The following is a 115,343-nucleotide window of genomic DNA, read 5'->3' as shown; positions in this document are numbered from 1 at the left end:
GGTGCTGGTGTATGGACACGCGATAGCAACGTTCAATACCGTATGGGTCGCGGCATTCAAGCCGGTCGTGTATGGATGAACTGTTACCACCTCTACCCTGCTCACGCAGCATTTGGTGGATACAAGAAATCAGGTGTTGGCCGTGAAACGCACAAGATGATGCTGGATCACTACCAACAGACCAAGAACATGCTTATCAGTTACGACATTAACCCACTGGGTTTCTTCTAACGCTTCCAAAGTGCTTGCCCCCGCCAGGGGGCTTTTTTATTCCCAGGATGGGATGTATCCAGCGGTTTCAGGGATGAAATAGAGCTGGGCATATCCAGGATGGGATGTATCCAGCGGTTTCACGGATGAAATGGAGCTGGGAATACCAGCTTTGCTGGCAAAAAAAAGCCGGCTTATTAAGCCGGCTTTCTAGTATCAAGCAACGAATTACGCGTCGTAGGGATCACGTAAAACGATGGTTTCAACACGGTCTGGACCCGTCGAAACGATGTCGATAGGCGCTTCCATTAGCTCTTCGAGCTTAGCGATGTATGCACGCGCATTCTCTGGCAACTGTTCTAGAGTTTGAGCACCGATTGTCGACTCACTCCAACCAGGCACTGACAGGTACTGTGGAGTCACTTTTTCGTAATCTTCACTGCCGTTCAAAGAGTATACGTCGTTACCTTCAGCATCTTTATAGCCGGTACAGATCTTGATCTCTTCCAGGCCATCCAATACGTCCAGTTTAGTCAGACAGATACCAGACACAGAGTTCACTTGAATCGCATGTTTCAGTGCAACTGCGTCGAACCAACCACAACGACGAGCACGACCTGTAGTCGAGCCAAATTCATGGCCACGTTCAGCAAGGCGCTGGCCGATTTCACAATCCAATTCAGTTGGGAAAGGACCACCACCAACACGTGTCGTGTAAGCTTTAGTAATACCTAGGATGTAATCTAGGTAGAGTGGACCAAAACCAGAACCCGTAGAAGTACCACCCGCCGTTGTATTCGAAGAGGTTACGTATGGGTAAGTACCGTGGTCGATATCAAGAAGAGAGCCCTGCGCCCCTTCAAACATGATATTTTGACCCGCTTTACGCATTTCGTGCAGTTTAGCGGTCACATCCACGACAAGCGGAAGCAACTCTTCTGCCATTTCGAAACACTCTTTAAGGACCGCTTCGTAGCTTACCGGTTCTACTTTGTAGTAATTCTCTAGCATGAAGTTATGGTACGCCATCACCTCTTCTAGTTTCTTAGCGAACATCTCGCGATCCTGAAGATCACCAAGACGTAGACCACGGCGAGATACTTTGTCTTCGTATGCTGGTCCAATACCACGACCTGTAGTACCGATCTTGGCATTACCGCGAGCGATCTCACGCGCCTGATCCAGCGCAATGTGGTAAGGCAGAATCAGGGGGCAAGCTGGGCTAAGACGTAGACGTTCACGAACAGGAACACCGGTCTCTTCAAGCTGCTTCATCTCTTTTAACAGAGCGTGCGGAGACAACACCACACCGTTACCAATCAAACACTGAACGTTTTCACGAAGAATGCCTGAAGGAATCAGGTGAAGGACGGTCTTTTCACCATCGATTACCAGAGTGTGGCCCGCATTGTGTCCGCCTTGAAAGCGAACAACCGCTGATGCTTTATCCGTTAGAAGGTCAACGATTTTACCCTTGCCCTCGTCACCCCATTGGGTACCGAGAACTACGACATTTTTGCCCATTAGTATCTCAACTATTCGTTTACTTAGAGAGTGGTAACAGTCCACTCAGAATTTTCTTTTACCAGACGACGATCGCAGTGCGTTGGCACTGCTGCATTGTCTAGCTCATAAACCACTCGTTCGCCCTGCGCACGCAGTGCTGCGACAGCTAGGACCAACGATGAATCTTCCATTTTCGGCGCCAAAATCGCCAAACTTGGCTCTGGCACTTCATCCAACGCCAATGTAACCAGTGTTTTCAGATCGGCACTGAAGCCAGTAGCGGGACGCGCACGACCAAAGTCCGCACCGATCTGGTCATAGCGACCACCTTTTGCCAGCGCTTGGCCAAACTTAGGCGAGTAGGCTGCGAAAACAACACCTGTATGGTAGCTGTAACCGCGCAGCTCACCCAGGTCAATGTAGATACCGATTGATGGGTGCGCTGTTTTAACACGATCAGCAATCGCAGCAACGTGATCGACAGCAGCAAGAATGGCCGCGTTATCCGCAAAGAGTTCGCGTGCACGCTCCAGCGCCTGCTCTGAGCCATTTAAGGTACCCAAGGCGGCAAGCTTGTTTTTGATCGAGTCTGATTGATCAAGCTGATCAACAAATTGCGACAGTTCAGGCAACGCCTTACGCTCTAGAATATCGATGTAGCTGGCAATCTCCGCTTCAGAAAGACCCGCTTCGGCAACCAATTCAGTGAATACACCTACATGGCCTAGATCCAGATTGATTGCTCCTTTGACACCGACCTGAACCAAAGTGTCGAGCATCAGAGCGATGACTTCTGCATCACTGTCAACGCCTTCGTGCCCGAACAACTCAGCGCCAATCTGCATGGGGTTGCGCGATGCCAACATATTCACCGCACGAGTGTGAAGTACTGAACCACAGTAACAGAGACGGCTCACGCCATCTGAACGCAGACGATGGGCATCAATACGCGCGACCTGTGGCGTAATATCCGCTCGAATACCGAGCATGTGACCAGAAGTCTCATCGGTCACTTTGAAGGTACGCAGACCTAAGTCACCACCCACACCGGTCAACAGTGACTCAAGGTGCTCAGCAACCGGAGGCATCACTAACTCGTACCCCCAGCCATGAAACAGATCCAACACTCGACGACGAACCAGCTCAACCTCGCGCGCAACGGGAGGGAGCAACTCTTTCATACCGTCAGGAAGTAGCCAGCGATCAGCCAACGCCATTATAAAAAACTCCGATACTCTTTATTTAGAAAGTATGAGTAGTGCAGTGCCTATTAACATAGAGGCCAGGCCAAAAGCACGAAGGGTCTTATCATTCACCATCGCCAGTTGACTCACCATAGAGCGCCAGCGGTGTGGATAGAGAAAAGGAATGATCCCTTCTATCACTAAAACCAAACAAAATGCGAGCCAAAGCTCGTGCCAAAGTTCAGACATCTTAAGTACTGCTAAATCACAAAAAAACCGGGGCACGCCCGGTTGATCAATTTTAACACGAAAACGGGTGCCAATGGCACCCGCTTTTTAACACGACCTTGGTTTAGTTGGTCGCGTTTGGAGATGCGTTCTGCAGGTAACGGAAGAACTCACTATCCGGCTTCAGCAGCAGTACATCAGATCCATTATTGAATGACTCTTTGTAGGCAAGAAGACTGCGGTAGAAAGAGTAGAATTCACTGTCCTTGTTAAATGCTTCTGCATAGATACGTGCCGCTTCTGCATCACCCTCACCTCGAGTCACCTCCGACTCACGATAAGCGTTCGCTAGGATAACGGTGCTCTGACGGTCAGCATCTGCACGGATACCTTCTGCAAGCTCTTGACCACGTGAACGAAGCTCACGTGCCAGACGCTCACGCTCTGTGCGCATACGTTGGTAGACCGAGTTTGACACTTCAGACGGTAGATCGATTCGTTTAACACGAACATCAATCACGCTTAAGCCTAGCTCTTTTTCACTCAGCTCTGTCAGTGATGAAACGACGGTATCCATCACCTCTTCACGCTCACCAGAGACAACCTCAGTTAGTGTACGAGTACCAAACTGGTTACGCAGACTGGTTTCAATACGCGTCGACAAAAGATCTGCCGCACGGAACGAGTCACCAGAGGTTGCGGTGTAGTACTTCTCTACATCCGAGATAATCCACTTAACGTAAGAGTCTACCACTAGACGTTTTTTCTCTAGGGTAAGGAACGACTGTGGGCGAGTATCCAAGGTTTGAACACGAGCATCGAACTTACGAACGGTGTTCACAAATGGAATTTTAAAGTGCAGACCGGGTTTTAGATCGCTTTCGACCACTTCACCAAACTGCAGCTTCACGCCACGCTCGGTCTCTTTAACGATGTAGACCGAGTTACTAACAATCAACAACACCAATACGGCAAGTACCGATGTAAACATCGAAGTCGGTTTCATATTAACGACCCTCCCGTAGTGTACTAGTGCTTGAGCTGCCGATGCGGTTAATCACCTGCTGCGTTAACTCACGCATGCTGGAGTCATCTAAACGCACAGAGCGTGGCGTGTTAGCAATGGTATCTGCTTGGCGCTTCATCAATTGATCCAGCGGTAGGTACATCATGTTATTACCACCATCGACATCCACCATCACCTTAGGCGTTTTGCCCAACACCTCTTGCATCATATCGATGTAGAGACGTTCACGGGTGACACCAGGAGCCATCTGATATGCTTGCAGAAGTGATGTGAAACGATCAGCTTCACCGCTTGCTCGAGCAACGACTTCCTCTTTGTAAGCATTCGCTTCTTCGATCACACGCTGAGCGGTACCACGAGCTTCCGGAACAATACCGTTAGCGTAAGTTTCCGCCTCGTTTTTAACACGCTGCTCATCCTCACGCGCTTTGATCACGTCATCAAACGCATCTTGAACCTGCTGTGGTGCGGTTGCGTTTTTGATATTGACACGTGAAAGAGCAAGACCTGTGCCGTAACTGTCCATGTAGCTTTGTAGACGTGCCTGAACCTGTGTCGCGAGAATCTCACGACCTTCGGTCAAGATGCCGTCCAGGTTAGTCGAACCAACCGTATGGCGAAGTGATGATTCAGATGCATGTGACAGACTGGTTTCAGGGTCACGAACATTAAGAACAAATGCACGTGGATCACTGATCACATACTGAACCGTCATCTCTACATTTACGATGTTCTCATCACGAGTCAGCATCAAAGAGCCGTGGTCGTGGGTACGAACTCGAGTCACATTCACCTTAGTGACTTCATCCAGTAGTGGCGGGTTCCACTGCAGACCTGGCTGTACAGTTTCATGGTACTTACCAAGGCGAAGAACAACACCACGTTCCTGTTGATCGACTGTGTAGAAACCAAAGCCAGCCCAAGCAACCACTACAACCAGAGCAATGATGCCGAAGAAACCTGCACCAGGTCCTTTAACATCACCACCATTAGAACCACCAGAACCCCCAGAGCGTTTACCGCCAAAGATAGAGTTCAAGCGTTCTTGCAGCTTCTGCAACGCTTCATCTAGATCGGGTGGTCCCTGTTCAGGGCCGCCTGATCCACCACGGCGGCCATTATTGCCACCTGAGTTCCATGGATCCTGGTTGTCTTTACGACCACCGGGCTCATTCCAAGCCATAGTATTGCTCCATTACTTTAAAAATCTAAAACAAGCTAAACTTGTTACCACTGCTCTTCTTCAGCCGGCAGATAGCGCTCATGCGGAATATCTAAACGGCTTAAAATCTTTCTCAGCTCCTTCTCTTGGAGCCTTACCTCTAACCTAATACGACCCTCATCGGTAAACTGTTCATCGACCACCGCGTTTTGTGCAAACAACATGGCTCTGAACTGCCCCTGATTATGATCAAGCTCCACAATCTCGTGGAACATATCATTGGCCAGACGCTCGCGCAGCGCTTGAACAAGAAGATCAGTACCTACACCGGTTCTAGCCGATAACCAAACCCGAACAGGCACGCCTTGATCATCTCGATCGATACGAGGCTCTACACCCTCGAGTCCATCAATTTTATTGTAGACCTCCAGTGTAGGAACTTCATCCGCTCCTATCTCGTGTAACACATTATTAACTTGTGCAATGTGCTCACGACGCTCTTCATCTACCGCATCAATGACATGAAGAAGCAGTGTAGCTTCAACCGTCTCTTGAAGGGTCGCACGAAAGGACTCTACTAGTTTATGGGGGAGGTCTCGGATAAATCCAACCGTGTCAGCCAAAATAACTGAACCAATATCACTTAGCTCTAGCTTTCTTAAGGTTGGATCGAGTGTCGCAAACAGCTGGTCGGCCGCATAGACGTCCGCTTCGGTAATTCGATTAAACAGTGTCGATTTACCTGCGTTGGTGTAACCAACCAGAGAGAGCGTCGGAATCTCTGCACGGGCACGTGCTCTACGGCCCTGTTCTCGCTGCTTACGAACCTTCTCTAGGCGACCGGTAATCGCTTTAATTCTGGCGCGCAGTAAGCGTCGGTCGGTTTCAAGCTGGGTTTCACCAGGGCCACGCAGACCGATACCACCCTTTTGACGCTCAAGGTGGGTCCAACCTCTGATTAGGCGAGTCGACATATGTTCAAGCTGAGCCAACTCAACCTGCAGCTTACCCTCATGGGTTCGAGCGCGTTGCGCGAAAATATCAAGAATCAGGCCTGTACGATCAAGCACTCGACACTCAATTTCACGTTCGATATTTCGTTCTTGGCCGGGGGTTAGAGAATGATCAAAGATAACCAGCTTGGCATCATGCAGGCGCACGAGCTCTGCAAGCTCTTCAACCTTACCTTTGCCTAAAAAGAATTTTGAACTGGGTTCGGAGCGAGTCCCGAAGAGATACTCAACGGGATCAGCACCGGCAGAGAGAGCCAGCTCTTCTAGTTCTCTAGGATTGTCATTCGCATTAGGTCCAGGAAAATCAATGTGGACGAGAATCGCTGTCTCGCCCGATTCGGGACGATCGAAAAACAATTAGAAACCTCAGTCAGCTGGCTTTTCGTCAACCTGAGGTAGTTTTACAGGACGAGATGGAACCACTGTCGAAACAGCGTGTTTGTAAACCATCTGGCTAACGGTGTTTTTAAGCAGAATGACAAATTGATCGAAAGACTCAATTTGGCCTTGTAGCTTGATGCCGTTTACTAGGAAGATTGATACTGGAACGCGCTCTTTGCGCAAAACGTTCAAGTAAGGGTCTTGTAGGGTTTGCCCTTTTGACATAGTCATCACCTTTAGAGTAATCGTTATTAAGACTCTACGACCGCCGCCCAATATTTCAGGCTCGAGACAATCCTCGATACAGCCATTACGTAGAGAGAAAATGATATTAGATTCGTGGAATCAATGCCAAAGTTTTCTTAAAAAGATTTTCACCAAAGGGATCAATCACCTCTGCACCCTGCCAGCTGCGCAACCATGTCATCTGACGTTTAGCTAGCTGACGTGTCGCTACCACTCCTTTATGGTGCATCTCTTGCCAATCCAACTCACCCTCCAAATACTGCCACATTTGGCGATAACCAACACAACGCATTGAAGGCAGATTCAGATTCAGATCCCCACGCTGACGAAGCCTAACCACTTCCGCCTCAAAGCCTTGCTCCAACATCAGCTTGAAACGCAGCTCAATACGCTGATGCAGTTGAGCGCGATCTTCTGGCATTAACGCGACGGGAATGAGGTTCCACGGCAACTCTAGGGCTTTCTGTTCCTGCCAGTGGCTATCAATACTTCGGCCTGTCATCAGAAAGACTTCCAATGCACGCTGGATTCGCTGTTGATCGTTGGGCCCCAAACGCTCACCCGAAGCCGGATCTAACTGAGCTAAGCGAGCGTGAACGGCCGGCCAACCCTCCTGCTCAGCCTGAGCCTCAATCTCCGCTCTGATCTCTGCATTGGCTTCGGGGAGTTTTGCCAACCCTTCTGCCAACGCCTTAAAGTAGAGAATGCTCCCCCCCACAAGAACAGGCAACTTGCCCTGCGCGTGTGCTTGATCGATTAATTGACGTGCATCCTCAGCAAAGTCTGAGGCTGAATAGACCTCTGTTGCATCTAAAATATCCACCAACGCATGCGGGTACTTTCCCAATGTCTCGCGATCAGGTTTGGCCGTACCAATATCCATCTCTCGGTATATAAGAGCACTATCAACACTGATAATCTCAACGTCCATATGATCAAACAGATTAAGGGCAAGGTCCGTTTTGCCTGAGGCTGTTGGCCCCATCAAAAAGAGTACTGGCAACTTTTCGGCCACTACTGCCCCCTTAGGAAGAGCTTATCCAGCTCATTCATGGTCATCTGCACATAGGTAGGACGGCCGTGGTTGCACTGACCACTTCGTTCAGTCGCTTCCATATCACGCAATAGAGCATTCATCTCTGGTAGCGTAAGCTGGCGGTTGGCCCGAACCGAGCCATGGCATGCCATGGTCGCCAACAGCTCATTAATGCTCTCTTCAATACGGCTGCTACTGCCATAAACCTTCATATCGGATAGAACATCACTAACCAAGAGCGAAACATCCGATCGAGCCAGTGCAACAGGCACTTCACGAATCACAACAGACTCTTGGCCCATTCGCTCAACAGAGAAGCCTAACTTAGCAAACACCTCGGAGCGCTCTTCAGCAATATCCACTTCGGCTTCACTTAAATTCAGAGTAACCGGAACCAATAGCGGCTGACTGCGCAATCCATCAGATTCCCATGCACTCTTCATTCGCTCGTAAACAATACGTTCATGCGCGGCGTGCATATCGACCAAGATGAGTCCTTCTGCAGTTTGGGACAAAATGTAGATGCCATGCAGTTGCGCCAATGCAAAACCCATTGGGGGAATATCTTGAGTCTCTGACGACGGGTTCAATGAACCATCCTGATTCAGTGTAGAGGTAGGATGAAGAGCCCCATAACCGGCTAGCTGCTGCTTCACCTCACCGGCTGATGGCGTTGCAGGTCGAACGTAATTAGAGAAGTTAATCCCTGAAGTGCTACTACCTAGCCCAGTACCTGAACCGGTTGACTGAAGTGAGATGCGCTGCTGATCAAACTGCTGCTGAATCGGTTGAGCCTGCCCCTGCAAAAGGGATGACACAGAGGTATCGCTGTTCTGTTCACCGGGACGCGTTTCCGCGATCACCCGGTGAATGGTACGGAATATGAAATCGTGAACTAAGCGCCCTTCTCGGAATCGAACTTCATGTTTGGTTGGGTGTACGTTGACATCAACCAGCGCCGGATCGAGCTCTAGATAGAGAACATAACAAGGGTGTCGACCGTTATAGAGAACGTCTGCATAGGCTTGGCGAATAGCATGAGTCACCAGTTTGTCACGAATGATACGTCCATTAACAAAGAAATATTGCTGATCAGCTTGCGAGCGTGAATAGGTTGGCAAACCGATCCAACCCCACAATCTGAGACCTGAAGCTTCTGCACTGATGTCTAAGCTGAGTGCATTATCAATAAAGCCAGATCCTAACAGTGAGGCTATACGGCGCTCTCGCATCTGCTCACTGTTGGCCGGCTTCAGTTGATGCACCACACGGTTGTTATTGCTGAGCTGAAACTGAAGATCGAAACGACTCAATGCTAGACGTTTAACCACCTCTTCAAGGTGTCGATACTCAGTATTCTCTGTCTTCAAAAATTTACGGCGCGCAGGGGTATTAAAGAACAGGTCGCGCATCTCAACGGTTGTCCCTTGCGGATGAGCTGCAGGTGATACCTCAGCGACCATGTCCCGCCCCTCCGCCTTGACCTGCCAGGCGCTATTATCATCGACTGAGCGCGACGTGAGAGTTAAACGAGAGACCGAACTGATACTGGCCAGTGCCTCACCGCGAAAGCCGAGGCTTGCCACCGCTTCAAGATCCTCAAGCGCTGTGATCTTTGAAGTCGCATGACGACTCAACGCCAGTGGCAGATCCTCTTTATCGATCCCCTTACCATCATCACGAATACGGATCAGCTTCACACCGCCCTGTTCAACCTCGACCGAGATCTTTTCTGCACCCGCATCGATGGCATTTTCCAAAACCTCCTTGACGACGGATGCGGGGCGTTCTACCACTTCACCGGCAGCGATCTGGTTGGCTAACTGCGGCGATAAAAGATGTATTCGACTGCTCATATTAACCTGCAGGTATCTTTAGAACCTGACCTACTCTAATACGATCAGACTTCAAATTATTATAACGACGCAGTGCGTCCAAACTGACGCCATTACGCTCGGCAATCATTGAGAGACTGTCACCCGGAACCACTTTATGGCTACGATTAATATCCTTAGGCATTTTCCCCTGAGCCTTCAAAGAGGCGACAAGCGTAGCCGCGGGCGGGCGCTTCCAAAAATGACTAATAATGCCGTCCGCAATCGCTTTCGCCATCCGCTTTTGGTACTTAGGATCACGAAGCTTTTTAGCCTCTTGTGAATTCGAAATGAAGCCCGTTTCAACAAGAATGGAGGGGATGTCAGGAGATTTAAGCACCACAAACCCCGCTTTCTCCACGTAGCTTTTGTGCATTTTGGCAAAGCGCGCGATGTTCTGATGAACCGCTAGCGCCACCTCTGAGCTACTGGTACGCGCATAGGTCATCGACATATCCAGCAGCACACTGGCGAGCGTCTCATCTTTATCTTCAAGACTGACACTACCGACACCGCCGATTAAATCAGCTGCGTTCTCTTTTTTCGCCAGCCAACGACCCATCTCACTGGTGGCACCGCGGTTTGAAAGAACCCAGACAGAGGCTCCACGTGCCCGCTTATTTTGTGCGGCGTCTGCATGAATCGATACAAACAGGTCGGCATTTTTTTGGCGCGCTTTCTTGGTTCGATCACGAAGGCGGATAAAGTAATCACCGGTTCGTGTTAGCTCAGCACGAAAGCCCGGCTGCTGATCAATCAGCTTTTTAACCTCTTTGGTGATGGCGAGAACAACCTGCTTCTCTTTAAGGCGTCCGGGGCCAAGCGCACCCGGATCTTCGCCACCATGCCCCGCATCTAATACAACAACAATTTCGCGCTGTCCTATAGGCAGTGTCACAGGCTTAGGCGGCGCAGTGGGTTTTAATTGCGCTCCACCTTGATGTGCCAGGTCGATTACCAATCGATCCCCATACTTCTCATTGGGCGCTAACGTAAAACTCGAGGGTTTCACCGGTTGCGATAGATCTAGAACGATACGCAACTTATCACTCTGTTCACCGGTTCGAATGCGACTGATAGGACTTCCCGTCAAATCAACGGTACTAAAATTGGATTTCGCTCGACCCTTGGGTATATCAATAACAATTCGATCCGGATTATCGAGGGTAAACAGGGAGTGTTCGGTGGAGCTATCCAGATCAAAGACCAATCGAGTGCTGTCAGGCGACTGCCACAAGCGCAAACTATCAACCGAAGCAGCCCAAGAGAGCAGAGGAAGCACTAACAGAGCGCAACCAAAGAAGAGTCTCTTAAACTGATTCAACGCTGATTGATTCCTTAATAACATCATTAAGCCTTAACAGACCTCAACTCTTGGAGTCTCTGCACAATGGATTGACCTAACTCGGTGCGAGCGTAGATTGTTATTTTACGTCCCAATGCTTCGGGTTCAAGGAAGAGATCTAGATCAGCTGCCGGCAAGAAACCTTCGCCCTTCTCTGACCACTCCACCAAACAGAGCGAACTGTTCTCAAAATAGTCGCGAATCCCCATATACTCGAGCTCTTCAGGATCACCCAAGCGGTAAAGGTCGAAGTGATAGACCCTACGATCATCAAACTCATAAGGTTCTACCAACGTGTAGGTAGGACTCTTCACTGCGCCTTGATGGCCTAACGACTGAATTACACCACGTGCGAGGGTCGTCTTACCCATGCCAAGGTTGCCATGCAGAAAGAGGACCCCCGAACTCATTGCACGGGAAATCAATGCACCAGCAGCGATTGTTTCAGCCTCATCTGCAAGAGACCATGAGATCGATTGTGTCACGAATTCATTACCCTAATAAACTTCTGATATGAGGAAGAAGGTCTGTCGCAATCAACCCTCTTTCACCCTCGGCACTGGCCATATCACCCGCTTTAGCATGGAGCCAAACACCTATCTGCGCAGAATCTAACAGAGAGTAGCCCTGCGCCAAAAACGTTGCGATGATACCAGAAAGCAGATCCCCCATCCCAGCCGTTGCCATACCTGGATTGCCTAGGTTGCAGATAAAGGCTTTATGACCATTGCAGACAATGCTGCCGGCACCTTTTAACACGATGACACCACCCAACTGGCTCTGAAGCGCAAATGCACTCCCGACAGGGTCAGACTGGACTTCTGCTATAGAACAGCCCAACAATCTAGCAGCCTCACCGGGGTGTGGCGTAAAGACAGCATGAGGATGAAAACCAACTTTATTCTGTGCAATAAGGTTCAGTGCATCCGCATCCACCACAGTCGGTTTATCTAAAGAGTTGACCCTTTCTAAACAGCTGAGAGCCCAATCGCTCTGCCCCAAACCGGGCCCTATCGCGATGGCATCCATGGATTGAATCATCGACTCAAAGGCCGCAATGTCACTGGCTAAACGCACCATCACCTCTGGCGTACGAGAGAGCATCGCTGTGACCGCCGATTCACTATTGGTCAGTAGCGTGACCCGCCCCGCCCCTGTTCTGAGCGCAGCTTCACTCGATAGCATCGGTGCTCCGCCAAACCCAAAATCACCGCCAATTACTACGAGGGACCCTTGACTGCCTTTGTGCGCAGCGCGATTCAGTGGAGCCATTTGGCTCAATGGTTCAGAGATCAATTGACTCTGTGACTCTGGGAAGAGCTCTGCTGGCACGCCCAAGCTATCCACCATCACACGACCAACATAGTCACGCGCTTGATTGATAAACATCCCCTGCTTGGGAGCGATAAAGGTCAAGGTCGCATCGGCCTTAACGGCAGAACCCAAGACAGATCCAGTATCAGCCGACAGGCCTGATGGGATATCCAAAGAAAACACAGGCCTTTGCTGCCGGTTAATCCAATGAATAACAGCAGCTGAGTCTGAGCGAACCTCGCCATTTAGACCGATCCCTAGCAGAGCATCAACGATGAGATCTGACTCATCAGTAAGAGCACTATCAAAAGGGTGTTTTGGAAGGTCATCAGGCAGGTCATTCCACGCCTCCAGAGCTTCACCGGTTAGCTGAACTTCAAAATCAGTGCTCGCCAGAGTAACTGTCACAGCATGACCTGTCTCATACAGCAGCTTGGCTAACGCCAATCCATCCCCGCCATTATTGCCTGCACCACATACAACAGTAAACGAGCTGGCCTTTGGGTAGAGTCTTGTGATCCAGTGTTGCGCTGATCGTGCAGCACGACACATCAATTGATAACCTGGTATCGGCATAGACTCAATGGCCAAGCGATCAATCACTTTGCATTGAGCGGCAGTAAAGAGCGAAGAGCCAATTGGGGACTCATTCATTCGAAGCACTCCTGATGCTGACTTAATTAACGTATAGTAACACCTCATCATGAAAACAAACTGATAATGACTCGCGTGCACAAGATCGAACTGTCCAATATTGCTGAAGGTTTAAAAGAGAGAGCGAAGCAGCTTGGTTTTCAGCAGTGTGCAATCACCCTGCCAGATCTACAACATGAAGCGAGCCACCTACGTTGCTGGCTGGATAAGCACTACCAGGGTGAAATGGGGTTTCTTGCCGAGCATTTCGAAAAACGAATCGACCCAACCCTGCTGGTTGAAGGCACTCAGCGCGTTGTTCTACTGCGTATGGACTACCTTCCTGCCGATGTCAGCCTGTTCAAAACGTTGACCAATGCCGACAAGGGTTACATAGCACGTTACGCATTAGGTCGTGATTATCACAAGTTGATTCGAAAACGCATTAAACAGCTAGGACAGTGGTTAGAGGAACAGTGCCAAACCTCTATTAACTTCCGCCCTTTTGTAGACAGTGCCCCAATCTTAGAGCGCCCTCTTGCGCGTGACGCGGGGTTGGGCTGGATCGGCAAAAACACACTGCTACTCAATCAAACTGCAGGGTCTTGGTTTTTTTTAGGCTCACTGTTTACCGATGTCGAGCTGCCCATCGACCCACCCGAAACGGCTTCACACTGCGGTTCATGCACCGCTTGTTTGGATGTTTGTCCCACCAATGCATTCCCCAAACCCTATGAGCTGGATGCTCGACGATGCATCTCCTATTTGACCATAGAGTACTCTGGCAGTATTCCAGAAGAGTTACGCCCGCTGATGGGCAATCGCATCTTTGGCTGCGACGATTGCCAACTGGTCTGCCCGTGGAACCGTTTTGCTCAGCACACCCAGGAGTGTGATTTCTCGCCACGCCATCAACTCGACGATATCGATCTGATTGAGCTGTTTCAGTGGAGCGAAGAGACCTTTCTACAAAGAACTGAAGGATCAGCCATTCGCAGAACGGGCTACCAGGGATTTAAACGAAACATTGCGGTAGCCCTAGGCAACAGTAAGGGTGGTGACAGAGTCATTGAGCTGCTTGAAGCTTGTTTAGCCTCTAACGAGAGCGCGCTAATAAAAGAGCACGCTCAATGGGCGGTTGAGCATTTAAGAAATCGAACGGCCGATGCGAACGCACTGAAAATTATCGATTTCCCACTTGCTCAACGTTTAGACCTGTAAAAAGTGCTCACGATAGACTTTTAACTCTTCAATGGAGTCACGAATATCATCCAGGGCTAAATGAGCCCCCTTTTTAACCACCTTTTCAGTCACATCAGGGCGCCAGCGGCGTGCCAGCTCTTTCAGCGTGCTGACATCCAAATTACGGTAGTGGAAGAAGGCTTCTAGTTCGGGCATGTAACGATGCAAAAACTTACGATCTTGATGGATAGAGTTTCCACAAATCGGCGAAGCACCCTGGTCGACATGCTCTCTCAAAAACGCCAACATCTGCTGTTCTGCTTCGGACTCACTGGTACGGCTCTGTTTAACTCGTTCAATCAAACCTGAGCCACCATGCTGCTTTGTATTCCACTCATCCATGGCATCAATCAGTGCATCGGATTGGTGAACGGTAATCACAGGACCTTCGGCTAGAGTGTTCAATTCAGAGTCGGTCACAATCGCAGCCATCTCAATGATGCGCTCACGCTCGACATCCAGACCCGTCATCTCTAGATCGATCCAGATAAGATTATCTTGTCGTGACATGCCAAAACTCCCTTTAAAGTGTCTAATCTTTTATGAACAAAGTATGATGCACAGTATACCGACTAACACAGCGATTTAGCAGAGATTGAATGGCGCAACGTAAAGTTAATCGCCGCCAAGCATGGCGTATTAAGAAGATTCAAGAAGAGCGTGCCGCTCGAGCCAATAAACGTGACACTCAAATCGACTCACAACTCGAAGGGGGCGATTTAGGTGCCGAACAGCGTGGCCTGATCATCTCGCACTACGGAAAACAGGTCGATATTGAAGCCTTAGATGGCGATCGTAGCGGTGAAATCATTCGCTGCCATATGCGTACCCACCTAGGGCAATTGGTGACCGGGGATAGAGTGATCTGGCGTCCCTCCCCCGATGCGGGTGTGGTCGTCGCTGTTGAGGATCGCCACTCTGAACTTAAGCGCCCAAACAATCATGGTGAGTTGAAGCCAGTCGCAGCCAACATCGATGCAATATTAATAGTCATCGCCGTCGAACCCCATGCGCACGCCAACCTGATTGATCGTTACTTAGTTGCCTCTGAACTCTCTGGCATAGAGCCTATTATTGTCTTAAATAAGACCGATCTACTCGATGACAAGCATCGTGAACGATTGATACCTCTTCTGGATAGCTATGCCGAAATTGGCTACCGCACCATCTATGCATCCACAGAGAACTCCAACGGCTTAGATGAGCTGCACGAGTTCTTAAAAGATCGCACGACCGTCTTTGTTGGACAGTCTGGTGTGGGTAAATCGTCGCTGGTCAATGCGCTACTGCCTGGCGTTGATCTGAAAGTGGGCGCCCTATCTGAGTCGAATCGAACCGGGAAACATACAACGACCACTGCTCGTCTATTCCACATACCCGAAGGGGGCGATCTCATCGACTCTCCTGGCATCCGTGAATTTGGTCTATGGCACATTGATCCTAACGATCTGATTGACGGATTTAAGGAGTTTCGCCAGGTCACTGGCCACTGCAAGTTCAGAGACTGTAAGCACGAACAGGAACCTGGCTGTGCCTTCTATGATGCGATCGATATGGGCGTCATCAGCGAGCAGCGTTTTTTCAGTTATAAACAGATTTTGGACTCCATGTTGGAGTCTGACTTCACGGTTCGATAGTGAAAAAGCCCTAGCTCAGGTATCATCTCTACTCAATTTAAAGAATCACTCAGGCGGAGTTTTTAGTGAAAGATAAACTGTTCATTCTGTTTCAATACATCGTGCCACAGCACTTGTTATCACGTGCCGTTGGTCGCCTAGCTGAGTGCACAAATAGTCGTATTAAGAACTGGATTATTCAACGATTTATTAAACAGTTTAACGTCGATATGAGTGAAGCGGAGCGCCAGCAACCGGAACAGTTCATCAACTTCAATGACTTCTTCACTCGCGCCCTTAAAGAGGGAGCTAGACCGATTGCTGAGGGCGAGGATGTCGTAGTTTCACCGGCTGACGGGGCAATCTCAGAGATGGGTACCCTTCAATATGGGCGTATTTTGCAAGCAAAGGGACATAGTTACAGCGCTGTTTCTCTGCTGGGTGGTTGTACCGAGCGAGCAAAACCCTTCATCAATGGCGAGTTCGCGACCATCTACCTATCACCAAAAGATTACCACCGCGTACACATGCCAGTAGCCGGTGCACTTAAAGAGGCCTACTACGTTCCTGGTGATCTTTTCTCGGTCAACCAAACCACAGCCAACAATGTTGACAGCCTGTTTGCTCGTAATGAACGCCTAGTCTGTCTATTTGAGACAGAGCGTGGCCCAATGGCGATGGTACTCGTCGGCGCAATGATTGTTGCCGGTATAGAGACCGTCTGGAGTGGCCAGGTAGCCCCTCTCAAAAAAGAGGCTATGAAACTGTTTAGCACAGAAGCTGACGCCCCTCTTCTACTGGAGAAAGGTGCAGAAATGGGCCGATTCAAACTCGGTTCAACGGTGATCCTTCTATACCCGGAGGGCGTAATCAATTGGCGCGACCATCTAGCGGCCGGCGCACCGGTTAAGATGGGCGAAGTCATTGCCCATCAAACAGAGTCTTAAGAGAAACCATAACCCTTTTTAGTGAGCTGAGCTATGAACATTGCGATAACGGATTCCAAACTGTTTTCCGTCGAAGGCGTTGATGCGGCCTCTTTTTTACAAGGCCAGCTGACCGCTGATGTTGCTGCACTTAACACTGGGGAGCACCTCATCGCCGCACACTGCTCAATTAAAGGAAGCATGATTGGGCTCTTCAGAGTCATGCGCATCAGTGACGAATGTTTTTGGCTGCGGGTCCATCAAGAGATCGCAGAAAGCGCCTTTAACAACCTAAAAAAATACAGCATTTTTTCCAAAGTGGAGCTTAACTTCATAGATAACGCCAATGGGTTTTGCCTATCGAGCGACTATTTAGAGTCTGTTAGAAGTTCAGAGAGTGACCGATCCTTTGCTGCTCAAATCGATGCCGAGCACGTTGAGTTCTGGACCATCGATCTTGAAGTACAAAATAGATTGGCCAAAGATGCATCCGACTCTTTAGAGGCTTGGTATGAAATCAATGTCCGCGCCGGTATCTTCGATTTAAGAGAGGCTACCCAAGAGACATTCATTCCTCAGATGTGTAATTTACAAGCCATTGATGGCGTCAGCTTCAGCAAAGGGTGTTACACCGGTCAGGAGATAGTAACCCGTTTACAGCATCGCGGTATTTTGAAAAAAGCGATGTACGGATTCACGCTACCGCAGGGCCATTCCATCAGCATTGGGGAGCCGCTGTTTAATGCTGACCAAGTTGAAGTCGGCACCGTTGTTCTGACAAGCTCAACTGATCAAACCTCTCTACTTGCTGTCATTCAACAGTCAGAAAAAGAGGGGGTGATTTTCACAGAGAGTGGAGCAGCACTAACCGCGTTTACACTTCCTTACACCCTAGATCCAAAGTTATTTGAATCCAAGCGTTAGTCATCAACCGAACAGATCTGCCTGTCCTATTACCGGCAACTCCCAGTTGATCTCAGAAAAGCCCTTCTCAGCGAGCCAAGTGTTGGCTTTAGAAAACGGCTGACTACCAAAAAAACCTCGGTGTGCTGATAGTGGCGAAGGGTGAGGTGATTGAATCACCAAATGCTTTGCCTGATCGATCATGCTCGTCTTTTTCTGAGCGTAGCTTCCCCAGAGGATAAACACCGTGCCAGTGGAGTGCTCATTTACCTGCTGAATAATACGATCGGTGACACTCTCCCAACCCTTGCCTTGGTGTGCATTGGCGCTGCTATCCTCTACCGTAAGGACCGCATTGAGTAACAGGACTCCCTGCTCTGCCCAGGCTTCAAGAAAACCATGTTCTGGTGCAGCTATTCCTAAATCACTACTCAACTCTTTGTAGATATTCCTCAGCGATGGTGGCACTTGAATACCGGGTAAGACAGAGAAACTTAAACCATGCGCCTGGCCTGCTTGGTGATAGGGATCTTGGCCAAGAATGACGACGCGTGTCGACTCTAGCGGGGTCAGCTCTAAAGCACGAAACCACTGATCTTGAGGTGGGTATATTGAGACACCCTCAGCTGTTCGCTGATCCAGAAATGCCATAAGAGATTGATAGTTTGGCGTCTCGGATATCTCTTTCAGCAGCTGCTGCCAACCCTTAGAAAGCATCGGCACCTACCTTGAATGCGACTGATTAAAGCTGAGTTCAGCTGAGCTTTTTACGACTCGGCCGAAAAAGGGTGAGTAGTATCGAACCTTGCCAGGCGCATGTGAGAAGTAGCCTGAGATAATCACGATCAGACAGAACAGTACTGTTGTCAGCTGGGGGGCGTTCATCGCTAACAACAGTAGAAAAATTTTAGTAATGACCGCCAAACCCCGCAGTTGAATCAACCAAATTGCATCAACGTAGAGTTCGACAAGTAGCATCAATGAGCCAGTCGTCAGTGCCAGTATGGCATAGGGGCGCCAAAGCGATTCGGGTAAGTCGTATAAGAAAAAGCCCGCAAAACCTGCAATACCAAAAAGGTGCAGAGTTCGCAGGCTTATACTGAGATAGCGCTTCGCTGTGAAGTCACGTTTCTGTTTTGGAAACAGCCTAGACAACACAGCAAAATCCTTCTGTACGCTTAATTGCGCTTAAGCGCGTGGACGCATTGCAGGGAATAGAATGACGTCACGAATCGATGGTGAGTCAGTCAGTAGCATCACCAAACGGTCAATACCGATCCCCTCGCCAGCTGTGGGTGGCAGTCCATACTCAAGTGCCGCAACGAAATCAGCGTCAAAGTGCATCGCCTCATCATCGCCTGCATCTTTCTCTGCGACCTGTTTGCGGAAACGTTCCGCTTGATCTTCAGCGTCATTCAACTCCGAGAAGCCGTTTGCTAGCTCACGACCCGCGACGAAGAACTCGAATCGATCGGTCACAAACGGGTTGTCGTCACTACGACGAGCGAGAGGAGAGACCTCGGTAGGGTATTCTGTAATGAAGGTTGGTTGCTGCAGAAGGTGTTCAACGGTCTCTTCAAAGATCTCAATCTGGATTTTACCCAGACCCCAGCTATCTTTTACGTCGATGTCCAGACGCTCGGCAATCTGACGAGCGGCATGTTCATTCGCCAATGCTTCCGCTGTAATGTCAGGGTTGTACTGCAGAATGGCATCAAATACTGACAATCGAGTAAAAGGCTTAGCCAGGTCATATTCAAACGTCTCTAGCACTTCACCCTCTTCATTACGAACCGTATTGATGATGGTTGTTGTGCCTAGCACCTGCTGTGCAACAGTACGGAGCATCTCTTCCGTTAGGTCCATTAGATCTTTGTAATCAGCATACGCCTGATAGAACTCGATCATAGTGAACTCTGGGTTGTGACGTGTTGACAGGCCCTCATTACGGAAATTACGGTTGATCTCAAAAACGCGCTCGAAACCACCGACAACCAGGCGTTTCAGGTAGAGCTCTGGCGCGATGCGAAGATACATATCGATATCAAGTGCGTTGTGGTGTGTCACAAAAGGACGAGCCGATGCACCACCAGGAATCGCCTGAAGCATTGGCGTTTCCGCTTCAAGGAAACGGCGCTCACTTAAGAACTGACGAATCGCGGCAATCACCTTAAAACGCGTCTCAAACACATCACGTGATTCAGGGTTAGTAATCAGATCAACATAACGCTGACGGTAGCGCATTTCAGTATCTTGAAGCCCTTTGTGTTTATCTGGCAGTGGGCGCAAGCTCTTTGTCAGCAACTGGTACTCTGCCATATCAACGTAGAGATCACCTTTACCTGACTTGTGCAATTCACCGCTAATGCCGACGATATCACCAAGGTCTAGCTGCTTAGCAAAGCTACGAGCCTCTTTGTTAACGTACGCCTGGATGCGGCCAGACATATCTTGGATCACCATGAACGCGCCACGGTTGAGCATCACTCGACCGGCAATAGAGACCTTAATGCCTGCAGCTTCTAGCTCCTCTTTGCTCTTCTCACCGTGTTCAGACTGCAGATCCTCTGCGTAGCTGTCGCGACGAAAAGTGTTCGGGAAGGCTTGGCCCTGCTCACGCAGTGCAGAGAGTTTTTCACGGCGCTCTGCAATCAAGCGGTTTTCATCAAGCTGTGTGTTATCAGACATGGTGTCTATTTCCTGTGTTAACTTTTAGAGACCAGCTTTTAAGCTAGCTTCAATAAACATATCCAGATCGCCGTCGAGCACGCGATCACAATTCGACGATTGAACGCCAGTGCGAAGATCTTTGATACGCTGATCATCCAGTACGTAACTGCGAATCTGACTGCCCCAACCTATATCGGCTTTAGTATCTTCAACCTCTTGGGCAGCCTCACGACGTTTCAGCATCTCCATTTCGTAAAGCTTGGAGCGTAACTGCTTCATACAGTTATCTTTATTCTGGTGCTGCGAACGCTGCGACTGACTCTGTACAACGATTCCAGATGGACCGTGGGTAATACGGACCGCCGACTCAGTTCGGTTGACGTGCTGACCACCCGCACCGGATGCACGATAAACATCGACACGAAGATCAGCCGGGTTAATGTCGATCTCAACATTGTCGTCGATCTCAGGAGAGACGAAGACAGATGAGAAAGAGGTATGGCGGCGACCACCAGAATCGAATGGGCTCTTACGAACGAGACGGTGAACACCCGTTTCTGTTCTTAACCAACCGAAGGCGTACTCACCCTCAAAACGAATCGTTGCAGATTTAATACCGGCCACGTCACCGTCAGACACTTCCATCAACTCGGTTTTAAAGCCTTTGCTCTCACCCCAACGAAGGAACATTCGAAGCATCATATTGGCCCAATCCTGAGCCTCGGTACCACCCGAACCCGCCTGGATATCCAAGAAGGCGTTACTTGAATCCGCTTCACCCGAGAACATACGGCGAAACTCAAGTTGCGATAACATGCCGCCTAGACGCTCAACTTCACTGCGAACCTCTTCAACGGTATCTTCGTCATCCTCTTCAACTGCCATCTCCAGCAGCTCCAGGCAATCAGCAGTCCCCTCAGTCAGCTCATCGATGGTCTTAATCACAGACTCAAGGCTTGATCGTTCGCGACCTAGCTTTTGTGCATGCTCTTGATCATTCCAAATATTGGGATCTTCAAGCTCACGCTCAACCTCTTCAAAGCGCTCAAGCTTCTCGTCATATTCGAGATAGCCACGCAACTCTTTAGTGCGTTCGGCATACTCTTTAAGGCTGTTAACAATCGGATTAATTTCCATAGTCGAGCAAATGTCCAAAAGGTCTTAAAAAAGGGGGCACATTTTACAGGATTTATCCTCACCTTTAAATCACCGTCTCGGCCTTTATTTCAACGTTTTTCATGCACCTCTATTGAGATAACGGACAAGCTAGTCCATCGTATGGGAATGACAAATTTTATCGATTTAACAGGCACCCTATATGGCTACCTAGCGGTACTCACCTTCCTTGTCGGGTACTATTTTGTGATCAGCGAAGACCGCACTCACCTAGCCAAATCCAAGCCGATGATGGTGGCCGCTGGTTTAATCTGGTTATTAGTCGGCCTTAGCTATTCCATCAATGGCCAACCAGAGCAAGCTGGCGCACTACTGGAACAGACCCTGCTTGAGTACGCAGAGCTTTTTCTGTTCCTGCTCAGCGCCATGACATTTATCCACGCCCTTGAGGAGCGCCACCTATTTTTGGCATTGCGTAGCTGGCTGATTGCTAGAGACTTTTCCCTAAGAACCGTGTTCTGGGTCACGGGTGGGTTGACCTTTGTCCTATCCCCCATTGCTGACAACCTCTCGACAGCGCTACTGATGGGCTCAGTAGTGATGGCTGTTGGCACCAGAACAGCGTCGTTCGTAGTGCTCGGCTTGATCAACGTGGTTATTGCCGCCAATGCAGGGGGCGTTTTCTCCCCCTTCGGCGATATTACTTCACTGATGGTTTGGCAGCAGGAGAAACTAAAATTCCTTGAATTTACCCATCTTATTGTTCCCGCACTGATCAGCTGGTTCGTGCCTGCTTTAGTGCTTAACCATTATCTTCCGACAGGCCCAGCGCAACTCCCGCATGAACAACAATCCATGAAGCCTGGAGCGATCGGCATGCTGATACTCTTTTTAGCCACGATAACGGCGTCAGTGTTAATCCATTCACTTCTGAAATTACCCCCGGTAATTGGAATGATGACGGGGCTAGGCGCGTTAAAGATTTATGGATACCTATTGTCAAAACAGGATCCTCTGTTGCAAGAGAGTGAATTGCGTGGACACCACATGGGTGCGATGACAAAACACCTCAAAGGGGATCACGGTGAAGTCGTCATGCGTTTTGATAATTTCCGAGTGGTTGAACGCGCCAGCTGGGATACATTAATGTTCTTCTATGGCGTTGTACTGAGCGTTGGTGGTTTAGCTGCCCTGGGCTATTTAGCCCTGATCTCAACGTCGCTTTACGGCAACTTTGGAGAGACCACCACCCATCTAATCATCGGCCTAAGCTCCTCATTGATCGATAACATACCCGTGATGTACGCCATTCTGAGCATGGATATGCCGATGTCGACTAACCAATGGCTATTGGCGACCCTCTGTATTGGCATTGGTGGCTCTCTGCTATCGATTGGCTCAGCGGCAGGTGTGGCTCTGATGGGCCAGGCGAATGGCATCTACACTTTCAGAGCCCACCTCAAATGGAGTTGGGCGATACTCCTTGGGTATGCACTATCAACCGGATACCATATAGTTTTTACATTGTGATTTTGTATTCATTAGCGAGCTTATCAACATGCAGAAAAAAATTGTCACCGTCTGGGATCTAAGCACTCGACTCTTTCACTGGCTTCTTGTCGTGCTATTTGGTTTGAGTTGGTTAAGTGCCGAGCTGGGTGGCAACTGGATGATCTGGCACACACGCCTTGGATTTTTAGCAGCAGGCTTAATCACATTCCGCATCATTTGGGGAGTGATTGGCAGCGACTCCTCTCGATTCTCTCAGTTCGTAAAACGCCCAAGCAGCGTCATAGCCTACCTCAAGGGAGAGGGGCAAAGAGACTACAACACACACAACCCTGCTGGCGCACTCAGTGTTATCGCCCTATTAGGGTTAATATCACTGCAAGTGACGACGGGGCTGTTTAGTAACGATGACATTTTTATTGAAGGGCCATTAGCCTACTTAATCTCATACGACGCTCAACTAGCGATGACGGAACTGCATGAGGCGGTTTTTAATCTATTGATGCTGTTTATCGCCCTGCATCTTGCTGCCATTATTTGGTATCAACGTTTCAAAGGTGAAAAACTGGTGCAAGCCATGCTGCATGGTAGAAAGGAGAGTGAAGAGGAAGCACCTAAGATTCGAGGCGGCATTCCTCTTTTTGTAGCAATCCTAGTAGGAGCGACTGTCAGCGCACTCCTATTTTGGATCTGATTAAAGGGTTAACGTTTCTCGCGGTAGTTGTCGTGACACCCTTTGCAGGATTTCGCGACAGCACCAAAGGCTGCTTTGGCATCCGCCAATTCACCGCCAGATAAAGCGACTAGCTTTTCAGCGGCTTCAGTCATAGCAACAAAGCGCTGATTGACATCATCTAAATTCTCCCAGAGCTCATCTTTGGCAGACGTTTCACCAAAATCAGAACCTTCGATAAACCCCTCAGCCGCAAGCGGCGCTACCGCTAAGAACGACTTAGCGTGATGAGCAAATTGCTCTGCATCATAATCAACCTTACCGCGAACCATGGCACCCATAGCACCAAAGTGCCAACCGTAGGCTTTAAAGATCCCTTGGCGATATTCAATAGCATCTTCCGCTCGATCAGCCTGTGCCAAAGGCGAAGCCAGTAAAGCACAAGACAAAGTCGTTAATACAACTTTCTTCAAAGACATAATCTCTCTCCGAGTTAACACTTAAACTTACAATTGTGGATAGATCAGATTGAGCCAACGCTCAACACGGTCTTTTGTTTCAAAGGACTGTGTATCCTCATCCAAGGCCAAACCCACGAAGGCAGTCTCACAAGGGATTAGCGCTTTTGAGGACTCAAAATCGTAACCTTCGACAGGCCATTCACCTATCAGCTTAGCACCCTTTTGTGAAATCTGTGCGGCAACTGTACCCATCGCATCAAGAAACCAATCGCCATATCCCAATTGATCACCCAATCCAAACAGTGCTACGCGTTTGCCACTGAAGTCGATTTCACAAAAACTCGACCAAACTTCTTCGAAATCTTCTTGTAACTCACCAAAGTTCCAAGTGGGCACACCAATAATCAGTGACGAAGCCTGTTCAACATCGGCATTAATCATGCTATCGATTGAAATTAGCTTTAGAGGCACCTCCCCTGGCCAGCACTCAACCATGAGTTGCGCTACGCGTTCAGTATTGCCTGTAGTACTTCCGTAAATGAGAGGGATCAAAAACTATTTGCCACCCATCGATTGAGAGGCAATTTTTTGAATCTCCTCTTGGGCGTTTTGAACCGTTTTCATATTCTGCTCAGCAGCCGCTTTAAGTGCAGCCTCTAAGCGCTGTGTATACTCTTTTTGCGCTTCGATGAACTCTTCAGGTGATTTTAGACCCTGAAGTGAATTAGCCTGATTCATGGTCGCTTGGATACACTGCTGGGTGTACTCAATCTGCTGATTGGTAATGCGCTGTAGCATCTCTTGCTGAACCTTCGCCAACTCTTGAAATGATTCAACACTCTGTTCGAACAGCTTTGTCATATCTTGAAACATTTGATAATCCTCAATGTCCATTTAAATTGACAGGTTTAACCTGCGCTACATCAAACATTACGTTACTCATAATAGAAATTCAGAGCAAGCGCTGTGGATTATGCAGTGAAAAGGTTATGATAGCGCCACTTTGATAACACTAACGGTTATTGACCATTAATTTGTTGGAATAGAATAGGAGGTCAGGTTTGACCAAAGCTCGTCTATTATCACTAGCCTTTGCATTGGCTCTTCCAGTCATGTCTGTTGAAGCCGCATCCATCATCGCAGCTGAGCGCGCCATTCAGTCAGCCGATTACACCAAAGCCCTTGAAGAGCTTAAGCCTCTAGCCAAAGAGGGTGATTTAGATGCTCTCTATCTAATGGGTACGCTGTACCGTGATGGCCAAGGTGTTGAAAAGAGCAAAGAGGATGCCAAGCAGTACTTCAGCAGTGCCGCTCGCCAGGGCCACCTAAAGAGTATCAACGCCCTTCGCGTCATGCGAAATGAGGTATACCTTGCCGAGTTCACACAACTTCTTCCTAAAGCGGAAGCGGGTGATGCCGATGCACAAAACCGAATTGGTGAAATGTACGAATTTGGCCAAGGCGTAGAACGCGACCTAAATCTTGCCCTGCAATGGTTTGATAAAGCCTCTCACAATGGCTCACTGATCGGGCTTCACAACTTGGCTAGAAGCTACAACTTCGGAAGCGGGACCGAGCAAAACTTTGCACAGGCTGAGAAGCTGTACCTGCAAGCTGCGGAATCGGGATACACTGAATCGATGTTCTTCTTAGGCACGCTGTACGCTACGGGTAATGGTAATGACCTTTCAGTAAATCCAGACATTACTGCTTACGCATGGATGAAAGCGGCAGCCAATGCTGGCTCAACAACGGCTCAAACCATTGAGGCACGCCTGCTGATGAAACTGTCTGATACCGAACAGAGCGAAGCCAAAGCACTTGCTGACAAGCTCTCACAGCAGTACATAAAATAACCAATATCAGATGGGCCATGAAGAGCGCTACGGCGCTCTTTTTTATAAGTGGAATATTTTTGATAACTTATTTGTATATAAAATCACCAAACATTCTTGGAAGAGTTATTAAAAGATCATTAGTATTGCCACTCCTAAAAGGAGTCGAGCATGAATACTTTAAACACGACATCTACAGACTTTAAAACCCAGCTTCTTGAGCCAAACAAGCTATTCTGGCTTATGCTCTCTTCTGCTTTGTTGATTGCTTCCGCTGTTTATGTGTTTAATGAGCACGGCACATTTGAACTACTTGCTCTCATTTTAGGTGCAGCCCTAGGTGTCTGTTTGCTTCAAGCTTCATTTGGTTTCACGACCGCATGGAGAGAGCTTATCTCTAAACGTCGTGGTGCGGGCATCCGCGCTCAGATGATCATGCTCTCCCTGAGTGTACTGCTATTTTTCCCGACCCTGGCCTCAGGCGAGCTGTTTGGTCAATCGGTCACAGGATTTGTTAGACCTCTCGGCCTCTCCGTTGTTGCCGGCGCGTTCATGTTCGGTGTAGGTATGCAGATCGCAAGTGGCTGTGCTTCGGGTAATCTTTACCATCTTGGCGGTGGACAACTGAGAGCCATTCCCGTCATGGCAGGCTTTAGTGCCGGTGCGCTATGGGCAACAGCTGACTATGAGTGGTGGACAACCTTGCCACAACTAGCGCCCATTGGATTGATCGAACTGCTGGGTCCAATCACCGCCATCGGTCTAAACCTGCTGTTATTCACTGCTATCTATCAGTTCACTAAACGTCTTGAAATTAAAGCTCACGGCTCGCTTGAAGAGTGTCAAAGTACTGGCACGACCAGCTTTGCAAGCAAACTGATTGCTGGACCCTGGCCACTGATTTGGGGAGCGGTTGGACTCACCATTCTAAACTTCGCAACACTCGCATTAATGGGCCGTCCATGGGCTGTTGCCCTTGCCTACCCTGTATGGGGTGCGAAAGTTGCTCAATGGTTAGAGCTCGATCTAGAGATCGACTTCTGGACCTACTGGATGTCACCTGGCCGTGAAGAGGCGCTCTACAACAGTCTCAGCCAGGATCCCGCGTCATTGATGAATGGTGGTGTCATCCTAGGCGCTTTCTTAGCGGCGGCGATCGCCGGCAAATTCACACTCAAGATGAAAATGCCGATTCAAAACTTCTTAGCCTCTCTGCTGGGTGGCGTGCTATTGGGCTACGGTGCAACCATCGCTTATGGGTGTAACATTGGCGCATTTGTAGGCGGTGTGGTCTCTGGCAGTTTACACGGCTGGCTATGGATCTTGTTTGCGTTTGCCGGTTCAGTGATCGGACTTAAGCTTCGTCCACTGCTTCGTTTAAAGTAAACTTTTCAGTACACTACGGCTCCGACAAAGGAGTTCAGTATGCCCAAACCGTTTCACGATGATGCTAACCAACATCAACTACCCTCTCTAATCATTAGAGTGATGGCAATGGTCTATGACACGCTGATCATTCTTGCCATTTGGTTCTTAATTGGTGCTATTGGAGTCATCCTAAATCAAGGTGAAGCGGTCGACAGCTTTCTCGGCCAAGCGGCCTTAAAGTCGGCACTGCTCTGCTCAACCTTTCTATTCTTTGGGTACTCCTGGACACGCTCCGGTCAGACGATCGGCATGATGGCTTGGCGCCTGCGTGCGCAGAGTGAAAAGGGGTTTTCGTTAACCTGGACTCAGGCACTGATTCGCTTTTTTGGTGCCGCTATCTCTATTGTCACTCTAGGAGCCGGTTACTGGGCGACGCTGTTAAGTGATGAGCGCCTAACCTGGCATGAGCGTTGGTCAAACAGTGTCACCGTTCGACTACCAAAACCTGCCAAAAAGAGTTAGCGAACTCTAGAGAGTAACCATAAAGCGATGGCAAAGCTGATCGCAATGGGTAACAGCGCGGCCAGTAACGGAGAAAATCCTAGCACCTGACTGGCCGGCGCCAAAAGATCCTGACTGAATTTAAATACCAGTCCAATCACGACACCGGTGATAATTCTTTGGCCTACCGTAACACCGCGCAGCGGTCCAAAAATAAACGCAACGCCAATCATCACCAAAGCGATAATTGACAAGGGTTGTAGCAATTTATTCCAAAGGGCTAACTCATAAGAGGTTGAATCCACCCCTTGATCATTCAGATAGCTAGAGTAAGAAGATAGACCTGAGATAGGGAGTTCAACAGGGGGCACCAAAATGACTCGCAGCATCTCTTCCGTCAATTCGGTTGACCAAAAAGTCTCATCTAAATGACCTTTTTCAATACGCTGATCATTGATCAGTGCCGTCAATTCAACGTCAGTTAGCAACCAACCTTGACGCTCTTCAGAGTAATACCCCGACTTGGCAAAACTGGTTTGTTTGAGCCTAAGCTCTGAATCAAATTGGTGACGAGTGACACCTAAAATTTGCCCGTCAGGAGTGATTGCAGAGACATGAATGTATTCACTCGGTTGACGATACCAGCCGCCACCTTCGAATAATTTCAAATTTTGATTCGCTGCCTTTAAAGCTCTAGCGCTTTGTTGAGCTTCAGGAATACCGATTTGATTTAGAAACAGTGAAAAGCAGGAAATTAAGAAGATGGGTTTTATGACGCCTAAAATAAGTTTTGACATAGAGACACCTGCTGCTCTCATGACTGTCAATTCAGAACTTGAGGCCAAAACCCCTAAACCGATAAGCGTTCCCACTAATGCACTGAGTGGAAGTAATTCAATACAAATACCAGGGATACTAAGAAGGGTGTAAATTATGGCATCTTTTGAAGTGTAACTACCCCTGACGTCTCCAAGCTCATCTAGATAAAGACTAATACCCATTAAACTGACTACAACTAACAAAACAACAAAAATTGCAGACAAGGTGTGAGCAGCGATATAACGATCCAAACGACTTAACATCAAAGAGCTCGCCTTTTAAAACTTTTAAGTCTAGGAAATTTCGGTAACCTTTCGAAAAAACGCTCAATAGCACCCTCAAAAACAAACATACTCAAAGCAATAATAAGCACTGCAATATGGACAAACCATATTAGCCAACTACCAGCGTCACCTTGTTCCACTTGCGCCCTTGCTGCAGTTAAAGCACCAACATAGACTTGGTATATTATGATTGCTGGAATAAGCTTCGAGTACCTACCCTGCCTAGGACTAGTCTTTGATAGCTGAACAGCCAATAAAACAACGATTATGGCCAAAAATGGTAGAGAAAGTCTCCAATGCAGTCTTCCAATATAAAAAGCTGAATCATTCTCTAATAAGGCAAGTGTAGGTAGAGCATCAAAGGCATTAATCGAGAACTGTCGCTCAACATCTCTCATTTTAAGCCCGTACTCATGATACTGAATCTCTTCAACTGAATTGTTCTCTGAAAAGTTATAACGATAGCCTTCCTCAAACACCAAGAAGCGCCCTTGATCGTCAAGAAATCTCTGCGAACCCTTCCTAGCAACTAGAATGTACCGTTCATCCTTCGCATCAATACCCGAAATAAAAACATCAACCAACTCCCCTTCATCACTGACCTGTCGAGCGTAAGTGACTTGTCTTTCGTTTTTACTGACCTGAAATTTACCGGGTAACAGCATATCCAGTTCACTTCGCTCTTTTTGCTCTGAAAGTATCTTTCTTGCCTCCGTCATGCCTGTAGGCGTTAGGTAAAGAGTCATTAAAGCAACTAACAAGGCGATGAAAACGGCTGGCCCAATTGCGTAGCTAGCCAATTTAAAGGGCCCTACACCACAGGCTTTCAAAACAATCATTTCACTATCTAAGTAGAATCGACCGTAGGCTAGCAAGATACCTAAAAACAGACCGAGGGGAAGAAGGAGCTCAAGAATTTTAGGGGTTCTGTAAATAACCAACTCAAGAATAACACTGGTTTGTATCTGACCAGCGGCAGCGTCATTTAGGTAGCCAATTATTCTGGCGCTGAGAATAATTAACAACAAAACAATCACAACAGCAAAAGTAGTCTTGAGTATGTCCAGACTTAGGTAACGATTTATAATCACTAATTAATCCGATAGGTGCATGGATATCCAACAGATGCGATACTGTAGGGCACATTATCACCTAAACCTAAGTGCTTGTCTTGTTAGAGGAAACAGAAATGGATTTTGAGATCGTTAACGGATCGATTGAGAGTGTAGAAGCAGATTGTATCGTTATTGCGATTGCGGCAGACGGTGAACTTTCGGACTCGGCTAAAGCGATTGATAAAGCCAGTTCAGGGGCCATAAGCGATGTTGTTGCATCGGGTGATTTTTCCGGCAAACAGGGCTCTCTGCTTCTACTGCGGAGCCTTCCTGGTATCAACACTAAGCGCATCCTGTTAGCTGGTGTAGGGGCACAGAGTGAACGAACCATCATCAAACAGCAGCAACTGATTAAAAGCGCGGTGGATACCATCAAAACTCTGGGTGTTAAAACACTCTGCTTTGCCCTGGATCGGATCAGCGGCAATAGCGACGACATCTACCGTGACACACGAACTCTAGTAGAAGCTTCGTCGGCCGCGCTCTACCAATACGACACCACCAAATCCAAGTCTGCACCTGCATTAACACTTGAGCACATTCATATCCACCTACCTGAGGAAGATACTGAATTTGGAGAGGGTGCCCTTCTGGATGGCGTTGCTATCGCCAATGGGGTATCAACTGCTCGTGAGCTGGGTAATTTGCCAGGCAATATCTGTACACCTCTCTACTTGGCAGAGCATGCTCAAAATCTTGCGGAAGAGTTCGACAGTGTCAGCTGTGACATTCTAGATGAGAAACAGATAGAAGAGCTGGGTATGGGTGCGCTTCTAAGCGTCGGCAAAGGCAGTGTCATTCCGCCTCGCCTAATTGTATTGAAATACCAAGGTGCAGAGGATGCTAATGAGGCTCCGTATGCTCTGGTTGGTAAAGGCATCACCTTCGATACCGGCGGCATCTCATTGAAACCAGGCCCTGAGATGGACGAGATGAAATTCGACATGTGTGGTGCAGCCAGCGTGTTAGGTGCCTTCGAATCAGTGGCAGAGATGAACTTGCCATTGAACCTTATTACGATCGTTGCTGCGGCTGAGAACATGCCTTCAGGTGAAGCCTCTAAACCAGGTGACGTGGTAACGACCATGTCAGGTCAAACAGTAGAGATCCTTAACACCGACGCTGAAGGCCGACTGGTACTTTGTGATGCTTTGACCTATGTGCAACAGTTCAATCCTCAAGCCGTCATCGATGTCGCGACCCTGACAGGCGCCTGTATTATTGCACTTGGACATCAAGCAACGGGAGTTCTTGCGAACGATAATGAGCTTGCAGCTAAGTTGCTTGATGCAGGTGAATTTGCTGGCGATCGTGGCTGGCAGCTACCTTTATGGGACGAGTACCAATCACAACTGGATAGCAATTTTGCCGATATGGCTAACATCGGAGGTCGACCTGCAGGGACCATTACCGCGGCCTGCTTCCTATCACGCTTTACCAAAGAGGTTAGCTGGGCTCACCTAGATATAGCCGGTGTTGCTTGGAATAGCGGCAAAGCCAAAGGGGCAACGGGACGTTGTGTTCCTATGCTGACGCAATATCTTCTCGATATTGCTGAGCAGATTGAGGCCTAAACGTGCCTCGCGCAGACTACTACATACTCCCCAGCAGTGATCACGACAGTCGTGAACTGCTGGCGTGTAAACTCTGTGAAAAAGCCTTATCCCTTGGCCAACGCATCCATATACACACTGAAAATGAAGCTGATCTACATCAGCTAGATCAGACTTTGTGGAATTTTCGATCGGACAGCTTTGTACCGCATGCCATACTGGGTACTGAACTTAAATCGCCTGTCTCTATAGCCTGTGGTGAATTGCCCTCAGAACCTATTGATCTGTTTATCAATCTAGGTTTAACCGCACCAGAGGGTTGTCAATCAGCTTCTCGCTGCATCGAGATTGTCACTCAATCCGAAACGGTACTAGCGGCCACACGACACTCATGGGCCATGCGAAAAGCAGCCGGCTGGGAGTTACAGAGGCAAGATCTTAGAGATCGATCTTAAATTTGTCCTTTGGAGGATATTCAATGAAAAAACTGCTTATTCTCCTCATTCTTGCTGCTGCGGTGATCAGCTACTCGCTCTTTTGGCCAGAGCCTCCAATCAGCGTTGAGTTAGTCCAAGTTGAACAGGGCGCAGTCGAGCAGATCGCCGCTAACAGTCGTTCGGGATCCATCACCCCCTGCCGTCAGTCGAGCTTATCCCTAACCATTGGGGGCATCATAGAGTCAATCAATGTTGCTGAGGGCGAGGTGGTCGAAAAAGATCAGACCCTACTCACATTAAACAGTGATGTTCAAAGGGCTCAAATAAAACTATCCAAAGGGGAGTATCAAGCCGCTAAGATCGAAGAGGAACGAGCCTGCGAACTGGCGGATCTTGCAAAACGCGAGCTCGTCCGAGGTCAGTCCCTTAAAGAGAAAGGGCTCATTTCAAACGAACGATTTGATCAACTAAATAGCGAATCAGCCAGCAGTGCTCATATCTGCGAGTATCAAAGTTCACTATCAAAACTCGCGGCAGACAAAATTAATCTTCTTAGCATTGATCAGAACCAGCGTACTCTAAAATCTCCGTTTGCCGGTACCGTTAGCAAGATCAACGGTGAAGTCGGTGAATACCTGACCCCCTCACCTCCAGGCATCATGACGCCAGCGGCTGTTGAGTTGCTTGATACCAGCTGCCTCTATGTGACCGCCCCAATTGATGAGGTCGAGGCCTCCCGACTTAAGATAGGTCAATACGCCCGTATAACCCTAGATGCTTTTAGAGGTGAAATCTTTGATGGTGTCATCAGCAAATTAGGCTCTCGAATTTCTGACAATGAGAAGCAGGCAAGAACGCTTGAAGTCGAGGCTGCCTTTATCAATCCTGATGAAGATATGACGCTTTTAGTGGGATACAGTGCTGATATCGAAGTGGTGACCTCATCAACAGGCAGTGTGTTAAGGGTTCCTACCGAATCTGTCATTGGCGGATCTGAAATCGTGATATTCAACGAAAAAACCAATGAGCTTGAAATTCGACCTATTAAAGTCGGCGCCTATAACTGGACGTGGAGCGAGGTGACGGAAGGACTCGATTTAAATGACCGTTTCCTGAAGAACACCAATGATGTTGAAAACCTTCTAAATCGACGAGTTATTCCACAATGATCGAGCTTAAGCATCTCTGTAGAAGCTATCCAATGGGCAGTGAAACGGTGAATGCGCTTCAGGATTTCACACTCGATATCGAGGCAGGTGACTACCTCAGTATCATGGGCCCTTCTGGATCAGGTAAATCCACACTACTCAATCAATTAGGACTGCTCGATTCACCAAACTCCGGTGAATACTGTCTGGATGGCACTGCAACGACTGAATTAAACGAAGCAGAAAAGGCTCGATTTCGAAACGACAATATCGGCTTCGTTTTCCAAGCCTATCATCTCATCAATCGACTAACGGCGTTGGAAAACGTTGAGTTGCCGTTAATTCTTAAAGGGATTCCTGCCAGCCAACGCCGAGAAAAAGCCTCCGAGTTACTGAAAACCCTGGGATTAAAAGATTTTCTTAACCGCAAGCCACAGCAACTCTCTGGTGGCCAGAGGCAGCGTGTTGCCATAGCGCGCGCTGTGGTCACTCAACCTAAAATACTTCTCGCCGATGAGCCGACCGGTAATCTTGATCGCGCATCAGGTCAGGAGGTCATTAACCTGCTTGAAACGCTAAACAGCCAAGGAATTACTCTAGTAGTGGTGACTCATGACAGTGATCTTGGCGCCCGAGCAAAACGCCAGATAACTATGGTTGATGGTCAACTCCTAGAGATCAAAAAGAGGGGATAGCCGTGCTCTTGATTGATCATCTTCGGTACAGCCTAGCGACCTACTCTCGGCAGGCATTTAAAGCGTTGATGATACTTCTATCGGTAAGCATCGGAGTCATGTCCGTTGTTCTATTAACCGGTCTTTCGGAGGGAGCAAGACAGTTTGTCTATCAGGAGTTCTCTCTGCTAGGGAAAGAGGTATTAATCGTTCTTCCAGGGCGCAAAGAGACGGAAGGCGGCATCCCTCCAGTGACTGGGGAGGGAACTCGCGACTTAACCCTTGATGATGCAAAGGCTATCCATAAACTGCCACAAGTGAATGAAATCGTTCCGATTATTGCAGGTATTACCGAGGCTCATAGCAACGGTTTAAATCGGGAGATCATCGTACTTGGGACCAACCAAAGCCTACTTACTATCTTTGGAATACCCGTAAAAACCGGAACCAATTTGACGCAAAGGGATGTTGATACGGCAGCGTCAGTCACCCTACTGGGTAGCACGCTTGCTCAGGAGATTTTCCCTAATGGAAACGCTTTAGGTGGGTGGGTCAAATTTTCTGATCGACGCTACCGGGTCATTGGTATTATCGAGCCCAGCGGCATCAACTTTGGTACCAACATGAATGAGACTGCCCTCATTCCTGTCACCTCTTCTCAAACCCTTTTTAACGCTCCCGGACTCTTCAGGATGCTAATCAAACTACAATCAGATCAACAGATTGAAGAGAGTCAGCAGCTTATAGAGCAGCTGATAATGGAGCGACATCAAGGTGAAAGAGACATCACTATCGTGACTCAAAACTCTCTACTTAACACCTTCAGTGACCTATTGAACAAGCTCACCCTGGTCGTCATCGCGATTGCTAGCATCAGTTTATTAGTGGCTGGCATATTGATCATGAACATCACTCTGATCAGTGTCTCACAACGGGTTCCAGAAATTGGGTTACTCAAAGCACTTGGCGCCTCACATAACACCGTCACTTCCATTTTCCTCTTGGACTCCATTTTAGTAGCCACAACCGGAGCCATAATCGGTGTTAGTCTAGGCATAGCTTCGCTGTATGCCATTCATCTGACTTGGCCAAGCTTTCCTTTTGCTATCCCTTATATGGCAACACTGGCCGCTCTTTTAGTATCACTCACGGTCTCTCTGATTTTTACCTGGCTACCCGCCAAAAAGGCTGCAACGGTCGATCCCGTTGCCGCATTGCGAGGTGAGATGAATGCCTATCGCTGATCTCATCAAACTGGCAGCGGGGACACTGACCGTCGATATTAGAAAGAGCTTTTTGACCGCCTTAGGCATTACAGTCGGTATCTTTATGGTGACATTGATCACCAGCTTAGGCAGTGGCCTGCAAAACTATATGCTCAATAGCTTCTCTCAATTTGGCACCCGAATCATCGCTATTACACCGGGACGTACACAGACGGGGGGCGTCGGTGGCCTCATCGCCAATACTCGCCCGCTCACGCTAGACGACGCCCAATCACTTAAAACCTTATCGGGTATCCGACAGGTAGTGCCCGTTATTCAGGGTAGCGGAGCGATTGAGTGTCAATATCGCGTCCGTCATGTGGATATTCTTGGCGTCAGTTACAGCATGCCTGACGCCTGGAATTTCACCATTCAGAAGGGGCATTTCTTACCTGACAGCCGGGGGCGAACCCCTCTACCCTACGCAGTTCTTGGTGCAAAAGTAGCCAGTGAACTGTTCGGTAACCAGCCAATACTTGGGCAATTTATCAGGGTTGGTGGCGAGCGCTATCGGGTGTTAGGTGTACTCGAATCTAAGGGACAAATGTTGGGTTTTGACCTCGATGATATTGTCTATATCGACACCCAGAGAGCACTCACCCTATTCAACAGAGATGGCGTGATGGAGATTGACGTCACGTTTTCAGCCAACAGCAAAACGGATCAACTGATGCAATCAATTAAGGAGCACCTGAGCCTGCGCCACAACGCAGAGGATTTCACACTGACCTCCCAAGATCAGATGCTCTCTACGCTCAATAAGATTTTAGACGTATTAAAAATTGCACTGATAGGGTTAGCGGCCATTTCCCTACTGGTCGGGTCAATCGGCATTCTAACCATTATGTCGACACTGGTTGATAAGAGACGCAGCGAGATCGGACTGCTACGTGCTTTAGGCGCCAGTAAAAAAACAGTTGCATCGCTCTTTCTGACCGAAGCGATTATGTTCTCAATCATCGGCGGAATCGGAGGTATTTTGACTGCTTATGCTGCAATTTACGGCTTTAGGCAGCTCCTCCCAGGCTTACCTCTTGAACCGAATATTCTTTTCTTAGTTATTTCACTGCTGATTGCAGCAGCAACAGGACTACTCAGTGGCTTAATACCCGCCCTGAAAGCCGCCAAAATCGAACCTATAGAAGCGTTGCAGAGCGAATAAAGAACCGCTCAACCACTGTCTATAAGGGCTCTCAAAGGGTATACTCCCACCCTTTAAATTTTTTCCAAAAGTAGAGAGGAGCTATCCTCTGCTACCGAACTTGAAAACAGAGACTACAGCACCTCATGGATAAGACGTATCAACCGCAAGCAATCGAGCAAAAGTGGTACCAAGACTGGGAAGAGAAAGGCTTTTTCGCACCTTCAGGTGAAGGTGATGCCTACTCAATCATGATCCCACCGCCAAATGTCACGGGCAGCTTGCATATGGGTCACGCCTTCCAGCACACCCTAATGGATACTTTAATTCGATACCGTCGAATGCAGGGCCGCAACACGCTCTGGCAGGTTGGTACAGACCATGCAGGCATCGCCACTCAGATGGTAGTTGAGCGCAAACTAGCTGCTGAGACCGGCGAGAGTCGTTACGATCTTGGTCGCGATGCGTTCATTGAAAAAGTCTGGGAGTGGAAAGGCGAATCGGGTGGCACCATTACCCGCCAAATGCGTCGTCTAGGTAACTCTGTCGATTGGCCAACCGAACGTTTCACTATGGACTCTGGTTTTTACCATGCCGTTCAAGAGGTCTTTGTACGCCTTTACGACGACGGCTTAATCTATCGTGGTAAGCGCCTCGTTAACTGGGATCCTAAACTTCACACAGCAATCTCCGACCTTGAGGTGGAGAACCGCGAAGTGACTGGCAAAATGTGGTACATCCGTTACCCACTTGCTGATGGTGTGACAACCAAAGAGGGTAAAGATTACATTGTCGTGGGTACCACGCGTCCAGAGACACTGCTGGGTGACACTGGTGTCGCAGTCAACCCTGAAGATGAACGCTACGATGACCTAATCGGTAAAGAGATCCTACTGCCATTAGTCGGTCGTCGCATCCCGATTGTTGCCGATGAACATGCCAGCATGGAAAAAGGGACTGGCTGTGTAAAAATCACACCGGCGCACGATTTCAATGACTACGAAGTGGGTAAGCGTAACAAGCTGCCAATGATCAACGTTCTGACCCTTAACGCAGATATTCGTGATGAGGCTCAAACCTTTAACTTCGATGGCAGTGTCAACAAAGAGATCGATCCAACGCTACCTGAGAAATATCGTGGCATGGAACGTTTTGCTGCACGCCGTGCCATCGTCGCTGAACTGGAAGAGCTCGACCTTCTCGTGAAGATCGAAGAGAACGCGATGACCATTCCTTACGGTGACCGTGGCGGTGTGGTGATTGAACCGATGCTAACCGATCAGTGGTTCTGTGATGCTAAGACACTGGCTAAGCCAGCGATCAAAGCAGTTGAAGATGGCGACATTAAATTTGTCCCTAAACAGTACGAAAACATGTACTTTGCTTGGATGCGTGACATTCAAGACTGGTGTATCTCACGTCAGCTTTGGTGGGGTCACCGAATTCCTGCATTCTATGATGCTCAGGGTAACGTCTACGTTGCGAACTCAGCTGAAGCTGCGCGTGAAAAATACAACTTGGCGGCCGATTTAGAGCTCCACCAAGATGATGACGTACTAGACACCTGGTTCAGCTCGGCACTGTGGACCTTTGGTACTCTTGGCTGGCCTGAAAACACGGAACGTTTGAAAACCTTCCACCCTACCGACACCCTTGTAACCGGTTTTGACATTATCTTTTTCTGGGTTGCTCGCATGATCATGATGACCATGCACTTCATGAAAGATGAAAATGGCAAACCTCAAGTGCCATTTAAAAACGTCTATGTGACAGGTCTTATCCGCGATGAGAGCGGCGATAAGATGTCGAAATCGAAAGGCAACGTGCTTGACCCTCTCGATATGATCGATGGCATCTCACTTGAAGATCTGTTGGAAAAACGTACCGGTAACATGATGCAACCTCAGCTAGCCGAGAAAATCGGCAAACGTACTGAGAAACAGTTCCCTGAGGGCATTACGGCGCACGGTACTGATGCATTGCGCTTTACATTAGCAGCACTCGCTTCAACGGGTCGTGATATCAACTGGGATATGAAGCGACTAGAGGGTTACCGTAACTTTTGTAACAAACTCTGGAATGCTGCCCGCTATGTCATGATGAATACCGAAGGTGAAGATTGCGGCAACAATCAAGAGCCAGTGGAACTCTCACTGGCTGACCGCTGGATTATCAGCCAGTTACAACGCACCGAAGCGACCGTCACCAAACAGCTAGACGAGTACCGCTTTGACCTTGCTGCACAGACACTCTACGACTTTATTTGGAACCAGTACTGTGACTGGTACCTAGAACTGTCAAAACCTGTTCTATGGGATGAGCAAGCGTCTGAAGCGGCTAAACGTGGCACACGTCGTACACTGGTTCGCGTTCTTGAGACGATTCTCCGTTTAAGCCACCCTATCATGCCATTCATTACTGAAGAGATCTGGCAGACAATCAAAGGGCTGGCCGGTGTTGAGGGTGAGACACTGATGCTTAAGGAGTTCCCTGTTGCATCAGAAGAGAAGATTGACGAGCAAGCAGAAGCTGACATCGAGTGGCTTAAGGGCGTGATCACAGCGGTTCGAAACATTCGTGGTGAGATGAAAATTGCACCATCACAGGATCTTGAACTTCTGCTATCTAACTGCAGCAGTGAAGACACTCGTCGTTTAGCTGAGAACCAAACATTCTTGATGAAACTAGCCAAATTGAGCAGCATCACGACCCTAAACGAAGGTGATGATAAACCTCTTGCCGCGACTCAGCTGGTTGGCGCAATGGAACTGTTGGTTCCTATGGCGGATCTTATCGATAAAGAGGCTGAAATGGCTCGCCTTCAGAAAGAGATTGATCGCCTACAAGGTGAGATTGACCGAGTTGATAAGAAACTGTCTAACGAGAAGTTTGTTGCCAACGCACCTGAAGCCGTTGTGACTAAAGAGCGCGCTAAGGCTGATGATGCTGCACGCTCTAAAGTTCAACTAGAGAAACAGTTAGAGTCGATTAAAAACCTTTAAGCGACGTTGATAGTTAAAAAGGGGCTCAATCTAAGATTGCGCCCCTTTTTTATACCTCTAGCGTTAGCGATACACCTCTATACTCCAGAGCCAAAATCGCCACTTTGAAGGCCTCTAATTGAGCCAATTCAACTAACAGTGTTTTATCTACTATCTCTGTATAGCTAGCCGATAGCTCTTCAGCCGCTACGGCAGCGATGACCTGTTGAATGTCAGCCTCTAGCTCGTAAGGATATCGGATCTGGCACTCAATCTTAGGAGCACATTCAATGGTCGGCAGATGTTCTGAGAGCTCACTAACCGAGGCACCATAGGCTCTAATTAACCCACCGGCTCCCAGTTTAGTGCCACCAAAGTAACGTGTCACGACGACACCGATGTCTCCCAAATTTTTATGCATGAGGATATTAAGCATCGGCTTACCCGCTGTACCACTGGGTTCGCCGTCATCACTGGAGCCAGCGGCCTTAGGTGCCTGAGGTGCGCCTAAAATATAGGCCAAACAGTGGTGGCTGGCTTTAGGGTGCAGACGCTGCATCTCTGATTGCAGCTGATAGAGTGCATCAGTGGAACTAAGAGGGATTGCGGTCGCTATGAAACGACTTTTTTTGACTTCGATCTCATACTCAAATCGATCGACTGGGGAGAAGTAAGCAGCCATAAGCCTCCTTAAAGAAGAGGCTTAGACTACTGACATGAAGAGGAATGTAAAGTGATTACTTTTTCTGATCTTCGTTCATCAGGTTCTTCACTTTGAAGAAACCCCAAGTCATTACACCTGCCATTGCAGCCACACCTAGAAGGCTTGGCCAAACTGTTTCAAAAGTGTATGCATCAATACCGAACATTTCGTTACTCCTAGTTATCAAGTTTTAATAACTGTAACTCGAAGGCGGCAACAATATATTGATATAACTCAAACTTGCAGGGCAGACTCAAGAACATTCGGATTTAACAGGGTCTGTTTTATAGCCAATAGCAATATTACTCGGCTAACTCGGCTAGCTCCTCTTCAGTGGCCATGCGGACATCAATCACCTCAACATCAAAGTTTAAATCCTGCCCTGCAAATGGGTGGTTAAGATCAACCTTCACCTCGCGGATATCGATCTCTGCAACTCGACCCAAGCGCGGCTCGCCATCTTCATCCTCTAGCTGAACCAACATCCCTTTTTGCAAACCTGGCATATCAGCAAAGGCCTCACGAGGAAGTACATCGAACAGCTCCTCATCACGTTCGCCATAGCCGCGACCCGCTTCTACAAGAACCTGAAAATGATCACCAGCCGATCGCCCGTCTAGCGCCTGCTCAAGACCCGGCACCAGCATCTTGTAACCATGGACGTAGGTGAGCGGTTCATCATTTCTCGAACCATCTTTTACCTCACTCTCATCACTTACAATGGCGTAGTGAAAGGTGACGTAAGCATCTTTACAAATATTCATTATCCAAAATCCTTAAGGTTGCAGGCGGGTAACGACCCAACCTGTGTCTGATGGTTCAAAACGAAAACGGTCGTGCAGGCGACTTTCACGCCCTTGCCAAAACTCAAAACGGGTCGGTACAAGTCGATAACCGCCCCAGTTATCGGGACACGGAACCTCAGTCATATCTGACAGCTGATTGACCGCTTGTTCAAGCACAGCTCGAGATTCGACTGGCTGACTTTGATGAGACACAGCAGCACTTCTCTGGCTACCCACTGGGCGAGAGTGGAAGTAGGTTTCACTCTCAATGCGATCGATCTTTTCAACCTGTCCGCGAACGCGAACTTGACGCTCTAACATCGGCCAGTAGAAAAGAAGTTCTGCTTGCGGATTGGCCGCTAACTGCTCCCCTTTCTCACTCGAATAGTTAGTAAACCAGGTAAACCCTTCTGAACTAAACTCTTTTAACAGAACAATACGCGCACTGGGCATCCCCGATTGATCAGAGGTCGCCAGAGTCATAGAGGTAGCATCTTTAGGATCCACAGCCAATGCATCCTGCATCCATGCATCAAACTGCTGAATCGGATCTCTGACTAAATTATCTTCATGAAGACCTGCCACGAGGTATTCACGACGCACATCACTTAATTGGGTTGTCGACATCGAAACTCCTATCATTCAGATTTTCGAGAGTTATACTTAGGGAATCTAAGAATAAGTCCATGGCATCTCAGGTTTACAGTCAAATTCATCATCAAGGCGTGTTTTCGAAGGCCTAGCCAGCTAAGTCAAGAAAGCACAACACCGAGGGTGGATTTGACTGTGAACCCCGAAGGGCGTGGCCTTATACATGCATCTACGGTGTTGCTTCTCTTGCTAATGGCTAGACCATTAGCGGCGAAAAGCGCCTTGTATCTGCAAATATCAGGCCTCGCTGAGATACTATGTACTTGTTCGTAGATTCCCTAAACATATTATTACCGGTATCTGATCAGGATCCCAGCTCAAATGGCTAGAACTGCACAAATAGTGACGCTCATCATGGCACTCGCTCTTAGCGGCTGTGTCGGTGTTCAAAACAAAGAGCTTCGCCTGCAGAATCTCGCCAAGTCTGACGTCGATATGATCGTTGATCAACACATTAAGACGATCAACGCGATGAGTCGTGAACTCACCATCAAACTCTACAAACGCAACCCGCGCGAACTCAAAAAAGCGGCCGCTGGTACAACCGTTGAGACGCGCCTGAAACAGCTTTTAAGTTACCCAAGGCCCATCAGTCATCGAGAACTCAATCACCTCTACGGAGTTGATGCGCTCAAACTGGCTTTTGATGAGGAGTATCAAGGGGACCGAGTCTTCGCTCTAATGGTGGCTATCACAGGTATGGTTCACGCCTCATACAACTACCGTGAAGAGTTCTTTATGCTCAACGAAATCGATTCGCAAAAGCTATATAACTCAGCACGTAATTTAGAGAAGATCGCTTGGCAACTGCACAACTTCAAAACATCGAGTGGCGAACTGTTCATTCTGACTGACAGCATGAATGAGGGAGTCATCAACCTCAGCTACGAGCGACTCTTCGGGAAGATGATTGCCACTCAGGATATGCTCGCTGAGATTGTTGCGCAGACGACGGACCGAACCATCAATCGAATTGTGCTAAGCGTCGCTACAGCTCCCTTTCTGCCCATTTAAGGCAGTATAATCTTCTCAATCTTGTGGTTGGCATTCAGCGCTAACGTAATGTCCGCTCGTGTTGGAATCTCATCGAGCATCCAACGCGTCAATCGCTCATAGTGCGCTATGAAACGTGTAATCTCAGTGCCATCCATAATCCGCAATGGGTCTGCAGGAGCTATTTCGTCATACAGCAATGAGGCTCGATCTTTGAGTTTCTGCTCTTGGACCGTACGCCAATCGTACACCGCCTGCATGTTGGGCACTTTGAGCATGACGAGCATATCTAAGAAGCTGAACAGCTCTTGATAAGAGGTTGCCAGCTGTTGATTAACATAGTGTCGCCAGACACCCTCAGGGTCTTCGAGGGTCTCTAACTCATTAATAGGTGAAGCGAGCGACTCTTCAGGCTCGGCGATACCACCGACACACCAACCATCAAAAATAATGACATCCGCAGAACCATGCCACTCTTGCCACATCTGTTCTGGCACACGCTCATCGGTCGATTTATCAAAAATTGGGATCCGAGTAAGGTCGTCTGGCCCTGCCTGTTTGAGTCGATTTAATAGCTCTATACCCAAATCGACATCATGGGTACCAGGCACTCCACGTGTCTTTAAAAGAGGGTGAACGGACTGCGCCAACGCGTCCCTCTCAGCACGCGTCAGATAGAGGTCATCGATCGAAAACCCCGTCACCTTTAACCCAAAACCCTCGGTGAGAATCACCTCTAGGAGGTTATAAAGTGTCGCTTTCCCTGCCCCTTGTGCACCATTAATTCCGACAATCAAAGGGGAGCCCGGCGTTAGTCGATCCAATATAGAACAAGCAACGGGCACGTAGATCTGCTCAAACAGCTCATTCAAACCAAGATCGACATCTAAAGATTCGACGGTCGGCGCAAATGCTCGAGTGACCGCATCAAGCGCCTTCGCTCTCATCTCTGGGGAACCAGGCAACCTATGTTTAGGCCAGGTCACTATGCTGCCCATCAGGCATCACTCCTTTTAAGAAACTCTGTAATTGCTTGGACCTCAAAAGGCGTCATTAGAGGCGGCGCGTGTCCAAGACCCTGCAACTGCAACAACTCCAAATCAGGCTTGTGTTCAAGCATTGCATCCACAATCTCTTGCGTCAGCAAGTCAGATGCGGTGCCGTGAATCAGCATCTGCGGGCACTCTATCGCTTGCCATAATGGCATAAGATCAATGTCTTCGTTAGAACCCAAGCGAACGTTAATGGCAATGGCTGGGTCATAGTGAAGATGCAGGCCATCATCAGCCTGTCGTGAACCATATTGAGCCACACGTTGCCATTGTACTTCGGATAAATCGCGAAAACTGGGGTAAGTGCGTTTGATGTGATCAATAAGCGCCTGTTGATCAGTAAACAGAGGATCTTTAACGTAGGCTGCAATGCGCTGCAGAGACGCTTTGGGTATGTGACAACCCACGTCGTTCAGAACAAGTTTTTCAATATTGGCTATCTTCAGGCTAGCGGAAGCCATTGCCAGAATCCCGCCAAGGGAGGTTCCCACCCAATGGACAGGTCGGTTATCAACAGCGCTCAACACCGCACTGATAGCCGGCAGATAGTTCTCTGGACTGTACTGCTCAGGTTGTTTCAACCAATCACTCTGACCACGTCCAGGCAGATCAATAGCAATACAAAGAAAATCATCCCTTAGCGCTTCGATCAACTCATCAAAGTCACGACTACGGCCTAACAATCCGTGAACACAAAACAACACTTTTTTTGCTAAAGGAGAACCACTCTGCCAATAAGCGACACGATAGTCGTCACCGTCCAAATAATAGGTAGTCGATTTTAATTCCATGAACTCTCGAACGCTGGGTAAAGTTTTGTAAAATCTTGCCTGATCTCAATGAAACGGTCCAGTTTCGCTGTGCGAACGTAGATCTCAAGCGGTATACTTACTGACACTTTAATTTAACTTCGTAGGGAGAAAAGCCTCCGTGAAACGGTTACTGAAATGGCTTCTACCAATCATCATTCTTGGCATCGCCATTGCTGGATTTATCTCGTTAAAATCAAGCAAACCCAAAATGCCACCCAAACCGATCACGGAACGATCTTGGAGCGTCAATGCAATTGCCGCGTCACCGCAATCGATCGCGCCAGAGATTGAGCTCTATGCTGAAGTTGAAAACCCCCGCCAGGTGGTTCTGCGCGCCTCCATTGCTGCCGATGTTCAATCGGTTGAAGTGCGAGAAGGTGCAACTATTAAACAGGGCGATCTACTGATTCAACTCGACACCAGTGACATCGATCTTCAAATCGCTCAACAGCGTGCCCAAATCGATGCTCTAAAAGCACAACTATCTGCAGAACTGCTTCGTTTTGAAACCGATAAAAAAGCCTTGGCGATTGAAGAAGAGATGCTAGTGATTGCGCAACGCTCTCAACAACGCCAACTTAACTTATCAGGTAAAAAACTCGCAAGCCAAGAGCAGCTCGATACCGCTGAGATGAACACCCAACAGCGTCAATTGAGCCTTGTATCTCGCAAGCAGTCTTTGGCGGACCACCCCAACCGCGTTGCGCAACTCAAAGCATCGATTGCCCAGTCACAGGCTCAGTTAGATAAATCACTGCTTGATCGGGAACGTGCTTTCGTAAAAGCACCTTTCGATGGTCGTGCAACCAAAATTTCAATTGCCGTCGGTGACCGCCTAAGAGCCAATGATGCGCTTGCCTCTGTCTACCCAAATTCAGATCTTGAAGTTCGTGCTCAACTACCTAGCCGTGCACTAGCACTTATCAAGAGCCAATCGTCACTCGCTGACCTTGAGGCGGTCGCAAAGATTGATGGTCAGCAGTTCGAACTTGAACTTGATCGCCTTAGTGCCGAAGTCGCGACTGGATCGACCGGTGTGGATGGCCTGTTCCGTTTTGTCGATTCAGACTACCTTCCCGAGCCTGGTCGCACCATCAGCGTTGCACTGACGCTACCAGAGCTGAATGATGTCATCGCACTGCCACCAGTGGCGCTTTACGGCACGGATCGCATCTATCGTGTCACCGACTCTCGACTCGAAGCGGTTACAGTCAACCATCTAGGTTATCGAACTAACTCAAATGATCAGCGTGAGATTTTGATCAAGAGCGATCAGCTCAACGCCGGTGATAAGATCATTACAACCCAGCTACCCAACGCGGTCAGCGGCATGTTGGTTGAGGTGAAACAGTGAGTCAGGCAACCGGTCTAAAAGGGTTTGTCAGCCTATTTACGACCCACCGGGTTGCGGCAAACCTGTTAATGATATTGATGTTAGCGGCCGGTCTATTGGGCCTTAACCGTCTGAACATCCAGTTCTTTCCAACCTTTGAGCTCGATATTATCAACATAACCGTTCCCTGGAGCGGTGCCAGTGCTGAGGATGTACAAACCTCTATCGTGGTTCCTGTAGAGGAGGAGCTTCGTGCGCTTGAGGGGATCAAAAAGCTCTCGGCCATTTCACGTGATGGCAGTGCCGTTTTTCGTCTAGAGATTGAAGACGGTACCGATGTAGATTACACCCTATCAGAGGCAAAGCAGAAGATGGATGGCGCACGTTCAGCACTACCTTCTGATGCCGAAGATGCTGTTGTACAGCTACTGACACGATACGACAACATTGCTGATCTTATCGTCACCAGTGATCGTGCCTCACTTGAAGAGCTAAGAACTCTGGCGCGTACCTACGAGCAGCAACTTCTACAGCGCGGCATTCGTAAAATCGATTTCACCGGCATGCCAGAGCAAGAGATTGCTATCCAGTTCAGTCCAGACAACCTTAATCAACTAGGCCTCACGCTTAGCGATATTTCGGGATTAATTCGCCAACGCTCAGTTGACCTACCTGCGGGCGTTGCAGCACAGGATGATGGCGCTCGAAGAATTCGCAGTTTAGGCCAACAGCGCGATGTTACCGGCTTTGAAGAGCTACCGTTGATCACTGCAGGCCAAGGCAAACTGGTTCGCCTTGGCGATATCGCGTTGATCGAGCAGCGCGACAAAGAAGATCAAGTACGCCTCTATCATGAAGGCAACCCAGCGATAGTTCTGAGCCTGAAACGAACGGAATCAGAGAACAGCTTAAAGACGGCCAATCTGTTTAACACTTGGCTGGAAGAGACCCGCCCTACTCTGCCAGAAGGCGTTGAACTACTGACCTACAATGAGCAGTGGACACTGATCAAAGACCGTATCGACCTTCTTATCGAAAACGGTGCGAGCGGCCTAGTTCTAGTTGTCTTGATTCTATTCCTCTTCCTAAACGGCCGTGTCGCGTTCTGGGTAACTATTGGTATTCCAACCTCATTCATGGCGACCCTAGCGGTGCTCTACCTAGTAGGCGGCTCAATCAATATGATTTCGCTGTTTGCACTGATCATGGCTCTGGGCATCATTGTCGATGATGCGATTGTCGTTGGTGAAGATACCCTCGCACATGCTCAGATGGGAGAGAGCTCTCGACGTGCCGCTGTTGGTGGCGCGCTTCGCATGCTCGCTCCTGTGACCGCCTCATCGATGACCACCATCGCGGCCTTTCTGCCACTGATGATGATCGGCGGTATCATTGGCAACATTCTGTTTGATATCCCGCTGGTGATAATCTGCGTCATCATCGCGTCGTTGGTTGAGAGCTTCTTGGTGTTACCAGGCCACCTCCACCACTCATTAGCACGAGGGGATGCTGCCCATCCATCGAAAATCCGAATCAAGCTGGATAATGGGTTTAACTACTTCCGAGACCGCATCTTCAGACGCTTCGTTGAAACGGCAATCAACTATCGTTGGGCATCCATTGCAACCGGTGTCGGTGTACTGATCTTTGCTGTTGGCTTGCTTGTCGGTGGTCGAATTCAATTCACCTTTTTCCCAAGTACCGACCAAGACACCTTCTCGATCAACACTCAGTTTGTCTCTGGCACCAGTGGTGATCAGGTCAGTGAGTTTCTCTTCTATATCGAAGATCAACTTCACAAAACAGATGAAGAGTTGGGTGGCGGCATTCTTAAGTTCGCACTTATTCGCCAAAACATCTCTCAACCATCACGCAACGCGTCGCCTAAACGCGGGGATATCTATGGTTCAATTCAGGTTGAGCTTACCCCAGGGGACAACCGAGAGGTCTCGACCAAAGCGTTTACACGAGCACTGCGCAAAAACATTGAGCAACCTGCCGGCCTAGAGCGCTTATCGATCGATGTCGATCGTGGCGGCCCTCCAGGTAAACCGGTTGAAGTTCAACTCACTGGAAGCAATATCAACCTGTTGAAACAAGCCTCACTTGAGCTCCAAGAGAAGCTGAAGGTTTATAACGGGCTGAGTAATATCGATGATGACCTCCCGTTTGGTACTTCACAGCTAATCTACACGCTGACTCCGGCTGGTGAAGCGGCAGGTTTAAGACTTGAGCAGGTTGGACGTCAGTTAAGAGCTGCCTTTGATGGCCAAGAGGTACAGAGTTACTTTGAGGGCCGAGATGAGATCAGTGTGCGCGTTCAGATGCTCGATGAGCAGAAGAATCAGCTGAGCTCGCTCAGTCAGCTACCGATCGTGTTACCGGATGGTCGAGTGACACCGGTATCCAACGTCGTCAACTTCACCGCACGTCAGGGTTTCGATTCACTGCAGCGTATCGATGGTCTTCTGTCGATCAACGTATCGGCTGACCTTGATGAGAGCGCCAACAATGCCAATGAGATCATCGCTGACCTGCAGCAGAAGGTAATGCCTGAGATCCTCGGTAAGTATGGAGTTGACGCGAGCTTTGAGGGTAAAAACCGTGATCAACGCGAAACCCTTGGTGATATGAAAACCGGCCTAGTCATTGCACTGGTGCTGATCTACGTGATTCTGGCTTGGGTCTTTGGTTCATACAGCTGGCCAATCACGATCATGTTGACCATTCCGCTTGGATTAACCGGCGCACTATTGGGGCACTGGGTACTAGGACTGGATCTGACCATCCTGTCACTGTTTGGCTTCTTCGGTCTTTCCGGGATCGTGATCAATGACTCAATCGTCTTGGTGACGTTCTACAAGAAGTTACGTGAACAGGGTATGGCGATTAAAGAGGCGGCTATTGAAGCCTCCTGCCAGCGCCTGCGTGCCGTACTGCTAACATCGCTAACAACCATTGGCGGCCTGACACCCATCCTATTTGAAACCTCCATTCAAGCTCAGTTCTTGATCCCAATGGCGGCTGCCATCGTATTTGGATTAGGTTATGGCACTCTGTTAATACTGGTTGTGGTTCCATCCCTGCTGACGCTGATCGAAGGAGGTCGGGAGAAGCTAGGTATGAAGCCGATCAGCTCTTACTCGGTCGATACACCTTAAAGCAAATTACGATCTGTGTTCTAGGGCGGCGATCCATTTATTGGATCGCCGCCTTACGTTATACTGTCGCACCCATTTTTAATGACTAGAGCGCTTGGTCGCTTGAGACACTGTTTATGAATCGAGATCTTTCGTTACTGCAGCCTTATCCCTTTGAAAAACTGGCAAAGCTATTGGGCGGTCTAAAACCACCTCAAGAGATGGAGCACATCTCATTGGGCATCGGTGAACCGAAACACCCAGCCCCTGAGTGTGTGACTAAGGTGTTAAACGAAACCGTCGATCTTGTTGCAAACTACCCAACGACCAAAGGCAGTGCCGAGCTTCGCGATACGATTGCCGCTTGGGCCACACGACGCTTCAAACTTAAAAGCGATAGCCTGACTGGAGAGCAGAACGTGCTACCGGTAATGGGTACTCGTGAAGCGATCTTTGCTTTCACTCAGTGTGCAGTCGATCGCAAACCTGGGGCTTTGGTACTATCACCGGACCCTTTCTACCAGATCTATGAAGGGGCTGCTTACCTAGCGGGAGCAGAGCCTTACTTCTTACCCACTCTGGCTGAAAATGGGTTTATTCCAGATTACGATTCGATCACTGATGATATTTGGGAACGTTGTGAGCTGCTATTTATCTGCTCACCCAACAACCCAAGCGGTTCAGTCCACTCTGCAGAGACCATCAAAAAGCTGATCGCGCTAGCGGATAAATTCAACTTTATCCTAGCCTCTGATGAGTGCTATTCAGAGATCTATTTTGACGAAGCGAACCCACCCGTAGGTCTTCTAGAGGTCTGTGCACAACTTGGCCGTCACGATTACAAAAATTGTGTCGTATTCCACAGTCTTTCAAAACGCTCCAACCTGCCTGGACTTCGCTCAGGTTTTATCGCCGGTGATGCCGCTCTAATCAAGCCGTTCCTGTTGTTCCGCACCTACCATGGCTGTGCGATGCCACTTCAGGTTCAGAAAGGCTCTATTGCGGCTTGGAATGATGAGACTCACGTCCAAGATAACCGTGAACAGTACCGTCAGAAATTTGCGGCCGTTCTTGAGATTCTTGCACCGGTTATGGATGTCAAAATGCCGGATGCTAGCTTCTACCTTTGGGCGAAGACACCGATCGATGACGACGCCTTTACCGCAGGACTGTTTGAGCAACAAAACCTGACGGTACTACCCGGTCGTTACTTATCGCGTGAGACCGATGCAGGACTCTACCCTGGCGCCGGCTATGTACGAATGGCACTGGTGGCAACGGTTGAAGAGTGTGTCGAAGCCGCTTGGCGAATTCGCCGTTACATCGAGTCGCTGTAAGGATGGCTATGAACGTTTACGGCATTCCAAACTGCGACACGGTTAAAAAAGCGCGCAAATGGCTCACTGAGCAGGGTATGGAGTTTAACTTCATCGACTTTAAAAAGAGCCCACCCACCGTTGAACAGATTAAGCAGTGGGTTGACGCAGTCGGTATTGAGGTTGTCCTAAACAAACGCGGTACAACCTGGCGTAAGTTGGACGATGCCACTAAAGCGATGACAGATGAGTCTGTATTGATCAATTTGATGAGCGAACAGCCCAGCATGATCAAACGCCCAATTTTTGAATTCAATGGTCAGATTGAGGTCGGTTTTACCCCTGATACTCAATCGGCATTAACGATTTAACACGAGGATATAGAGATGACTAATTTTGCATTTGGCCTAGGTGTAGGTACTAAATCAGCGGCTGGCGACTTGCTAGAGGTCTACTACAACCAACCACTGCTTAATGCAGACTCAGCACTGGTTAATGCTGCAGGTAAAGCTGTGGGTTACACCGGTGGCAACGCTGCGATCGAGGTAGATGCCGCTCAGCTAAAAGCTCTAGAGGCTGCATTTTTGAGCGTTGGCGCTGAAGATCAAGCCGAGATTGTCGAGGTTCTTGAAGGAACCGCACAGCCCGTCATCTTGACGATCCTTGAATCTGACGATGCACCAACGACCACGGCTGAAGTCTACCTTAAGCTGTCATTGATCTCGCACCGTCTCGTTAAGCCTCACGGCCAGAACCTAACCGGTATCTTTGGTCTGCTACCGAACATCGCCTGGACGAACGAAGGTCCAATCGCGGTCGATGAGCTCTCTAAGCGCCAGCTAGCCGCTCGTGCACAGGGTCGCATGCTTCACGTTCACTCAGTCGACAAGTTCCCACAGATGGCGAACTACGTTGTGCCAACGGGTGTTCGTATCGGTGCCGCATCTCGAATCCGCCTAGGTGCTCACGTAGGTGAAGGCACCACTGTTATGCACGAAGGCTTCATCAACTTCAACGCAGGCACTATGGGTGTCAGCATGGTTGAAGGTCGTATCTCTGCCGGCGTCGTCGTAGGAAACGGCTCAGACCTAGGCGGTGGTTGTTCGACTATGGGCACTCTCTCTGGCGGCAACAATGTCATCATCTCTGTTGGTGAGAACGCACTGCTAGGTGCCAATGCAGGTCTAGGCATTCCACTAGGGGATCGCTGCACACTGGAAGCGGGCCTCTATGTAACAGGCGGCTCGAAAGTGACCATTCTTGATGACCAAAACAACGAAGTAACCACGGTTAAAGCGTCTGAACTGGCTGGCAAGTCGGATCTACTGTTCCGTCGTAACTCACAAAACGGCCGTATCGAAGTTAAAACAAACAAGTCAGCAATTGAGTTGAATGAAGAGCTACACGCTCACAACTAATCCTGAAAGACAAAGGTAGATAGAAGATGACTCAGCGCTCCGCCACTCTCGAACTTGCTTGCGATCTAATCAGCCGCCCTTCTGTTACCCCAGAGGACGCAGGTTGCCAAGCAATGATGTGTGAGCGCCTTGAAGCGCTGGGCTTCACTATCGATCATATGCCGTTTGAAGAGGTGACCAACTTCTGGGCACGTCGAAACCAAGAGGGTCCTGTACTCTGTTTCGCAGGACACACTGATGTTGTGCCAACCGGCCCTATTGAGCGCTGGAAAACTCCACCCTTTGAACCGACCATCATTGATGGTCAGCTGCACGGGCGCGGCGCGGCTGATATGAAAGGCAGTATCGCTGCCTTTATGACGGCACTGGATCGATTCGTTGCTAAACATCCGGATCATAAAGGCTCTATCGCTCTTCTGATCACCAGTGATGAAGAGGGTCCCTACGTCAATGGCACAACGCGAGTCATTGATACCTTGGAAGCTCGCAACGAGAAGATCACCTGGGCAATTGTGGGCGAGCCATCGAGCACAACCTTGGTTGGCGATGTCATCAAGAACGGTCGTCGCGGATCGCTTGGCGCCACCCTGAAAGTGAAAGGGGTTCAAGGCCATGTCGCCTACCCTCATCTGGTGCGCAACCCCATTCACGAATTCGCGCCAGCATTAGCCGAACTGTCACAAACTGAGTGGGATCAGGGCAACGACTTCTTCCCACCCACCAGTTTTCAAGTCTCTAATATCAACGCAGGCACCGGTGCGACCAACGTTGTACCTGGCGAAGTCGAAGTGAAGTTTAATTTTCGTTTCTCAACCGAGGTGACTGACACTGAACTGCGAACGCGTGTTGAATCGATTCTAGAGAAGCACAATGTTGAGTATGAGATTGAGTGGAACCTATCGGGTCAGCCTTTCCTAACGGCAGCCGGTGATCTAGTCGATGCGGCTCGTGATGCCATTCGATCGGTCACAGGCCGAGAGACCGAACTGTCAACAAGCGGTGGTACATCAGACGGTCGCTTTATCGCTCCGACAGGTGCACAGGTGGTTGAGCTAGGTCCTGTTAATGCCACCATTCATAAGATTGATGAAAACGTTTCTGTCGCCGATCTAGACACCCTCTCCGAGATTTATGAACAGGTCATGATCAACCTGTTGACTGACGCCTAACATGGAGCTGATCTGCCCTGTCTGTCAGGAGCGACTATCACTCAACGAGCAAAAGAAAACGCTCCGATGTGATAACAATCACAGCTTTGATCGAGCCAAACAAGGCTACTGGAACCTGCTTTTAGTGCAAAACAAACGCAGTAAGGATCCTGGTGACAACCCCGAGATGATTGCTGCGCGAAGTGACTTCTTGAATGCCGGCTATTACGCCCCAGTCTCAGACACTTTGAACGAACTAGCTCGGCAATATACTGACACCCACCCAAGCGTTATCGATTTAGGCTGCGGCGAAGGCTACTACACCCTCGCACTGCAAAACACCTTAGATCAGGCCGAGATTCTAGGCTTAGATATTTCCAAACACGCCATCAAAGCGGCCTGCAAACGCTCGAAGTCAATCACCTGGGTGGTTGGATCATCAGCTAACATCCCAACAGAGAATCACAGCTTAGATCTCGCTGTCATCGTATTCAGCCGCATACTCGGCGAGCCTATCGCAAACGCCCTGAAAGAAGATGGACACTTAATCATTGCCTATCCAGGCGAGCGCCACCTCTACTCACTGCGCGAAGCGATCTACGATGAGGTGCGAGAAACCGACTCTTCACCCGAAAGCGCTTTAGGTACACAGTTCGAACGCATTGATGAGCGACGTGTTCATTTTGAGATTGAACTCACCTCACGCGACGCACTGCATAACCTATTTATGATGACCCCCCACGGCCAACGCGCAGCAAAACAGCTGGCTGATTATCAACAATTCACGACCGAAGTGGATATTCATCTCGCAGTTTTCAAGAAAAGCGCCTAAATTACCCCTATACCCTGTCATTCGCGTTAAGGAACAGTGATGAGCGAGCAACGCCACCCCGACATCGAGGTCTACGTCAAAGAGCGCACAGCCCAACAGATCCTAGAGTGGGTCCAAACACTCGGCACCCTGACAACCGATAAGAGCACTAAAGAGTCGATAAAATCTAAGCTCCTCATCGGCGATGTTGAAATCCCCGTTTTGATTCAACAGCGTGTTATCGGTAAAGCGTGGAGCTCTGTTTGGTTTGATAGCAGCGAGACACCCTGGGCAACCGATCTCGAATGTGCGCATCAAATCGCGAAAGAGATGGAGACTCAAACTCGCTGTATCGCCTCCGGCTGGCAAGAGGGAGATGAGCCCGATGAGTGGTATAAAGTCCACCAGGGGGTCGAGGAGAAAATTGTATGGAATACGAACTAAAACAGCCTGCACTACTCCACGCTCTTTTGCTAGATGGTCAGGGCGGTGCTATTGCACTGAATTCTGAACAGATCTCTCAGCGGAGTGAGCTTGACGGTGAAGTTTGGATACATTTGGACTACACCGAAAAAGAGAGCCACACCTGGCTAGAGGAGCACTCAGGTCTATCGCAATCAGCGATCGATACCCTTCTAGCTGATAAGGTTCGTCCAAGAACAACCAGACTCGATGATGAACTGCTCATCGCATTGCGAGGGGTCAACTTAAACGTCAATTCTGACCCTGAAGACATGGTCTCTATACGCCTTCTTCTTAAACAGAATTGTCTCATCACGACACGCAAGCGTCGCCTACAATCTGTGACACAACTGGTTGAACAGCTCCAACAGGGCAAAGGTCCACACACCCTCTCGGATCTGATCACAGAGTTGGCAGACGGCCTGACAGAACGTATTGGTCGTTTAGTAGAAGAGTTAGATGTGCGGCTTGAGTCCCTTGAAGAGCAACTGGAGCAACAGGGCTCAAAGAGCCTGCGTGAACCGCTAGCCGAGATGCGTACGACTAACGCTCGACTCAAACGTTATTTAGGCCCACAAAAAGAGGCTCTGACACAATTGATAGCCTCTAAGAGCACTCTTCTCAATGACGATCATCGCGCCTCGCTGTTTGAGACGAATGACCACCTCACTCGTCATATAGAAGATCTAGACATGTTGCGAGAACGCGCAGGTGCGGCACAAGATAGCATCATGGCCCAGCTGTCAGAGCAACTGAATGAGCGTCTATACCTTCTCGCCATCATCTCCGGACTCTTTCTACCCTTAGGATTTTTAACCGGTCTACTCGGAGTAAATCTTGGTGGTATACCCGGTGCTGACAACAGTTCAGCGTTTTTCATTTTCCTAGCGGCTCTATCGGGTACGACCGGCTTACTGGTCTACCTACTTAAGCGCAAAGGCTGGCTCTAGTGGGCCGTTGGCGACCCCCTGCAGAGAAGAGCTCCCCCTACATTACCAAAGAGGGGTATGAGCGCTTGAATGCAGAGCTTAAACATCTTTGGAAGGTCCGACGTCCTGAGGTCACACAAGCCCTCAAAGAGGCTGCTGCAGAGGGCGATCGCTCAGAGAATGCCGAGTACATCTATCGTAAAAAAGAGCTCAGAGAGATCGATAGGCGCGTTCGATACCTCGCTAAACGTATGGATCACTTTAAAGTGGTCGAGCATCTACCAGAGCAACGCGATACCGTCTTCTTTGGTGCCTGGGTGACCCTAGTTGATGAAGAGGATAACGAGATTGAGTACCGAATTGTCGGAGCCGATGAGATCAACCCTAAACTAGGTTACATCAGCGTTGACGCCCCACTGTCGAAAAAACTGCTAAAGCGTCAACTGGGCGAAGAGATAGAACACAATACACCAGACGGAAGAACACTCTGGTATGAGATATTGGCGATACGATATGAGTAGCAAGAAATGGTGGGTCGTATAGGATTCGAACCTATGACCAATTGATTAAAAGTCAACTGCTCTACCAACTGAGCTAACGACCCTGAACAGGTAATGTGAGATTTGTGAGAATGGTGGGTCGTATAGGATTCGAACCTATGACCAATTGATTAAAAGTCAACTGCTCTACCAACTGAGCTAACGACCCACTTCAAATCTCGGTTTGGCTCCTCGAGCTGGACTCGAACCAGCGACCAATAGATTAACAGTCTACTGCTCTACCAACTGAGCTATCGAGGAATAAACCTTGGACATCCTAATGGCGGAGGGACAGGGATTCGAACCCTGGGAGCCTCTCGACTCGTCGGTTTTCAAGACCGGTGCTTTCGACCACTCAGCCATCCCTCCGTTAGGATGGGCGCAGATGTTACCGTCCTCAGTTTTTCTGTCAACCATTAGCCACAAAAAATTCACAAAAAAGTGAAAAAAAGTTCTTTTTTGATCACCCAATGATCAGTTTGTTCAAGGATTGATCAGACAAGCGACATAAATCGGAAATCTTCCAACAAACGCCTTAGCGAATTGTGATGAATGTCAGTACTTGCAGCGACCGCCCTGTGATAGGATTCGACTAACAATTTCTACATTGAGTAACGCTATGTACAACATTCCTAAGGTCAATCTTCGGGGCAAAGTATCTGATATCGAGTGGCAAACACGCATCGATTTAGCTGCAGCCTACCGACTGGTCGTACTGCATGGTTGGGATGATCTTATCTATACCCACATCTCGGCACGTATCCCCGGTACCGAAGAGCTACTGATCAACCCGTTCGGCCTACGATTCGATGAGGTAACCGCTTCCAATCTGGTCAAGATCGACATTGATGGCAATAAAATCGATCCGGACTTTCCGTATGACATTAACCCTGCGGGTTTTACCATTCACAGCGCGGTGCACCTCGCACGCCACGAAGACCAGTGCGCATTTCACCTGCATCACCCTGATCTGATTGCGGTTGCGACTCGCAAAGAGGGACTACTGCCATTAAGTCAGTACTCAGCCTTTGCATTAGCCAGCATTGCCTACCACGAGTACGAAGGTCTGGCGGTAAACCCAGAAGAGATCAAGCGTCTTCAGGATGATCTTGGCACTGCCAACTTCTTCATGTTGAGAAATCATGGTGCGCTGACCATGGGCAAAACCATTGGCGACGCTTTCATGCACATGTACGACCTGATTATGGCCTGTGAAGTGCAGGTCAAAATGCAGCATAACGCGACTGATATTGTTCCTGTTCCACAAAGTGTGATTGATGGCATCAAAGCCCAGGCCAATGTCGTACACACCGGAACAACGGGTGGCCAAAAAGCTTGGCCAGCGATGCTACGAAAAGTTAAACAAGCTTACCCAGAATTTGATCAATAATTATTAGAGTTTAAGCAATGAAAATCACCGAAGTAGAGATTTTTGATATCCACTGTCCAGAGCGTCCACCCTGGAACCCTGTCTTTGTCCGCATTCATACCGATGAAGGCATTCACGGCCTCGGTGAAGCGGGCCTCGCCTACGACTGGGGACACAGTGCAGCGGCCGCAATGATTAAAGAGATCGCCGAAGCGGTGCTGATCGGCTTTGATCCGTTTAAGACAGAGCTTTTATGGTCACGCATGCTACGCGAGAGCTTCTGGGGACTTGGTGGAGGCCCTGTTCTATATTCGGCGATGAGTGCCATCGACACAGCACTGTGGGATATCAAAGGTAAAGCACTCGGACTCCCTGTCTACCAACTGTTAGGTGGCAAGACCAATGACAACCTGCGCACCTATGCCAGCCAACTGCAGTTCGACTGGGATAAAGATTGCACCAAGATGCTAACGCCTGCTGATTACGCCCGTGCAGCCTCAAAGGCGATGGCAGAAGGCTACGATGCCGTTAAAGTCGATCCGATCGTCTACGATGCTAACGGTGATTCAAGCTTTGACCGCACCAAGCTCTTTACACCTGCGCAGATGAAGCTGTTTGGAGATCGCCTGCGTGCCATTCGTAACGAAGTCGGTGACGAAGTCGACATTATCTTCGAATCACACTCTTTAATGGGTGCCGCATCGGCCATCCAGATGGGTAAAGTGATCGAAGAGGTGGGCTGCATGATGTACGAAGAGCCTGTGAACTACCTCAACTCTAAAGTGCACAAAAAAGTATCCGACGGTGTTAACGTGCCCATCGCAGGGGGTGAGCGCCTATATCACCGCTGGGATGTTCGTCAGTACTTTGAAGATCAATCGATCGATGTACTACAACCCGACGTCGGCCTTTGTGGCGGCTTCACTGAAGCTAAGAAGGTGTGTGACTACGCCGATGTCTACGACATTCGCATTCAAGCCCACGTGTGTGGCGGACCCGTAGCAACCGCCGCGTCACTGCAACTGGAAGCAGCGATACCTAACTTCCTAATACATGAGCACCATACCTATGCCATCAAGTCTTGGAACCGCGAACTCTGTATTCAGGATTATCAGCCAGTGAACGGCAAGTTCAGCGTACCGGATCTTCCAGGCATCGGTATTGAGCTAAATGATGAGATTGTCTACCGCTCACCCAACGTGAAGGTTAAATAATCCCGGAAGAAGCTAGAAACGGTAGATCTCACGCGCGTTGAGATCTACCAACCGCTCTAAATCCAATCCCGATTTACGCACAGATTCAACAACCAACAACCAATAGGCCTCATAGCTCATAGAGAGGGTTATCAGCGGGAAATTAGACGCCACCATCACCCTACTCTGACCAAAAAGAGTCACAAGCTGCTCAAGCGTCTGTTGAAGTGTCTGTGCAGTAAATGCTCTATCCAACATCTCGAACCCTGAACACTTAACGTACAGGTTTGGCAGCTCAGCAAGCTTCGTTAAACCGGTTAGCCAATGGTGCTTTTGCTCGCTAGAGAACGCGGCTGAACCAAAGCCTTGGTGATTCAAAACCACCGTCAGATTAGGTAGCTGTTTGAAAAGCACTACGACCTTATCGACAGCCACTTCATCCGTAGCATCAAATTGCAGCTCAAAGAGCAGTCCGGCCGACTCTAGGATTTTAAGATTAGACAGGGTGTTAGGGTGGCTAATGATCAAATCTAACTGATCATCAAAGATATGACGCACCCCCACCATGGATGAGCGCTCGGTTAGCTCTGAAATAGCGTTTCTGAACTCAGACTGTGAACGACAAAGATCTACACAGCCTATCGTTCGAACAGGGAGGCTGGCCTGTGATTCAATCCAATCGATCTCAAGCCAGGATTGATCATTACTAAAACCCGCTTCAATGTGTGTATAACCCGCCAAGCGCATTGGTTCAGATAGACGTATATCTGACTCAGTAAAATTACGAAGCAAGGCTGATTTATCAGGCCAATTAGGCCCTTGATTAGGCTGAAGCCAACCATACTCACCCTGTGAAAGATTAAACAGATGCAGGTGCGGATCAGTAATATTGATCATTAGCGTGCAGTGTATCCACCATCAATCGGCAGCATGGCACCGGTGACAAAACCCGCCTCATCACTGGCCAAGTAAGCCACCATCGCGGCCACCTCATTAGGTTGTCCAATGCGCCCGATAGGCTGCTCATTGGCCTCTGCCTGATGCACCTCATTGAGATCTGAACCCGAGCGAGCACAATAGGCCTCGACCGCTTTAGTGTAGAGCGGCGTCTCTATCGTACCTGGGCAGACAATATTGGAGCGGATATTAAACTGGGCGTAATCGATTGCAGTGGTTTTGGCGAGTGAAGCCAGAGCGTGCTTAGTCATGTTGTAAGCACAAGAGTTCGACTTAGCCACTGACGATTGATCTGAACCGATAAAAATGATCGAACCGCCCTGCTCCTTCATGTGCGGAACAGAAGCCTGCACCAGGGAGAAGGCGCCCTTCACGTTCAGATCAAACATCGCAACGAAATCCGCTTCGCTCGTCTGTTCAATATTAGCTGATAGATGACGCCCCGCATTGGATACGACCACATCGATGCCGTATTGATCGGCAATCTGATCAACCGCGTTTGTTACCGCTTGATGATCCGTCACATCACAGATCAACGTCTCGCCAACGGAGCCTTCACTGATGTCGAGGTTAAAGACCCTATCGCCCAGCTCAGCAAAGCGCTCAGCAATCGCCAAACCTATCCCCGAAGCACCACCTGTAATCACAACTGTTCGCTGCATAACTCACCTATCTAGACTGAACAAGCATTGTAACCATCAGTCGTCTGACCCGTCTATTAGGCTAGAGTGAGTAATAGTTTTTTTCGACTTTTATTTCTCAGAAAATGTACTAATCTAAAGTTTCATTAAAAGAGCGATCGACTATGTCTGCCAAGTCACCAGAACTAAACTACACAATGCGGGTCGGGCTTATCCCTCGCCTCGGCAACTCAATTCCCAACGACCCCGTTAATTGGGCAATTGATCAACTGAGTTATAACAAACCACTTAAATCGCCGGCTGCTAATCGGAGTACAGATCCAGTCTATGAAGAGTGGCCTGCTCATTTAGATCCAGGATTAAAAGAGCGCTTAATCAATGTATGGCGTTGGGACGAAGCAAGGGAGTCACTTCGAAAACAGCATGCAAATGAGGAGCGACTTTTAAGGCAAAAGTTGGATGAGGCTCAATTCAAGTATGACCTAAGGTGGTTTGATGCCGCTAAATTTAACCACTATGGAGCATACGGTGAAGACCCCGTTAGACAGCGTCTTGGGCACTTCTGGTTCAACCATTTCACCATTGGCTCGTACGACTCTTTTTACACAGCCGGTGATTTTTACGAGCATCGTATTCTAAAAAATTTGAACGGTAGCTTTGCTGATCTACTCTACGAAGCAACCACGCACTACTCGATGCTACGCTATCTCGACAATGTCGATAACGTTTCACCCAATTCTGAGCAGGGACGTCATCGAAGGCAGAAGGGCAAACAGGTCGGACTCAATGACAATTTAGCTCGTGAGATCATGGAGCTTCATAGCTGCTCTCCTGCTCAGGGTTACACCGAAGAGGACATTCACAACGCAGCAAGAATACTGGCCGGATGGGGAGACTATGCTTTTAATCCACGCTGGGCCTATCAAGATTGGAAAAGTGCAGATTACCCGTACATTCGAAAGCGTGCCGATACCGGTACCAAAGTGGTAATGGGTAAAAAATATGGTCGTGGCAGCTCTGCACTTAAAGAGTTTACCAATGACCTTGCCGCACTGGATAAAACGCGAGAATACATATGCCACAAACTTGCACTGCACTTCATCAGTGACAATCCCAGTAAAAAGGTCACACAAGCCCTAGAAAGTAGCTGGAAAAACTCCAATGGCAACTTACTCGCAGTTCATACAAAACTTTTAGAGCTCGCCTGGAGTGAGGGAGAAAACAAAGTCCTGTGGCCAAGCCATTGGCTATTCAACATAGTAAGAGCCGCTGATGCACACTATTTTGATAGTCACCAAGACATTACCTCTTGGCAGATGGGGCGTGAGGTGGTTAAGCCGATGCGGGAGCTCGGCAACAGTTTTTGGGAAGAGCGTCAGCCCAATGGCTTCCCTCTCAAATCTAGAGAGTGGATAAGCCTAGAGCACCTTGATAGGCGTGTGCGATTTGCTCAATCCGTCTGGAACAGAGCTTTTGTTACCGCCAAACCTGAAGAGATTATGGATCACCTACAGGTTCCTCTGAGCTACCAATCAAAGGTGATGGAATTTGGTCAGGGGCATGAGCAATTCATTGCATTAACTGTGAACCGCTGGATGATGGAGGTGTAATTTGAAACGTAGAGACTTTTTGAAATTATCAGGCGGTTCATTAGCACTTGCGTCTGTTCCAACCTGGGCACGCTCCAACAACCCAAATCGACGCTTAGTTGTCTTCTTCTTAGAGGGTGGTCTAGATGGCCTAAGTGCATTGATACCCAAAGCGGAAGGTGCACTGGAGAGCCACAGGGAATCGTTGTTACCTACCTCACTTCTAGATCTCAATAGTCACTGGGCATTGGACCCATCGCTTCGAAACACGCACAAACTGATGCTGAGTCAGGACATACTTGGAGTCCATGCAACCAATTTCCCTTACACCAAACGTTCCCATTTTGAGGGACAAAACTTCATACAGGGCGCTGGCAAAGCTCCTTTTACAGAGAGTACTGGCTGGATAGGTCGAGGCTTAGATTTAGTCAACTACGGTGGACGGGCGATGAGCTTGGACACCCCTCTTCTACTCAGAGGAACGACTAGCATCGACAACTACTATCCGGCTCATGTAAAGGGTGCCTACAACCCCTCTTCCGATCTCTTAAAAAGAATTCACTCAGGTCTATCAGAGCAGTGGCAAACCACCAATGAAAAACTGATTGCTAGGGTGACTAAAAACACTTACCAATCCAATGATCGAAGTCCGAATGCATTAGCGCGAGAAGCCGGCAAAGCACTATCACAAAAGGATGGCCCCATCGCCGCAATGATTCGACTAGGGGGGTATGACACTCATGCAGGACAAGGATCTCGTTTAGGATCTAAGCTAACTGAGCTAGATCTATGCATCAGTTCATTAAAAGATTCACTCGGTGAGGCTTGGGATAACACGACATTTATTACTCTCACCGAGTTTGGCCGAACCGTCAAAGTGAATGGCAGCAGCGGCTCTGACCATGGCTACGGCACCTGTATGTTTATTGGGGGTGGCGCTGTTAATGGTGGTGCGGTATTGGCTGACTGGCCCGGATTGGCAAAGAGTGACCTATTTGAGCGACGCGACCTGATGGCTACTTTGGATTCACGAAGTCTGTGTGCAGCTGCACTAGAGCACACACTTGGCCTTGAGCACGACGAAATCGCGGAACGCGTATTTTTTGAGCCAAACCTAAAACGAGTTACTGACAGGATATATCTATGAAGCTAGCTTATCTGGCGGTCGTTACCGCTATGCTGGCAGGGTGTCAGTCAGCACCACAAAAACCCAATGGAACCGGTTCTGTTGAACGAATTAACATTGAGTCACAAACCTATCAAGAGGGAATGCACCGATACCCAGTCGATGCCGAGTTTTTAAAACCTAAGCTGAGCATTGCACAACAGCAGTTAGCGAAACGAGAGGCTGAAAAAGAGCGAAATCGCAAACGCAATTTAGAAATGGCCGAGGATGTTCAACTAGCCTCTAAATTTTATGCCGAGAAAGATGGCTGGTTCACATGGGTTACAGATCAAAAGCAATTCATAGCTGCTCCCAATCTAAAATCCAAACCGATGCGACTTTTGATGGCGGATGGCAGAGAACAGATCGTTAAAGGACAACTCGGCAACAGACAAATCGAAGCCCGCGCAAAGGTGATTCATTTTGGGGTATTAACAGACCGAAGCGTCATGTTGATTATTGCCCCGATTAATAGCACTCCGGGCTCTGAAACCAGCATATCTATATTCAATGATGCAGTTGCAGCCTGTGGAACCGCACTGCCTTACGCCTTTGGAGATATTCACTTTATCTCCAAAACCACAAACCCTGCTGTAGCTGCTAAACAGGCATGCATCGTAGAAAAAACGCAGCATGATCGATTCTTAAGAGTTTTCTACAACAACGCACTCTCTATCGAGCAACAGGTTGAAGGGGCTGAGTTGGAGTTGGGACTCTCCTCATAAAAAACAGCCACTCAGCTCTGATGAGCTGAGTGGCTAGCAAAGAGTAAGACAGTTAACGATTAGCCAACCAAGCCTCTAGATCGTCAGCTCCACCGACTCGCTGACCATCAATGAATACCTGCGGTGTTGTTCCCTGACCAGTTACAGCGGCTAGTGTCGAGTAACTTAGTCCTTTCGCACCTAGGTTGATCTCTTCGTAGCTGAAACCAGCCTCACTCAATGCTTTCTTAGCACGCGTACAGTGCGGGCATCCTGGTTTGGTAAACACAGTGACGCGTTTAGGCTGCTCCGCATTGGCGTTGATGTAGTTCAACATTGTGTCGGCATCGGACACTTGGAATGGGTCACCTGGCACATCCGGTTCGATGAACATCTTCTCAATGACGCCATCTTTAACCAGCATCGAGTAGCGCCAGCTGCGCTTACCAAAGCCAAGATCCGCTTTATCAACCAACATACCCATGCCGTCGGTAAACTCGCCATTACCATCAGGAAGCATGTAGATATTCTCTGCACCCTGATCACCAGCCCAGGCATCCATCACAAATGGATCATTCACTGATAGGCAGATGATGCTATCCACACCCTCTTTGGCGAAGACAGGAGCCAATTCGTTATAGCGAGGCAAATGGGTGCTTGAACAGGTCGGTGTAAATGCTCCGGGTAATGCAAACACAATGACCGTTTTACCCTTGAAAAGATCATCTGTAGTGACTTTAGCCCACTCGTTACTTTCACGAATTGGAAATGTAACCTGTGGGACTGTTTGTCCTTCTCGATTCATCATGGCTTGACTCCTTTTATGTAAAGCTCGTTCGTTTCGATAGATTTAGAATATGAGAAATAGATATTTTAATAAAATTAATTAAAACTAATCACTTCATATTTAAAACCTATAGCAACAATAAATAGAGAGCCCTGTTGCCTAATCTGATAGAATCGCGCCATTCATTTATGTAGGAACTTTGCGTGTTTAGCGAACTCGATATCAGTGATCGTATCTTAAAAGCGATCGACCAAATGGGCATTACTCAACCCACCCCAGTGCAACAGGAGAGCATCCCTGTCGCGTTAGAAGGTAAAGACCTTCTGGTTGGTGCAGAAACAGGCAGCGGTAAAACACTCGCTTTTGTTGTGCCACTGCTACAAAAGCTGCTCGACACGCCTAAACCTCGCTCGGGCACACGCGGACTGATTCTGACCCCTACACGAGAGCTGGCTGAACAGGTCGAAAACATGTGTGCAGAGCTAGCGGCATTTACACAAATTCAGGTTCAGAGCGTGTGTGGCGGTGAAAACTGGTCAAACCAGGTCGCTCGTCTACGTAAAAACCCAGAAATTTTAGTAGGCACACCAGGTCGTTTGAAAGAGCACCTTGAGCGCAACACCCTCGATTTTGATGATCTTGAGTACCTTGTTCTTGATGAAGCCGATCGCATGCTCGACATGGGCTTTAAAGATGAGATGAGCTTTATTATTGATGCCTGCCCTGCACAGCGTCAGACGCTTCTGCTCTCTGCAACGCTCAACCACAGCAAACTGCAAAGCCTCATCAATGTTGGTCTTAAAGAGCCAGTTCGATTGCAGCTTGCGACTGCACAAGATGCTGTTGAGACGATCACACAGCAGATGATCCTAGCTGATCACCCTGGTCACAAAGAGAAGATACTACTTTGGCTGCTAGATAACGAAGAGCATGAGAAAGGGATTATCTTCTGTAATACCCGTGCCTTTGCAGAGCAGCTTGGTACTAAATTACAACGTGAAGGTCGTCGCATTGGCATTCTTCATGGCGAGATGGAGCAGCCCGAGCGTAAGCGTATTCTGCAGCTATTCAGAGATGGCCGCATCAACCACCTAATCGCAACCGATGTTGCAGCACGTGGATTGGACATTGAAGGTGTCGACCTCGTCATCAACTTTGATATGGCGCGTAAGGGTGATGAGTACGTTCACCGTATCGGCCGCAGTGGTCGACAGGGTCGCAAAGGCTTGGCTATCAACCTGATCATGTCGAACGAGTGGAACCTATCCGCGACCATCCAGCGCTACCTTAAAGTGACGTTTGAGATGCGATCCATTGCGGGACTGAAAGGTCACTACAAGGGGCCTGAAAAAGTTCGTAAGAACGGCCGCGCAGCGGGTACTAAAAAGCGCAAAGAGTCTGATAAACGTAAGAGCAGCGATAAGCCTAAGGTTAAACAGCGCGCTCGCGATAAGAAGGATATCGGCAAGCGTCGTCAACCAGCAGCTGCTGCATTAGGCGATGGCAATGCACCAATGATGCGCCGTAAGACAACGGGACTGGATCCAAACGACTGATGAAACAAGCACTACCCTCTTTCTATTTGAGCCACGGCTCACCGCTTGATGCATTAGTGTTCGGGGAATCTGAACAACAGCGCCTTGATGAGCTAGCAAAATACCCGCAACCCAAAGCGATACTCATCATGTCGCCACACTGGTTTACTGGCGGGATTAAACTGACCTCATCACTCCAGCCTGAAACCATTCATGACTTTTACGGTTTCCCTGATGAGCTGTTTGCCATTCAATACCCTGCCAAAGGGGATTTAGAGTTGGCGATTTATGCCCAGTCACTACTCACCTTTGCCGGTTATGAAGTGGAGTTGGATGCACAACGCGGCTTAGATCACGGAGTCTGGGCCCCGCTTAGACATCTCTATCCAGACGCAGATGTTCCGGTTGTAGCACTCTCGATGCCAAGAACGAGCACGCCTGAATCACTCTACAAGATGGGGTATGCACTGCGTTCCTTAAGACAAGAGGGGGTGCTCGTCATTGGATCCGGCAGCACAACCCACAATCTAAGAGATGTTCGCCAACCTGGGCAGCCTGAGTACGTAAGCATGTTTACCGACTGGCTAAAAACTCGACTGGAAAAACGTGAACTGGCCACTCTACTGAACTACCGTTCAGTGGCCCCTTATGCACAAGCCGCCCACCCCACTGATGAACACCTTATCCCGCTCTACTTTGCACTGGGTGCGGCCGGTGATGAGTGGGTCAATCTGAAACATATGAACGACGAAGTCCGACACAGCGCTATCGCCATGGACTCTTGGATGTTTGGCATCAATGCTGAGTAAGTTGTTTAAATCAAACATCGATAAACTCAAAAAGGCTCTTCTCAAAGAGGATCTCAAAGGCTTTAGGGAGATCCTAAACAGAGTCGACCCTGCTGATCTATCAGCTGCATCCACACAGCTCATTGAAGCGGCGATTCACGAGTCCGCACCTGACTATCTAGAGTCACTTCTGCAGAAGCTGCAGATCTCTGATACTGAAAAATTGCTCAATTACGGGCTATTAGCCTGCACCACTGAACAGCCGATCAAGACCCTAAGAGTGTTACTAAGAGAGGGGTTAAATCGCATCTCCAACCAGCAAATCAATCAGCTGAGTAGGTTTATTGTAAACAATAGGGAGAGTGATCGAATGGCCCTGCTCAGCCTAGTGTCACAACATGGCTGTGACCTCAACGGTGCGACTGAAGCGATTGTGTTCGCAATTAAAAATGAAGATAGAGAGCTGATGAAGTTTTTGATTGAGTCCGGTGTCAGACTGAACGAGCAACAGTTAACAGAAGCCTCTGAAACCTTTCAAAGCTACGCCAGCCGCATTGTAGCTGACAAAACATTGAGAGACAGTTGGCTTTAAATCCCACTAAGATTTAACCACAGACCTCACAAGTTGCTCGCTTAGATAACTTCAACGTTTGAAATTGCATCGTCTTGGCATCAATAAGCAGCAACCGCCCTTCTAAAACCTCGCCGATGCTAGCCAACACTTTGAGTGCTTCCGCTGCTTGAATCGTACCGACCATACCAACAAGAGGCGCAAACACGCCAGAGGTTGAACAGTTTTGATCAACATTGGCATCCGCAGGATAGAGGCACTGATAGCAAGGTGTTTCAGGGTGGCGAGGATCATAAACACTGACCTGCCCTTCAAAACGAATCGCAGCACCTGAGACCAGCGGCTTACCGGCCTCAAAACAGGCTCGATTCAGTGCATGGCGGGTTTGGAAGTTATCGGTACAATCAACGACCAGATCCACACTGCTGACGGTGCGTTGCAACAACTCACCATCTAATCGATCAGTGATCACGCTGGCCTGGGTATTGGGATTGATCTCAGCAATCTGCGCTTGGGCCGACTCTACTTTAAACTCACCCAATCGTTGATGCGTATGGATCACCTGACGCTGAAGGTTGCTTAGCTCGACTCGATCATCATCAGCCAGTACCAACTCACCCACACCTGCCGAAGCCAAATAGAGTGCAACTGGGCTGCCTAATCCACCCAAGCCAACGATCAACACTTTGGCGTTTAACCAAGCCTCTTGACCGGCCGCGTCGACTTCCGGCAACAGAAGGTGTCGGCTGTATTGCAATAACTGTTCATCATTTAACATCAGACTCTCCAACAACCACCGGTAATTCTGGGATTACCCCCATAATCTTGCCGTGTTTCAACCTGTTCAAATCCAACCTGTTTAAGTTTATTGGCCACCTGCTCCGCTTGATCATAGCCATGCTCTAGTAGCAACCAGCCATCACCCTTCAAATAGGCTGGAGCTATCTCAATAATATAGAAGAGATCGGCTAGCCCTTCATCCTCGGCAGTCAATGCCGTTAGGGGTTCAAAGCGGACATCACCCTGCTCTAAATGAGTATCTTTAGGATCAATATAGGGTGGATTTGAAACGATTAAATCGTACTGACCGGCCAAAGGTTCAAACCAAGAACCGGATAGCACCGTTAAATTAGAGGCGCCTAAACGAACTGCGTTTCGTCTTGCCAACTCAGCGGCCTCTGCAACGAACTCCACAGCACTCACTTGCCATGCAGGGTTTTCCAGCGCCAACGCGATGGCGATAGCACCCGTTCCTGTACCTAGGTCGACTGCAGATGCTTTCGAATTGAGAGGCAACTCAAGGGCCCACTCAACCAAGGTTTCGGTATCAGGACGAGGAATTAACGTGTGTTGATTGACCTCTAGATCAAACGACCAGAAGCCACGACGTCCCGTTAAGTGAGCGACAGGAGTGCCCTGTGACCGTTTAACTAGGAGTGAATCAAACTGGCTAAGCTGCTCTGCTGTCAGCTCTTTTTCCGGCCAAGTTCTAAGATAACTGGGGTCTTTTTGAAGGACAAAGCAGAGTAGATGTTCTACATCGACGCGAGCAGAGTCTGATTTCAGCTCTGCCGATTTCGCTAGGGCCTCGTCGATGCGCATCAATTAATCGTCAGACAGCGCCGTTAGCTGCTCTGCCTGATACTCCTGCATTAGCGTATTGAGAACCTCATCCATATCACCCTGCATCACCTCATTTAGCTTGTAGAGGGTCAGGTTGATACGGTGATCGGTCAGACGTCCCTGAGGGTAGTTGTAGGTACGAATACGTTCTGAACGATCGCCCGATCCAACCAAGCTTTTACGGGCGCTGGCCTGTTCCGCTTGCACCTTATCGATCTCTGCCTGCTGCAGACGTGAGGCGAGCAGCGCCATCGCTTTAGCACGGTTTTTGTGCTGCGAACGCTCCTCCTGACACTCAACCACTACACCTGTTGGGATGTGCGTAATACGAATTGCGGAGTCTGTTTTGTTGACGTGCTGACCACCGGCACCGGATGCACGGAAGGTATCAACTCGCAGGTCCGCTTTATTGATATCGATTTCGGCCGACTCATCCATCTCAGGCATTACCGCAACGGTACAGGCCGAAGTATGAATGCGTCCCTGGGATTCGGTTTCAGGCACACGTTGTACACGGTGCGCACCCGATTCGAACTTCAGTCGAGAGTAAACGGCATCGCCGATAACACGAGTTATGATCTCTTTGTAACCGCCGTGCTCACCTTCATTCGCACTGATGACCTCTACCCGCCAACCGATCTTCTCGGCATAGCGTGAGTACATTCGAAACAGATCACCGGCAAAAATAGCCGCCTCATCACCACCGGTTCCCGCTCGAATTTCAAGAAAGACGTTACGACCATCATTAGGGTCTTTCGGCAGCATCAAAATTTGCAGATCAGCATCAAGTTGCTCTTCTAGGGCTTTAGCCTCTTTGAACTCCTCTTGCGCCATCTCTTTTAGATCAGCGTCGTCCTCTTCCATCATCAGAAGCGCGGTCTCTTGATCCTCTTTCGCCTGATTCCACTGGTTAAAGGTGGCGACGATCGGCTCTAGGTCCGAATATTCACGTGAGTAATCACGGAACTGATCTTGATTGCTAATAACACTCGGATCGCTCAGCAGAGCCGACAGCTCTTCAAAACGATCAACCAACGACTCCAGTCGCTGACGTATGGATTCTTTCATCTTTAATTTCCGACGCTAATCTTTCGATTGCGGATTGAGTTGAAACAGCTCTTGAACCGATCGCTGCAGATCGTCACGACCCTCGGCAGACGCTTTGCGCAACTGCACACTAGGCTCGTGTAAAAACTTGTTGGTTAAACCATTCGCTAAACGCTTTAGCACCTCTTCAGGTGACTTACCATTTTGCAGTTGCGATAGCGCCTTCTCTAGCTCTTCATCGGCTATGCTCATCTGCTGCTGTCGAAGAGCAGTCAATGTATCGACGGCATCCAACTCACGCAATTGACGCATGAAAAGTTCTGCACCCTGCTCAATGATCGCCTCAGCCTCTTGCGCGGCCTCCTGTCGTGAGCGCTGATTCTCTTCGATCACCTCCGTCAGGTCATCAACGGTGTAGAGGTAGACATCCTCAAGATCGCCCACCTCGGCTTCGATGTCACGAGGAACGGCAATATCCACCATAAACATAGGACGGTGACGACGAACCTTGAGCGCACGCTCAACACTGCCTTTACCCAAAATAGGCAACTGCGATGCCGTAGAGGTAATCACGATATCCGCGTTAGGAAGCTCATCAGGGATAGAGGCAAACTCAACCGCTTTACCATCTACCTCATCAGCCAATGCCAGAGCACGTGATAGCGTTCGGTTCGCGATGGTAATCGATTTGATTCCAGCATTTTTCAGGTGTCGAGCCACCAGCTCGATGGTTTCACCGGCACCAATCAGTAGCGCTCGGCTATCCGCCAAATCGGCAAAAATGTGCTGCGCCAAGCTGACCGACGCATAGGCAACAGAGACTGGGTTCTGTCCAATACTGGTCTCGGTTCGAACCTGTTTGGCCACAGAAAAAGTCTGTCTAAAGAGTCGACCTAACTCTGCATGCGCTCGTCCCGCCTCTTGCGAAACAGAGTATGAGTCTTTCAACTGCCCAAGGATTTGAGGTTCGCCCAACACTAAGGAGTCCAAACCCGATGCGACACGCATCATGTGACGTGCAGCACCTAAATCCCAGTGCTCATAGATACAGTTGGCGAGTTGTGACTTATCGACCTGGTGATAGCTAGCCAACCAGTTGAGCAACTGATCTGATCCATCACCCTCTAAACGGCAGTACAACTCAGTACGGTTACAGGTAGAGAGTATAGCCACCTCTTCAAGTGCGGCCTCTTCACAGGCTTGCTTTACAGCGTCAACCAAAGACTCGGGCGCAAAGGAGACACGCTCCCTGATCTCAACCGGAGCGGTTTTATGGTTAATCCCTAAAGCGAGTAAAGACATGAATCCCTTTTGTACCTAAATATTACAGGTCGCTAATAATACACGGTAAAGACTAGTCTAATAAGACCTAGACCACTGTTTTTGTTCTGTTTTGCAGCTTATACACATGACAACACCCGATCGGTTTTCTATAGTGATGAGATTGGTAACCTAGGAGTTGAGATTTGAGATCGACATTATTCAGTGCATTGGCCCTTTCGGCTCTTCTAGCGGGTTGTACTCCTACAAAACCAAACAGCCCTTCAGAGCAGGCAGAACTTAAAAGCGCCGACTCGACTACCATCTATACACCGGGCGAACTTAACCAAGAGTCTTTGCTAGATTTGATCAGCGCTGAGCTCTATGGTCAGAATCGGGACTTTGCTCAATCCCAAGCACTTTTTTACAAGCAAGCACAACTCTCGCAAAGCCCTGAACTGGCTGAACGCGCTACTCGCATTTCACAATTCATGCGTGATGCAGAGCTTGTCGAGCAGTCGGCAACACTATGGCAAACGCTCGATCCAAACAAAGCCTTACCCTTTCAAATTTTGCTTAACCTCTACTTTCAAGAGGGCAAAATCGATCAAGCGTTGGAGCTCCTAGCAAGCCGTTCCGAATTTAGTGCTGAGACTTATGGCCTGATCGAAAGCCACCGTGCAACCTTACAACCCACGGAACTCAATGCACTGTTCGATCTCCTTCAGCATCTAGGGCCAGAGCAACAACAAAAGCTACCCAATATTCTGCTTCAAGCGCGCATCCAACGCTCACTTCAGCAACCCAACAAGGCCATTGATCTACTTGATCAGGGGCTGGCCATTGATCCTAATAATGCCGATCTAACTTTGGATAAGGCACGCATCATTGGCATCGACCTTGAAGAGATCCCACGCGCACTGGATCTCATGCAGCCTGCACTAATAGAGCATACAGACCACAGAGAGCTTCAGGCTTTCCAAATTCGACTGCTTCTAATAGAGAGCCCAGATCAAGTCCCTAACCTAGTTGAGTCGGCCATCAACGAGAGTAATGAAGATCCACAACTGATCTACTACTACGCACTGCTACTGCTGGAAAACGAATTGCTCGACCCGGCTGAGCGTTGGATAGACCGCCTGATTGCCATGGATCCAGAGAACAGCGATATCTACCTCTACAAAGGAGCCATCGAGCAACAGCGTGGCAACACCGAAGCGGCTCTGAACGCTTACGGCAAGGTTAAATCAGGTGACAATCTACTAAACGCTTTTGCAAGAACCTTAGAGCTCATTGATCCAGCAACATCTAGCAGTGAGTTAGAGGTGCGCCTAACGACGCTCATCAAACAAGATCCAGAACGTATAGAGCCTTTGACCCGCATCGCCGCCGAATGGTTACTCGATCAACAACGCAACCAAGAGGCGATCGATCTGATCGACGAACAGCTAAAAATTGTTCCACAAGCCAACTCGCTCATTTATGCGAAAGCGATCGCTTTTGAACCGATCGATCCTGAGCAGATGCTGATCAACCTTGAACTAGCACTCTCATTGGATGAAGAGAACCCAAGCCTTAAGAATGCTCTAGGCTACTCAATGCTGCTCTATTCAGACGATTTTGAGAGGGCATTTAACCTGATTAAAGAGGCTTACCAGTCAACCCCGGACGATCCAGCAGTCATCGACTCTATGGGGTGGGCGTTTTATCTATCAAATAACTATCAAGAAGCTCTGATCTACATCGAACAAGCCTTTAAAGCCTTTCCCGACCCAGAGGTCGCTAAACACTACATTCAGGTGCTGGCCAAATTGGAACGGATTGACGAAGCCAAGACATTACTGGACACTCTGCTTCAAGATCACCCTGAAAACCGTCATACCCTTGAGGCCGAGCAGTGGCTAAACAGCTTGTAAAACTTTTTATACTGATCAGCTCAATCGCGTACCTAAGCGGGTGCATAACAAAACCTAAACCTATTCCTGTGCAACCGCTGACTGAACCCGTTCACTTCTCCTTTAGTGTGAGCGGAAAACTCGGTGTACGCGGAGATCAGATCAGCGAAAGCGCCCGCTTTAACTGGACCCAAAACCAACAGACGTTTGACCTAGCGCTGATCGACCCCTTTGGCCGCCAGGTCATGAGACTGACCGGCAATGATCGTTTTGCAAAGCTCGAAACGGACGATCAACAGAGCTACGTAGCAGATTCAGCCGAAGCCTTGATGCAGGAGTTATTGGGCTGGCAACTTCCAGTAAATCATGCCCTCTACTGGATTCAAGGCAGACCCGATCCAAGACAACCCTTCGTTGCAAAAGAGCCTGGGCAATTTCTGCAAAACGACTGGCAGATTAGCACGCTCGCACAGACGACTCTTAGCAGCGGCAAGACAGCACCTCGCAAGCTTAAAATGAGCCACACCCAACTGGATGTCACCTTAATCATCTCTGACTGGCAATTCCCACACTGATTCTGTGTAAAAAACAGTCAACAGGGGTTGATTTATAGCGCCTCTAATTTAAAATATGCGCCTCTTAAATTTAGTGGGAAACCACTGGAGAGCGCTAGGGGTATAGCCAAGTTGGTAAGGCACTGGATTCTGATTCCAGCATTCGTAGGTTCGAGTCCTGCTACCCCTGCCATTTATTACGATGACAGATCCTCAACAAACGACTTCATCATACATTTCTTTTGACAAAGAGCAGGACTACGACGTGTCTAAGATGATGGTATTTACTGGCAATGCAAACCCAGCATTGGCAGAACGTGTAGCAGAGCGCCTAGATTTGGATCTTGGCCAAGCGACAGTATCCCGCTTCAGCGATGGTGAAGTAAGTGTAGAGATTCAAGAGAACGTTCGCGGTAAAGACGTTTTCATCGTGCAGTCGACCTGCGCACCGACAAACGACAACCTAATGGAGCTTATGGTCTTCATTGATGCTATCCGTCGTGCGTCAGCAACACGTATCACAGCGGTAATTCCTTACTTCGGTTACGCCCGCCAAGATCGTCGTCCACGTTCAGCACGTGTACCGATTAGCGCTAAAGTTGTGGCGACCATGCTAACCAACGTAGGCGTTGACCGCGTTTTGACAGTAGACCTGCACGCAGACCAGATCCAGGGTTTCTTCGATATCCCTGTTGATAACGTCTACGGTTCACCTGTTCTTCTAGACGACATTAACGACCAGAACTATGACGATGTTGTGGTTGTATCACCAGACATCGGTGGTGTTGTTCGTGCTCGCGCAGTCGCCAAACAGCTTGATACGGATCTTGCGATCATCGATAAGCGTCGTGAGCGTGCGAATGAATCACAGGTTATGAACCTCATCGGCGACGTTGAAGGTCGTACTTGTATTCTTGTTGATGACATGTGTGATACAGCAGGCACACTGTGTAAAGCAGCAGCTGCATTGAAAGAGAAAGGCGCGAAACGCGTTGTCTCTTACATCACACACCCGGTTTTCTCTGGCCCAGCCATTGATAACATTGCAAATTCTCAGCTTGATGAGATGGTTGTTACTGACAGCATCCCACTAAGCGAAGCCGCGAAAGGCTGTAGCAAAATTCGCCAACTTTCACTGGCACCCATGTTGGCAGAAGCGGTACGCCGTGTCTGCAACGAAGAATCAATCAGCGCGATGTTCCGTTAAGAACAGCTGATTTTAAGAGCTTCGGCTCACTAAACGCCCTTCGGGGCAAACAAAGCTGTAGAGATCTGGTCGCGGGTCCCTGCAGTTTTTAAATTTATATAGGTATATAAAATGTCTAACTTCACTCTAAATGTAACTGCCCGCGAAGATCAGGGGAAAGGTGCGAGCCGCCGCCTGCGTCGCGCTGGCCAAGTACCAGCAATCGTTTACGGTTCAGCTGAGCCACAGAGCATCAGCCTAAGCGCAAACGAACTAAGTAAAGCACTACAAAACGATGCGTTCTACTCATCGCCAATCGCGCTAGACCTAGACGGTACTAAGACAGTTGTAATCATCAAAGATCTACAGCGCCACCCTGCGAAGCCTGTTGTTCTTCACGCTGACTTCCAGCGCATCGATGACAACCAGCGCATTAAGATCCGCGTTCCACTTCAGTTCGTTAACTTCGAAAAATCAGCGGCTGCTAAAGCATCTGCTAAATTCGCTGCAGAAACAGCTGTTGTAGAAGTAACTTGTCTAGCTAAAGACCTTCCTGAGTCAGTCTCTTGTGACCTTTCTCAGATCCAGACTGGTCAGATTGCTCACCTTTCAGACATCGCTCTGCCAGAAGGTGTTGAAATCGTTGCTCTGCGTCGCGGCGAAGACCACGACCAAGGCATCGGTTACTGTTACTCACCACGCGGTGCTAAAGTAGCAGGCTAATAGCCTAATACGTGCCAGCTTATGGAAGGTATCAGCCTCATTGTCGGACTAGGCAACCCAGGTGCTGAGTATCACGAAACACGCCATAACGCTGGTGCAGAACTGGTTGAGCAGCTCGCTGCTCAACACAGTTCACCTCTTCAGCCCAACAAAAACTACTTTGGGCTCTACAGCAAGATCCTAATCAACGGACAACCCGTTCATCTATTGGTCCCAACGACCTTTATGAACCGGTCAGGCAAAGCCGTTGCAGCACTTGCAAACTTTTTTAAGATTCCCATTCAATCCATTTTGGTCGCTCACGATGAGCTAGATCTACCACCGGGTGTATCACGTCTAAAAAAAGGCGGCGGTCACGGTGGACACAATGGTTTGCGTGACATTATTGCCAGCATGGGCAATAACAAAGATTTTTACCGCCTCCGTTTAGGTATTGGACATCCGGGCAGCGCTCAACAGGTTGCAGGATTTGTACTGCGCAAAGCACCGATTGCTGAACGTAACTCTACCCAACAGGCGATTGATGAAACGTTGAGATACATCCCGATGATTGTCTCAGGGGATCATGCCAAAGCAATGAACACACTTCACAGTTTTAACGCATCAGCGAAATAGGACAGTATCATGGGATTTAAATGTGGCATCGTCGGCCTACCAAACGTCGGCAAATCAACGCTCTTTAACGCGCTTACTAAAGCGGGTATCGATGCAGAGAATTTCCCATTCTGTACCATCGAGCCGAACTCAGGCATCGTTCCTATGCCAGATCCACGCCTAAACGCACTGGCGGAGATCGTAAACCCAGAGCGCATCCTGCCAACCACGATGGAGTTTGTGGACATTGCAGGCTTGGTAGCAGGCGCCTCAAAAGGCGAAGGTCTTGGTAACAAATTCCTTGCTAACATCCGTGAAACGGATGCCATTGCACACGTGGTTCGCTGTTTCGAAGATGATAATGTCATTCACGTCGCTAACCGTATCCACCCACTTGAAGACATTGAGACGATCAACCTAGAGTTGGCTCTGTCGGATCTGGAGTCCTGTGAAAAGCAGCTGCAGCGTGTACAACGTTCAGCTAAAGGCGGTGACAAAGAGGCGGTTGCACAGAAAGCACTGCTGGAAAAACTAATCCCTCACCTATCAGAGGGTCAGCCAGTTCGCTCACTAGAGCTCTCTGATGACGAGCAGAAACTAGCGAAGGGATTCCACCTACTAACGACTAAACCGACCATGTACATCGCTAACGTCTCTGAAGAGGGTTTTGAAGATAACCCTCATCTAGATGCGGTTCGTGAGTTTGCCGCTAATGAGAACGCTGAAGTCGTTGCGATCTGTAACAAGCTAGAGTCTGAAATCTCAGAACTGGAAGATGACGAACGCCTTGAGTTCCTACAAGACATGGGTATGGAAGAGCCAGGCTTGGATCGTGTAATTCGTGCAGGTTACCAGCTACTGGGTCTGCAAACTTACTTCACAGCCGGTGTTAAAGAGGTCCGCGCTTGGACCGTCAAGATCGGTGCTACTGCACCCCAGGCTGCAGGCGTCATCCACACCGATTTCGAAAAAGGCTTCATCCGTGCTGAGACGATCAGCTACGATGATTTCATCGAATATAAAGGTGAAAAAGGCGCTAAAGAGGCGGGTAAAGCTCGCCTAGAAGGTAAAGATTACATCGTCAAAGATGGCGACGTTATCCACTTCCGTTTCAACGTTTAAAACGAAAATTTGTGAATTGATCAGCGATTGATCGATTCACAATTTTATCAGGCCGAATTTGGGTTTTTCCCTTAGATTCTATTGACATAGAAGCCTATAGAAGGAATAATTCGCGGCCTTGAAAGATGGCAATGTAGCTCAGTTGGTTAGAGCAACGCATTCATAATGCGTGGGTCACAGGTTCGAATCCCGTCATTGCCACCATCTAGGGGTATAGCCAAGTGGTAAGGCAGGAGGTTTTGATCCTCCCATGCGCAGGTTCGAGTCCTGCTACCCCTGCCATCTAAGTCTTTCAAGCATGGCAATGTAGCTCAGTTGGTTAGAGCAACGCATTCATAATGCGTGGGTCACAGGTTCGAATCCCGTCATTGCCACCATTCTAGGGGTATAGCCAAGTGGTAAGGCAGGAGGTTTTGATCCTCCCATGCGCAGGTTCGAGTCCTGCTACCCCTGCCATTTTTTTGAGTAATACTGCTTCATCACCACATCAATCTCATATTTCCATCGCGACCTTTTCAAGGACGCTCCAACAGTTAAAACTAAACACTAATGACTTTAGCATTGTTGGAGCCTTATCGCAGATGAGGCGATTTTCTAGGTATTGATCGCGACCTTTTCAAGGACGCTCCAACAGTTAAAACTAAACACTAGTGACTTTAGCATTGTTGGAGCCTTATCGCAGATGAGGCGATTTTCTGGGTATTGATCGCGACCTCTTTAAGAGATGCTTCAACAAAAAACCTCGCCGAAGCGAGGTTTTTTGATTCAGACGCTCAATCACACATCCCGATCGCGGAAACCAATCAAGTATAGAATACCATCTAGGCCAAGAGTGCTGATCGACTGTTTAGCATTCTCACGCACTAGAGGTTTGGCTCTAAAGGCAATGCCTAAGCCCGCGATAGAGAGCATTGGCAGGTCGTTTGCACCATCACCTACTGCGATAGTCTGTTCTAGAGAGACACCCTCTTTGGCGGCAATCTCACGAAGCAGTTCTGCTTTACGCTCACCATTGACTACCGTACCGACCACTTTACCGGTCACTTTGCCATCTTGGATGTCGAGCTCATTGGCGTGAATGTAATCAAAACCTAAACGCTTCTGCAGGAACTTGGCAAAGTAGGTAAAGCCACCCGAAAGGATCGCGGTCTTATATCCAGTGCGTTTAAGCTGTGACATTAACTGTTCGGCACCTTCGGTCATTTTCAGGCGCTGAGCGATGCCTTCAAGGACCGACTCATCCAACCCTTCCAGAAGAGCCACACGACGCTTAAAGCTCTCATTGAAGTCGATCTCACCGCGCATAGCCGCTTCGGTAATCTCTGACACCTGATCGCCGACACCAGCCTCTTTCGCCAACTCATCGATGACTTCAGCTTCAATCAGTGTCGAGTCCATATCGAACACCACCAGACGGCGGTTACGACGATAGATGTCGTCACGCTGGAAGGCGATATCCACACCCAGCTCTGATGCCAAAGTTAGCAGAGTCGCTCGCACTTCAGCTTCATCCGCAGACATATCACGTACAGAGAACTCGACACAGGCTTTACTGCTCTCCTCTTCAACCTCATCAATTGAGACACGGCCAGATAGGCGTGAGATGTTGTCGATATTAAGATCGTAACGCGCAGCCACCTCAGTCACTTTGGCGATATGCTCAGCCGAAATGCGTCGTGCTAGCAGAGTGATAATGTGACGTGACTTACCCTGTGCACCGACCCAGCTTTGGTACTCTTCTAGAGTGACCGGTTCAAAGCGCGGCACCATGTTCATCTCGTGCGCTTTGAACAGCAGATCACGCAGCAGCGGTGAAGATTCAGCCTCATGAGGTACTTTTAACAGTAAACCTAGGGATAGGGTGTTGTGAATGACTGCTTGACCGATGTCTAGAACCTCAACATCGTATTTAGCCAAAATCGTAGTAATACCCGCGGTGACGCCCGGTTTATCGGAACCAGACAAGGTCAACAAAATCAGTTCGTTCATTCTCTTACTCGAGTCAAAGAAAGCTGTATGCGATTATACCCAGTTAAGAGCGCTTGCGCTTAGACGCGCCGCTCTTTTTTGCTCCACGGCTTTTGCTGGCTGTCTTACCGCCAAACTTTTCACCAGAGCCGCCGCCTGAACGACCACCGCTTGAACGCCCAGAGCCTGAACCCTTGCCACGCGCACCTGATTTAGCACCGCTCTTACCTTTCTGATCAAACAGCCCCATGGCCAAACGCTCTCGGACTGATGGTTTTTTTGTCGGTTTGTTTTTCTCTGAATCGAGCAGTTCGAAATCGATCTTGCGTTCATCCAGATTGACTTGTGCAACGCGCACGCCTAATCGATCACCTAGCTTAAAGACGCGTCTTGTACGTTCGCCGATCAAACGCTGCTTGCCCGCTTCGAACTGGTAATAATCACTTGGTAGGCTGGTGATATGAACCAAGCCATCGACAAACAAATCATCCAACTCAACAAACACACCAAAGCCTGTTACCGCAGAGACAACGCCAGTGAACTCTTCACCAATCTGGCTCTGCATGTACTCACACTTCAGCCAAGAGACCACATCACGTGTTGCCTCATCGGCACGACGCTCAGTCATCGAGCAGTGTTCACCGAATTGCAGCATCTGCTCTGCACTGTAATTCATGACAAAGCTAGGATTGCGAACAAAACCATCCGGTCGAGTTGCCCCTTTAATCTTCTTATCTTCGTGAATCGCAGATCGAATCATGCGGTGGACAAGCAGATCAGGGTAACGTCGAATCGGTGAGGTAAAGTGAGTGTACTCCTCATACGCCAAACCAAAGTGACCATGGTTATCTGGGCTATAAACGGCCTGCTGCATCGAGCGAAGCATCATGGTTTGGATAATGTGTCGATCCGGGCGGTTTTCGATCGCCGACGCCAGTTTTAGATAGTCCTTAGGCTCCGGTGAATCACCACCCGGCAGCGCCAGACCCAACTCCCCCAAAAAGGCACGCAGGTTTTCCAGACGCTGCTCTTTAGGGCCGTCATGGATACGGTAAATAGCGGGCTTTTTACGCTTCGCTAAGAACTTAGCCGTTGCCACATTGGCAGCCAACATACACTCTTCGATGAGCTTATGCGCATCATTACGTGTCACGGGTACTATGTTCTGAATCTTACGCTCATCACTAAAGACAATGCGTGTTTCGGTGGTGTCGAAATCGATCGCTCCACGATCATCGCGCGCTTCGCGAAGACGGTGGAACAACCCGTGAAGCGTCTGCAGGTGAGGTAGCACCTGTTTATATTGATCACGCCATAACTCAGCGTCAGCCGAATCATCATCACGATCCAACATGGCGCCAACTTTAGTGTAGGTCAGACGGGCTTTTGAGTTAATGATCCCTTCAAAAAACTCCGCATCACCGATAGAACCGTCTCGTTTAATATTGAGCTTACAGACCATCGCTAAACGATCAACATTCGGATTAAGCGAACAGAGTCCGTTGGATAACAACTCAGGCAGCATCGGCACAACATACTCTGGAAAGTAGACAGAGTTACCTCGTTTAACCGCCTCTTTATCCAGCTCGCTGTTCGGTTTAACGTAGTAAGAGACATCGGCAATCGCTACCCATAGGCGCCAGCCGCCCATACGCTTCTTCTCAGCGTATACAGCATCATCAAAGTCGCGTGCATCTTCACCATCAATCGTGACAAACGGAAGATCACGCAGATCGACACGATTGGTCTTGTCCTCTTCACGAACTTCCGGTGTTAAATCACCGATCTCTTGATGGACGCCGGCATTCCACTCATTGGGAATGTCGTGGTTATGAATGGCAACTTGAATCTCCATTCCTGGTGCTAGGTGATCACCTAGTACTTCTACCACTTTGGCACGTGCAGGGTGGCGCTTATCCGGTTGTTGAACCAACTCAACAACAATCAGCTGACCATCCTCGTATTTAAGATCTTTATCAGGATCCGGCATCACCACAATTTGATTGGTAATACGCTGGTTCTCTGGAATCAGTGAACCGAAACCATTTTCACCATCGAAACGTCCCACCACCTTTTTCAAAGGGCGTTCTAGCAGCTCGATAACTTTGCCTTCAGGTCGGCCTCGATGATCAGACCCAATCTCTTGAACAAGAACACGGTCGCCATCAAATAACTGCTTCATCTGGCGAGCACTAATAAACAGATCATCACCACCGGCATCGGGCTTAACAAAGCCAAAGCCATCTCGGTGACCAATGACACGACCAGGAATCAAATCCATCTTCTCAATCAAACCGAATTGATTGCGACGATCCGATATCAACTGCCCATCACGGCACATTGCGATTAAACGACGACGCACCGCTTCAATATCATCAGGATGACTGAGCTTCAGCTCGGCACAAAGGTGCGCATGGCTTATAGGAGCCCCCCACTTTCGAAGAAACTCAATAATGTAGTCTCGACTGGGCACAGGTCGGTCGTATTTACCCGCCTCTTCCTGTGCGTTAGGGTCGATATCGCGCCACTGTTTACTCATTAATCATCCAATCCATAATAGTGTTTCAGTCATATTAACCTGAAATAAAAAAGCCGGCATCAAGAGCCGGCTTTAACCTTAGGGCATTTCGTCTATTTCTGACTCTTCTTTAGGCGGAGGAATCAGATCCTCTTTCGTAATCTTGAGTGCCAACAGCAGATTCGCTGCGACATAGATTGAAGAGTAGGTACCAATCACAACGCCCGCCAGCAGCGCAATCGCAAAGCCACGAATGGTCTCACCACCGAAGACCAACAGCGCAACCAATACCAGCGCTGTGGTTAAAGAGGTCACCAATGTACGGCTCAACGTCTGTGACAACGAGCTGTTCAAGATCTCAAGTGGACCACCCTTACGCATGATGCGGAAGTTTTCACGGATACGGTCATAGACAACAATCGTATCGTTCAACGAGTAACCGATCACCGCAAGCACCGCCGCCAAAACGGTTAGATCGAAATCCAACTGCATGATCGAGAAGAAGCCGAGCACGATGGTCACGTCGTGAACCAAGGCCAATACAGCACCAAGAGAGAACTTAAATTGGAAACGGAAAGCAAGGTAGACCATGATCATCGCGAGCGCCAGCAGCATGCCTAAGCCGCCCTGCTCGCGAAGCTCTTCACCGACCTGCGCACCGACATACTCGTTACGACGCAACTCGACAGCAGAACCATCGGCTTTTAGCGCCTCAACCACTTTGTCACCCAACTTAGGGTCGTGCGTCTCACCCAAGCGGATTAACACATCGGTACTGGACCCAAAGTTTTGCACGACGGCATCTTCATAACCCGCCGTCGACAGCTGCTGACGAATAAGGTTCAGATCCGCCGACTCTTCATAGCCCACTTCAACCAAGCTACCGCCTGTGAAGTCGAGACCAAAGCGAAGACCGTTAACCGCTAATGACGCGACTGATGCGATCATCAAAGCGATCGAGAAGATACCAAAGGCCTTGCGTAGGCCCATGAAATTATAGAGTTTGTGAACTTCTGACATCTCTAGACCCCCTTACAGCTTGATCGACTTAAGTTGTTTGCGGCCATACACCAGATTTACCATCAGGCGAGTCACTAGGATGGCTGTAAACATTGAGGTCAAAATACCGACTGACAGTGTAATCGCGAACCCTTTCACCGGCCCCGTACCCATCGCAAATAGGATCAACGCAGCGATCAATGTCGTGACGTTGGCATCCAAAATCGTTGTGAAGGCACGTGCAAAACCGGAGTGAATCGCTGACTGCACCGGCATGCCGACTTTAAGCTCCTCTTTGATGCGCTCAAAGATCAGCACGTTGGCATCTACCGCCATACCGACAGTCAAAACAATACCCGCGATACCCGGCAGGGTCAGCGTGGCCGATAGAATCGACATAACCGACACCAGCATCACTAAGTTCAGTGTCAATGCAATGTTGGCGATTAGACCAAATACACGGTAATAAGCCAGCATAAAGAGCATCACCACAGCGAAACCAATTTGAACGGACGTCAAACCAAGCTCGATGTTTTCAGCACCCATCGACGGGCCTACGGTGCGCTCTTCGACGAAGTAGATAGGTGCTGCTAGTGCACCAGCACGCAGCAACAGCGCCAGCTCAGACGCTTCTTGTGGGTTATCTAGACCAGTAATACGGAAGCTAGAGCCCAACGCACTCTGAATCGTTGCAAGGGAGATGATCTTCTTCTCAACGTATGGCACACGTTTTTCAACCTGCTGACCATCAACCGTCTCGGTCACCATACGCGCCTTAAACTCGACAAACAGAACCGCCATGCGACGTTGAATAGCATCACGCGTCGTGCGGTTCATCAGCTGACCACCTTTGGAATCAAGGCTGATTGATACCTGAGGCATGCCGTTCTCATCGAAGTTCGACTGTGCATTAGAGACACTAGAGCCGGTAATGATGACATCACGCTCAAGGTTCGCTTTACGGCTCTCGTCTGAACGGAATGGGTAGGTTTCAGTAAGCGCACGAGAGGTGTCAGGTTTTGCTTCTAGACGGAACTCTAGGTTAGCCGTTTTACCAATGATACGTTTAGCGGCGGCCGCATCCTGAATACCCGGCAACTGAACGACGATGCGGTTACGACCTTGACGCTGAACAAGCGGCTCAGCCACACCCAGTTCGTTGACACGGTTACGCAGTGTTGTCAGGTTCTGCTTAACGGCATAATCTTCAATATCACGCAGTGTCTGCTCACTCAAAGAGATCTGCAGGCTCGAGTAGTCCTCTTCATCCAGATCAGTGATCAAAAACTCCTGGTAGCTCTTTCTGAGTAGCGAAGAGGCCTCATCACGCGTAGCAGCATCGGCAAAGCGAACCGCTAGCGTACCATCATCCAGAGTCTCTACCTGACGGTAACGCAGACGCTCTTTACGCAGGTTAGATTTGATCTCACTGACGTACACTTCAAGACGCTGAGAGACGGCAGTCACCATATCCACTTCTAGCAGGAAGTGGACACCACCACGAAGGTCCAGACCCAGTTTCATTGGGCCGGCACCGATGTCTGTCAGCCAGCTAGGTGTCGTGGGTGCTAGGTTTAAAGCTACGGTGTAATTTTCACCCAGGATACGGCCGATCACTTCACGGCCACGTAGCTGAGCATCACCATCGGCAAAGCGGATCAGACCTTTACCCTCTTCTGCTTCAAGCGATTTGTACTCGATCTGGTTGTTATCCAGAGCAGCCGTCACGCGAGCAAGAGTGCGATCATCCACTTTAAAATCTTGTTTGGAACCCGACACTTGAACCGCAAAGTCGTCAGGGTATAGGTTTGGCATAGCGTAGATAGCTGCGAACAAAAGTGTCACAACAATCATCAAGCTTTTCCAAAGGGGAAAACGATTGAGCATTACAGGCCCATCCTTTTAAAAACAGAAAAGCGCCGTTACCGTTCAGTAACAGCGCTGTAAGCAAGGTCGATTAAATACCTTTAATAGTGCCTTTTGGCAGTTCAGACGCAACGTGAGTCTTCTGGAACTTAAGCTCAACACCTTCTGATACTTCAAGTGCAATGTAGTCGTCAGATACACGAACAACCTTACCGATGATACCGCCAGCAGTGATCACTTCATCACCTTTAGCAAGACCAGAAACCAGTGCTTTGTGCTCCTTCTGACGTTTTGCTTGTGGGCGCCACATGAAGAAGTAGAAGATCAGACCGAAACCCAGTAGGAAAATAAGGTTAAACATACCTGGATCGGTAGCACCAGCTGCACCTTCAGCGTAAGCAGGTGAAATAAAGAAGCTCATTAAAAGCACTCCTGTAACATCATTTATATAAGTTTATTTAAGTTATTCAGCCAACGCTGGCGTTTCCATGCCACGTCGACGGTAGAACTCATCTACGAAGGCGGTCAATGTACCCTGTTCAAGGGCTCCACGCAAACCTGCCATCAAGTCTTGGTAGTAGTGCAAGTTGTGAATCGTATTCAACTGCGAACCTAGAATCTCGCCGCACTTATCAAGGTGGTGCAGGTAAGATCGACTGAAGTTCTGACAGGTGTAACAACCGCACTCCGCATCCACTGGTCCAATATCTGTTTTATGGGACGAGTTACGGATTTTTACAACCCCTTCACGGGTAAATAAAAAGCCGTTTCGTGCATTACGGGTTGGCATGACACAATCGAACATATCAACCCCACGACGCACCCCTTCCACCAAATCTTCAGGCTTACCCACGCCCATCAGATAACGTGGCTTATCCTCCGGCATCTTATGCGCCAAATGATCCAACACTTTGATCATCTCATGCTTAGGCTCACCCACCGACAGACCACCAATCGCATAGCCGTCAAAGCCAATATTAGTGAGCCCCTCTAGAGATTCATCACGCAGGTGTTCATACATACCACCCTGCACAATACCGAACAGAGCCGAAGGACTTTCACCGTGCGCATCTTTAGATCGCTGTGCCCATCGCAGAGAGAGACGCATAGAGTCAGCCGCCTCCTGCTCAGTGGCAGGGTAAGGCGTACACTCATCAAAGATCATGACGATGTCAGACCCTAGCTTGCGCTGGACTTCCATCGAGACTTCGGGGCTGACAAAGACCTTATCGCCATTCACAGGCGATTGAAAAGAGACACCCTCTTCTGTGATCTTGCGCATTTTACCTAGGCTAAATACCTGGAAACCGCCTGAATCTGTCAGTATCGGTTTATCCCACTGCATAAAGTCGTGCAGATCGCCATGAAGTTCGATCAGATCGGTACCAGGACGCAACATCAGGTGGAATGTGTTACCTAATAAGATATGAGCACCTGTCGCCTCAACATCACGTGGCAGCATACCCTTTACAGTTCCATAGGTACCCACAGGCATAAACGCAGGGGTTTCGACCTCACCACGCGGGAAGGTCAAACGACCACGACGCGCTTTACCTTCGCTCGTAATCGTCTCAAATTTCATAAAACAGTGACGGCTCATCTACTTTCCTGCTTAACCTTGGGTGTTGCGCGTTAAGAACATCGCATCACCGTAACTAAAAAATCGATATTTCTGTTCAACGGCCTCTTTATAAGCCGCCATGGTGGTTTCATATCCAGCAAACGCAGAGACCAACATCAACAGTGTCGACTCCGGTAGGTGGAAATTGGTGACCAGAGCATCCACCACTTTGTATTGATAGCCTGGGTAGATAAAGATCTGCGTATCGCCAAAAGTTGGCTCAATACGGCCTGATTGGGCTGCTGATTCAAGCGAGCGCACACTGGTCGTTCCCACCGCAATGACTCGATTCCCCCTCGCCTTGACCGCGTTTACCGCATCACATACCGATTGATCGACCTCGATGTACTCGGCATGCATCTCATGGTTTTTAATGTCATCCACCTTTACTGGACGAAAGGTACCCGCGCCGACATGCAGAGTGACAAACGCACGCTCTACACCTTTGGCTTCTAACTTAGCGATCAACTCATCATCAAAGTGCAGACCAGCAGTTGGCGCTGCGACAGCCCCGGGCTTTTTGTTGTAAACAGTCTGATAACGTTCACGGTCAGAGAGTTGGTCCTCACGTTTGATATATGGCGGCAATGGCATGTGGCCAACACGCTCTAGCGCTTCAATGATCGACTCGTCAATATCAAACTGCAGATCGAACAGGCCATTTTCACGACCTACGACCTCTGCGTTTATACCCCCTTCGAACTGCAGTTTAGCGCCCTCTTTTGGAGTACGACTGGCACGCAGATGGACAAGGGCACGCTTCTCACCGATGACACGCTCCACCAACAACTCAACCTTTCCGCCACTCTCTTTCTGCCCAAACAGACGTGCCGGAATGACCCGAGTATCGTTAAAGACCATCAGATCACCAGGTTCGACCAGATCGAGAATGTCGCCAAACGAGCCATGCACACGTTCACCCGTATTCCCATCGACCTGCAACAGGCGACTGGCGGTACGTTGTTCTAACGGGAAGTGTGCGATCAACTCTTCAGGCAGATCAAAATCAAAATCACTAAGCTTCATAGATACCGAGCGTTAAAATTGCGGGGCGCAAATATTAACAAAATCTACTTAAAAACGTCACAGAAGATTGACCTATTCTGAAACCCGCTTATAATGCGCCACACTCTCTGCCGGTGTGGTGGAATTGGTAGACACGACGGATTCAAAATCCGTTGCCTATAAAGCGTGTCGGTTCGAGTCCGACCATCGGTACCATTTATTTGGTATAGATTACAGAGAGACACTTTAGAAACCTTGAGATCCCTTAAGGTATCCCATTGTTTTCCTTGCGAATCCTCATGATCCGCGTCCAAGGAGTAGACAATGGCGTATACACAAAAGCATCCTTCGTACACCTTCGTTAAAGACTCTATCTATTATTTTTCTAGAGCTGTTCCTAGCGATCTTAGACACCACTACAAGTCTTCAAGGATTGTTCAGAGCCTTCGCACCAAATCATCTACACGAGCAGCAACAGCATCTAAACTTCTTTCATCTCGCTTAGATGACTACTGGCTAGGTCTGCGTCTTAAGGAGATGAACGTGCCTGCAGCACACCTACTGACCTCTCAAGCAACAACCAACCTGGACTCCACTCTTCCTACAATTGATGAAGCTATGGAGACTTACCTTTCAGTTAAGGGGCGGAGTAAAGGAAAGTATTTCTTTAGCCATACCAAGAGAGCCATAGGATATCTGAAAGAATGCTTGGGTCTTCGCTGCTTAGACCAATACACAACAGCAGACGCATCCAAACTAAGAGACTGGCTGCTTGAACGTGGGCTTCAAATGAGTTCCATTCAGCGTAATTTCACGTGTATTAAAGCCGTTGTGTCTTTTGCAATTAATGAGCTTGGTCTTGAGTGTAATAACGCGTTCCAAGGTGTTTACCTTGCTAATGATAGTGATAAGCATAAGCGCCTGCCCATTCCATTAGATAGCATCAAAAAGATTCAACAGGAATGCATGGTTTTAGATGATGACCTAAGACATCTCATAGCTCTCATAAGCGACACAGGTATACGTTTAGGAGAGGCTGTAGGGCTTCTTAGAACAGATATTATCCTTGAAGCAGAAACACCGCATATCATAATCCAAAAGCACTCACACAGGCCCTTAAAGACCTCTGCAAGCGCTAGAGTTATTCCTCTCGTAAGGTCTTCATTGTGGGCTGCTAAACGACTCCTAGAGAGCCCCCTAAATGAGTTTTGCTTCCCAAGATATGCAAACCAAAATGAATGTAAAACAAACTCTGCAAGCGCCGCTTTGAACAAGTGGATAAAAATAATTGCAGGAAAGGACGCCGTTATTCACGGACTACGCCACAGTTTTAGAGATAGATTGAGAGCAGCAGATGCACCTTCAGAACTTATAGACCAGTTAGGTGGCTGGAGTGTTCAAAGTGTTGGGCAAGGCTATGGTAATGGCTACCCACTTAAAACCTTGCACAACTGGATGACCAGAGCTATGCGCGTTAATGATGACGACTAACGGCACAAAGTAGCCATATTATGAAGATCAATTTAATGTAACGAATTAACTAAAAAGTTTCTTTTGAAAAGATTAGAATCTTTAAAACTCCATAAGGCTCCTATTGTGATTCAGTCTGAGTTTGTTACAACTTTGGTCTCTACATTTTCTTTAGTTTCACTAGCAGAAATTGGCGATAAAAGTCTGTTGGTCTGTATGGCGCTTGCTACACGCTACCGTCATTGGCAAGTATTTTGGGGTGCAGCAATAGCATTTCTAGTCTTAAACTTGCTAGCTGTTATTTTTGGTTCAACCATAGCGGCGTTGGTACCTGAATCAATAATTTTAGCGACTGTAGCAGTGATGTTTATCGTTTTTGGTGTGTTGGCACTTAGAGCTACCGAAGATGAGGAAGATATTGAGCTAGAAGAGAAAGCGAGTCATGGTATCTTCATAACAACCTTTTTAATGATTTTAGTTTCAGAGTTTGGTGATAAAACCCAAATAGCTGTAGCGGCATTATCAACCACTATGGATGCTCTATCCGTTTGGATTGGCGGTAGCCTAGGTTTGATTGCGATATCCGTATTAGGAATTTGGGCGGGTAAAGCTCTTGTTAGAAAAATCCCGCTTCATTGGCTGCACAGAGCAGGTGGAGTTCTTTTTTTAATGTTTGGTGGCTTTGCAGGGTATAAGTTTATTAGCACTTTAGGCGCTAATTATTTCTGAGCCTAACTTCGTACTTTTCGACTGTGGCAAACCAATTAATTTGTAGTGACGTCTGAAGGTCATAAACAGTCGTCAGCTAAAGAATATTCAGTTGTGGCTCACAAAAAATAACCATGAGCCACGCCCAGACAATCTTTTTACATCTTATGTGGAACCGTTTTGATTCCATTTATCTCCTGCATTTCACGTATATATTGAATGATTGCAGGAACTTGCATGAATGTAATCTGTTCTTGTGCAGGCATATCACCAAATGGCCAGTGATGTTGCCGTGTACCGTTTTTAATAGCACTCACAATAGACTGATTTGAATGATGCCCTGGATTGTAAATTGAGTGAATTAAAGGAGGTCCCTTATCACTACCTGATCCATTTTCACCATGGCATTGCGCACAGTTATCCTTGAATACTTTGGCGCCAAACTTGGCTCTATCGCTCAGCGCACCAGTTTTAACATCGACGTGATTCTCTTTATGACCTGCGTGTACTGGAACACTTAACCCCAGAACAAACGAAGAACAAAGAAGCATTTTTAAACTTTTATTTATCACTGATTTACCACTTCAGATTCATAGCCTGCATCTTGGAGTAGACTTAGAACTTCATTTATGGGTTTTTCTGTCGCCAGTGAAACTGTTTTACTATCAAGATCTACACTGACCTCACTGATTGCAGTATCTGCAGCCAATGCTTCCTGAATTGATGATACGCACCCTCCGCAGTTCATCCCTTCAACATACAATTTAATGTTATTCATAGTAATTTCCTCTACGTTATTTATTGTTAACCATCTCTGTATGTCGTTGAGCCAAGTCCTTAGGCCACTCAGATTTAATATAAGCTAAAACATGCCAAATTTGCTCATCTGTTAGCTTTTTCTTGAACGCTGGCATATTTGATTTGTACTCTTTGCCTGCAATTGCCTGTACACCAAATTTAGTAAGCTTAAACAAAAGCTGATCATCGTGATGCCAAGTGTGTCCTGACTCATCATGCGGTGGAGCGGGTAAGTAGCCCTTTAAATCACGTTGTTTCCAATTAACTTGGCCCTCCAGACTGGAGCCGTGGCAGGAAGCACACTCAGCGAAGTAAATTGCTTTTCCCTTCGCTACAGCCTCTGCATCTTTGTAGGGGATACGCTCATCTGGTTGCTGGAAGCTGAAATATAGAAATAGTGACACTGCAAGTAAGGCACTGATAACGATGACTACAGTGTGATTCAAACTCTTAATTTGGAACATAGTTATTTAATCTTTGTACCTGTCATGACAAGCCTTACAGGACTTCGCTAATTCACCATATGCATCCCTAACAGCATCGAGATCTTGCAATGTGGCGGATTCTACTAGGGTAATTGAATTTAATAGGTAAGTTTGACGATGCGCATCAAATCTACTCCACTCTTGCCAAATTAATGGCATAGCTTCAGATGGCTTTTGGTTTGAACCCACTGGGAAATAGTTAAGCATTTCATTCCCCCACTTTACCAACTTCTCCGACTCTAAAGTGATTGTTTGAAAATCAGGAGCTTTAATCGCCTGCTTGATGGTTTTCATGGATTTCTTAGCCTGCTTAAAATTATCCATTCGCTCCTTAACAACTCCAGTTGCACCAGAGTGTGCATAAGCAGCAAATGCAGCAACAAATAAAACACTGGCCAAGGTAAGTCTAAGTGATTTTTTCCGCATTACTTTTACCTTCAAGATAACTTCCATCAAATCATGCAACCTAAACCTGTCATTAGATTGAAAGGCGATATAAAAACATCAATAGTTACACTTGAAGAATAACTAGCTTCTCCTTTTGACTGAGCTGCAGAGTTTACGCGAAGTGTCTCTTATGGGTCGAATACAGACAACTGCTATGTTGAAGTAACTAAGTTAGGTTCAAACTATTATTCTGCAAGACTCCAAAAGTGATTAGTGGGGCCATGACCATTGCCTACGCAAAGCCTATCTGCTGCTTTAATAGCGTTGGTAATATAACCTTTAGACTCTAAAATGGCTTCTTGGATCGAGTAATTCTTACCAATAAGGGTGGCTAGTGCTGAACTAAGAGTGCATCCTGTTCCATGAGTGTTTTTCGTTTCAAAACGCTTTTCCTCAAACCATATCAGACTGCCGTCGGTTGCTAAAAGGTCTGGACTGTCTTTACCCTTTAGATGCCCTCCCTTAAGTAAAATGGATTCTACTCCTTGATTCAAAAGGTCTTTGGCTTGAGCTTCTATTTCAGCTCTACTAATAGCTTCTTTTTGACCCAGAAGCACAGCAGCCTCCGGAAGATTTGGCGTTATTAAAGTGGCTAGTGGTAGAAGAGAATTTTTTAGTGCATTTACGGCATTTGAATCCAACAAAGGATCACCACTTTTGGCGACCATCACAGGATCTAAAACGATAGGAACATTTTTGGTTTTCAAACATTCTGCGACAGTTGTAATTATTTCGGTTGATCCCAGCATTCCAATTTTTATGGCATCCACACGAATATCATCAAAAATAGCATCTAGCTGAGCTTTGATTAAACTAGCTTCTATCAACTTTACAGCCTTAACCCCAGAGGTGTTCTGTGCAGTCACTGCTGTGATAACCGACATTGCGTAACCACCTAATGCAGAGATAGTTTTAATATCTGCTTGAATGCCCGCCCCACCTGATGAGTCTGAGCCAGCAATAGTAAGAATGTTCTTGATCATGTTTTGCTCCATTCTTTTCTAAGGTTTTCTACCGATTGTTTTGGGTCATCCGAACGTGTAACTGTTGATACAACTGCTATACCTGAAACTCCAATAGATTTAAGAATAGGGATATCAGATGATGACATTCCTCCTATCGCATATGTTGGAATAGATGACTGCTTGACAGCATCTTTCAAACCATCAAACCCAATAGGTGGAGCATGATCTGACTTTGTTTGAGTTGCTCTGATAGGGCCTATACCGAAGTAATCAGCAATCTGCTGATTCGCTTCATTGATTTGAGAACTATGCTCAATGGACAGACCTAAAATTTGAGTTGGGGCAAGTGATGCTTTGATAGCAGCTAATTCACCATCACTCTGACCTACATGAAGTCCGCACTGAGGCAACTCTTTAGCCACGTTTACTCGGTCATTCAGAATTAGTTCGCAATCATATCCCTTGAGGTCTTTCATAAGCAGAACTGCTTTACTGAAATAGCCAGCATCACTGATATGTTTGTCACGATACTGAATTAAATGCGCACCGCCTTCAGCCGCAAAGTTAACCTGATCTCTAATAGACCAGGGTGATTCAGTATCGGTGATGACATAAATAGGGCCAAGTCGGTTCACAATGTAACCTGGGAACGACTAGTCACTGCATCCCCAGACAGAGATGCAAGTGTATCTACGAACTCTACCCAGAATGAACCAGGACCATTACATTTATTCTCGGCTATTTCACCCGCTATGCCGTAGTACGTTAAAGCTGAAACTGTAGCTTCAAATGACGGTTGGCCAATACAGAATGCAGCAATAACCCCATTCAAGGAGCAGCCCATAGTCGTTACTTTACTCATGAAGTAGCTGCCATGAGGAATCTCTACAATTCGTTCACCATCAGTGACGATATCAATCGCCCCCGTAACTGCGACAACAGATCCGAACTGCTTAGCTAAGGTTCCTGCTGCATCAACAGCTGAATCTACTGAATCTCGCCCATCAACGCCTTGGCCCGAACTTTCAAGACCTGCGAGAGCCATGATTTCAGACGCATTACCACGTATTACGGTTGGTTTTAAAGCCAGTAATTGTTTAGAGGCTTGTTGTCGATAATTGGTTGCACCAACGCCTACAGGGTCAAATACCCAGGGCTTACTCTGAGAATTCATCTGCTTGGCTGCTTTACACATAGCTTCCAACCAAGCAGGCTCTAAGGTTCCAATATTCACAGTCAGTGCATTTGAAATTGCTGCAAAGTCTTCAACTTCTTCTAGGCTATGCACCATAGCTGGTGATGCACCGGCAGACAGCAAAACATTTGCCATACTGTTCATGGATACAAAATTAGTGATGTTGTGAACTAGTGGTGATGCAGAACGCATCTGATCAAGGTAGTGTCCGATATTTTCCATGGTCTCTCCAAGGCCACAGAGAGACGGGGAATCCTAGCTTTATGACTAGTGGATTCTCGACTCCCTACGCCAGCATTATCTGGTTCAGGTACTAAGGGTGCTTCTCAGCCTTTTGGCGCCCCTGTCTTTTTTCAATGTATTTTCTACGCTCGCATTTGTAAATAGATCTCTGTTGATTTGTTTCATTTTTGTGTTTATTTTAAAAAAACTTGTCGGAGTGCCTTATTGGCTGAGATCGCACATTGTGCGGGATCCGCAGAACCTGAACGGGTTAGAACCCGCGTAGGGAACAAGATTTCTTGATTCTGCAGTCACCCTTATCTTGGGTCGCCACGTATCTATTCGATACCACTCGACAAGCAATCCAGTTAGTTCAGGAGTGCTTATGTCAGAAAATACAAAATCTACCAGCTCACAAACAGCTCAAGAGTCTGCGAGAGACTTTATCTACTCACTATCATCAAACCCTTTGCCGGGTTCGGAGAGAATCTATGTCCAAGGATCTCGTGCGGACATACAAGTTCCCATGCGAAAAATTAGATGTAATCCAACACCGATAGCTGGTGAGAAAGATGCCTCAAATTGGGAGCAGAACGAACCTATCTATGTGTACGAAACAGCGGGTGCATACTCGGACCCCAATAAGCACATAGACGTTACAGAAGGGCTTGAGCCTCTTCGTGAGGGATGGATCACTGAGCGTGGAGACACAGAGGTCTTAGATGTTTTAAGTTCTGAATATGCTCGCTTACAACAGATAGATATTCGAGGAGAAGCAAAGCGTTTTCAAAAACGAGTTCGTATTCGCAAAGCCTTGAAGAGCAAATGTGTTACTCAAATGCACTATGCGCGACAAGGGATCATCACCCCAGAAATGGAGTTTATTGCTATCCGTGAAAATCAAAACCTGGAAGCGATAAAAAGCGAGCTGCTACGTAAACAACATCCAGGTGAGAGCTTCGGAGCCAATATTCCTGAAAAAATAACAGCAGAGTTTGTGCGTACAGAAGTTGCAGAAGGCAGGGCTATTATACCCTCTAACATCAACCATCCTGAGTCTGAACCTATGATTATTGGGCGCAACTTCCTAGTAAAAGTGAACTCTAACATTGGTAATTCAGCAGTTACTTCTTCAATAGAAGAGGAGGTAGAAAAGCTTGTATGGTCAACTCGATGGGGTGCGGATACATTGATGGATCTATCAACTGGCGATGACATCCATCAGACGCGTGAATGGATTATTCGTAATTCACCCATACCCATCGGAACAGTACCCATTTATCAGGCACTAGAAAAAGTTGACGGGATTACAGAGAACCTTAGTTGGGAAGTCATAAAAGATACGCTTATTGAACAAGCAGAACAGGGCGTAGATTACTTTACGGTCCACGCAGGGGTGCTTCTTGAATACGTACCTATGACTGCCAATCGTTTAACAGGGATTGTCTCTCGCGGTGGTTCCATTATGGCTAAATGGTGTCTCTTTCATCATCAAGAAAACTTCCTTTACACTCACTTTCGGGAGATATGTGAGATCTGTGCCGCCTACGACGTAGCATTATCTCTCGGTGACGGGCTGCGTCCAGGCTCAATCATGGACTCGAACGATGAGGCTCAATTTAGTGAGCTTCGAACACTCGGTGAGTTGACGAAAATTGCTTGGGAATATGATGTTCAGGTCATGATCGAAGGTCCTGGTCATGTTCCGATGCAGCGAATTCAGGAAAATATGACTGAAGAGTTAGAACATTGCCATGAAGCACCGTTTTATACTCTAGGACCTCTGACTCAGGATATAGCACCTGGTTACGACCACTTCACTTCAGGGATTGGTGCAGCTCAAATTGGTTGGTATGGATGCGCTATGCTCTGTTACGTGACCCCGAAAGAACACCTAGGCCTACCTAACAAGGAGGATGTGAAGGACGGGCTGATAACATATAAAATTGCAGCTCACGCCGCTGATCTCGCTAAAGGCTTCCCTGGCGCACAGGTTAGAGATAACGCCCTGTCAAAAGCTCGATTTGAGTTTCGCTGGGAAGATCAATTTAATCTCTCGCTTGATCCATACAGGGCTAGAGAGTTTCATGATGAAACGATGCCTGCACCCGCAGCAAAGGTAGCCCATTTTTGCTCAATGTGTGGTCCTAAATTCTGTTCAATGAAGATCAGCCAGGAAGTAAAAGAATATGCTGATATCAAAGCACATGGTATGAAAGAGATGTCAGGTAAATTTGAAGAGCTTGGTTCATCTTTATATCACGCTAGTAACTAGGAAAATATTGGGCAAGTAACACTAGCTACCTTTGGGGACCCATTGTCTACTCCTTGGACGCGGATCATGAGGATTCGCAAGGAAAACAATGGGATACCTTAAGGGATCTCAAGGTTTCTAAAGTGTCTCTCTGTAATCTATACCAAATAAATGGTACCGATGGTCGGACTTAGAGACTGCCCAAGTACACCACCTTTCCTTGCAAAACATATACTTACATACCTTAGGTTCACCCTCAAGAGACCTTTTTGTGTCTACGGTTTTGTCTACGGATAAGTCCCTTTACCCGTAGGACGCTCTAACTCTCTTTCTGAGCTAAATTCACCGAAAATCTTTAAGACACTCATCAATTGAATCGGATAATGAGTAACCCCCCTTCACCCTATCAAAAATCGCAAGCACTAATTAGCAAGTAGATTGAAATTCAGATTCTTAAGTTCCCCTAACGATAGAAAGTTAGCTCGTAAGTGTTCTCTATATGGAACACTTAAATCATTGCAACCCGCATGAAACCTGACTTTCTAGTTTCTTTCAATTAGATACTAAAGGGGATAAAAAATTGACTTGTAGACTAGATGCTTCCGTTTTTGAAGTTGCAGAACCAACATTTCCATATGAAGAACGATCTTGGGGAAGATATAACCATTCTATGCAGCGTAAGATCGTTGAATGTCTCAAGCAGGAAGGAGAGCCAGATATCGCATCACAAGTTTGTCTAGATAATGAAGCAAATGAACAACTAGTAACCTACTCAATTAATACTGGTTTGGTTCTAGATGTTAGACCATGCAATTTAAAGGACGAAGTAGTCAACTTTAGACAGTCCCATCCAATATGGTCTCTTTCTCAGGAAGACCATGTCAGGCTCTATTTTAAAACCTATCAACATATGGAGTTAACTGTCGATCGCATGTCCTATGCTTTGACTGAGAACCTTAGCAAAGCTGCGCGCAAATACCTTACTTATCTACAAGATAATGTATTAGGAAGAAATTACTGTTTGGTAAACATTAGTGACCTGACGGCATACGTTGGAGACGCCTATAGAAAAGCTAAGCTTGAGTTGACCAGATTCAATTTCTTGCGCAACGTTAAAACACGGCTTCCTAAGCAATTGAGCCTAGTGCAAGTAAATCCATTGCTAATGTATCGTGGCATGCCTTTAAGTCAGAAAAGCAGCCCTGTTGATGATTGGTACAAATCTATAAAGCCCAGGGTGAAGGGGGGTTACTCATTATCCGATTCAATTGATGAGTGTCTTAAAGATTTTCGGTGAATTTAGCTCAGAAAGAGAGTTAGAGCGTCCTACGGGTAAAGGGACTTATCCGTAGACAAAACCGTAGACACAAAAAGGTCTCTTGAGGGTGAACCTAAGGTATGTAAGTATATGTTTTGCAAGGAAAGGTGGTGTACTTGGGCAGTCTCTAAGTCCGACCATCGGTACCATTCAATGAGTACAAAGAGAGCAACTAGAGAAAACACGATCTTGAGTCGTGTTTTTTTATGCCTAAAATTACTAAGCAGACCTTCACAGTTAACAAATACTTTATCTAACCTCTAAATATAGAATCACTCAGTGACAGAGTGATGACATATGATCCTTCCCTAGGTATTCTTATTCGATTGTTAACCAGACAGTCAGACAGTGACTGTTTTTTCAGCCACCAAGAGAAAGCGATTCAATGGCAGATGCGCTCTTAAAGATCAATGGCCTGACGAAGGCATACCCGGGTGTTGTCGCCAATAACAATGTCTCTTTCGAATTCAAAAAGGGCGAAGTTCATGCCCTTTTAGGTGAGAACGGTGCCGGTAAAAGCACACTGGTTAAGATGATTTACGGTCTGGTTAAACCTGATTCAGGCCAAATGACACTCAACAACTCCGACTACTCGCCAGTGTCGCCCAACGCGGCTCGTTCATCCGGTGTTGCGATGGTGTTTCAGCACTTCTCCCTTTTCGATGCATTAACCGTTGCTGAAAACATTGCACTGGGTATGGATGACGCACCCAAGCCACGTGAGCTATCCAAGAGTATTGAACTTGTCTCACATGCCTATGGATTACCGTTGGAGCCAAACCGTATTGTAGGGACCCTGTCCGCCGGCGAACGTCAACGGGTTGAGATCATTCGCTGTCTATTACAAAACCCTGAGCTTTTGATTATGGATGAACCTACTTCGGTTCTGACTCCCCAAGAGGTTGAGATCCTATTCAAAACTTTGCGTCAGCTAAAAGAGGAAGGCACCTCCATTCTTTACATTTCACACAAGCTTGAAGAGATTCGTGCTCTGTGTGATGAAGCGACCGTACTTCGCCATGGTGAAAAGGTCGCAACCTGTGTGCCGTCAAAAACCACGGCACGCGAGATGGCGGAGATGATGGTAGGTGCCAGCTTTGCAAACCCGGTTAAATCCAGCCGCAATATTGGTGAAACCATACTCTCTGTAAAAGCGCTCTCTTCAACCTCACAAGATCAATTTGGCACCTCACTTAAATCGATCAGCATTGACCTTAAAGCCGGTGAGATACTGGGTATTGGCGGGGTTGCAGGTAATGGTCAGGATGAACTCCTTTCAGCACTCTCTGGCGAACTTAAAACGAATGCCAACGCCATTCAGTTTAATGGCGAGCCCATTGGTGAGCTAGGTCCCATCAAACGCCGTCAACTGGGTCTTCTAAGTGCACCAGAAGAGCGATTAGGTCACGCAGCGGCTCCTTCCATGTCACTGAAAGAGAATACTGTGATTACCGCAGCTCGCCGTATGGGTCTGCTAAAAAATGGGTTTGTGAACTGGTCTAGTGCCACAGAGTATGCCGAAGAGGTTATTGAAGACTTTGACGTGCGTACCCCAGGCACTCACACCCCAGCCGGCTCTTTATCAGGCGGTAACTTACAAAAATTTGTCGTGGGCCGTGAGGTTCTGCAAAAGCCTGAAGTGCTCGTTATTAACCAACCTACCTGGGGAGTCGATGCGGCTGCAGCGGCTTCTATACGGCAAAAACTATTGGACCTTGCCGATAATGGTGCGGGTGTCATAGTAATCAGCCAAGATTTGGATGAACTGTTAGAGATCAGTGATCACTTCTGTGCGCTTAATGAGGGCTCACTCTCTGAAATCGTTCCCACTGCAGGGTTAGGTATGGATCAAATAGGTTTGATGATGGGCGGATCGACTGCCTCTGTTGAGGAGAGTGCACAGTGATACGTTTTGAAAAACGGTTAGCGCCGTCACGAACAACCACCATCCTGACTCCAATTATCGCAGTCATCCTTACCATGATTGCCGGCGGCATTATGTTTGCAGCCTTGGGTAAAGATCCGTTTGAAGCCATACGCATCATCTTTTGGGATCCACTCTTTGATGAGAACTTCGCCTCCTACTCACGACCACAACTACTGGTTAAAGCAGGCCCACTGATTCTGATTGCTATTGGTCTGTCGGTCGGATTTAAAGCGGGCATCTGGAATATTGGCGCTGAGGGTCAGTACATTATGGGGGCTATCTTTGGTGCCGCTGCTGCACTGGCCGTCTACCCTGCTGAATCACCGTTTATTTTCCCCACCATGATCATTGCTGGCGCTTTCGGCGGATGGCTCTGGGCTATGATCCCTGCAGTTCTTAGAACCAAGTTTAAAACGAATGAGATTCTCGTCTCGTTAATGCTGGTCTACGTAGCTGAATCGATTCTAGCTTCCGTAGCGCAAGGGCTTTTAAAGAACCCTGACGGATATGGATTCCCGGGTTCACGCAACCTGCAACAGTACCCAAGTGCGTTCAATGGTGAAGTGATTGCCAATTCCGGCATGCACTGGGGCGTCATCACTGCATTTATTGCGGTGATCTTTACCTACGTCATGATGACTCGTCACATTCGCGGATTTGAAGTTCGTCTAATGGGTGAAGCACCTAAAGCAGCCCAATTTGCCGGTGTCTCTACGACACGTCTAATTGTCTTCTGTCTTGGTTTCTCTGGAGCCTTGGCGGGTCTAGCAGGAATGTTTGAAGTGGCAGGCCCAGCAGGCCAAATCACCATCGACTTCAACTCTGGATACGGCTTTACAGCCATCATCGTTGCCTTCTTAGGACGACTTCACCCAGTGGGTATTCTGTTAGCTGGTCTATTAATGGCACTGACTTACATCGGCGGTGAATTAGCACAGTTGATGTTGGGACTTCCCGGCGCCTCCATCCAGCTATTCCAAGGTATGTTGCTTCTATTCTTGCTGGCGACGGATATGTTTACCAACTACCGAATTCGATTGGGAGCGGCTCAATAATGGATCTTTCAGGAATCAGCCCCGTCCTTTTGATCGCCTCTTTAATGGTATCAGCCACCCCTATCTTGCTGGCTGCCATTGGTGAGACCGTCGTAGAAAAGTCCGGCGTGCTTAACCTAGGTGTTGAAGGCATGATGATTGTCGGTGCGGTGGTCGGTTTTATAACGGCCGTTAATACGACTAGTCCTGCACTGGGGTTTGTAACGGCGGCTATTGCCGGTGCGTTGCTATCGACTATCTTCGCAACCTTGGTGCTCTTCTTTAAATCGAACCAAGTGGCGACTGGCTTGGGGTTAACCTTAGTCGGCTTAGGTATCTCTGCGCTGTTGGGTAAACCTTATGAAGGGATCAAGTCACCTACCCTTCAAGCCTTCGAGATACCCGTTCTATCAGACATCCCTGTATTGGGGCCTATGCTGTTCTCGCACGATCCAATGGTCTATATCTCTATTCTGATCGTGGCAGCCGTTTGGTTTGTTCTTAAGTACACGCGCATCGGTTTGGTACTTCGCGCAGTAGGTGAAAATCACGATGCTGCTCACGCCCTGGGCTATAAGGTTATCCGCATCCGTTTCATGGCGATCATGTTCGGTGGTGCTTGTGCTGGCTTGGGCGGTGCATACATCAGTCTGGTTCGTGTCCCACAGTGGACCGAGGGTATGACAGCGGGTGCGGGTTGGATCGCACTGGCAATTGTTGTATTCGCCAGCTGGAAGCCTTGGCGAGCACTATTGGGCGCTTATCTATTTGGTGGCATCACCGTGCTGCAGCTTAATCTGCAAGCAGCTGGTGTCGCAATTCCAGTTGAGTACTTGTCTATGTCACCGTTTTTGATAACAATTCTCGTACTGGTCATTATTTCGGCAAAAGGGAATCACGGGGCACCCGCCTCCCTTGGCCGCCTGTTCCACGCCTCAAACTGAGGTTAAAAAACTCACTAGGGAGACCCTATGAAACTTAAATCAATCCTTACTACTGCGGCTGCGGCGATCACGCTTAGCTCTGCAGCAATCGCAGCCGACGTTAAAGTTGGTTTCGTCTACGTTGGCCCTGTGGGTGACGGTGGTTGGACTTACGAGCACAACCAAGGCCGCCTAGCGGTTGAGAAGCACTTCGGTGATCGCGTTGAAACGATCTACCAAGAGAGCGTTCCAGAAGGTGCTGACTCTGAGCGTGTTATGACTCAGATGGCTCTTCAAGGCGCTGATCTGATCTTCACAACCTCTTTCGGTTACATGGATCCAACCATCAACGTTGCTAAGAAGTTCCCTAAAGTGAAGTTCGAGCACGCGACTGGCTACAAGCAAGCAGACAACGTATCTGTCTACTCTGCTCGTTTCTATGAAGGCCGTGCAGTTCAGGGTCACATCGCGGGTAAAATGACTAAAACCAACAAAGTTGGTTACATCGGTTCATTCCCAATCCCAGAAGTTATCCGTGGCATTAACTCGGCTTACATCCACGCTAAGAAAGCGAATCCAAATGTCGAGTTCAACGTTGTTTGGGCTTACACTTGGTTCGATCCAGCTAAAGAAGCAGATGCAGCTAAAGCTCTAATCGAGCAAGGCGCTGACGTTATCCTTCAGCACACTGACTCAACTGCACCACAGGCTGCTGCACAGGAAGCGGGCAACGTAATCACTTTCGGTCAGGCATCTGACATGGCTGAATACGGTCCAATGCCACGCGTTTCATCGATCATCGATAACTGGGCACCATACTACATCGCACGTACTCAAGCAGTTCTAGACGGTACTTGGGAATCAGTAAACACTTGGGACGGTATCGGCGCTGGCATGGTTGGCATCGGCGAGATCTCGTCTGCAGTACCTGCAGACGTGAAAGCTGAAGCAATCGCACTACGTGATGCACTAGCTTCTGGCGAATACCACGCATTCACTGGCCCAATCAACAAGCAAGACGGTTCTGCTTGGTTGGCTGAAGGCGAAACAGCGGATGATGGTACTCTTGCAGGCATGAACTTCTACGTAGAAGGCCTAAAAGGTTCTATCCCACAATAAGCTGAAATTGCTTTGAAAGAGCCCTGGTAACTGAGTTGCCGGGGCTTTTTTATGGGCAACTATTTGAAGTTGTCTGGGCATCAATTTGAGTGGAAAGTGTGTTTAAATAAGACTTAGTTCAAACAATGTGATGATTATGGAATTAGATCTAACACCATTTAACAACGCTCTTAAGAAGCTAATAGAAGGATTGGAGCGTTATCAGCTTGATACCTCAGACGATCAAGTCCGTGACGGTTTAATTCAACGCTTTGAATTCACGTACGAACTCGCACATAAGATGATTCGCCGGTACCTTGTTGAGAGTTCCGCCAACAGTGACAGTATTAATGAACTCAGTTTTCAGGGTTTAATTCGCACGGCTTCTGATAAGAAATTAATTAAAGGCAACTGGTCAGATTGGAGCACTTATCGAGAGATGAGGGGTAAAACTAGCCATACTTATGACGAAAGCGTTGCCATCCAAGTAGTGGAAGGAATTCCAGCATTTATTGATGAAGCTGTTCACCTGCAAAAGATATTAACGAACAAATGCCAGAACTCAATCTAGATCATTTACGGATCAGTGAGCACGAATTAGAAACGGTAAGAGGCATCCTTGAATCGGAAGTCTCTGGCATTTCAGTCATAGCATTTGGCTCCAGAGTAACTGGAAAATCTCGACCCTACTCAGATCTAGATTTAGCTATTATGACTGAGACCCCTCTTGGCTTGAGCAAAATTGCTTCGATCAAAGACGCATTTGATCGGTGTGACCTAGTTTGGCCGGTAGACGTTGTAGACTGGTCTACAACCTCTGAACGATTTAGAAAAATCATAAAAGATTCATACGTTCGAGTTCAGTGAAGTTCAAACAAAAAAGGCCACCTTACGGTAGCCATTTTTATTTGGTGGAGCCTAGGAGGATCGAACTCCTGACCTCTTCGCTGCCAGCGAAGCGCTCTCCCAGCTGAGCTAAGGCCCCATCAGAGCAAGCAGGATATTAATCAAACCGAACAGCCCTTGCAACTGCTAATCTCTCAAGAGTGCGAGAGAGATAATAATTTTCATTCTGAAATAAATTCACAATATGAAATATTCACTATTTGAAAAACTTACTGCATCATGAAAAATACACTAACTAGATGACAATATTATTGAGAAGCCCAAAATGAGTGATAATTCCGGATCTAAAATACAGGTAATCGATCGTGCTGTTCAAATCTTAGAAGCACTGGCTCGCTACTCAAAACCGGTTAAATTAAAGATCCTTAGCGCCGAAACGGGACTTCACCCATCGACTGTTCACCGTATTTTGCACTCTCTTAGCGACAACAAATTCGTTGAAGCCAGTGGTAATGGTGAATATCGCCTTGGCCAAAAACTGATCCAGCTGACTAGCGGCTTGCACTCAGAAGTCGATATTAGAGCCGTTGCCCTACCCCACATGGAAGCACTGCGTGATCGTACCGGCGAAACGGTGAACCTGACATTGCGCGAAGGCGATGTCGTTATCTATTTTGAGAAAGCGACACCTAATCGTATGATGCACGTTAACCAACTGATCGGCAGCCGTGCACCACTGCATGTCACAGCAGTCGGAAAGCTGATGCTAGGCTTGGGAGGCGACTCCAGTATCGATGGTTATGCAAAACGAACTAACCTACCTGCATACACTCGCAACACACTTAGCGACATAGACGCCCTTAAAAGAGTTTGTCACGAATCGGTTGAACGAGGCTATTCACTGGACGATGAAGAGGCCGAAATTGGTGTGGGCTGTATTGGCGTGCTGATTTACGATCGCAACGGTAAGGTGGCTGCAGGACTTTCTGTTTCAGCGCCTATCGAACGACGCAAAGAGGAGTGGATCGCTGACCTAAAGGCAACGGGAGAGCGAATTTCTGAGCAGTTGGGGTTTAGATCTTAGTTGAGCACCAGACAGGCATTTAAACCTGTCTGGTTTTCTCATTAAACGATCGAGCGAAACTCTTTCTCCCAAGCCTTCGTCTGCTTCTTGGACGGGCCACCGACGATGTCCAACGCATGACGCAAGCGAGCACGGCTCATATCCGGACCCAGAATCGACATTGAATCTACGACAGAGACAGACTGTGACGTACCTGCAATCGCGACAAACAGCGGGAATAGGAAGTCACGGATCTTGAACTCCATCGCATCACTCAAGCCTTTTAGGCTATTAAAGAGTGAGTCACGATCCCATTCGCGCTGCTGATCAAGATGCCATACTGCAAATTGCAGAATACGACGAACATCTTCCTCTTGAAGCGACTTATGAGCAAAGCTCTCTAAGGTGATTGGCATCATGCCCGACAGGAAGAAACTCGCTAAAGGTGCCACATCAGAGAACTTCTCAACACGTGGTTGGATCAGTGGAATAATCTGCATCAGATACTCTGGATTAAGTGCCCACTTCTGGAACTCAGCGGCAAATGCAGCAGGATCCAACTCTTCACGAATCCATAGGCCGTTCAACCAACTCAGCTTCTCCTGATCGAAAACAGGACCACCGAGTGATACACGCTGGATATCGAAGTTTTCGAACATCTGATCACGAGTGAACTTCTCAGACTCGTCTGGCATCGACCAACCCATACGGCCAAGGTAGTTCAACAATGCTTCTGGTAGGTAACCCATGCGTTTGTAGAACAGGATCGAAGTTGGGTTCTTGCGCTTGGAGAGCTTTGACTTATCAGGGTTACGCAACAACGGCATGTGGCAAAGCTGAGGCATATCCCAGCCAAAGTACTGGTATAGCAACTTGTGCTTAGGCGCCGAGTTAATCCACTCCTCACCACGAATCACGTGCGTGATCTCCATTAAGTGATCATCAACTACGTTCGCTAAATGATAGGTTGGCATGCCATCAGATTTCAGAAGAATCTGCGCGTCTACTAAAGCCCAGTCAAGCTCAATGGTACCGCGAAGCATGTCATCAACTTCACACACACCGTCAACAGGCACCTTCATACGAACAACGAATGGCGCACCCGCAGCCTGACGTTTCTCAACCTCATCAGCAGGTAGAGCCAAATCACACTCTTTAAGCGCACGATTTATGCCCTGCTCTTTTAGAGATGCACGTAGCTGATCAAGCTCCTCTCCGGTACGGTAACAGATGAAGGCATTACCCTCTTCAACAAGACGCATCGCAAAGTCTTTGTAGGCATCTTTTCGCTCAGACTGACGGTAAGGACCGTGCGGACCACCCACATCTGGACCCTCATCCCATTCCAAACCTAACCAGCGCATAGAGTCGAGGATTGCCTGCTCAGACTCAGGCGTTGAACGAGTCTGATCGGTATCTTCGATTCGCAGAATAAATTGGCCGCCATGCTGGCGAGCAAAGGCAAGGTTAAACAGTGCGATGTAGGCAGTACCTACGTGTGGATCGCCTGTTGGAGATGGAGCAACACGTGTACGAACGGTCATAAACTTAATAGATCCGAAAATTAATAATGGCGTGAATTATAAAGAACTGTTGTCTGATCTTAAACCGACATTTCAGCTCTTCGCGGCCTCTTCAAACTGCGCGATGGCTGCTTCCGTCATCTCATCACTCAATAGATCATTCAGCAAGGCACCCGGAATCGTAAAGCAACGATGACCGAGCGTGACCAAATGCTCGAACTGATCGATCGAGCGCAGGCTTGCGACTAGGATCTTTGTGTTCTGACAGGCAGCGCGCAAGCCTGTAAAAATAGCGTCCACATCACGATTGGATTCCGCCAATCGGGCGTAATAGGGAGCAGCATAGGCAGCGCCTAGGCGCTCTGCTGCAGCTCCTAAATGGACTGAGTAGACACCCGTAATGGTCGTACGCTCAGGCACGGCCAATTGGGTTGCCAGAACAAAGCCTCTTTCATTGGCTGGGATTTTAACGAGGGTGTTATCACTGATCGATAGAATCTGTTCTGCCATCGCTTCCCAATCGTCACCGAAAACCTGAAGTTGCAGGTGATCAAAGCCTAGATCCATCGCTTGATCAAGCAGCGCTTTATAAGTGTCGATTGAGCAGTGCAGACCGGCTCTTTGAATCAGAAGTGGATTGGTCGTGACGGCCGAGAATAGACCCGTTGGTGATACTCTCTTCCAATCTTTTACGTCAGCACTATCAAGCAACCATTCCATGAGGTTAAAATCCACTTATAAAACTAAAGTTTGACATTATAGAGCGTTATAACGCTCTACTTAAGGAGTTTTGATGTTTTTGTGTTGCGGCGATGCCTTGTATGACGTTTTCCCTGGCGATTCTGCCTCTACTGGTCAGGTGACATTAAATGCGACGGTGGGTGGATCCCCCCTGAATGTCGCTATCGGCCTAGCACGCATGGGCAACCCTACCGGTTATTTAACCGCAAACTCCAACGATCCATTGGGTCAAAAATTGGCGGGGCACCTTGCTGCTAACGGCGTAGAGACTAAGTTCTTAGCCAGTAGCGATCTCAACACGTCACTGGCGATGATCGCTCTCAACGAAAATGGCCACCCTGCCTACTCTTTTTACATCGATGGTTGTGCAGATGTCTCTTTAACTCAAGAACAGTGCCCAGATCCCTCTCAGTTTACAGCCATCTCGTTAGGCTCCTACAGCACGGTTGTTGAACCGGGTGCAAGCACACTGGAGTGGTTTGCCAGTGAGGCACGAAACGCGGGTGCGTTGATTGCCTATGACCCCAATGTACGCCCAAGCATTCAACCAGACCCCGCTGTATGGCAGGCCAAGGTTGATCGTTTAGGCAAAATCGCTCACGTAATGAAGATGTCCGATGAGGATATCGAGTTCCTGTTACCTGGCAGTTCAATCGAAGATTACGCCAAAGCTTGTTTAGCACTTGGCCCACGCTGGGTGTTTGTTACTCAGGGTGGTGACGGAGCGCATGCTTTTGGAGCCAAAGGAGAGTACTTCCACTCACCGGCACCAAAGATTACCGTTAAAGATACCGTTGGGGCAGGTGATACCTTCCAGGCTGGATTAATTCACGAAATATTCCAACAAGGTGGCCCTGATAATCTGGATAACCTTGATGCGGCAAAACTGATAAAATTTGCAGCCCATGCTGCGGCAGTAACCTGTGAGCGAAATGGTGGTGATTTGCCAATGCTTGCCGATATTTCAGCGCGTTTTGGTGATTTGAGTTAACCGATGTTGGAGCGGTCTTGAAAAGGCCGCGATTCTTGCAAGTCTGATCGCCTCATCTTCGATAAGGCTCCAACAGATACAGTGTAATTAGAGAGTAGGGTCAGACCGAAGGTCAGACCTTGGTGTGTTTAATGACTACAACAAGCTTCTCCCGCAAATTTTCAGTCGCTCCCATGATGGATTGGACGACGCGTGATTGTCGTTTCTTTCATCGCCTGATGTCTCGCCATACTTTGCTGTATACCGAAATGGTGACGACGGGTGCACTGATTCATAACGACCCTGCTCGCTGGTTGGACTATAACGCCGAGGAACACCCGCTTGCTCTGCAGCTTGGAGGTAGTAATCCTGAGGATCTCGCTAAGTGCACAAAGTTTGCCGAAGAGTGGGGTTACGATGAGGTGAACCTTAATGTGGGCTGCCCGTCGGATCGTGTCCAGAACAATATGATCGGTGCCTGCTTAATGGCACACCCTCAATTAGTTAAAGAGTGTTTGGGCGAGATGCAGGCAGCGGTATCAATCCCAGTGACCGTTAAACACCGTTTAGGCATAGATGATCTCGACAGCTACGAGCTGCTAGAGCAGTTTGTTGAGACGGTTGCTGAATGCGGTATCAACAGCTTCACCATCCACGCTCGTAAAGCCATTCTGGATGGCTTAAGCCCTAAACAGAACCGCGAAGTACCACCGCTTATCTACGACAATGTCTATAAGATCAAACAGCGGTTTCCAGAGTTAGAGGTTGTGATCAACGGTGGCATCAAAACACTGGATGAGTGCGAAGAGCACCTGCAGCATGTTGATGGGGTGATGATTGGGCGTGAAGCTTACCAAAACCCCTACCCGCTTCTGAGCCAAGTAGACACTAGACTCTTTGGTGAAACTGGCACACCGCCTGCAAGAATCGAAGTGGCAGAACAGTTCATCCCTTACATTGAACGCGCCATGGCCAATGGCTATTCACTCTATGGTGTGGTGAAACATTTGCTAGGCCTTTTCCATGGCGAGCGCGGTGGTAAACAATTTAGACGCCATCTCAGTGAAAACGGACATAAACGCGAAGCGGGTGTTGAAACCTTCCGCGAAGCTCTTAAATTTGTAACAGAGTAACGATACTCTAAGTCGATTAGCTACAAGGACGAGATAGATGAATCAACTAGACCAACTTAAATCCATGACCACCGTCGTTGCCGACACTGGTGACATTGATGCTATTCGACAGTTCACGCCACAGGATGCGACCACCAACCCCTCACTGCTTCTAAAAGCGAGTGAAGATCCTAAGTACGCTCACCTGCTAGAACAGTCGATCAACTGGGCTAAAGTACAGGGCGGAAGTGACAGTGAGCAGCTGGCTAACATGACCGACCACCTTGCGGTTTTGATAGGCAGTGAGATCACTAAAATTGTACCGGGCTATATCTCTACAGAGGTTGATGCACGCTTCTCGTTCGATACTCAAGCGACACTTAAAAAGGCCTACCGTCTGATTGAGCTTTATGAAGCGCAGGGCATTAGCAAAGACCGTGTGCTAATTAAGATTGCTTCAACTTGGGAAGGCATCCAAGCCGCTCGTGAACTCGAGAAGAACGGCATCCGTTGTAACCTGACGCTGTTATTCGGATTTGCTCAGGCACAGGCTTGTGCCGATGCTGGTGCTTACCTGATTTCACCTTTTGTCGGTCGTATTTTGGACTGGTACAAAAAGCAGACTCCTGACGCTGATTTCACTGGTGATAATGACCCTGGCGTGCAGTCAGTGACGCGTATCTACAACTACTACAAAGCGAATGGCTACGACACCGTTGTCATGGGCGCCAGCTTCCGTAATACCGGCGAGATCATCTCTTTAGCGGGTTGTGATCGTCTCACCATTGGTCCAAGCCTACTTGAAGAGCTAGCTGCTGCGACAGGTTCTATCGAACAGCGTCTCGTTGCAGCGAATGCTAGCAGCCAGGATGCCAAAGTGGGCCCAACCGAATCAGCGTTCCGTTGGGGCATGAACGAAGACGCTATGGCGACTGAAAAGCTGTCAGAGGGTATTCGTAACTTCGCGATCGATCAGGTTAAGTTAGAGAAGCTGTTAGCTTCAAAGGCCTAACTGTTGGAGCGGTCTTAAAAAGGCCGCGATTCATTCCAAATCCAATCGCCTCATCTTCGATAAGGCTCCAACAACCTGTTGAAGCGGTCTTTCAAAGGCCGCGATGATATTTTAGGCTACTCTGAAATTGGCTTCATCAACCTCTCTGAGCGCCAAACTCTGACGACTGTAATCCAATTTTCTGTGATTCGATAAACGACTCGATATGGAGGACGGATGAGCTCCCTCAGTGTATCGACTTGGAACTCAGGAACAACTCGCCCCATTTTAGGGTTTTCTAACACCAACTCCATTGCGTGAATAAGATCACCCACTATCTCTTCGCCTCTCACCTCTAAACCTTCAGATTTGAAGTGTTCCAATATCTCTTTTAGATCCGTTCGAGCTGAGTGAGTGAATTTGATCTGCACGATTTAGATCCCGAGATCCGCTTTAAGCTCATCGAGGGTTAGAGTTTTCTCCTGCTTTTCTTCCAACAAACCTTTAGCGACGGCTTTAACAAACTCTAACTGATCACTCTGCTCTTCAAACTCAGCTAAGCTTTGAATAACAGCAACACCACGACCGCGACTGGTTAACAGAACAGGACGTTTGGCTGTTTGTGTATGTGTGACCACTTTTCCTGGATTAACCTTTAAATCCTTCAGCGGGACGATATCTTCTGAGAAACGCATTAAGAAACCTTTTAGCTGGACCTGTTAATAGAACCTTTATACTAGACATTAGTTTTTGATTCTGCAATTCGTTAGAGGAAGCTCGCTAAAGCTGGGATCACTCTAGATCTAATCGCTGCATCTGCGATAAAGCTACAACCACCTGTTGGAGCGGTCTTATAAAGGCCGCGATTTATTTTATTAGATTTTCTATCGCCTCATCTTCGATAAGGCTCCAACGTAGTCGTAGATAGACTCAAAAGTTGGGGGCGATTAAACTGAGTGCATGAAATTAAATGCAGATTTAGGCGAACGCGTTAACGGTAAGTTGCTTGGCATGGATGCTGAGCTTATGCCGCTGCTTGATCAAGCCAATATCGCTTGCGGCGTTCATGCTGGGGATCTGAAGACCATGCGCGATACCCTGCGACTGGCAAAAGAGTACGGCGTCGAAGTAGGCGCACACCCCTCCTACCCGGACCCTGAAAACTTTGGCCGCACCTCTATGACTCTGCCCAGGGAAGCGTTGATTGAGGTGATCACCCATCAACTAGACACCCTCTGTCAGATAGCTGAAGAGGAGCAATACCCGATTCAGTACGTGAAGCCACACGGTGCGCTCTATAACGATATGATGGCGGATAGTGAGCTGTTTGATACTGTTTTGGATGCTATCAATCACTGTTCTAAGTCACTCAAGCTGATGCTATTAGCCAACGATAAGCATCCTGAATTTACCGCCTTAGCAGATCGTAAAAAGGTTGGACTGATCTTTGAAGCCTTTGCCGATCGCGCTTACACCGACCAAGGGCAATTAGTTTCTAGAGATCAAGCCCATGCGGTCCATGCAGCGTCTGATGCGATTAACCAAGTGCGTCGATTAATTGATGAAGGGGTTATCCTGTCAGAAAACAGCACCCCTTTGATCTTTCCGGTCGAATCAATTTGTGTGCATGGTGATAATCCAGAGGCGCTCAAGGTTGTGCAACAGATTCGAGCGCTCATCTAATGGCACAGTGGCGATTCGAGACCGCCTCAGAGTGCGCCATCATGATCTACTTTGATGGTGAGCTGAGTGTTTCATTGAATGAGTCTGTTGGGCAGCTCAACTCACTACTTAAAGAGCGACTAGCGCCTGTTCTCATCGATTTGGTTCCATCCTATAGCTCTATTTTGCTGAGCTATGATGTCTGTAAAATAAGTGAGTCCGAGCTCAAACAGGCTCTAATCCTTCTGCAACAGGAGCCTTTAGAAGCCGGTCAATCGATTCACTCATCATTGGTCCACCTGCCGGTCTGGTACTCTGAAGAGGTCGGTCAGGATTTAGAGCGTGTGGCACAACAGTCCCGCCTGGAAGTTGATCAGGTGATTAAGATCCACAGCGGCAATGACTACCGAGCCTTTGCACTGGGGTTTGCTCCTGGATTTGCTTATCTAGGCGAAGTAGACCAACGCATCGCAACTCCAAGACTGGAAACGCCAAGAGTCTCTGTACCTGCGGGGTCTGTTGCTATCGCCGATCAACAGACGGCTGTCTACCCAGCAGCTTCTCCGGGTGGTTGGAACATCATTGGTCAATGTCCGGTTGAGCTGTTCAACCCAACTCAAGCACCCTACTCTCTGATTCAGCCTGCCGATCGGGTTCGATTTGTCTCCGTCAATCAGGAGGCATTTGGGCGGATCAAACAGTGCCCAGAACGCTGGTCTCTGTCGGAGGGCAGCTGTGTCTAGCTGGACGATCACTAAGGTACTCGGTCAGGTTACCATTCAAGATAACGGACGAACCGGATTTGCTCATTTAGGGATAACCGAATCAGGCGCGGCCGATAAGTGGGCGATGCGCTGCGCCAATGCTTTGGTGGGTAATGCGGAATCTGAACCTCTGTTAGAGATCACGCTGGGTGGTTTTGCGTTTACCAGTGGTTGTGACGTCAGCCTGGCAGTCACCGGCGCAAAAGCACCCCTCTTTCTTAACGACATTCCAGTAGACCAGTATCAGACCATTGAACTGCACAAAGGTGATCGGTTTGAAATCAAACCCGCGTCACAAGGTGCTCGCCTCTATTTAGCGGCATCGGGTGGGTTTGATACAGAGAGACTCTTTGGCAGTGCCTCGACCTGCATCCGAGAGGGCTTAAGCAGTGCGTTATCGGTCGGTGATAATCTAACGCTATTAATTCCAACCATCACTGATTCGGTGGCTCTTTCAGTCGATCAAATTCCACAGTTTAAACGCTCAATTCGATTGGGCTTAGTGAAAGGGTTACAGAGCCACCTTTATGACTGGCAGGCTTTTGATCGTTTTTTCCAAACGCGTTTTGAAGTCTCTCCACTGACGGATCGAATGGGTTGTCGATTGATAGCCGACACCCCTATCAAGCCACCTATCGGTGGTGTTCGATCAGAGGGTATCAATCTAGGCGCCGTTCAAATACCGGCCGATGGCCACCCCATCATTATGCTCAATGATCACCAAACGATCGGGGGATATATGAAGATCGGCTCGATCTGCCGAGCCGATCTAGCACTTCTAGCCCAAGCCACACCTGGGACCGAGGTTTTCTTCTACCCGATCTCTGTCGAGCATGCACAGCATCGCCTTAGACATCAGCTAAAACGCGTTCCTAAACTGGTTTAATTGTTGGAGCCTTATCGTAGATGAGGCAATTGCACTTAAACCGAAAACTTCGCGGCCTATTCTAGACCGCTCCAACAAGAAAACGGCTCGAGCTGTTGGAGCCTTATCGCAGATGAGGCGATTGGACTTAAACCTAGTGCTTCGCGGCCTTTGCAAGACCGCTCCAACGAGAAAGGCTAAGTGCTCCAACGAGGCGATTCATCTTCAAACCCACTTAGCATCCCAATGGCTATACTCTCGAACCGTTTTCACCAACCCTGCTCTGACAGGGTTGTAGATTATATATCTAGCAATATCTTCGATAATTTCTTCACTGCGAATGGCATGATCATAGAAACCTTGCTGCCAAATATTTCCGTGGCTGAAACGAAGATAATGCTTGCGTGATACGGATGTTTTAACTGATTGCATCAGTTTTCCCAAATCAATAGCGTCATGCCCCATCTGTAGTAACCAATGTATGTGATCTGGCATCACGACGTAGGCTAACGTGGATATTGGTTGGCTATTGATAGCATAGACCGCTGATCGGGCTAACCGAAAATCGTTAAACACTGGACGTCGGTCTTTTGTTGTCGCGATTAGATGGTAGATCTGATTAGGGATTGAGGTTCGCCCTTTGCGAAGGGCTTTGGTACCCGGTTTCATACATTCATCCTTGACTGCTATGAAACGTTTAGCTTAGATGAAATTTCTGGGTTTGCTTGATTATTTTTATCGCGGCCTATTCTAGACCGCTCCAACTAGGGAACGGGAGGAAACGTTGGAGCCTTATCGTAGATGAGGCGATAGGGACTTTAACCGAGAACTTCGCGGCCTATTCTAGACCGCTCCAACTTGGGAACGGGAGGAAACGTTGGAGCCTTATCGTAGATGAGGCGATTGGAACTTTAACCGAGAACTTCGCGGCCTATTCTAGACCGCTCCAACTAGGGAACGGATCGAACTGTTGGAGCCTTATCGTAGATGAGGCGATGGGACTTAAATCGAGAGCTTCGCGGCCTTTGCAAGACTGCTATAACTGGGGAGCGGGTTTAACTGTTGGAGCCTTATCGCAGATGAGGCGATTGAGCTTGAATCTGGATTTTTCGCGGCCTTTGTAAGACCGCTCCTACGGTGGAGCAGGCGTTATTTTTGGCACTCTAGGACTTCGACTAGGCCTTTGAATTCGTCTCGGTTTTTGTCGTTTAGGTCGATGAGAATGCGGTGGGCTTCGATGATTTTAGCGCGCACGGCTTCGTCGGACTCTTGAACGAAAGGCACTTCGGTCAGGTCTTTCTTACTGGTGGGTAGCTCTTCTAAAAGCAAGAAGATGTGATCGAATCCCATGGCATATAGGATTTTGGTGATATCTGGGTTGGTTGAAACGATGGTTGGACGGGGCATATCACATTTGGCGCTTTTAACGGCCAGCTTTGCGATCAGTCCAAGAGAGGTGCTGTCGATATTGGTGGTCTCGGTCAGATCGATCAATGTATGAGTGACATCATCTCGACTGAGCATTGAGCGCAGGTGTTGATCTATTGTTGAGCAGAGCGTCAGACGCACATCACCAATAAATTTAACCACATAGTGGCCATCTTGAAAGGCGAACAACAAGCCGCCATCTGTCGTTAACATCGACGTGAAACCATCATTATTGCAACATCATCAGGCAACTCCGCCTCTTCATCTACGACCCGTTTTAACAAAGTCTCTGGAGAGGGCTGTTCAGCCTGACACAACCGGAGCAGATTCTGCTCTTTCTCTTCGAGTTTGTCACCCTTTATGATCTCTAAAATACCGTCCGAAAAGAGGTAGATTGAGAAGTCAGAAGCCAATTCGCAGCTGTGCTCTTCATAGAGCGGCTCTTCAAACAGCCCCACTGGCATTCCCCGCCCTTCTAAGTAGTGCGCTTTATCGCCCTGCACTAACACCATAGAGGGGTGATGCCCACCTATACTATAGGTCAGTTTTGAGGCTTTGGTATCAACCACACCAATCAACATCGTCATGTGCTTACCAAAACTGGTCAGTAGAATCTCTTTATTGAAGTGCTCTAACAGCTGTTGTGGATTCTCCAACCGATCACTTTCGCCTTTAAAGTAGGCTCGTTGTAGGCGATTGGTCATGTTTTTTAGTAGTACTGTCACCAGTGCGGACGAGGCTCCGTGTCCTGACACATCAGCCAAATAGAATAGATACTGATCGTTTTTCAGCGGAATCAGATCGATAAAGTCACCGCTCAACAGAAGTGAGGGTCGCAACAGATATTCGCAGCTAAGCGATTCATCAAGCGATTGATGAGTAGGCGGCAGCAGTCGCTGCTGAATTTGCGCAGCCGCATCCTGATCGGCTTTTAGCTCTTCTAAACTCTGGCTCAGTGAATCTCTTAAGTAGCGCGCCGATTCAATCGCGATGGCACGGTCTAGTTGGCGATCTAATGAGCGCACCAGACTTAACGGGTCATTGCGCACTTCATCAAGACTGAACACACCATCGGCCCCATTACGAAGGGCTCGCACGAGCGTGTTTTGTTCAAGCTGAGAGATAAATGCGATGGTCGGTTTTGGACTGACTCGTTGCGCTAATTCACTGAGTTGCTGAGTTTCAGGAAAGGAGTGGAAATCGAAAAAGAGAAGCGAGGTAGAGTGGTGTTCTAGATAATCTTCGACGGCATCGAGTGTCGCGCAGGTGGCCAATCTAAGACCATCCACCTGGCTCAATTCACAAAGATCAAAAATAGCATCTATGGTCTCGGTATCCGAGGAGTAGATTAAAATTCGAGTCTCTTGTGAATCCATCGCAGGTTTCGTCAAACAAGTAGCAACATATTAAGTACCGAGACTACTCCTGCGAAGGTGTGAAGTAAACTGCTGTTAGAAGTCGTCTGCGTTGTACTCTACACGACCATCATTGACTTCGAATTCACGCTTCTGCAGGTAGGCATCTCGAATGAACGTGTAACGATCACCCGTAACAACCCCTTCACGATCAAGCAACGACGCACGCTTATCAACCACTTTCAGCGCTTTTAAGCCGTAGCGTAGCTCATCAGACTCAACCTGGTTCAGTGGGTCTAGGTACATATCGGGAATAATACCTACCCCATCACGAACAGTGGAAGGTCCAAACAGAGGCAGAACAAGGTAAGGGCCTGATTCGACACCCCATGCACCTAAGGTTTGTCCAAA

116 protein-coding genes, 11 tRNA genes and 2 riboswitches (2 of these 129 only partly in view) are annotated in these 115,343 nt (G+C 48.2%); of the genes, 65 read left to right on the top strand and 62 right to left on the bottom strand.

Going from position 1 to position 115,343, the window contains the following annotated elements; genetic code table 11:
* Positions 1-231, top strand: partial view of an aldehyde dehydrogenase family protein gene (locus XMA127_RS03995; RefSeq protein WP_173480707.1) — the 3' end only. It extends 1,290 nt beyond the left edge of the window; 231 of the gene's 1,521 nt are visible here — the last part of the coding sequence; its start codon lies off the left edge, out of view; its stop codon occupies positions 229-231.
* Between the two features lie 207 nt (positions 232-438).
* Here the strand turns inward: XMA127_RS03995 and XMA127_RS03990 are convergent, their stop codons facing one another.
* The 12 genes from XMA127_RS03990 to XMA127_RS03935 all read right to left on the bottom strand — a co-directional run bounded on the left by XMA127_RS03990 (position 439) and on the right by XMA127_RS03935 (position 13,180).
* Positions 439-1,734 carry an adenylosuccinate synthase gene (locus XMA127_RS03990; RefSeq protein ID WP_173483580.1) on the bottom strand — a complete coding sequence of 432 codons (1,296 nt, stop codon included), beginning with the start codon at positions 1,732-1,734 and terminating at the stop codon, positions 439-441.
* Positions 1,735-1,757: 23 nt separating this feature from the next.
* On the bottom strand, positions 1,758-2,933 hold the full coding sequence (locus XMA127_RS03985) for an ATP phosphoribosyltransferase regulatory subunit (protein WP_173483579.1): 1,176 nt from the start codon (positions 2,931-2,933) through the stop codon (positions 1,758-1,760).
* 21 nt (positions 2,934-2,954) lie between these two features.
* Positions 2,955-3,149 carry a DUF2065 domain-containing protein gene (locus XMA127_RS03980; protein WP_173480704.1) on the bottom strand — a complete coding sequence of 65 codons (195 nt, stop codon included), beginning with the start codon at positions 3,147-3,149 and terminating at the stop codon, positions 2,955-2,957.
* Between the two features lie 103 nt (positions 3,150-3,252).
* Positions 3,253-4,134: a protease modulator HflC gene (hflC, locus tag XMA127_RS03975; RefSeq protein WP_173483577.1), complete on the bottom strand. Its 882-nt coding sequence runs from the start codon at positions 4,132-4,134 to the stop codon at positions 3,253-3,255.
* A gap of 1 nt (position 4,135) precedes the next feature.
* On the bottom strand, positions 4,136-5,338 hold the full coding sequence (gene hflK / locus XMA127_RS03970) for an FtsH protease activity modulator HflK (RefSeq protein ID WP_173480702.1): 1,203 nt from the start codon (positions 5,336-5,338) through the stop codon (positions 4,136-4,138).
* 44 nt (positions 5,339-5,382) lie between these two features.
* Positions 5,383-6,687, bottom strand: coding sequence for a ribosome rescue GTPase HflX (gene hflX / locus XMA127_RS03965; RefSeq protein WP_173483576.1), 1,305 nt, complete (start codon positions 6,685-6,687; stop codon positions 5,383-5,385).
* A 9-nt stretch (positions 6,688-6,696) separates the two neighbouring features.
* Positions 6,697-6,936 (bottom strand): RNA chaperone Hfq, encoded by a 240-nt coding sequence (hfq, locus tag XMA127_RS03960; RefSeq protein WP_173480700.1) that lies wholly within the window; start codon positions 6,934-6,936, stop codon positions 6,697-6,699.
* Between the two features lie 106 nt (positions 6,937-7,042).
* Positions 7,043-7,972, bottom strand: a complete 930-nt coding sequence (gene miaA / locus XMA127_RS03955; RefSeq protein ID WP_371731500.1) for a tRNA (adenosine(37)-N6)-dimethylallyltransferase MiaA — start codon at positions 7,970-7,972, stop codon at positions 7,043-7,045.
* On the bottom strand, positions 7,972-9,849 hold the full coding sequence (gene mutL, locus XMA127_RS03950) for a DNA mismatch repair endonuclease MutL (RefSeq protein WP_173484549.1): 1,878 nt from the start codon (positions 9,847-9,849) through the stop codon (positions 7,972-7,974). Before mutL ends, miaA begins: the two co-directional genes overlap by 1 nt.
* A 1-nt stretch (position 9,850) precedes the next feature.
* The gene (locus XMA127_RS03945; protein ID WP_254442794.1) at positions 9,851-11,191 is read right to left on the bottom strand and encodes an N-acetylmuramoyl-L-alanine amidase; all 1,341 of its coding nucleotides are present in this window, start codon (positions 11,189-11,191) and stop codon (positions 9,851-9,853) included.
* 26 nt (positions 11,192-11,217) lie between these two features.
* Positions 11,218-11,697, bottom strand: a complete 480-nt coding sequence (gene tsaE / locus XMA127_RS03940; protein WP_173483573.1) for a tRNA (adenosine(37)-N6)-threonylcarbamoyltransferase complex ATPase subunit type 1 TsaE — start codon at positions 11,695-11,697, stop codon at positions 11,218-11,220.
* Between the two features lie 7 nt (positions 11,698-11,704).
* On the bottom strand, positions 11,705-13,180 hold the full coding sequence (locus tag XMA127_RS03935) for an NAD(P)H-hydrate dehydratase (RefSeq protein WP_173484550.1): 1,476 nt from the start codon (positions 13,178-13,180) through the stop codon (positions 11,705-11,707).
* Positions 13,181-13,246: 66 nt separating this feature from the next.
* On the opposite strand from XMA127_RS03935, the gene queG reads away from it, so the two are divergent.
* Positions 13,247-14,380, top strand: a complete 1,134-nt coding sequence (queG, locus tag XMA127_RS03930; RefSeq protein ID WP_173484551.1) for a tRNA epoxyqueuosine(34) reductase QueG — start codon at positions 13,247-13,249, stop codon at positions 14,378-14,380.
* Here queG and orn read toward each other — a convergent pair.
* Positions 14,369-14,911 (bottom strand): oligoribonuclease, encoded by a 543-nt coding sequence (orn, locus tag XMA127_RS03925; protein WP_173484552.1) that lies wholly within the window; start codon positions 14,909-14,911, stop codon positions 14,369-14,371. The two genes, queG and orn, sit on opposite strands and share 12 nt — an antisense overlap.
* Before the next feature lie 89 nt (positions 14,912-15,000).
* On the opposite strand from orn, the gene rsgA reads away from it, so the two are divergent.
* The 3 genes from rsgA to XMA127_RS03910 all read left to right on the top strand — a co-directional run bounded on the left by rsgA (position 15,001) and on the right by XMA127_RS03910 (position 17,867).
* Positions 15,001-16,038 (top strand): small ribosomal subunit biogenesis GTPase RsgA, encoded by a 1,038-nt coding sequence (gene rsgA, locus XMA127_RS03920; RefSeq protein WP_173480693.1) that lies wholly within the window; start codon positions 15,001-15,003, stop codon positions 16,036-16,038.
* A gap of 65 nt (positions 16,039-16,103) precedes the next feature.
* Entirely contained in the window at positions 16,104-16,964 is an 861-nt protein-coding gene (gene asd, locus XMA127_RS03915) for an archaetidylserine decarboxylase (RefSeq protein ID WP_173480692.1), read from the top strand.
* Positions 16,965-16,997: 33 nt separating this feature from the next.
* Positions 16,998-17,867, top strand: coding sequence for a folate-binding protein YgfZ (locus XMA127_RS03910; RefSeq protein WP_173484554.1), 870 nt, complete (start codon positions 16,998-17,000; stop codon positions 17,865-17,867).
* A 3-nt stretch (positions 17,868-17,870) separates the two neighbouring features.
* On the opposite strand, the gene ung is transcribed toward XMA127_RS03910, so the two are convergent.
* Genes ung through prfB form a run of 4 tightly spaced genes read right to left on the bottom strand, consistent with a single transcriptional unit; the run spans position 17,871 to position 21,653 of the window.
* Complete coding sequence (gene ung, locus XMA127_RS03905) at positions 17,871-18,563, bottom strand: uracil-DNA glycosylase (protein ID WP_173484555.1); 693 nt, start codon at positions 18,561-18,563, stop codon at positions 17,871-17,873.
* A gap of 6 nt (positions 18,564-18,569) precedes the next feature.
* The gene (locus XMA127_RS03900; protein WP_173484556.1) at positions 18,570-19,004 is read right to left on the bottom strand and encodes a hypothetical protein; all 435 of its coding nucleotides are present in this window, start codon (positions 19,002-19,004) and stop codon (positions 18,570-18,572) included.
* A gap of 30 nt (positions 19,005-19,034) precedes the next feature.
* Entirely contained in the window at positions 19,035-20,534 is a 1,500-nt protein-coding gene (gene lysS, locus XMA127_RS03895; protein WP_173483567.1) for a lysine--tRNA ligase, read from the bottom strand.
* 24 nt (positions 20,535-20,558) lie between these two features.
* Complete coding sequence (gene prfB / locus XMA127_RS03890) at positions 20,559-21,653, bottom strand: peptide chain release factor 2 (protein WP_173480687.1); 1,095 nt, start codon at positions 21,651-21,653, stop codon at positions 20,559-20,561.
* A 147-nt stretch (positions 21,654-21,800) separates the two neighbouring features.
* On the opposite strand from prfB, the gene nhaD reads away from it, so the two are divergent.
* The gene (gene nhaD, locus XMA127_RS03885; protein WP_254442793.1) at positions 21,801-23,162 is read left to right on the top strand and encodes a sodium:proton antiporter NhaD; all 1,362 of its coding nucleotides are present in this window, start codon (positions 21,801-21,803) and stop codon (positions 23,160-23,162) included.
* A 28-nt stretch (positions 23,163-23,190) separates the two neighbouring features.
* The gene (locus XMA127_RS03880) at positions 23,191-23,835 is read left to right on the top strand and encodes a cytochrome b/b6 domain-containing protein (RefSeq protein ID WP_173498925.1); all 645 of its coding nucleotides are present in this window, start codon (positions 23,191-23,193) and stop codon (positions 23,833-23,835) included.
* A gap of 8 nt (positions 23,836-23,843) precedes the next feature.
* Here the strand turns inward: XMA127_RS03880 and XMA127_RS03875 are convergent, their stop codons facing one another.
* The 3 genes from XMA127_RS03875 to XMA127_RS03865 are packed head-to-tail and all read right to left on the bottom strand — an operon-like array spanning position 23,844 to position 25,148.
* Entirely contained in the window at positions 23,844-24,293 is a 450-nt protein-coding gene (locus XMA127_RS03875; RefSeq protein WP_173495256.1) for a cytochrome c, read from the bottom strand.
* Between the two features lie 27 nt (positions 24,294-24,320).
* Positions 24,321-24,827, bottom strand: coding sequence for a flavodoxin (locus XMA127_RS03870; protein ID WP_173480683.1), 507 nt, complete (start codon positions 24,825-24,827; stop codon positions 24,321-24,323).
* A gap of 3 nt (positions 24,828-24,830) precedes the next feature.
* On the bottom strand, positions 24,831-25,148 hold the full coding sequence (locus XMA127_RS03865) for a phasin family protein (protein WP_173480682.1): 318 nt from the start codon (positions 25,146-25,148) through the stop codon (positions 24,831-24,833).
* A gap of 188 nt (positions 25,149-25,336) precedes the next feature.
* On the opposite strand from XMA127_RS03865, the gene XMA127_RS03860 reads away from it, so the two are divergent.
* The 3 genes from XMA127_RS03860 to XMA127_RS03850 all read left to right on the top strand — a co-directional run bounded on the left by XMA127_RS03860 (position 25,337) and on the right by XMA127_RS03850 (position 28,000).
* Complete coding sequence (locus XMA127_RS03860; RefSeq protein ID WP_173495254.1) at positions 25,337-26,131, top strand: tetratricopeptide repeat protein; 795 nt, start codon at positions 25,337-25,339, stop codon at positions 26,129-26,131.
* Between the two features lie 150 nt (positions 26,132-26,281).
* Positions 26,282-27,496 (top strand): YeeE/YedE family protein, encoded by a 1,215-nt coding sequence (locus XMA127_RS03855; RefSeq protein WP_173498924.1) that lies wholly within the window; start codon positions 26,282-26,284, stop codon positions 27,494-27,496.
* A gap of 39 nt (positions 27,497-27,535) precedes the next feature.
* The gene (locus XMA127_RS03850) at positions 27,536-28,000 is read left to right on the top strand and encodes an RDD family protein (RefSeq protein ID WP_173495252.1); all 465 of its coding nucleotides are present in this window, start codon (positions 27,536-27,538) and stop codon (positions 27,998-28,000) included.
* On the opposite strand, the gene lptG is transcribed toward XMA127_RS03850, so the two are convergent.
* Positions 27,997-29,061, bottom strand: a complete 1,065-nt coding sequence (lptG, locus tag XMA127_RS03845; protein ID WP_173495251.1) for an LPS export ABC transporter permease LptG — start codon at positions 29,059-29,061, stop codon at positions 27,997-27,999. The two genes, XMA127_RS03850 and lptG, sit on opposite strands and share 4 nt — an antisense overlap.
* A complete protein-coding gene (gene lptF, locus XMA127_RS03840) occupies positions 29,061-30,173 on the bottom strand; it encodes an LPS export ABC transporter permease LptF (RefSeq protein WP_173484562.1) in 1,113 nt (370 codons plus the stop codon). Before lptF ends, lptG begins: the two co-directional genes overlap by 1 nt.
* A gap of 98 nt (positions 30,174-30,271) precedes the next feature.
* Between lptF and XMA127_RS03835 the strand changes: the two genes are divergently transcribed.
* The 7 genes from XMA127_RS03835 to XMA127_RS03805 all read left to right on the top strand — a co-directional run bounded on the left by XMA127_RS03835 (position 30,272) and on the right by XMA127_RS03805 (position 39,417).
* A complete protein-coding gene (locus XMA127_RS03835; RefSeq protein WP_173480676.1) occupies positions 30,272-31,771 on the top strand; it encodes a leucyl aminopeptidase in 1,500 nt (499 codons plus the stop codon).
* Between the two features lie 2 nt (positions 31,772-31,773).
* A complete protein-coding gene (locus XMA127_RS03830; protein WP_173483558.1) occupies positions 31,774-32,205 on the top strand; it encodes a DNA polymerase III subunit chi in 432 nt (143 codons plus the stop codon).
* A gap of 23 nt (positions 32,206-32,228) precedes the next feature.
* On the top strand, positions 32,229-33,356 hold the full coding sequence (locus XMA127_RS03825) for an efflux RND transporter periplasmic adaptor subunit (RefSeq protein WP_173483557.1): 1,128 nt from the start codon (positions 32,229-32,231) through the stop codon (positions 33,354-33,356).
* The gene (locus XMA127_RS03820; RefSeq protein WP_173483556.1) at positions 33,353-34,030 is read left to right on the top strand and encodes an ABC transporter ATP-binding protein; all 678 of its coding nucleotides are present in this window, start codon (positions 33,353-33,355) and stop codon (positions 34,028-34,030) included. Before XMA127_RS03825 ends, XMA127_RS03820 begins: the two co-directional genes overlap by 4 nt.
* Positions 34,031-34,032: 2 nt before the next feature.
* Positions 34,033-35,253, top strand: a complete 1,221-nt coding sequence (locus tag XMA127_RS03815; protein WP_371731409.1) for an ABC transporter permease — start codon at positions 34,033-34,035, stop codon at positions 35,251-35,253.
* On the top strand, positions 35,240-36,436 hold the full coding sequence (locus XMA127_RS03810; RefSeq protein ID WP_173498923.1) for an ABC transporter permease: 1,197 nt from the start codon (positions 35,240-35,242) through the stop codon (positions 36,434-36,436). Before XMA127_RS03815 ends, XMA127_RS03810 begins: the two co-directional genes overlap by 14 nt.
* Positions 36,437-36,561: 125 nt before the next feature.
* Positions 36,562-39,417, top strand: coding sequence for a valine--tRNA ligase (locus tag XMA127_RS03805; protein ID WP_173480671.1), 2,856 nt, complete (start codon positions 36,562-36,564; stop codon positions 39,415-39,417).
* A 49-nt stretch (positions 39,418-39,466) separates the two neighbouring features.
* On the opposite strand, the gene XMA127_RS03800 is transcribed toward XMA127_RS03805, so the two are convergent.
* The 4 genes from XMA127_RS03800 to pdxH form a co-directional block, all read right to left on the bottom strand.
* A complete protein-coding gene (locus XMA127_RS03800; RefSeq protein ID WP_173498922.1) occupies positions 39,467-40,078 on the bottom strand; it encodes a YigZ family protein in 612 nt (203 codons plus the stop codon).
* Positions 40,079-40,133: 55 nt separating this feature from the next.
* Positions 40,134-40,265, bottom strand: coding sequence for a hypothetical protein (locus tag XMA127_RS11930; protein ID WP_256368167.1), 132 nt, complete (start codon positions 40,263-40,265; stop codon positions 40,134-40,136).
* 136 nt (positions 40,266-40,401) lie between these two features.
* Positions 40,402-40,863, bottom strand: a complete 462-nt coding sequence (locus XMA127_RS03795; RefSeq protein ID WP_173480669.1) for a peptidylprolyl isomerase — start codon at positions 40,861-40,863, stop codon at positions 40,402-40,404.
* Between the two features lie 12 nt (positions 40,864-40,875).
* On the bottom strand, positions 40,876-41,511 hold the full coding sequence (gene pdxH / locus XMA127_RS03790) for a pyridoxamine 5'-phosphate oxidase (RefSeq protein ID WP_173483552.1): 636 nt from the start codon (positions 41,509-41,511) through the stop codon (positions 40,876-40,878).
* A 345-nt stretch (positions 41,512-41,856) separates the two neighbouring features.
* On the opposite strand from pdxH, the gene XMA127_RS03785 reads away from it, so the two are divergent.
* Complete coding sequence (locus XMA127_RS03785; RefSeq protein ID WP_173488635.1) at positions 41,857-42,549, top strand: hypothetical protein; 693 nt, start codon at positions 41,857-41,859, stop codon at positions 42,547-42,549.
* Here the strand turns inward: XMA127_RS03785 and XMA127_RS03780 are convergent.
* Both XMA127_RS03780 and XMA127_RS03775 read right to left on the bottom strand, forming a co-directional pair.
* On the bottom strand, positions 42,546-43,526 hold the full coding sequence (locus tag XMA127_RS03780) for a hypothetical protein (RefSeq protein ID WP_173498921.1): 981 nt from the start codon (positions 43,524-43,526) through the stop codon (positions 42,546-42,548). The genes XMA127_RS03785 and XMA127_RS03780 overlap by 4 nt on opposite strands.
* Entirely contained in the window at positions 43,526-44,371 is an 846-nt protein-coding gene (locus tag XMA127_RS03775) for an alpha/beta fold hydrolase (protein ID WP_173498920.1), read from the bottom strand. Before XMA127_RS03775 ends, XMA127_RS03780 begins: the two co-directional genes overlap by 1 nt.
* A 139-nt stretch (positions 44,372-44,510) precedes the next feature.
* Here XMA127_RS03775 and XMA127_RS03770 point away from each other — a divergent pair, with 139 nt between their 5' ends.
* The 10 genes from XMA127_RS03770 to greB all read left to right on the top strand — a co-directional run bounded on the left by XMA127_RS03770 (position 44,511) and on the right by greB (position 55,470).
* Positions 44,511-45,746 (top strand): biotin/lipoyl-binding protein, encoded by a 1,236-nt coding sequence (locus tag XMA127_RS03770; protein ID WP_173498919.1) that lies wholly within the window; start codon positions 44,511-44,513, stop codon positions 45,744-45,746.
* Positions 45,743-48,886: an efflux RND transporter permease subunit gene (locus tag XMA127_RS03765; protein WP_173498918.1), complete on the top strand. Its 3,144-nt coding sequence runs from the start codon at positions 45,743-45,745 to the stop codon at positions 48,884-48,886. The genes XMA127_RS03770 and XMA127_RS03765 overlap by 4 nt, the downstream gene beginning before the upstream one ends.
* 116 nt (positions 48,887-49,002) lie before the next feature.
* Positions 49,003-50,202, top strand: a complete 1,200-nt coding sequence (gene dapC / locus XMA127_RS03760) for a succinyldiaminopimelate transaminase (RefSeq protein ID WP_173495247.1) — start codon at positions 49,003-49,005, stop codon at positions 50,200-50,202.
* An 8-nt stretch (positions 50,203-50,210) separates the two neighbouring features.
* Positions 50,211-50,552 (top strand): arsenate reductase, encoded by a 342-nt coding sequence (locus XMA127_RS03755; RefSeq protein ID WP_217361985.1) that lies wholly within the window; start codon positions 50,211-50,213, stop codon positions 50,550-50,552.
* A 15-nt stretch (positions 50,553-50,567) separates the two neighbouring features.
* Positions 50,568-51,599 (top strand): 2,3,4,5-tetrahydropyridine-2,6-dicarboxylate N-succinyltransferase, encoded by a 1,032-nt coding sequence (dapD, locus tag XMA127_RS03750; RefSeq protein ID WP_173480660.1) that lies wholly within the window; start codon positions 50,568-50,570, stop codon positions 51,597-51,599.
* 26 nt (positions 51,600-51,625) lie between these two features.
* Entirely contained in the window at positions 51,626-52,768 is a 1,143-nt protein-coding gene (dapE, locus tag XMA127_RS03745) for a succinyl-diaminopimelate desuccinylase (RefSeq protein WP_173480659.1), read from the top strand.
* Position 52,769: 1 nt separating this feature from the next.
* Positions 52,770-53,579 (top strand): putative RNA methyltransferase, encoded by an 810-nt coding sequence (locus XMA127_RS03740; protein WP_173505624.1) that lies wholly within the window; start codon positions 52,770-52,772, stop codon positions 53,577-53,579.
* 39 nt (positions 53,580-53,618) lie between these two features.
* Entirely contained in the window at positions 53,619-54,002 is a 384-nt protein-coding gene (locus XMA127_RS03735; protein WP_173480657.1) for a hypothetical protein, read from the top strand.
* A complete protein-coding gene (locus tag XMA127_RS03730; protein WP_173484572.1) occupies positions 53,987-54,970 on the top strand; it encodes a zinc transporter ZntB in 984 nt (327 codons plus the stop codon). Before XMA127_RS03735 ends, XMA127_RS03730 begins: the two co-directional genes overlap by 16 nt.
* A complete protein-coding gene (greB, locus tag XMA127_RS03725; protein ID WP_173480655.1) occupies positions 54,970-55,470 on the top strand; it encodes a transcription elongation factor GreB in 501 nt (166 codons plus the stop codon). The genes XMA127_RS03730 and greB overlap by 1 nt, the downstream gene beginning before the upstream one ends.
* Before the next feature lie 7 nt (positions 55,471-55,477).
* Here greB and XMA127_RS03720 read toward each other — a convergent pair.
* From XMA127_RS03720 to XMA127_RS03705, 4 genes are all read right to left on the bottom strand, one after another.
* Positions 55,478-55,553, bottom strand: a tRNA-Lys gene (locus tag XMA127_RS03720).
* A 28-nt stretch (positions 55,554-55,581) separates the two neighbouring features.
* Positions 55,582-55,657, bottom strand: a tRNA-Lys gene (locus tag XMA127_RS03715).
* A gap of 16 nt (positions 55,658-55,673) precedes the next feature.
* Positions 55,674-55,749 (bottom strand) — tRNA-Asn (locus XMA127_RS03710).
* A gap of 20 nt (positions 55,750-55,769) precedes the next feature.
* Positions 55,770-55,857, bottom strand: a tRNA-Ser gene (locus XMA127_RS03705).
* A gap of 250 nt (positions 55,858-56,107) precedes the next feature.
* Between XMA127_RS03705 and XMA127_RS03700 the strand changes: the two genes are divergently transcribed.
* Both XMA127_RS03700 and XMA127_RS03695 read left to right on the top strand, forming a co-directional pair.
* On the top strand, positions 56,108-56,878 hold the full coding sequence (locus XMA127_RS03700) for a class II aldolase/adducin family protein (protein WP_173483541.1): 771 nt from the start codon (positions 56,108-56,110) through the stop codon (positions 56,876-56,878).
* A gap of 17 nt (positions 56,879-56,895) precedes the next feature.
* On the top strand, positions 56,896-58,071 hold the full coding sequence (locus XMA127_RS03695; protein WP_173484574.1) for a mandelate racemase/muconate lactonizing enzyme family protein: 1,176 nt from the start codon (positions 56,896-56,898) through the stop codon (positions 58,069-58,071).
* Positions 58,072-58,083: 12 nt separating this feature from the next.
* Here the strand turns inward: XMA127_RS03695 and XMA127_RS03690 are convergent, their stop codons facing one another.
* Positions 58,084-58,947, bottom strand: coding sequence for an amidohydrolase (locus XMA127_RS03690; protein WP_173484575.1), 864 nt, complete (start codon positions 58,945-58,947; stop codon positions 58,084-58,086).
* A complete protein-coding gene (locus XMA127_RS03685; protein ID WP_173495058.1) occupies positions 58,947-59,669 on the bottom strand; it encodes an SDR family NAD(P)-dependent oxidoreductase in 723 nt (240 codons plus the stop codon). Before XMA127_RS03685 ends, XMA127_RS03690 begins: the two co-directional genes overlap by 1 nt.
* A 143-nt stretch (positions 59,670-59,812) precedes the next feature.
* Between XMA127_RS03685 and XMA127_RS03680 the strand changes: the two genes are divergently transcribed.
* From XMA127_RS03680 to XMA127_RS03670, 3 genes are read left to right on the top strand one after another with little or no spacing between them, the layout of a single operon-like run.
* Positions 59,813-61,258, top strand: coding sequence for a DUF1800 family protein (locus tag XMA127_RS03680; RefSeq protein WP_173495057.1), 1,446 nt, complete (start codon positions 59,813-59,815; stop codon positions 61,256-61,258).
* Position 61,259: 1 nt separating this feature from the next.
* Positions 61,260-62,384 (top strand): DUF1501 domain-containing protein, encoded by a 1,125-nt coding sequence (locus XMA127_RS03675; RefSeq protein WP_173495056.1) that lies wholly within the window; start codon positions 61,260-61,262, stop codon positions 62,382-62,384.
* The gene (locus XMA127_RS03670) at positions 62,381-63,127 is read left to right on the top strand and encodes a hypothetical protein (protein WP_173495055.1); all 747 of its coding nucleotides are present in this window, start codon (positions 62,381-62,383) and stop codon (positions 63,125-63,127) included. Before XMA127_RS03675 ends, XMA127_RS03670 begins: the two co-directional genes overlap by 4 nt.
* A 52-nt stretch (positions 63,128-63,179) precedes the next feature.
* Here XMA127_RS03670 and XMA127_RS03665 read toward each other — a convergent pair whose 3' ends face one another.
* Positions 63,180-63,914 carry a glutathione peroxidase gene (locus XMA127_RS03665; RefSeq protein WP_173495054.1) on the bottom strand — a complete coding sequence of 245 codons (735 nt, stop codon included), beginning with the start codon at positions 63,912-63,914 and terminating at the stop codon, positions 63,180-63,182.
* 182 nt (positions 63,915-64,096) lie between these two features.
* Here XMA127_RS03665 and XMA127_RS03660 point away from each other — a divergent pair, with 182 nt between their 5' ends.
* From XMA127_RS03660 to XMA127_RS03650, 3 genes are read left to right on the top strand one after another with little or no spacing between them, the layout of a single operon-like run.
* The gene (locus XMA127_RS03660) at positions 64,097-65,449 is read left to right on the top strand and encodes a DEAD/DEAH box helicase (protein WP_371731499.1); all 1,353 of its coding nucleotides are present in this window, start codon (positions 64,097-64,099) and stop codon (positions 65,447-65,449) included.
* Positions 65,449-66,237 carry a class III extradiol ring-cleavage dioxygenase gene (locus XMA127_RS03655; protein WP_173483585.1) on the top strand — a complete coding sequence of 263 codons (789 nt, stop codon included), beginning with the start codon at positions 65,449-65,451 and terminating at the stop codon, positions 66,235-66,237. Before XMA127_RS03660 ends, XMA127_RS03655 begins: the two co-directional genes overlap by 1 nt.
* Positions 66,227-66,808 (top strand): hypothetical protein, encoded by a 582-nt coding sequence (locus XMA127_RS03650; protein ID WP_173483586.1) that lies wholly within the window; start codon positions 66,227-66,229, stop codon positions 66,806-66,808. The genes XMA127_RS03655 and XMA127_RS03650 overlap by 11 nt, the downstream gene beginning before the upstream one ends.
* Before the next feature lie 13 nt (positions 66,809-66,821).
* Here the strand turns inward: XMA127_RS03650 and XMA127_RS03645 are convergent, their stop codons facing one another.
* The 4 genes from XMA127_RS03645 to hemA are packed head-to-tail and all read right to left on the bottom strand — an operon-like array spanning position 66,822 to position 70,759.
* Positions 66,822-67,565, bottom strand: coding sequence for a molybdopterin-synthase adenylyltransferase MoeB (locus XMA127_RS03645; RefSeq protein ID WP_173480647.1), 744 nt, complete (start codon positions 67,563-67,565; stop codon positions 66,822-66,824).
* Positions 67,565-68,389 carry a peptide chain release factor N(5)-glutamine methyltransferase gene (gene prmC / locus XMA127_RS03640; RefSeq protein WP_173480646.1) on the bottom strand — a complete coding sequence of 275 codons (825 nt, stop codon included), beginning with the start codon at positions 68,387-68,389 and terminating at the stop codon, positions 67,565-67,567. The genes XMA127_RS03645 and prmC overlap by 1 nt, the downstream gene beginning before the upstream one ends.
* 3 nt (positions 68,390-68,392) lie before the next feature.
* A complete protein-coding gene (prfA, locus tag XMA127_RS03635) occupies positions 68,393-69,478 on the bottom strand; it encodes a peptide chain release factor 1 (protein WP_173480645.1) in 1,086 nt (361 codons plus the stop codon).
* A gap of 15 nt (positions 69,479-69,493) precedes the next feature.
* The gene (hemA, locus tag XMA127_RS03630; protein ID WP_173480644.1) at positions 69,494-70,759 is read right to left on the bottom strand and encodes a glutamyl-tRNA reductase; all 1,266 of its coding nucleotides are present in this window, start codon (positions 70,757-70,759) and stop codon (positions 69,494-69,496) included.
* Positions 70,760-70,923: 164 nt separating this feature from the next.
* Between hemA and XMA127_RS03625 the strand changes: the two genes are divergently transcribed.
* The 11 genes from XMA127_RS03625 to XMA127_RS03575 all read left to right on the top strand — a co-directional run bounded on the left by XMA127_RS03625 (position 70,924) and on the right by XMA127_RS03575 (position 77,247).
* Entirely contained in the window at positions 70,924-72,633 is a 1,710-nt protein-coding gene (locus XMA127_RS03625; protein ID WP_173498917.1) for a tetratricopeptide repeat protein, read from the top strand.
* Complete coding sequence (lolB, locus tag XMA127_RS03620; protein ID WP_173480642.1) at positions 72,615-73,187, top strand: lipoprotein insertase outer membrane protein LolB; 573 nt, start codon at positions 72,615-72,617, stop codon at positions 73,185-73,187. Before XMA127_RS03625 ends, lolB begins: the two co-directional genes overlap by 19 nt.
* A 96-nt stretch (positions 73,188-73,283) precedes the next feature.
* A tRNA-Gln gene (locus XMA127_RS03615) sits at positions 73,284-73,359 on the top strand.
* A gap of 72 nt (positions 73,360-73,431) precedes the next feature.
* Entirely contained in the window at positions 73,432-74,373 is a 942-nt protein-coding gene (locus XMA127_RS03610) for a ribose-phosphate pyrophosphokinase (RefSeq protein WP_173480641.1), read from the top strand.
* 111 nt (positions 74,374-74,484) lie between these two features.
* Positions 74,485-75,075, top strand: a complete 591-nt coding sequence (locus tag XMA127_RS03605) for a 50S ribosomal protein L25/general stress protein Ctc (RefSeq protein ID WP_173480640.1) — start codon at positions 74,485-74,487, stop codon at positions 75,073-75,075.
* 21 nt (positions 75,076-75,096) lie between these two features.
* Positions 75,097-75,690 (top strand): aminoacyl-tRNA hydrolase, encoded by a 594-nt coding sequence (pth, locus tag XMA127_RS03600; protein WP_173480639.1) that lies wholly within the window; start codon positions 75,097-75,099, stop codon positions 75,688-75,690.
* 9 nt (positions 75,691-75,699) lie between these two features.
* Positions 75,700-76,791, top strand: coding sequence for a redox-regulated ATPase YchF (ychF, locus tag XMA127_RS03595; RefSeq protein ID WP_173483590.1), 1,092 nt, complete (start codon positions 75,700-75,702; stop codon positions 76,789-76,791).
* Between the two features lie 127 nt (positions 76,792-76,918).
* Positions 76,919-76,995: transfer RNA gene (locus XMA127_RS03590), tRNA-Met, on the top strand.
* Between the two features lie 3 nt (positions 76,996-76,998).
* Positions 76,999-77,073, top strand: a tRNA-Gln gene (locus XMA127_RS03585).
* Positions 77,074-77,091: 18 nt separating this feature from the next.
* Positions 77,092-77,168 (top strand) — tRNA-Met (locus XMA127_RS03580).
* A 4-nt stretch (positions 77,169-77,172) separates the two neighbouring features.
* A tRNA-Gln gene (locus XMA127_RS03575) sits at positions 77,173-77,247 on the top strand.
* A gap of 321 nt (positions 77,248-77,568) precedes the next feature.
* On the opposite strand, the gene serB is transcribed toward XMA127_RS03575, so the two are convergent.
* The 7 genes from serB to queA all read right to left on the bottom strand — a co-directional run bounded on the left by serB (position 77,569) and on the right by queA (position 86,789).
* Positions 77,569-78,780, bottom strand: coding sequence for a phosphoserine phosphatase SerB (gene serB, locus XMA127_RS03570; RefSeq protein WP_173483591.1), 1,212 nt, complete (start codon positions 78,778-78,780; stop codon positions 77,569-77,571).
* 43 nt (positions 78,781-78,823) lie between these two features.
* Positions 78,824-81,298: a ribonuclease R gene (rnr, locus tag XMA127_RS03565; RefSeq protein WP_173498916.1), complete on the bottom strand. Its 2,475-nt coding sequence runs from the start codon at positions 81,296-81,298 to the stop codon at positions 78,824-78,826.
* Positions 81,299-81,376: 78 nt separating this feature from the next.
* The gene (gene secF, locus XMA127_RS03560) at positions 81,377-82,297 is read right to left on the bottom strand and encodes a protein translocase subunit SecF (RefSeq protein ID WP_173498915.1); all 921 of its coding nucleotides are present in this window, start codon (positions 82,295-82,297) and stop codon (positions 81,377-81,379) included.
* 12 nt (positions 82,298-82,309) lie between these two features.
* Positions 82,310-84,163 carry a protein translocase subunit SecD gene (gene secD / locus XMA127_RS03555; protein ID WP_173498914.1) on the bottom strand — a complete coding sequence of 618 codons (1,854 nt, stop codon included), beginning with the start codon at positions 84,161-84,163 and terminating at the stop codon, positions 82,310-82,312.
* A gap of 70 nt (positions 84,164-84,233) precedes the next feature.
* Positions 84,234-84,563 (bottom strand): preprotein translocase subunit YajC, encoded by a 330-nt coding sequence (gene yajC, locus XMA127_RS03550; RefSeq protein ID WP_173480633.1) that lies wholly within the window; start codon positions 84,561-84,563, stop codon positions 84,234-84,236.
* A 42-nt stretch (positions 84,564-84,605) separates the two neighbouring features.
* Entirely contained in the window at positions 84,606-85,724 is a 1,119-nt protein-coding gene (gene tgt, locus XMA127_RS03545) for a tRNA guanosine(34) transglycosylase Tgt (protein ID WP_173480763.1), read from the bottom strand.
* A 30-nt stretch (positions 85,725-85,754) separates the two neighbouring features.
* Complete coding sequence (queA, locus tag XMA127_RS03540) at positions 85,755-86,789, bottom strand: tRNA preQ1(34) S-adenosylmethionine ribosyltransferase-isomerase QueA (RefSeq protein ID WP_173480632.1); 1,035 nt, start codon at positions 86,787-86,789, stop codon at positions 85,755-85,757.
* Positions 86,790-86,898: 109 nt separating this feature from the next.
* Here queA and XMA127_RS03535 point away from each other — a divergent pair.
* The 3 genes from XMA127_RS03535 to XMA127_RS03525 all read left to right on the top strand — a co-directional run bounded on the left by XMA127_RS03535 (position 86,899) and on the right by XMA127_RS03525 (position 88,967).
* Positions 86,899-86,984: transfer RNA gene (locus XMA127_RS03535), tRNA-Leu, on the top strand.
* 108 nt (positions 86,985-87,092) lie between these two features.
* Positions 87,093-88,259 (top strand): DUF6538 domain-containing protein, encoded by a 1,167-nt coding sequence (locus XMA127_RS03530; RefSeq protein ID WP_173484588.1) that lies wholly within the window; start codon positions 87,093-87,095, stop codon positions 88,257-88,259.
* Between the two features lie 105 nt (positions 88,260-88,364).
* A complete protein-coding gene (locus tag XMA127_RS03525; protein ID WP_173498913.1) occupies positions 88,365-88,967 on the top strand; it encodes a TMEM165/GDT1 family protein in 603 nt (200 codons plus the stop codon).
* Between the two features lie 137 nt (positions 88,968-89,104).
* On the opposite strand, the gene XMA127_RS03520 is transcribed toward XMA127_RS03525, so the two are convergent.
* From XMA127_RS03520 to thiM, 7 genes are all read right to left on the bottom strand, one after another.
* Complete coding sequence (locus XMA127_RS03520) at positions 89,105-89,518, bottom strand: cytochrome c (RefSeq protein ID WP_173480629.1); 414 nt, start codon at positions 89,516-89,518, stop codon at positions 89,105-89,107.
* On the bottom strand, positions 89,515-89,724 hold the full coding sequence (locus tag XMA127_RS03515) for a heavy-metal-associated domain-containing protein (RefSeq protein ID WP_173480628.1): 210 nt from the start codon (positions 89,722-89,724) through the stop codon (positions 89,515-89,517). The genes XMA127_RS03520 and XMA127_RS03515 overlap by 4 nt, the downstream gene beginning before the upstream one ends.
* 16 nt (positions 89,725-89,740) lie before the next feature.
* Positions 89,741-90,208, bottom strand: a complete 468-nt coding sequence (locus XMA127_RS03510; protein ID WP_173480627.1) for a c-type cytochrome — start codon at positions 90,206-90,208, stop codon at positions 89,741-89,743.
* Between the two features lie 6 nt (positions 90,209-90,214).
* Positions 90,215-90,682, bottom strand: a complete 468-nt coding sequence (locus XMA127_RS03505; RefSeq protein ID WP_173480626.1) for a cytochrome c — start codon at positions 90,680-90,682, stop codon at positions 90,215-90,217.
* Between the two features lie 179 nt (positions 90,683-90,861).
* Positions 90,862-91,659, bottom strand: coding sequence for a bifunctional hydroxymethylpyrimidine kinase/phosphomethylpyrimidine kinase (gene thiD, locus XMA127_RS03500; RefSeq protein WP_173484665.1), 798 nt, complete (start codon positions 91,657-91,659; stop codon positions 90,862-90,864).
* Positions 91,656-92,276, bottom strand: a complete 621-nt coding sequence (thiE, locus tag XMA127_RS03495) for a thiamine phosphate synthase (RefSeq protein WP_173480624.1) — start codon at positions 92,274-92,276, stop codon at positions 91,656-91,658. The genes thiD and thiE overlap by 4 nt, the downstream gene beginning before the upstream one ends.
* Positions 92,273-93,058 (bottom strand): hydroxyethylthiazole kinase, encoded by a 786-nt coding sequence (gene thiM, locus XMA127_RS03490; RefSeq protein ID WP_173484663.1) that lies wholly within the window; start codon positions 93,056-93,058, stop codon positions 92,273-92,275. Before thiM ends, thiE begins: the two co-directional genes overlap by 4 nt.
* A 44-nt stretch (positions 93,059-93,102) precedes the next feature.
* A riboswitch (TPP riboswitch) is annotated at positions 93,103-93,191 on the bottom strand.
* 70 nt (positions 93,192-93,261) lie between these two features.
* Positions 93,262-93,364, top strand: a riboswitch (TPP riboswitch).
* Between the two features lie 79 nt (positions 93,365-93,443).
* Between thiM and thiC the strand changes: the two genes are divergently transcribed.
* From thiC to XMA127_RS03450, 8 genes are all read left to right on the top strand, one after another.
* Complete coding sequence (gene thiC, locus XMA127_RS03485; RefSeq protein WP_173484662.1) at positions 93,444-95,333, top strand: phosphomethylpyrimidine synthase ThiC; 1,890 nt, start codon at positions 93,444-93,446, stop codon at positions 95,331-95,333.
* Positions 95,334-95,982: 649 nt separating this feature from the next.
* Positions 95,983-96,609: a hypothetical protein gene (locus tag XMA127_RS03480; protein ID WP_173483624.1), complete on the top strand. Its 627-nt coding sequence runs from the start codon at positions 95,983-95,985 to the stop codon at positions 96,607-96,609.
* A gap of 406 nt (positions 96,610-97,015) precedes the next feature.
* Entirely contained in the window at positions 97,016-98,536 is a 1,521-nt protein-coding gene (locus XMA127_RS03475) for an ABC transporter ATP-binding protein (RefSeq protein ID WP_173495231.1), read from the top strand.
* Complete coding sequence (locus XMA127_RS03470; RefSeq protein WP_173480619.1) at positions 98,533-99,612, top strand: ABC transporter permease; 1,080 nt, start codon at positions 98,533-98,535, stop codon at positions 99,610-99,612. Before XMA127_RS03475 ends, XMA127_RS03470 begins: the two co-directional genes overlap by 4 nt.
* Positions 99,612-100,535, top strand: a complete 924-nt coding sequence (locus XMA127_RS03465; protein WP_173483627.1) for an ABC transporter permease — start codon at positions 99,612-99,614, stop codon at positions 100,533-100,535. Before XMA127_RS03470 ends, XMA127_RS03465 begins: the two co-directional genes overlap by 1 nt.
* Before the next feature lie 27 nt (positions 100,536-100,562).
* The gene (locus tag XMA127_RS03460; RefSeq protein WP_173480617.1) at positions 100,563-101,633 is read left to right on the top strand and encodes a BMP family ABC transporter substrate-binding protein; all 1,071 of its coding nucleotides are present in this window, start codon (positions 100,563-100,565) and stop codon (positions 101,631-101,633) included.
* Between the two features lie 136 nt (positions 101,634-101,769).
* A complete protein-coding gene (locus tag XMA127_RS03455) occupies positions 101,770-102,183 on the top strand; it encodes a nucleotidyltransferase substrate binding protein (RefSeq protein WP_217361984.1) in 414 nt (137 codons plus the stop codon).
* Positions 102,165-102,479 carry a nucleotidyltransferase family protein gene (locus XMA127_RS03450; RefSeq protein WP_173480616.1) on the top strand — a complete coding sequence of 105 codons (315 nt, stop codon included), beginning with the start codon at positions 102,165-102,167 and terminating at the stop codon, positions 102,477-102,479. The genes XMA127_RS03455 and XMA127_RS03450 overlap by 19 nt, the downstream gene beginning before the upstream one ends.
* Before the next feature lie 42 nt (positions 102,480-102,521).
* Here the strand turns inward: XMA127_RS03450 and XMA127_RS03445 are convergent.
* Positions 102,522-102,597: transfer RNA gene (locus XMA127_RS03445), tRNA-Ala, on the bottom strand.
* A 186-nt stretch (positions 102,598-102,783) separates the two neighbouring features.
* Here XMA127_RS03445 and XMA127_RS03440 point away from each other — a divergent pair.
* Positions 102,784-103,542: an IclR family transcriptional regulator gene (locus XMA127_RS03440; RefSeq protein WP_173480615.1), complete on the top strand. Its 759-nt coding sequence runs from the start codon at positions 102,784-102,786 to the stop codon at positions 103,540-103,542.
* A 41-nt stretch (positions 103,543-103,583) separates the two neighbouring features.
* Here the strand turns inward: XMA127_RS03440 and gltX are convergent, their stop codons facing one another.
* Together gltX and XMA127_RS03430 are read right to left on the bottom strand one after the other, a co-directional pair.
* Positions 103,584-105,065, bottom strand: coding sequence for a glutamate--tRNA ligase (gene gltX / locus XMA127_RS03435; protein WP_173480614.1), 1,482 nt, complete (start codon positions 105,063-105,065; stop codon positions 103,584-103,586).
* A 72-nt stretch (positions 105,066-105,137) separates the two neighbouring features.
* Complete coding sequence (locus XMA127_RS03430) at positions 105,138-105,764, bottom strand: transaldolase family protein (RefSeq protein WP_173480613.1); 627 nt, start codon at positions 105,762-105,764, stop codon at positions 105,138-105,140.
* A gap of 73 nt (positions 105,765-105,837) precedes the next feature.
* Here XMA127_RS03430 and XMA127_RS03425 point away from each other — a divergent pair, with 73 nt between their 5' ends.
* From XMA127_RS03425 to tal, 3 genes are all read left to right on the top strand, one after another.
* Positions 105,838-106,776 (top strand): carbohydrate kinase, encoded by a 939-nt coding sequence (locus XMA127_RS03425; RefSeq protein ID WP_173480612.1) that lies wholly within the window; start codon positions 105,838-105,840, stop codon positions 106,774-106,776.
* A 131-nt stretch (positions 106,777-106,907) separates the two neighbouring features.
* Complete coding sequence (gene dusA, locus XMA127_RS03420; RefSeq protein WP_173498912.1) at positions 106,908-107,888, top strand: tRNA dihydrouridine(20/20a) synthase DusA; 981 nt, start codon at positions 106,908-106,910, stop codon at positions 107,886-107,888.
* Positions 107,889-107,925: 37 nt separating this feature from the next.
* A complete protein-coding gene (gene tal / locus XMA127_RS03415) occupies positions 107,926-108,879 on the top strand; it encodes a transaldolase (RefSeq protein WP_173480610.1) in 954 nt (317 codons plus the stop codon).
* A 116-nt stretch (positions 108,880-108,995) separates the two neighbouring features.
* Here tal and XMA127_RS03410 read toward each other — a convergent pair whose 3' ends face one another.
* Together XMA127_RS03410 and XMA127_RS03405 are read right to left on the bottom strand one after the other, a co-directional pair.
* Positions 108,996-109,289, bottom strand: coding sequence for a type II toxin-antitoxin system RelE/ParE family toxin (locus XMA127_RS03410; protein ID WP_173480609.1), 294 nt, complete (start codon positions 109,287-109,289; stop codon positions 108,996-108,998).
* A gap of 3 nt (positions 109,290-109,292) precedes the next feature.
* Complete coding sequence (locus tag XMA127_RS03405) at positions 109,293-109,553, bottom strand: type II toxin-antitoxin system Phd/YefM family antitoxin (RefSeq protein WP_173480608.1); 261 nt, start codon at positions 109,551-109,553, stop codon at positions 109,293-109,295.
* Between the two features lie 265 nt (positions 109,554-109,818).
* Between XMA127_RS03405 and XMA127_RS03400 the strand changes: the two genes are divergently transcribed.
* Genes XMA127_RS03400 through XMA127_RS03390 form a run of 3 tightly spaced genes read left to right on the top strand, consistent with a single transcriptional unit; the run spans position 109,819 to position 112,170 of the window.
* The gene (locus XMA127_RS03400; protein WP_173498911.1) at positions 109,819-110,541 is read left to right on the top strand and encodes a 5-oxoprolinase subunit PxpA; all 723 of its coding nucleotides are present in this window, start codon (positions 109,819-109,821) and stop codon (positions 110,539-110,541) included.
* Positions 110,541-111,263: a 5-oxoprolinase subunit PxpB gene (gene pxpB / locus XMA127_RS03395; protein WP_173498910.1), complete on the top strand. Its 723-nt coding sequence runs from the start codon at positions 110,541-110,543 to the stop codon at positions 111,261-111,263. Before XMA127_RS03400 ends, pxpB begins: the two co-directional genes overlap by 1 nt.
* Positions 111,256-112,170 (top strand): biotin-dependent carboxyltransferase family protein, encoded by a 915-nt coding sequence (locus tag XMA127_RS03390; protein ID WP_173498909.1) that lies wholly within the window; start codon positions 111,256-111,258, stop codon positions 112,168-112,170. The genes pxpB and XMA127_RS03390 overlap by 8 nt, the downstream gene beginning before the upstream one ends.
* Positions 112,171-112,374: 204 nt before the next feature.
* On the opposite strand, the gene XMA127_RS03385 is transcribed toward XMA127_RS03390, so the two are convergent.
* The 4 genes from XMA127_RS03385 to XMA127_RS03370 form a co-directional block, all read right to left on the bottom strand.
* Complete coding sequence (locus tag XMA127_RS03385) at positions 112,375-112,818, bottom strand: transposase (protein WP_173480604.1); 444 nt, start codon at positions 112,816-112,818, stop codon at positions 112,375-112,377.
* A gap of 480 nt (positions 112,819-113,298) precedes the next feature.
* Positions 113,299-113,790 (bottom strand): STAS domain-containing protein, encoded by a 492-nt coding sequence (locus XMA127_RS03380; protein WP_173480603.1) that lies wholly within the window; start codon positions 113,788-113,790, stop codon positions 113,299-113,301.
* Positions 113,784-114,953 (bottom strand): PP2C family protein-serine/threonine phosphatase, encoded by a 1,170-nt coding sequence (locus tag XMA127_RS03375; RefSeq protein WP_173484658.1) that lies wholly within the window; start codon positions 114,951-114,953, stop codon positions 113,784-113,786. The genes XMA127_RS03380 and XMA127_RS03375 overlap by 7 nt, the downstream gene beginning before the upstream one ends.
* A gap of 75 nt (positions 114,954-115,028) precedes the next feature.
* Positions 115,029-115,343, bottom strand: the end of a protein-coding gene (locus XMA127_RS03370) for a VacJ family lipoprotein (protein ID WP_173480601.1). 387 nt of this gene lie beyond the right edge of the window; the window shows 315 of its 702 coding nt (coding positions 388-702); its start codon lies off the right edge, out of view; the stop codon is at positions 115,029-115,031.

The sequence above is a fragment of the Marinobacterium sp. xm-a-127 genome, assembly GCF_013283425.1.
GTDB lineage: Bacteria > Pseudomonadota > Gammaproteobacteria > Pseudomonadales > Balneatricaceae > Marinobacterium_E.
This window is presented reverse-complemented; position numbering and strand designations above follow the sequence as displayed.

Coding starts and splice junctions, on each gene's coding strand:
- XMA127_RS03990 (WP_173483580.1), bottom strand. CDS start 1,734: ATGGGCAAAAATGTCGTAGTTCTCGGTACCCAATGGGGTGACGAGGGC.
- XMA127_RS03985 (WP_173483579.1), bottom strand. CDS start 2,933: ATGGCGTTGGCTGATCGCTGGCTACTTCCTGACGGTATGAAAGAGTTG.
- XMA127_RS03980 (WP_173480704.1), bottom strand. CDS start 3,149: ATGTCTGAACTTTGGCACGAGCTTTGGCTCGCATTTTGTTTGGTTTTA.
- hflC (WP_173483577.1), bottom strand. CDS start 4,134: ATGAAACCGACTTCGATGTTTACATCGGTACTTGCCGTATTGGTGTTG.
- hflK (WP_173480702.1), bottom strand. CDS start 5,338: ATGGCTTGGAATGAGCCCGGTGGTCGTAAAGACAACCAGGATCCATGG.
- hfq (WP_173480700.1), bottom strand. CDS start 6,936: ATGTCAAAAGGGCAAACCCTACAAGACCCTTACTTGAACGTTTTGCGC.
- mutL (WP_173484549.1), bottom strand. CDS start 9,849: ATGAGCAGTCGAATACATCTTTTATCGCCGCAGTTAGCCAACCAGATC.
- XMA127_RS03935 (WP_173484550.1), bottom strand. CDS start 13,180: ATGAATGAGTCCCCAATTGGCTCTTCGCTCTTTACTGCCGCTCAATGC.
- queG (WP_173484551.1), top strand. CDS start 13,247: ATGACTCGCGTGCACAAGATCGAACTGTCCAATATTGCTGAAGGTTTA.
- orn (WP_173484552.1), bottom strand. CDS start 14,911: ATGTCACGACAAGATAATCTTATCTGGATCGATCTAGAGATGACGGGT.
- rsgA (WP_173480693.1), top strand. CDS start 15,001: ATGGCGCAACGTAAAGTTAATCGCCGCCAAGCATGGCGTATTAAGAAG.
- XMA127_RS03910 (WP_173484554.1), top strand. CDS start 16,998: ATGAACATTGCGATAACGGATTCCAAACTGTTTTCCGTCGAAGGCGTT.
- ung (WP_173484555.1), bottom strand. CDS start 18,563: ATGCTTTCTAAGGGTTGGCAGCAGCTGCTGAAAGAGATATCCGAGACG.
- lysS (WP_173483567.1), bottom strand. CDS start 20,534: ATGTCTGATAACACACAGCTTGATGAAAACCGCTTGATTGCAGAGCGC.
- prfB (WP_173480687.1), bottom strand. CDS start 21,653: ATGGAAATTAATCCGATTGTTAACAGCCTTAAAGAGTATGCCGAACGC.
- nhaD (WP_254442793.1), top strand. CDS start 21,801: ATGACAAATTTTATCGATTTAACAGGCACCCTATATGGCTACCTAGCG.
- XMA127_RS03880 (WP_173498925.1), top strand. CDS start 23,191: ATGCAGAAAAAAATTGTCACCGTCTGGGATCTAAGCACTCGACTCTTT.
- XMA127_RS03875 (WP_173495256.1), bottom strand. CDS start 24,293: ATGTCTTTGAAGAAAGTTGTATTAACGACTTTGTCTTGTGCTTTACTG.
- XMA127_RS03865 (WP_173480682.1), bottom strand. CDS start 25,148: ATGTTTCAAGATATGACAAAGCTGTTCGAACAGAGTGTTGAATCATTT.
- XMA127_RS03855 (WP_173498924.1), top strand. CDS start 26,282: ATGAATACTTTAAACACGACATCTACAGACTTTAAAACCCAGCTTCTT.
- XMA127_RS03850 (WP_173495252.1), top strand. CDS start 27,536: ATGCCCAAACCGTTTCACGATGATGCTAACCAACATCAACTACCCTCT.
- lptG (WP_173495251.1), bottom strand. CDS start 29,061: ATGTTAAGTCGTTTGGATCGTTATATCGCTGCTCACACCTTGTCTGCA.
- XMA127_RS03835 (WP_173480676.1), top strand. CDS start 30,272: ATGGATTTTGAGATCGTTAACGGATCGATTGAGAGTGTAGAAGCAGAT.
- XMA127_RS03825 (WP_173483557.1), top strand. CDS start 32,229: ATGAAAAAACTGCTTATTCTCCTCATTCTTGCTGCTGCGGTGATCAGC.
- XMA127_RS03820 (WP_173483556.1), top strand. CDS start 33,353: ATGATCGAGCTTAAGCATCTCTGTAGAAGCTATCCAATGGGCAGTGAA.
- XMA127_RS03810 (WP_173498923.1), top strand. CDS start 35,240: ATGCCTATCGCTGATCTCATCAAACTGGCAGCGGGGACACTGACCGTC.
- XMA127_RS03805 (WP_173480671.1), top strand. CDS start 36,562: ATGGATAAGACGTATCAACCGCAAGCAATCGAGCAAAAGTGGTACCAA.
- XMA127_RS03800 (WP_173498922.1), bottom strand. CDS start 40,078: ATGGCTGCTTACTTCTCCCCAGTCGATCGATTTGAGTATGAGATCGAA.
- XMA127_RS11930 (WP_256368167.1), bottom strand. CDS start 40,265: ATGTTCGGTATTGATGCATACACTTTTGAAACAGTTTGGCCAAGCCTT.
- XMA127_RS03795 (WP_173480669.1), bottom strand. CDS start 40,863: ATGAATATTTGTAAAGATGCTTACGTCACCTTTCACTACGCCATTGTA.
- pdxH (WP_173483552.1), bottom strand. CDS start 41,511: ATGTCGACAACCCAATTAAGTGATGTGCGTCGTGAATACCTCGTGGCA.
- XMA127_RS03785 (WP_173488635.1), top strand. CDS start 41,857: ATGGCTAGAACTGCACAAATAGTGACGCTCATCATGGCACTCGCTCTT.
- XMA127_RS03780 (WP_173498921.1), bottom strand. CDS start 43,526: ATGGGCAGCATAGTGACCTGGCCTAAACATAGGTTGCCTGGTTCCCCA.
- XMA127_RS03775 (WP_173498920.1), bottom strand. CDS start 44,371: ATGGAATTAAAATCGACTACCTATTATTTGGACGGTGACGACTATCGT.
- dapC (WP_173495247.1), top strand. CDS start 49,003: ATGAATCGAGATCTTTCGTTACTGCAGCCTTATCCCTTTGAAAAACTG.
- XMA127_RS03755 (WP_217361985.1), top strand. CDS start 50,211: ATGAACGTTTACGGCATTCCAAACTGCGACACGGTTAAAAAAGCGCGC.
- dapD (WP_173480660.1), top strand. CDS start 50,568: ATGACTAATTTTGCATTTGGCCTAGGTGTAGGTACTAAATCAGCGGCT.
- dapE (WP_173480659.1), top strand. CDS start 51,626: ATGACTCAGCGCTCCGCCACTCTCGAACTTGCTTGCGATCTAATCAGC.
- XMA127_RS03740 (WP_173505624.1), top strand. CDS start 52,770: ATGGAGCTGATCTGCCCTGTCTGTCAGGAGCGACTATCACTCAACGAG.
- XMA127_RS03735 (WP_173480657.1), top strand. CDS start 53,619: ATGAGCGAGCAACGCCACCCCGACATCGAGGTCTACGTCAAAGAGCGC.
- XMA127_RS03730 (WP_173484572.1), top strand. CDS start 53,987: ATGGAATACGAACTAAAACAGCCTGCACTACTCCACGCTCTTTTGCTA.
- XMA127_RS03700 (WP_173483541.1), top strand. CDS start 56,108: ATGTACAACATTCCTAAGGTCAATCTTCGGGGCAAAGTATCTGATATC.
- XMA127_RS03695 (WP_173484574.1), top strand. CDS start 56,896: ATGAAAATCACCGAAGTAGAGATTTTTGATATCCACTGTCCAGAGCGT.
- XMA127_RS03690 (WP_173484575.1), bottom strand. CDS start 58,947: ATGATCAATATTACTGATCCGCACCTGCATCTGTTTAATCTTTCACAG.
- XMA127_RS03685 (WP_173495058.1), bottom strand. CDS start 59,669: ATGCAGCGAACAGTTGTGATTACAGGTGGTGCTTCGGGGATAGGTTTG.
- XMA127_RS03680 (WP_173495057.1), top strand. CDS start 59,813: ATGTCTGCCAAGTCACCAGAACTAAACTACACAATGCGGGTCGGGCTT.
- XMA127_RS03670 (WP_173495055.1), top strand. CDS start 62,381: ATGAAGCTAGCTTATCTGGCGGTCGTTACCGCTATGCTGGCAGGGTGT.
- XMA127_RS03665 (WP_173495054.1), bottom strand. CDS start 63,914: ATGATGAATCGAGAAGGACAAACAGTCCCACAGGTTACATTTCCAATT.
- XMA127_RS03655 (WP_173483585.1), top strand. CDS start 65,449: ATGAAACAAGCACTACCCTCTTTCTATTTGAGCCACGGCTCACCGCTT.
- XMA127_RS03650 (WP_173483586.1), top strand. CDS start 66,227: ATGCTGAGTAAGTTGTTTAAATCAAACATCGATAAACTCAAAAAGGCT.
- XMA127_RS03645 (WP_173480647.1), bottom strand. CDS start 67,565: ATGTTAAATGATGAACAGTTATTGCAATACAGCCGACACCTTCTGTTG.
- prmC (WP_173480646.1), bottom strand. CDS start 68,389: ATGCGCATCGACGAGGCCCTAGCGAAATCGGCAGAGCTGAAATCAGAC.
- prfA (WP_173480645.1), bottom strand. CDS start 69,478: ATGAAAGAATCCATACGTCAGCGACTGGAGTCGTTGGTTGATCGTTTT.
- hemA (WP_173480644.1), bottom strand. CDS start 70,759: ATGTCTTTACTCGCTTTAGGGATTAACCATAAAACCGCTCCGGTTGAG.
- XMA127_RS03605 (WP_173480640.1), top strand. CDS start 74,485: ATGTCTAACTTCACTCTAAATGTAACTGCCCGCGAAGATCAGGGGAAA.
- pth (WP_173480639.1), top strand. CDS start 75,097: ATGGAAGGTATCAGCCTCATTGTCGGACTAGGCAACCCAGGTGCTGAG.
- ychF (WP_173483590.1), top strand. CDS start 75,700: ATGGGATTTAAATGTGGCATCGTCGGCCTACCAAACGTCGGCAAATCA.
- serB (WP_173483591.1), bottom strand. CDS start 78,780: ATGAACGAACTGATTTTGTTGACCTTGTCTGGTTCCGATAAACCGGGC.
- rnr (WP_173498916.1), bottom strand. CDS start 81,298: ATGAGTAAACAGTGGCGCGATATCGACCCTAACGCACAGGAAGAGGCG.
- secF (WP_173498915.1), bottom strand. CDS start 82,297: ATGTCAGAAGTTCACAAACTCTATAATTTCATGGGCCTACGCAAGGCC.
- secD (WP_173498914.1), bottom strand. CDS start 84,163: ATGCTCAATCGTTTTCCCCTTTGGAAAAGCTTGATGATTGTTGTGACA.
- yajC (WP_173480633.1), bottom strand. CDS start 84,563: ATGAGCTTCTTTATTTCACCTGCTTACGCTGAAGGTGCAGCTGGTGCT.
- tgt (WP_173480763.1), bottom strand. CDS start 85,724: ATGAAATTTGAGACGATTACGAGCGAAGGTAAAGCGCGTCGTGGTCGT.
- queA (WP_173480632.1), bottom strand. CDS start 86,789: ATGAAGCTTAGTGATTTTGATTTTGATCTGCCTGAAGAGTTGATCGCA.
- XMA127_RS03530 (WP_173484588.1), top strand. CDS start 87,093: ATGGCGTATACACAAAAGCATCCTTCGTACACCTTCGTTAAAGACTCT.
- XMA127_RS03515 (WP_173480628.1), bottom strand. CDS start 89,724: ATGAATAACATTAAATTGTATGTTGAAGGGATGAACTGCGGAGGGTGC.
- XMA127_RS03510 (WP_173480627.1), bottom strand. CDS start 90,208: ATGTTCCAAATTAAGAGTTTGAATCACACTGTAGTCATCGTTATCAGT.
- XMA127_RS03505 (WP_173480626.1), bottom strand. CDS start 90,682: ATGGAAGTTATCTTGAAGGTAAAAGTAATGCGGAAAAAATCACTTAGA.
- thiD (WP_173484665.1), bottom strand. CDS start 91,659: ATGATCAAGAACATTCTTACTATTGCTGGCTCAGACTCATCAGGTGGG.
- thiM (WP_173484663.1), bottom strand. CDS start 93,058: ATGGAAAATATCGGACACTACCTTGATCAGATGCGTTCTGCATCACCA.
- thiC (WP_173484662.1), top strand. CDS start 93,444: ATGTCAGAAAATACAAAATCTACCAGCTCACAAACAGCTCAAGAGTCT.
- XMA127_RS03480 (WP_173483624.1), top strand. CDS start 95,983: ATGCAGCGTAAGATCGTTGAATGTCTCAAGCAGGAAGGAGAGCCAGAT.
- XMA127_RS03475 (WP_173495231.1), top strand. CDS start 97,016: ATGGCAGATGCGCTCTTAAAGATCAATGGCCTGACGAAGGCATACCCG.
- XMA127_RS03465 (WP_173483627.1), top strand. CDS start 99,612: ATGGATCTTTCAGGAATCAGCCCCGTCCTTTTGATCGCCTCTTTAATG.
- XMA127_RS03460 (WP_173480617.1), top strand. CDS start 100,563: ATGAAACTTAAATCAATCCTTACTACTGCGGCTGCGGCGATCACGCTT.
- XMA127_RS03455 (WP_217361984.1), top strand. CDS start 101,770: ATGGAATTAGATCTAACACCATTTAACAACGCTCTTAAGAAGCTAATA.
- XMA127_RS03450 (WP_173480616.1), top strand. CDS start 102,165: ATGCCAGAACTCAATCTAGATCATTTACGGATCAGTGAGCACGAATTA.
- XMA127_RS03440 (WP_173480615.1), top strand. CDS start 102,784: ATGAGTGATAATTCCGGATCTAAAATACAGGTAATCGATCGTGCTGTT.
- gltX (WP_173480614.1), bottom strand. CDS start 105,065: ATGACCGTTCGTACACGTGTTGCTCCATCTCCAACAGGCGATCCACAC.
- XMA127_RS03430 (WP_173480613.1), bottom strand. CDS start 105,764: ATGGAATGGTTGCTTGATAGTGCTGACGTAAAAGATTGGAAGAGAGTA.
- XMA127_RS03425 (WP_173480612.1), top strand. CDS start 105,838: ATGTTTTTGTGTTGCGGCGATGCCTTGTATGACGTTTTCCCTGGCGAT.
- dusA (WP_173498912.1), top strand. CDS start 106,908: ATGACTACAACAAGCTTCTCCCGCAAATTTTCAGTCGCTCCCATGATG.
- tal (WP_173480610.1), top strand. CDS start 107,926: ATGAATCAACTAGACCAACTTAAATCCATGACCACCGTCGTTGCCGAC.
- XMA127_RS03405 (WP_173480608.1), bottom strand. CDS start 109,553: ATGCGTTTCTCAGAAGATATCGTCCCGCTGAAGGATTTAAAGGTTAAT.
- XMA127_RS03400 (WP_173498911.1), top strand. CDS start 109,819: ATGAAATTAAATGCAGATTTAGGCGAACGCGTTAACGGTAAGTTGCTT.
- pxpB (WP_173498910.1), top strand. CDS start 110,541: ATGGCACAGTGGCGATTCGAGACCGCCTCAGAGTGCGCCATCATGATC.
- XMA127_RS03385 (WP_173480604.1), bottom strand. CDS start 112,818: ATGAAACCGGGTACCAAAGCCCTTCGCAAAGGGCGAACCTCAATCCCT.
- XMA127_RS03380 (WP_173480603.1), bottom strand. CDS start 113,790: ATGTTAACGACAGATGGCGGCTTGTTGTTCGCCTTTCAAGATGGCCAC.
- XMA127_RS03375 (WP_173484658.1), bottom strand. CDS start 114,953: ATGGATTCACAAGAGACTCGAATTTTAATCTACTCCTCGGATACCGAG.